General features: G+C 65.6%; 118 protein-coding genes and 2 tRNA genes (1 of these 120 cut by a window edge). 60 read left to right on the top strand and 60 right to left on the bottom strand.

Annotated elements, in window-relative coordinates:
• Positions 1-211, top strand: the end of a protein-coding gene (gene wecB / locus ACQUQO_RS03550) for a non-hydrolyzing UDP-N-acetylglucosamine 2-epimerase (protein WP_435076571.1). The gene continues 851 nt to the left of window position 1, outside the view; only the last 211 of its 1062 coding nucleotides appear in the window; the start codon falls outside the window, past its left edge; the stop codon is at positions 209-211.
• On the top strand, positions 204-1094 hold the full coding sequence (locus ACQUQO_RS03545; RefSeq protein ID WP_435076570.1) for a polysaccharide deacetylase family protein: 891 nt from the start codon (positions 204-206) through the stop codon (positions 1092-1094). Before wecB ends, ACQUQO_RS03545 begins: the two co-directional genes overlap by 8 nt.
• A 19-nt stretch (positions 1095-1113) precedes the next feature.
• Here ACQUQO_RS03545 and ACQUQO_RS03540 read toward each other — a convergent pair whose 3' ends face one another.
• The 3 genes from ACQUQO_RS03540 to ACQUQO_RS03530 are packed head-to-tail and all read right to left on the bottom strand — an operon-like array spanning position 1114 to position 5127.
• On the bottom strand, positions 1114-2646 hold the full coding sequence (locus ACQUQO_RS03540) for an aldehyde dehydrogenase family protein (RefSeq protein WP_435076568.1): 1533 nt from the start codon (positions 2644-2646) through the stop codon (positions 1114-1116).
• A gap of 57 nt (positions 2647-2703) precedes the next feature.
• Positions 2704-4272 (bottom strand): succinic semialdehyde dehydrogenase, encoded by a 1569-nt coding sequence (locus tag ACQUQO_RS03535; protein WP_435076567.1) that lies wholly within the window; start codon positions 4270-4272, stop codon positions 2704-2706.
• A gap of 57 nt (positions 4273-4329) precedes the next feature.
• A complete protein-coding gene (locus ACQUQO_RS03530) occupies positions 4330-5127 on the bottom strand; it encodes an RIO1 family regulatory kinase/ATPase domain-containing protein (protein WP_435076566.1) in 798 nt (265 codons plus the stop codon).
• 83 nt (positions 5128-5210) lie between these two features.
• Here ACQUQO_RS03530 and ACQUQO_RS03525 point away from each other — a divergent pair, with 83 nt between their 5' ends.
• Positions 5211-6350 (top strand): acyl-CoA dehydrogenase family protein, encoded by a 1140-nt coding sequence (locus ACQUQO_RS03525; protein ID WP_435076565.1) that lies wholly within the window; start codon positions 5211-5213, stop codon positions 6348-6350.
• Positions 6351-6379: 29 nt separating this feature from the next.
• Here the strand turns inward: ACQUQO_RS03525 and ACQUQO_RS03520 are convergent, their stop codons facing one another.
• The 4 genes from ACQUQO_RS03520 to ACQUQO_RS03505 form a co-directional block, all read right to left on the bottom strand.
• Entirely contained in the window at positions 6380-7858 is a 1479-nt protein-coding gene (locus ACQUQO_RS03520) for a S8 family peptidase (protein WP_435076564.1), read from the bottom strand.
• A gap of 122 nt (positions 7859-7980) precedes the next feature.
• Complete coding sequence (locus tag ACQUQO_RS03515; protein ID WP_435076563.1) at positions 7981-8514, bottom strand: GNAT family N-acetyltransferase; 534 nt, start codon at positions 8512-8514, stop codon at positions 7981-7983.
• A 407-nt stretch (positions 8515-8921) separates the two neighbouring features.
• Positions 8922-9785 (bottom strand): 2-oxoacid:ferredoxin oxidoreductase subunit beta, encoded by an 864-nt coding sequence (locus ACQUQO_RS03510; RefSeq protein ID WP_435076562.1) that lies wholly within the window; start codon positions 9783-9785, stop codon positions 8922-8924.
• Positions 9782-11548 carry a 2-oxoacid:acceptor oxidoreductase subunit alpha gene (locus ACQUQO_RS03505; protein ID WP_435076561.1) on the bottom strand — a complete coding sequence of 589 codons (1767 nt, stop codon included), beginning with the start codon at positions 11546-11548 and terminating at the stop codon, positions 9782-9784. Before ACQUQO_RS03505 ends, ACQUQO_RS03510 begins: the two co-directional genes overlap by 4 nt.
• 88 nt (positions 11549-11636) lie before the next feature.
• On the opposite strand from ACQUQO_RS03505, the gene ACQUQO_RS03500 reads away from it, so the two are divergent.
• Positions 11637-12278: a ferredoxin--NADP reductase gene (locus ACQUQO_RS03500; RefSeq protein ID WP_435076560.1), complete on the top strand. Its 642-nt coding sequence runs from the start codon at positions 11637-11639 to the stop codon at positions 12276-12278.
• 123 nt (positions 12279-12401) lie between these two features.
• Here ACQUQO_RS03500 and ACQUQO_RS03495 read toward each other — a convergent pair whose 3' ends face one another.
• The 3 genes from ACQUQO_RS03495 to ACQUQO_RS03485 are packed head-to-tail and all read right to left on the bottom strand — an operon-like array spanning position 12402 to position 14182.
• Positions 12402-12587 (bottom strand): hypothetical protein, encoded by a 186-nt coding sequence (locus tag ACQUQO_RS03495; RefSeq protein ID WP_435076559.1) that lies wholly within the window; start codon positions 12585-12587, stop codon positions 12402-12404.
• Positions 12588-12638: 51 nt separating this feature from the next.
• Entirely contained in the window at positions 12639-13574 is a 936-nt protein-coding gene (locus ACQUQO_RS03490) for an alpha/beta hydrolase (protein ID WP_435076558.1), read from the bottom strand.
• Positions 13571-14182, bottom strand: coding sequence for a DUF6517 family protein (locus ACQUQO_RS03485; protein WP_435076556.1), 612 nt, complete (start codon positions 14180-14182; stop codon positions 13571-13573). The genes ACQUQO_RS03490 and ACQUQO_RS03485 overlap by 4 nt, the downstream gene beginning before the upstream one ends.
• A gap of 231 nt (positions 14183-14413) precedes the next feature.
• On the opposite strand from ACQUQO_RS03485, the gene ACQUQO_RS03480 reads away from it, so the two are divergent.
• Entirely contained in the window at positions 14414-15742 is a 1329-nt protein-coding gene (locus tag ACQUQO_RS03480) for a cytochrome P450 (RefSeq protein ID WP_435076555.1), read from the top strand.
• Between the two features lie 18 nt (positions 15743-15760).
• Here the strand turns inward: ACQUQO_RS03480 and ACQUQO_RS03475 are convergent, their stop codons facing one another.
• From ACQUQO_RS03475 to ACQUQO_RS03430, 10 genes are all read right to left on the bottom strand, one after another.
• Positions 15761-16807, bottom strand: a complete 1047-nt coding sequence (locus tag ACQUQO_RS03475; RefSeq protein WP_435076554.1) for a methionine synthase — start codon at positions 16805-16807, stop codon at positions 15761-15763.
• A complete protein-coding gene (locus ACQUQO_RS03470; protein WP_435076553.1) occupies positions 16804-17811 on the bottom strand; it encodes a 5-methyltetrahydropteroyltriglutamate--homocysteine methyltransferase in 1008 nt (335 codons plus the stop codon). The genes ACQUQO_RS03475 and ACQUQO_RS03470 overlap by 4 nt, the downstream gene beginning before the upstream one ends.
• A gap of 60 nt (positions 17812-17871) precedes the next feature.
• Complete coding sequence (locus tag ACQUQO_RS03465; RefSeq protein WP_435076552.1) at positions 17872-18441, bottom strand: HemK2/MTQ2 family protein methyltransferase; 570 nt, start codon at positions 18439-18441, stop codon at positions 17872-17874.
• Between the two features lies 1 nt (position 18442).
• Positions 18443-19645 (bottom strand): mechanosensitive ion channel family protein, encoded by a 1203-nt coding sequence (locus tag ACQUQO_RS03460; protein WP_435076551.1) that lies wholly within the window; start codon positions 19643-19645, stop codon positions 18443-18445.
• On the bottom strand, positions 19617-20483 hold the full coding sequence (locus tag ACQUQO_RS03455) for a 16S ribosomal RNA methyltransferase A (protein WP_435076550.1): 867 nt from the start codon (positions 20481-20483) through the stop codon (positions 19617-19619). The genes ACQUQO_RS03460 and ACQUQO_RS03455 overlap by 29 nt, the downstream gene beginning before the upstream one ends.
• A gap of 53 nt (positions 20484-20536) precedes the next feature.
• Positions 20537-21112, bottom strand: a complete 576-nt coding sequence (locus ACQUQO_RS03450; RefSeq protein ID WP_435076549.1) for a DUF655 domain-containing protein — start codon at positions 21110-21112, stop codon at positions 20537-20539.
• Positions 21113-21153: 41 nt separating this feature from the next.
• Positions 21154-21510, bottom strand: a complete 357-nt coding sequence (locus tag ACQUQO_RS03445; protein WP_435076548.1) for an RNA polymerase Rpb4 family protein — start codon at positions 21508-21510, stop codon at positions 21154-21156.
• Positions 21507-21797 carry a 50S ribosomal protein L21e gene (locus ACQUQO_RS03440; RefSeq protein WP_435076547.1) on the bottom strand — a complete coding sequence of 97 codons (291 nt, stop codon included), beginning with the start codon at positions 21795-21797 and terminating at the stop codon, positions 21507-21509. Before ACQUQO_RS03440 ends, ACQUQO_RS03445 begins: the two co-directional genes overlap by 4 nt.
• Positions 21798-21970: 173 nt before the next feature.
• Complete coding sequence (locus tag ACQUQO_RS03435) at positions 21971-22237, bottom strand: elongation factor 1-beta (RefSeq protein WP_435076546.1); 267 nt, start codon at positions 22235-22237, stop codon at positions 21971-21973.
• Positions 22238-22239: 2 nt separating this feature from the next.
• On the bottom strand, positions 22240-22425 hold the full coding sequence (locus tag ACQUQO_RS03430; RefSeq protein ID WP_435076545.1) for an HVO_2753 family zinc finger protein: 186 nt from the start codon (positions 22423-22425) through the stop codon (positions 22240-22242).
• A gap of 282 nt (positions 22426-22707) precedes the next feature.
• Between ACQUQO_RS03430 and ACQUQO_RS03425 the strand changes: the two genes are divergently transcribed.
• The 4 genes from ACQUQO_RS03425 (at position 22708) to artA (ending at position 27138) form a co-directional block, all read left to right on the top strand.
• Positions 22708-23544, top strand: a complete 837-nt coding sequence (locus tag ACQUQO_RS03425) for an NOP5/NOP56 family protein (protein ID WP_435076544.1) — start codon at positions 22708-22710, stop codon at positions 23542-23544.
• On the top strand, positions 23531-24160 hold the full coding sequence (locus ACQUQO_RS03420) for a fibrillarin-like rRNA/tRNA 2'-O-methyltransferase (RefSeq protein WP_435076543.1): 630 nt from the start codon (positions 23531-23533) through the stop codon (positions 24158-24160). The genes ACQUQO_RS03425 and ACQUQO_RS03420 overlap by 14 nt, the downstream gene beginning before the upstream one ends.
• A 200-nt stretch (positions 24161-24360) precedes the next feature.
• Complete coding sequence (locus ACQUQO_RS03415) at positions 24361-26127, top strand: DUF7282 domain-containing protein (protein ID WP_435076542.1); 1767 nt, start codon at positions 24361-24363, stop codon at positions 26125-26127.
• 42 nt (positions 26128-26169) lie between these two features.
• Positions 26170-27138 carry an archaeosortase A gene (artA, locus tag ACQUQO_RS03410; protein ID WP_435076541.1) on the top strand — a complete coding sequence of 323 codons (969 nt, stop codon included), beginning with the start codon at positions 26170-26172 and terminating at the stop codon, positions 27136-27138.
• Here artA and dph5 read toward each other — a convergent pair.
• Entirely contained in the window at positions 27130-27885 is a 756-nt protein-coding gene (gene dph5, locus ACQUQO_RS03405) for a diphthine synthase (protein WP_435076540.1), read from the bottom strand. The genes artA and dph5 overlap by 9 nt on opposite strands.
• A gap of 97 nt (positions 27886-27982) precedes the next feature.
• Between dph5 and ACQUQO_RS03400 the strand changes: the two genes are divergently transcribed.
• Complete coding sequence (locus ACQUQO_RS03400) at positions 27983-28960, top strand: class I SAM-dependent methyltransferase (protein ID WP_435076539.1); 978 nt, start codon at positions 27983-27985, stop codon at positions 28958-28960.
• A gap of 60 nt (positions 28961-29020) precedes the next feature.
• Positions 29021-29094 (top strand) — tRNA-Thr (locus tag ACQUQO_RS03395).
• 34 nt (positions 29095-29128) lie between these two features.
• Here the strand turns inward: ACQUQO_RS03395 and ACQUQO_RS03390 are convergent.
• The 6 genes from ACQUQO_RS03390 to ACQUQO_RS03365 form a co-directional block, all read right to left on the bottom strand.
• Positions 29129-30547: an HPP family protein gene (locus ACQUQO_RS03390; protein ID WP_435076538.1), complete on the bottom strand. Its 1419-nt coding sequence runs from the start codon at positions 30545-30547 to the stop codon at positions 29129-29131.
• A gap of 65 nt (positions 30548-30612) precedes the next feature.
• Positions 30613-32619 (bottom strand): DUF2079 domain-containing protein, encoded by a 2007-nt coding sequence (locus tag ACQUQO_RS03385; protein ID WP_435076537.1) that lies wholly within the window; start codon positions 32617-32619, stop codon positions 30613-30615.
• On the bottom strand, positions 32616-34649 hold the full coding sequence (locus ACQUQO_RS03380; RefSeq protein ID WP_435076536.1) for a DUF2079 domain-containing protein: 2034 nt from the start codon (positions 34647-34649) through the stop codon (positions 32616-32618). The genes ACQUQO_RS03385 and ACQUQO_RS03380 overlap by 4 nt, the downstream gene beginning before the upstream one ends.
• A complete protein-coding gene (locus ACQUQO_RS03375; RefSeq protein ID WP_435076535.1) occupies positions 34642-35133 on the bottom strand; it encodes a GtrA family protein in 492 nt (163 codons plus the stop codon). Before ACQUQO_RS03375 ends, ACQUQO_RS03380 begins: the two co-directional genes overlap by 8 nt.
• On the bottom strand, positions 35130-36176 hold the full coding sequence (locus tag ACQUQO_RS03370; RefSeq protein WP_435076534.1) for a glycosyltransferase family 4 protein: 1047 nt from the start codon (positions 36174-36176) through the stop codon (positions 35130-35132). The genes ACQUQO_RS03375 and ACQUQO_RS03370 overlap by 4 nt, the downstream gene beginning before the upstream one ends.
• A gap of 159 nt (positions 36177-36335) precedes the next feature.
• Positions 36336-36533 carry a multidrug transporter gene (locus ACQUQO_RS03365; RefSeq protein ID WP_435076533.1) on the bottom strand — a complete coding sequence of 66 codons (198 nt, stop codon included), beginning with the start codon at positions 36531-36533 and terminating at the stop codon, positions 36336-36338.
• A gap of 130 nt (positions 36534-36663) precedes the next feature.
• Between ACQUQO_RS03365 and ACQUQO_RS03360 the strand changes: the two genes are divergently transcribed.
• A complete protein-coding gene (locus tag ACQUQO_RS03360) occupies positions 36664-38010 on the top strand; it encodes a sulfatase (protein ID WP_435076532.1) in 1347 nt (448 codons plus the stop codon).
• Positions 38011-38460: 450 nt separating this feature from the next.
• On the opposite strand, the gene ACQUQO_RS03355 is transcribed toward ACQUQO_RS03360, so the two are convergent.
• Together ACQUQO_RS03355 and ACQUQO_RS03350 are read right to left on the bottom strand one after the other, a co-directional pair.
• Positions 38461-38643 carry a hypothetical protein gene (locus tag ACQUQO_RS03355; RefSeq protein ID WP_435076531.1) on the bottom strand — a complete coding sequence of 61 codons (183 nt, stop codon included), beginning with the start codon at positions 38641-38643 and terminating at the stop codon, positions 38461-38463.
• Between the two features lie 97 nt (positions 38644-38740).
• Positions 38741-39535, bottom strand: coding sequence for a polyprenol monophosphomannose synthase (locus tag ACQUQO_RS03350; RefSeq protein WP_435076530.1), 795 nt, complete (start codon positions 39533-39535; stop codon positions 38741-38743).
• A 134-nt stretch (positions 39536-39669) separates the two neighbouring features.
• Between ACQUQO_RS03350 and ACQUQO_RS03345 the strand changes: the two genes are divergently transcribed.
• Both ACQUQO_RS03345 and ACQUQO_RS03340 read left to right on the top strand, forming a co-directional pair.
• A complete protein-coding gene (locus ACQUQO_RS03345; RefSeq protein WP_435076529.1) occupies positions 39670-40209 on the top strand; it encodes a PH domain-containing protein in 540 nt (179 codons plus the stop codon).
• A gap of 1 nt (position 40210) precedes the next feature.
• Positions 40211-40477: a hypothetical protein gene (locus ACQUQO_RS03340; protein WP_435076528.1), complete on the top strand. Its 267-nt coding sequence runs from the start codon at positions 40211-40213 to the stop codon at positions 40475-40477.
• A gap of 8 nt (positions 40478-40485) precedes the next feature.
• Here ACQUQO_RS03340 and ACQUQO_RS03335 read toward each other — a convergent pair whose 3' ends face one another.
• On the bottom strand, positions 40486-41295 hold the full coding sequence (locus ACQUQO_RS03335) for a heme ABC transporter ATP-binding protein (RefSeq protein ID WP_435076527.1): 810 nt from the start codon (positions 41293-41295) through the stop codon (positions 40486-40488).
• On the bottom strand, positions 41292-42353 hold the full coding sequence (gene btuC, locus ACQUQO_RS03330) for a vitamin B12 ABC transporter permease BtuC (RefSeq protein ID WP_435076526.1): 1062 nt from the start codon (positions 42351-42353) through the stop codon (positions 41292-41294). Before btuC ends, ACQUQO_RS03335 begins: the two co-directional genes overlap by 4 nt.
• 61 nt (positions 42354-42414) lie before the next feature.
• Between btuC and ACQUQO_RS03325 the strand changes: the two genes are divergently transcribed.
• Genes ACQUQO_RS03325 through ACQUQO_RS03315 form a run of 3 tightly spaced genes read left to right on the top strand, consistent with a single transcriptional unit; the run spans position 42415 to position 44174 of the window.
• Positions 42415-43632 (top strand): PGF-CTERM-anchored ABC transporter substrate-binding protein, encoded by a 1218-nt coding sequence (locus tag ACQUQO_RS03325; RefSeq protein WP_435076525.1) that lies wholly within the window; start codon positions 42415-42417, stop codon positions 43630-43632.
• Positions 43633-43677: 45 nt separating this feature from the next.
• Complete coding sequence (gene srp19 / locus ACQUQO_RS03320) at positions 43678-43956, top strand: signal recognition particle subunit SRP19 (protein ID WP_435076524.1); 279 nt, start codon at positions 43678-43680, stop codon at positions 43954-43956.
• Positions 43953-44174 (top strand): H/ACA ribonucleoprotein complex subunit GAR1, encoded by a 222-nt coding sequence (locus ACQUQO_RS03315; RefSeq protein ID WP_435076523.1) that lies wholly within the window; start codon positions 43953-43955, stop codon positions 44172-44174. Before srp19 ends, ACQUQO_RS03315 begins: the two co-directional genes overlap by 4 nt.
• 40 nt (positions 44175-44214) lie before the next feature.
• On the opposite strand, the gene ACQUQO_RS03310 is transcribed toward ACQUQO_RS03315, so the two are convergent.
• Positions 44215-44826, bottom strand: a complete 612-nt coding sequence (locus ACQUQO_RS03310) for a DUF1616 domain-containing protein (protein WP_435076522.1) — start codon at positions 44824-44826, stop codon at positions 44215-44217.
• A gap of 333 nt (positions 44827-45159) precedes the next feature.
• On the bottom strand, positions 45160-46350 hold the full coding sequence (locus ACQUQO_RS03305) for an endonuclease/exonuclease/phosphatase family protein (RefSeq protein WP_435076521.1): 1191 nt from the start codon (positions 46348-46350) through the stop codon (positions 45160-45162).
• A gap of 158 nt (positions 46351-46508) precedes the next feature.
• Between ACQUQO_RS03305 and ACQUQO_RS03300 the strand changes: the two genes are divergently transcribed.
• Complete coding sequence (locus tag ACQUQO_RS03300; protein ID WP_435076520.1) at positions 46509-48317, top strand: alkaline phosphatase PhoX; 1809 nt, start codon at positions 46509-46511, stop codon at positions 48315-48317.
• 359 nt (positions 48318-48676) lie between these two features.
• Here ACQUQO_RS03300 and ACQUQO_RS03295 read toward each other — a convergent pair whose 3' ends face one another.
• Positions 48677-49543, bottom strand: coding sequence for a YihY/virulence factor BrkB family protein (locus tag ACQUQO_RS03295; RefSeq protein ID WP_435076519.1), 867 nt, complete (start codon positions 49541-49543; stop codon positions 48677-48679).
• A gap of 94 nt (positions 49544-49637) precedes the next feature.
• Between ACQUQO_RS03295 and ACQUQO_RS03290 the strand changes: the two genes are divergently transcribed.
• Positions 49638-50648 carry a presenilin family intramembrane aspartyl protease PSH gene (locus tag ACQUQO_RS03290; RefSeq protein ID WP_435076518.1) on the top strand — a complete coding sequence of 337 codons (1011 nt, stop codon included), beginning with the start codon at positions 49638-49640 and terminating at the stop codon, positions 50646-50648.
• Here ACQUQO_RS03290 and ACQUQO_RS03285 read toward each other — a convergent pair whose 3' ends face one another.
• The 5 genes from ACQUQO_RS03285 to ACQUQO_RS03265 form a co-directional block, all read right to left on the bottom strand.
• Entirely contained in the window at positions 50649-52097 is a 1449-nt protein-coding gene (locus ACQUQO_RS03285; protein ID WP_435076517.1) for an amidase, read from the bottom strand.
• Between the two features lie 54 nt (positions 52098-52151).
• Complete coding sequence (locus tag ACQUQO_RS03280; protein WP_435076516.1) at positions 52152-53162, bottom strand: ornithine cyclodeaminase family protein; 1011 nt, start codon at positions 53160-53162, stop codon at positions 52152-52154.
• Between the two features lie 72 nt (positions 53163-53234).
• Positions 53235-53450, bottom strand: coding sequence for a hypothetical protein (locus ACQUQO_RS03275; RefSeq protein ID WP_435076515.1), 216 nt, complete (start codon positions 53448-53450; stop codon positions 53235-53237).
• 215 nt (positions 53451-53665) lie between these two features.
• Positions 53666-54082 carry a DUF3054 domain-containing protein gene (locus tag ACQUQO_RS03270; protein ID WP_435076514.1) on the bottom strand — a complete coding sequence of 139 codons (417 nt, stop codon included), beginning with the start codon at positions 54080-54082 and terminating at the stop codon, positions 53666-53668.
• Positions 54083-54121: 39 nt separating this feature from the next.
• On the bottom strand, positions 54122-54694 hold the full coding sequence (locus tag ACQUQO_RS03265; protein WP_435076513.1) for a class I SAM-dependent methyltransferase: 573 nt from the start codon (positions 54692-54694) through the stop codon (positions 54122-54124).
• Positions 54695-54767: 73 nt separating this feature from the next.
• Here ACQUQO_RS03265 and ACQUQO_RS03260 point away from each other — a divergent pair, with 73 nt between their 5' ends.
• The 5 genes from ACQUQO_RS03260 to ACQUQO_RS03240 all read left to right on the top strand — a co-directional run bounded on the left by ACQUQO_RS03260 (position 54768) and on the right by ACQUQO_RS03240 (position 58655).
• Entirely contained in the window at positions 54768-55322 is a 555-nt protein-coding gene (locus ACQUQO_RS03260) for a GNAT family N-acetyltransferase (RefSeq protein WP_435076512.1), read from the top strand.
• 302 nt (positions 55323-55624) lie between these two features.
• A complete protein-coding gene (locus ACQUQO_RS03255; RefSeq protein ID WP_435076511.1) occupies positions 55625-55846 on the top strand; it encodes a hypothetical protein in 222 nt (73 codons plus the stop codon).
• A gap of 85 nt (positions 55847-55931) precedes the next feature.
• A complete protein-coding gene (fen, locus tag ACQUQO_RS03250; RefSeq protein WP_435076510.1) occupies positions 55932-56909 on the top strand; it encodes a flap endonuclease-1 in 978 nt (325 codons plus the stop codon).
• Positions 56910-56942: 33 nt separating this feature from the next.
• Entirely contained in the window at positions 56943-57191 is a 249-nt protein-coding gene (locus ACQUQO_RS03245; protein WP_435076509.1) for a BolA family protein, read from the top strand.
• Positions 57192-57245: 54 nt separating this feature from the next.
• Positions 57246-58655, top strand: a complete 1410-nt coding sequence (locus tag ACQUQO_RS03240) for a class II fumarate hydratase (protein WP_435076508.1) — start codon at positions 57246-57248, stop codon at positions 58653-58655.
• A gap of 1 nt (position 58656) precedes the next feature.
• Here the strand turns inward: ACQUQO_RS03240 and ACQUQO_RS03235 are convergent, their stop codons facing one another.
• Both ACQUQO_RS03235 and ACQUQO_RS03230 read right to left on the bottom strand, forming a co-directional pair.
• Positions 58657-59289 (bottom strand): nitroreductase family protein, encoded by a 633-nt coding sequence (locus ACQUQO_RS03235; RefSeq protein ID WP_435076507.1) that lies wholly within the window; start codon positions 59287-59289, stop codon positions 58657-58659.
• Positions 59290-59476: 187 nt separating this feature from the next.
• Positions 59477-60772: an MFS transporter gene (locus tag ACQUQO_RS03230; RefSeq protein ID WP_435076506.1), complete on the bottom strand. Its 1296-nt coding sequence runs from the start codon at positions 60770-60772 to the stop codon at positions 59477-59479.
• A 110-nt stretch (positions 60773-60882) separates the two neighbouring features.
• On the opposite strand from ACQUQO_RS03230, the gene ACQUQO_RS03225 reads away from it, so the two are divergent.
• From ACQUQO_RS03225 to gatE, 3 genes are read left to right on the top strand one after another with little or no spacing between them, the layout of a single operon-like run.
• Positions 60883-61353: a PH domain-containing protein gene (locus tag ACQUQO_RS03225; RefSeq protein WP_435076505.1), complete on the top strand. Its 471-nt coding sequence runs from the start codon at positions 60883-60885 to the stop codon at positions 61351-61353.
• Positions 61350-62852 (top strand): PH domain-containing protein, encoded by a 1503-nt coding sequence (locus ACQUQO_RS03220; RefSeq protein WP_435076504.1) that lies wholly within the window; start codon positions 61350-61352, stop codon positions 62850-62852. Before ACQUQO_RS03225 ends, ACQUQO_RS03220 begins: the two co-directional genes overlap by 4 nt.
• A 52-nt stretch (positions 62853-62904) precedes the next feature.
• Entirely contained in the window at positions 62905-64788 is a 1884-nt protein-coding gene (gene gatE, locus ACQUQO_RS03215) for a Glu-tRNA(Gln) amidotransferase subunit GatE (RefSeq protein WP_435076503.1), read from the top strand.
• 6 nt (positions 64789-64794) lie between these two features.
• Here gatE and ACQUQO_RS03210 read toward each other — a convergent pair whose 3' ends face one another.
• Positions 64795-65628 (bottom strand): phosphatase PAP2 family protein, encoded by an 834-nt coding sequence (locus ACQUQO_RS03210; protein WP_435076502.1) that lies wholly within the window; start codon positions 65626-65628, stop codon positions 64795-64797.
• 90 nt (positions 65629-65718) lie between these two features.
• On the opposite strand from ACQUQO_RS03210, the gene ACQUQO_RS03205 reads away from it, so the two are divergent.
• The 3 genes from ACQUQO_RS03205 (at position 65719) to ACQUQO_RS03195 (ending at position 67433) form a co-directional block, all read left to right on the top strand.
• Entirely contained in the window at positions 65719-66312 is a 594-nt protein-coding gene (locus tag ACQUQO_RS03205) for a J domain-containing protein (protein WP_435076501.1), read from the top strand.
• 190 nt (positions 66313-66502) lie between these two features.
• Positions 66503-66778 (top strand): hypothetical protein, encoded by a 276-nt coding sequence (locus tag ACQUQO_RS03200; protein ID WP_435076500.1) that lies wholly within the window; start codon positions 66503-66505, stop codon positions 66776-66778.
• Between the two features lie 118 nt (positions 66779-66896).
• A complete protein-coding gene (locus tag ACQUQO_RS03195) occupies positions 66897-67433 on the top strand; it encodes a helix-turn-helix domain-containing protein (RefSeq protein WP_435076499.1) in 537 nt (178 codons plus the stop codon).
• A gap of 9 nt (positions 67434-67442) precedes the next feature.
• Here the strand turns inward: ACQUQO_RS03195 and ACQUQO_RS03190 are convergent, their stop codons facing one another.
• Both ACQUQO_RS03190 and ACQUQO_RS03185 read right to left on the bottom strand, forming a co-directional pair.
• Complete coding sequence (locus tag ACQUQO_RS03190) at positions 67443-68705, bottom strand: NAD(P)/FAD-dependent oxidoreductase (RefSeq protein WP_435076498.1); 1263 nt, start codon at positions 68703-68705, stop codon at positions 67443-67445.
• Positions 68706-68755: 50 nt separating this feature from the next.
• On the bottom strand, positions 68756-69034 hold the full coding sequence (locus ACQUQO_RS03185; RefSeq protein ID WP_435076497.1) for a DUF7545 family protein: 279 nt from the start codon (positions 69032-69034) through the stop codon (positions 68756-68758).
• An 85-nt stretch (positions 69035-69119) separates the two neighbouring features.
• On the opposite strand from ACQUQO_RS03185, the gene ACQUQO_RS03180 reads away from it, so the two are divergent.
• Positions 69120-70310 (top strand): threonine synthase, encoded by a 1191-nt coding sequence (locus ACQUQO_RS03180; protein ID WP_435076496.1) that lies wholly within the window; start codon positions 69120-69122, stop codon positions 70308-70310.
• Positions 70311-70418: 108 nt separating this feature from the next.
• Here ACQUQO_RS03180 and ACQUQO_RS03175 read toward each other — a convergent pair whose 3' ends face one another.
• Positions 70419-73067, bottom strand: a complete 2649-nt coding sequence (locus ACQUQO_RS03175) for a valine--tRNA ligase (protein ID WP_435076495.1) — start codon at positions 73065-73067, stop codon at positions 70419-70421.
• 200 nt (positions 73068-73267) lie between these two features.
• On the opposite strand from ACQUQO_RS03175, the gene ACQUQO_RS03170 reads away from it, so the two are divergent.
• Both ACQUQO_RS03170 and gnd read left to right on the top strand, forming a co-directional pair.
• Positions 73268-73552 carry a hypothetical protein gene (locus tag ACQUQO_RS03170; RefSeq protein WP_435076494.1) on the top strand — a complete coding sequence of 95 codons (285 nt, stop codon included), beginning with the start codon at positions 73268-73270 and terminating at the stop codon, positions 73550-73552.
• Between the two features lie 42 nt (positions 73553-73594).
• Positions 73595-74491, top strand: a complete 897-nt coding sequence (gene gnd / locus ACQUQO_RS03165) for a phosphogluconate dehydrogenase (NAD(+)-dependent, decarboxylating) (RefSeq protein ID WP_435076493.1) — start codon at positions 73595-73597, stop codon at positions 74489-74491.
• 84 nt (positions 74492-74575) lie between these two features.
• On the opposite strand, the gene ACQUQO_RS03160 is transcribed toward gnd, so the two are convergent.
• Complete coding sequence (locus ACQUQO_RS03160; RefSeq protein ID WP_435076492.1) at positions 74576-75937, bottom strand: NAD(P)/FAD-dependent oxidoreductase; 1362 nt, start codon at positions 75935-75937, stop codon at positions 74576-74578.
• 86 nt (positions 75938-76023) lie between these two features.
• Here ACQUQO_RS03160 and ACQUQO_RS03155 point away from each other — a divergent pair, with 86 nt between their 5' ends.
• Genes ACQUQO_RS03155 through ACQUQO_RS03140 form a run of 4 tightly spaced genes read left to right on the top strand, consistent with a single transcriptional unit; the run spans position 76024 to position 78492 of the window.
• On the top strand, positions 76024-76338 hold the full coding sequence (locus tag ACQUQO_RS03155) for an MTH1187 family thiamine-binding protein (protein ID WP_435076491.1): 315 nt from the start codon (positions 76024-76026) through the stop codon (positions 76336-76338).
• Between the two features lie 40 nt (positions 76339-76378).
• Positions 76379-77311: a methenyltetrahydromethanopterin cyclohydrolase gene (mch, locus tag ACQUQO_RS03150; protein WP_435076698.1), complete on the top strand. Its 933-nt coding sequence runs from the start codon at positions 76379-76381 to the stop codon at positions 77309-77311.
• A complete protein-coding gene (locus ACQUQO_RS03145; protein ID WP_435076490.1) occupies positions 77308-77787 on the top strand; it encodes a hypothetical protein in 480 nt (159 codons plus the stop codon). Before mch ends, ACQUQO_RS03145 begins: the two co-directional genes overlap by 4 nt.
• A gap of 30 nt (positions 77788-77817) precedes the next feature.
• Complete coding sequence (locus tag ACQUQO_RS03140) at positions 77818-78492, top strand: HAD family hydrolase (protein ID WP_435076489.1); 675 nt, start codon at positions 77818-77820, stop codon at positions 78490-78492.
• Here the strand turns inward: ACQUQO_RS03140 and ACQUQO_RS03135 are convergent, their stop codons facing one another.
• Both ACQUQO_RS03135 and ACQUQO_RS03130 read right to left on the bottom strand, forming a co-directional pair.
• Positions 78493-80088: a GTPBP1 family GTP-binding protein gene (locus ACQUQO_RS03135; protein WP_435076488.1), complete on the bottom strand. Its 1596-nt coding sequence runs from the start codon at positions 80086-80088 to the stop codon at positions 78493-78495.
• Positions 80089-80196: 108 nt separating this feature from the next.
• A complete protein-coding gene (locus ACQUQO_RS03130) occupies positions 80197-80688 on the bottom strand; it encodes a J domain-containing protein (RefSeq protein WP_435076487.1) in 492 nt (163 codons plus the stop codon).
• A 72-nt stretch (positions 80689-80760) separates the two neighbouring features.
• Here ACQUQO_RS03130 and ACQUQO_RS03125 point away from each other — a divergent pair, with 72 nt between their 5' ends.
• Complete coding sequence (locus tag ACQUQO_RS03125; RefSeq protein ID WP_435076486.1) at positions 80761-80961, top strand: hypothetical protein; 201 nt, start codon at positions 80761-80763, stop codon at positions 80959-80961.
• 1 nt (position 80962) lies between these two features.
• Here the strand turns inward: ACQUQO_RS03125 and pyrF are convergent, their stop codons facing one another.
• Positions 80963-81769, bottom strand: a complete 807-nt coding sequence (gene pyrF, locus ACQUQO_RS03120) for an orotidine-5'-phosphate decarboxylase (RefSeq protein ID WP_435076485.1) — start codon at positions 81767-81769, stop codon at positions 80963-80965.
• Positions 81770-81849: 80 nt separating this feature from the next.
• On the opposite strand from pyrF, the gene ACQUQO_RS03115 reads away from it, so the two are divergent.
• Complete coding sequence (locus tag ACQUQO_RS03115) at positions 81850-82494, top strand: HAD family hydrolase (protein WP_435076484.1); 645 nt, start codon at positions 81850-81852, stop codon at positions 82492-82494.
• On the opposite strand, the gene ACQUQO_RS03110 is transcribed toward ACQUQO_RS03115, so the two are convergent.
• The gene (locus ACQUQO_RS03110) at positions 82491-82937 is read right to left on the bottom strand and encodes a DUF2240 family protein (protein ID WP_435076483.1); all 447 of its coding nucleotides are present in this window, start codon (positions 82935-82937) and stop codon (positions 82491-82493) included. The two genes, ACQUQO_RS03115 and ACQUQO_RS03110, sit on opposite strands and share 4 nt — an antisense overlap.
• An 82-nt stretch (positions 82938-83019) precedes the next feature.
• Here ACQUQO_RS03110 and ACQUQO_RS03105 point away from each other — a divergent pair, with 82 nt between their 5' ends.
• Together ACQUQO_RS03105 and ACQUQO_RS03100 are read left to right on the top strand one after the other, a co-directional pair.
• Complete coding sequence (locus ACQUQO_RS03105; protein ID WP_435076482.1) at positions 83020-83391, top strand: 30S ribosomal protein S8e; 372 nt, start codon at positions 83020-83022, stop codon at positions 83389-83391.
• Between the two features lie 342 nt (positions 83392-83733).
• Positions 83734-84579, top strand: a complete 846-nt coding sequence (locus ACQUQO_RS03100) for a translation initiation factor eIF-2B (RefSeq protein ID WP_435076481.1) — start codon at positions 83734-83736, stop codon at positions 84577-84579.
• A gap of 42 nt (positions 84580-84621) precedes the next feature.
• Here ACQUQO_RS03100 and ACQUQO_RS03095 read toward each other — a convergent pair whose 3' ends face one another.
• Together ACQUQO_RS03095 and ACQUQO_RS03090 are read right to left on the bottom strand one after the other, a co-directional pair.
• On the bottom strand, positions 84622-84825 hold the full coding sequence (locus tag ACQUQO_RS03095) for a hypothetical protein (protein WP_435076480.1): 204 nt from the start codon (positions 84823-84825) through the stop codon (positions 84622-84624).
• 100 nt (positions 84826-84925) lie between these two features.
• Positions 84926-85255 (bottom strand): hypothetical protein, encoded by a 330-nt coding sequence (locus ACQUQO_RS03090; RefSeq protein WP_435076479.1) that lies wholly within the window; start codon positions 85253-85255, stop codon positions 84926-84928.
• Positions 85256-85348: 93 nt separating this feature from the next.
• Between ACQUQO_RS03090 and ACQUQO_RS03085 the strand changes: the two genes are divergently transcribed.
• Entirely contained in the window at positions 85349-86269 is a 921-nt protein-coding gene (locus ACQUQO_RS03085) for an A/G-specific adenine glycosylase (RefSeq protein ID WP_435076478.1), read from the top strand.
• A 44-nt stretch (positions 86270-86313) separates the two neighbouring features.
• Positions 86314-86895, top strand: a complete 582-nt coding sequence (locus ACQUQO_RS03080; protein ID WP_435076477.1) for an NADPH-dependent FMN reductase — start codon at positions 86314-86316, stop codon at positions 86893-86895.
• An 11-nt stretch (positions 86896-86906) separates the two neighbouring features.
• Here the strand turns inward: ACQUQO_RS03080 and ACQUQO_RS03075 are convergent, their stop codons facing one another.
• Positions 86907-87101 (bottom strand): DUF1328 domain-containing protein, encoded by a 195-nt coding sequence (locus tag ACQUQO_RS03075; RefSeq protein WP_435076476.1) that lies wholly within the window; start codon positions 87099-87101, stop codon positions 86907-86909.
• 354 nt (positions 87102-87455) lie between these two features.
• Between ACQUQO_RS03075 and ACQUQO_RS03070 the strand changes: the two genes are divergently transcribed.
• Positions 87456-88046 carry a 50S ribosomal protein L15e gene (locus ACQUQO_RS03070; protein ID WP_435076475.1) on the top strand — a complete coding sequence of 197 codons (591 nt, stop codon included), beginning with the start codon at positions 87456-87458 and terminating at the stop codon, positions 88044-88046.
• Between the two features lie 38 nt (positions 88047-88084).
• Positions 88085-88732, top strand: coding sequence for a DsbA family oxidoreductase (locus ACQUQO_RS03065; RefSeq protein ID WP_435076474.1), 648 nt, complete (start codon positions 88085-88087; stop codon positions 88730-88732).
• Positions 88733-88800: 68 nt separating this feature from the next.
• Here ACQUQO_RS03065 and ACQUQO_RS03060 read toward each other — a convergent pair whose 3' ends face one another.
• The gene (locus tag ACQUQO_RS03060; RefSeq protein WP_435076473.1) at positions 88801-89457 is read right to left on the bottom strand and encodes a DedA family protein; all 657 of its coding nucleotides are present in this window, start codon (positions 89455-89457) and stop codon (positions 88801-88803) included.
• Between the two features lie 83 nt (positions 89458-89540).
• Here ACQUQO_RS03060 and mutS point away from each other — a divergent pair, with 83 nt between their 5' ends.
• The 6 genes from mutS (at position 89541) to ACQUQO_RS03030 (ending at position 98166) form a co-directional block, all read left to right on the top strand.
• Positions 89541-92168, top strand: coding sequence for a DNA mismatch repair protein MutS (gene mutS, locus ACQUQO_RS03055; RefSeq protein ID WP_435076472.1), 2628 nt, complete (start codon positions 89541-89543; stop codon positions 92166-92168).
• Positions 92158-94197, top strand: a complete 2040-nt coding sequence (gene mutL / locus ACQUQO_RS03050; RefSeq protein WP_435076471.1) for a DNA mismatch repair endonuclease MutL — start codon at positions 92158-92160, stop codon at positions 94195-94197. Before mutS ends, mutL begins: the two co-directional genes overlap by 11 nt.
• 45 nt (positions 94198-94242) lie before the next feature.
• On the top strand, positions 94243-95181 hold the full coding sequence (locus tag ACQUQO_RS03045) for a PfkB family carbohydrate kinase (RefSeq protein WP_435076470.1): 939 nt from the start codon (positions 94243-94245) through the stop codon (positions 95179-95181).
• A 54-nt stretch (positions 95182-95235) separates the two neighbouring features.
• On the top strand, positions 95236-95433 hold the full coding sequence (locus ACQUQO_RS03040) for a hypothetical protein (RefSeq protein ID WP_435076469.1): 198 nt from the start codon (positions 95236-95238) through the stop codon (positions 95431-95433).
• A 534-nt stretch (positions 95434-95967) separates the two neighbouring features.
• Positions 95968-97317, top strand: coding sequence for an MFS transporter (locus ACQUQO_RS03035; protein WP_435076468.1), 1350 nt, complete (start codon positions 95968-95970; stop codon positions 97315-97317).
• A 117-nt stretch (positions 97318-97434) separates the two neighbouring features.
• A complete protein-coding gene (locus ACQUQO_RS03030; protein WP_435076467.1) occupies positions 97435-98166 on the top strand; it encodes an SDR family oxidoreductase in 732 nt (243 codons plus the stop codon).
• Here the strand turns inward: ACQUQO_RS03030 and ACQUQO_RS03025 are convergent.
• Positions 98153-98572 (bottom strand): hypothetical protein, encoded by a 420-nt coding sequence (locus ACQUQO_RS03025; RefSeq protein ID WP_435076466.1) that lies wholly within the window; start codon positions 98570-98572, stop codon positions 98153-98155. The two genes, ACQUQO_RS03030 and ACQUQO_RS03025, sit on opposite strands and share 14 nt — an antisense overlap.
• A 46-nt stretch (positions 98573-98618) precedes the next feature.
• Entirely contained in the window at positions 98619-99098 is a 480-nt protein-coding gene (locus ACQUQO_RS03020; protein ID WP_435076465.1) for an RNA-binding protein, read from the bottom strand.
• Positions 99099-99180: 82 nt separating this feature from the next.
• On the opposite strand from ACQUQO_RS03020, the gene ACQUQO_RS03015 reads away from it, so the two are divergent.
• Positions 99181-99486, top strand: coding sequence for a DUF7562 family protein (locus ACQUQO_RS03015; protein WP_435076464.1), 306 nt, complete (start codon positions 99181-99183; stop codon positions 99484-99486).
• Positions 99487-99513: 27 nt separating this feature from the next.
• Here the strand turns inward: ACQUQO_RS03015 and ACQUQO_RS03010 are convergent, their stop codons facing one another.
• Complete coding sequence (locus ACQUQO_RS03010; RefSeq protein ID WP_435076463.1) at positions 99514-101874, bottom strand: DUF2298 domain-containing protein; 2361 nt, start codon at positions 101872-101874, stop codon at positions 99514-99516.
• A gap of 95 nt (positions 101875-101969) precedes the next feature.
• On the opposite strand from ACQUQO_RS03010, the gene ACQUQO_RS03005 reads away from it, so the two are divergent.
• The 4 genes from ACQUQO_RS03005 (at position 101970) to ACQUQO_RS02990 (ending at position 104405) form a co-directional block, all read left to right on the top strand.
• Positions 101970-102737: a glycosyltransferase gene (locus tag ACQUQO_RS03005; RefSeq protein WP_435076462.1), complete on the top strand. Its 768-nt coding sequence runs from the start codon at positions 101970-101972 to the stop codon at positions 102735-102737.
• Positions 102734-103222, top strand: coding sequence for a GtrA family protein (locus ACQUQO_RS03000; RefSeq protein ID WP_435076461.1), 489 nt, complete (start codon positions 102734-102736; stop codon positions 103220-103222). The genes ACQUQO_RS03005 and ACQUQO_RS03000 overlap by 4 nt, the downstream gene beginning before the upstream one ends.
• Positions 103223-103261: 39 nt before the next feature.
• Positions 103262-103336, top strand: a tRNA-Met gene (locus tag ACQUQO_RS02995).
• Between the two features lie 226 nt (positions 103337-103562).
• Positions 103563-104405, top strand: coding sequence for a DUF5694 domain-containing protein (locus ACQUQO_RS02990; protein ID WP_435076460.1), 843 nt, complete (start codon positions 103563-103565; stop codon positions 104403-104405).
• A gap of 1 nt (position 104406) precedes the next feature.
• Here the strand turns inward: ACQUQO_RS02990 and ACQUQO_RS02985 are convergent, their stop codons facing one another.
• Positions 104407-105099, bottom strand: a complete 693-nt coding sequence (locus tag ACQUQO_RS02985; protein WP_435076459.1) for a type 1 glutamine amidotransferase domain-containing protein — start codon at positions 105097-105099, stop codon at positions 104407-104409.
• Between the two features lie 40 nt (positions 105100-105139).
• On the bottom strand, positions 105140-105706 hold the full coding sequence (gene hpt / locus ACQUQO_RS02980; RefSeq protein ID WP_435076458.1) for a hypoxanthine/guanine phosphoribosyltransferase: 567 nt from the start codon (positions 105704-105706) through the stop codon (positions 105140-105142).
• A 99-nt stretch (positions 105707-105805) separates the two neighbouring features.
• Between hpt and ACQUQO_RS02975 the strand changes: the two genes are divergently transcribed.
• The 4 genes from ACQUQO_RS02975 (at position 105806) to ACQUQO_RS02960 (ending at position 107540) form a co-directional block, all read left to right on the top strand.
• On the top strand, positions 105806-105988 hold the full coding sequence (locus ACQUQO_RS02975; protein WP_435076457.1) for a hypothetical protein: 183 nt from the start codon (positions 105806-105808) through the stop codon (positions 105986-105988).
• 161 nt (positions 105989-106149) lie between these two features.
• Positions 106150-106551 (top strand): Fic family protein, encoded by a 402-nt coding sequence (locus tag ACQUQO_RS02970; protein ID WP_435076456.1) that lies wholly within the window; start codon positions 106150-106152, stop codon positions 106549-106551.
• 360 nt (positions 106552-106911) lie between these two features.
• Positions 106912-107217, top strand: coding sequence for a DUF433 domain-containing protein (locus ACQUQO_RS02965; protein WP_435076455.1), 306 nt, complete (start codon positions 106912-106914; stop codon positions 107215-107217).
• Positions 107214-107540, top strand: a complete 327-nt coding sequence (locus ACQUQO_RS02960; protein WP_435076454.1) for a DUF5615 family PIN-like protein — start codon at positions 107214-107216, stop codon at positions 107538-107540. Before ACQUQO_RS02965 ends, ACQUQO_RS02960 begins: the two co-directional genes overlap by 4 nt.
• Positions 107541-107945: 405 nt before the next feature.
• Here ACQUQO_RS02960 and ACQUQO_RS02955 read toward each other — a convergent pair whose 3' ends face one another.
• A complete protein-coding gene (locus ACQUQO_RS02955; RefSeq protein ID WP_435076697.1) occupies positions 107946-108341 on the bottom strand; it encodes a type IV pilin in 396 nt (131 codons plus the stop codon).
• Positions 108342-108523: the final 182 nt, after the last annotated feature.

The following is a 108523-nucleotide window of genomic DNA, read 5'->3' as shown; positions in this document are numbered from 1 at the left end:
CTTCTTCCTCGATACGCCCTGTGTGACCCTTCGGGACGAAACCGAATGGGTCGAGACCGTCGATGCCGGCTGGAACACGCTGGTGGGAGCCGACGCTGAGACCATCGAACGCGAACTCCGGCGGGAGATTTCGTTACCCGAAAAGCCCGAACTCTACGGCGACGGCGATGCCGCCGAACGGATGGTCGCGCTGCTCGAAGAGCATGGCTGAGTTCGCCCTCTGTCTCACCCACGACGTCGACCGCCCGTACAAGACCTATCAAGCCATCTCGGACGCAGTGGTCGAACGGGACCCCACCAACCTCGCGGCGTTGTCTCCCCGAGTGAACCCCTACTGGCAGTTCGACCCGCTGATGGAACTGGAGGACGGGCTGGACGTGCGCTCGGCGCTGTATTTCCTCACGGAGCGCGGACTGTGGAATCGCCCCCTCCGAGAGTGGCTGCGCCCACGCTACTGGCTCGAACACCTCGGACGCTACGACGTCGATGCGCCGCGGATGGCGAGGGTCATCGAGCGCCTCGATGCGGGCGGCTGGGAGGTGGGACTGCACGGCTCCTACGACTCCTACGACGACCGCGAACGCCTCGCCGAAGAGAAAGAACGAATCGAGCGCGTGCTCGGCCACCCGGTGAGAGGGGGTCGCCAGCACTTCCTCAATCGCGCGCCGGCGACGTGGGACCACCACCGCACCATCGGTCTCTCCTACGACAGTTCGCTCGGGTCGAGTACGGAGTACGGATTCGACTACGGCTACGACCCCCTCCATCCCTTCGACGACGAGTTCACCGTGTTTCCGCTCACGCTGATGGAGGTCGCGCTGTTCGAACAGCACGACAGCGCCGAAGCGGCGTGGGCGGCCTGCGAGGGACTCCTCGCGGAGGCGGCCGCGAACGACGCGGTGATGACGGTGCTCTGGCATCCACGCTATCTGAGCGACGACTTTCCGGGCTATCGGACGCTCTACCGGCGACTCATCGAGCGCGCGCTGGAGCTGGGTGCGTGGGTCGGCCCGCCGGCCGAATGCTACGACCGACTCGTCGGAGAGGGTCGTACGGTGGCGGAACTAAACGGGGCCGCGAACGCCGCCGACTGAGGAAAAAGGAACTGCCTACTCAGTCGTCCTTGGTCGTGATGTCCGCCGACAGCCCTTGGGCCATCTGGATGCCCTCGGCGTTGTTGAGCGTCCAGGCGGTGCGCTCGGTGACGGCCTCGATGATTTCGCGTGCGCTCGGATAGCCGTTGCCCGATTTCTTCACGCCGCCGAAGGGGAGTTGAATCTCCGCGCCGATACACGGGAGATTCCCATATGCGAGGCCGATTTCGGCGTTGTCGCGGAAGTAGTTGATTTCGTGGTAGTTCTCCGAGATGATGGCTCCCGCCAAGCCATATTCGGTGTCGTTGTGGATTGCAACCGCCTCCTCGATGTCGCCCGAATAGGGCATCAGCGCGACGTGTGGGCCGAACACCTCTTCTTGTGTGACTCGCAGGTCCGCGTCGTGGTCGGCCTCGTAGACGAACGGGCCGACCCAGTGGCCGTCCTCGTGACCCTCGGGAATTTCATCACTGTCGAGTTCCGTGCGGTCGACGAGCACCTCGACGTCCTCGTCGTGTGCGAGGTCGTTGTAGCCGGCGACTTTCTCCTTGTGGTCGGGTTCGATGAGCGGTCCCATGAACGTGTTTTCCTCCAGCGGGTCACCGACGGCGACGTCCTCGGCGATGTCGACGAAGCGTTCCTTGAACTCGTCGTAGAGGTCTTCGTGGACGATGAGGCGCTCGGAGGAGACACAGCGCTGGCCCGTGGTCTTGAACGAACTCATCACCGCCGAGTGCACTGCCGTCTCCATGTCGGCCTCGCTCGTCACGACGATGCCGTTCTTGCCGCCCATCTCGCAGGCCGCGAGCTTGCCGGGGTCGCCACCCGTTTCCGCCGCGATCTCCTGACCGACCTCTGCCGACCCGGTGAAAAGTACGGTATCGACGCGGTCGTCGTCGACGATTGCTTCGCCGGCGTCGCCGTAGCCCTGCACCATGTTGAACACGCCGTCGGGAATCCCGGTTTCCTCGAACATCTCGGCGATGACCTGCCCGCACCACGGGGTCTGTTCGGCGGGCTTCCACACCACGGTGTTGCCCTCGACCAGCGAGACGGCCATGTGCCAGAACGGAATCGCTACCGGGAAGTTCCACGGCGAGATGCAGCCGACGACGCCCCGGGGTTTCCGGCGCATGTAGGCGTCCTTGCCGGCGATTTCGGAGGGGACCACGTCGCCGTGGGGGTGGCGCGCGTCGCCGGCGGCCCACTCGACCATGTGGGCGGCCTCGACCACGTCGGCGCGGCCCTCCGAAATCTCCTTGCCACACTCTTTGGTGACTATTCGTCCGAGTTCGTCGGTTCGGTCGCGAAGCTCGTGGTAGATGTCCCAGAGGTACTCCGCGCGGTCGATGTACGACAGCGACGACCATTCCTCGAAGGCGTCCTCGGCGGCCGCGAGCGCGCGGTCCACGTCGGCATCCGTACCGCGCTGGAACTCGCCGAGGCTCTCGCCCGTCGCGGGATTCGTACTCTCGAACGTTTCCGTACTCTGGCCGTCGGTCCACTCGCCGCCGATGTAGTGTTTCGACGGTTGGCTGCGTTGCTGGCTCATCTCGGCAAGAATTGCGTGTGCCGGGTACAAAAACGTCGCGCTGTTCGCGTGAACGAGCTATCGAAATCCTGGCATCCGCTTCAGCGCGCGTAGCGCGGCCGTCATCCCGGTGGTATAGAGGTCATCGGGAACGCCGGACGGAGCGGCAATCGGCGCGAGGCGCTGTTCGGCGACGGTCTGGGAATCGGTGTATTTCATGATGCCCTCGCGGCCGTGTCGCCGGCCGAGTCCCGACTCCTTCATCCCACCCATCGGCGCGTCGACGGAGGCCCACGTCGCCACGTAGCCTTCGTTGATGTTTACCGTGCCACACTCGATACGTTCGGCGACGGCGTGGCCCAGTTCTGAATTTTCGGTCCAGACGCTCGCGTTCAGCCCGCGCTCCGAATCGTTCGCCAGCGCGATACCCTCTCGCGGACCCTCGAACTCGTGGATGGAGACGACGGGACCGAAGGTCTCCTCGCTCGCCACGCTCATCTCGTCGGTCACGTCGGCGAGCACCGTTGGCTCGTAGAAATACGGACCGACGTCGGGCCGCGCCTGTCCACCTGTGAGTACCCTCGCACCCCTCTCGCGGGCGTCCTCGACGTGCGATTGCACTTTTTCCAACTGCTCGGCCGATGCCAACGAACCGACGTCGGGTTCGTAGTCGAGACTCGTGCCCAGTTTGAGGTCTTCGACCGCATCGACGAACCGCCGTTCGAACTCCTCGCGGATGCCCGATTGGACATAGAAGCGTTCGAGCGAGATGCAAAGCTGGCCGGCGTTGGTGAACGCGCCCCGAACCGCACCCTCCACAGTCCTATCGAGGTCGGCATCGTCGAACACGAGCAGTGGGTTCTTCCCGCCGAGTTCCATCGAGCAGTCGATGAGATGGTGTCCGGCCTGCTCGGCGACGGCTTTCCCGGTCTCGGTGCTGCCGGTGAACATCAGATAGTCCGAGTTCTCGATGAGCGGCGTACCGATGGTCGAACCGCGTCCAGTGACGACCTGCAACACCTCTTCGGGGAGACCGGCCTCCCGCAGCAGCGAGACGGCGCGCAGCGCGGTGAACGGGGTCTCCGTCGCGGGTTTGAGAACGACCGTGTTGCCCGCGAGCAGCGCCGGAATCGCGTCCGAGACCGAGAGGGTGAGGGGGTAGTTCCACGGTGAGATAATTCCAACGACACCTTTCGGATGGTGGTGTTCGACGGTCTTCGTCAGAAACGGAATCGCACCCGCGCGCCGGCGTGACTCGATGTGTTCGTCGCCGTGATAGGCGTAGTACCGGCTCGTGATGGCGATGTCGAGGACCTCTTCATACGCTGCGCGCCGGCTCTTGCCGCTCTCGCGCTGGACGAGGTCCAACAACTCCGCCTGGTCGTCGAGTACGAGGTCGTGATACCGCTTGATGACCGCCGCGCGCTCGTCGAACGAGCGGTCGGCCCACGACTCCTGTGCGTCGGCGGCGCGGTCGGTCGCCGCGCGCACGTCCGCCGCGGTGTGGGCGGGCACCGTGCCGAGTTCGTCGCCGGTGTACGGCATTTCGACGGTAATCGCCTCACGGTCCGCCGTATCCGCCGGGAGCTGACCGAGCAGACCGGCGAACTCGGTCGCCGGCTGCCGGCGTGTGGTCGTCTCTGCCATATCGCGTTCACGGCGTGCGTTCGGGTATAGCTGTTCCCGGGCATGACCGGCGTGGGACTACGCAGCCCGTTTTTCGATTTCGCCGCGGAGGAGGGCGGCGTCGAAGTCGTGGTCGGGTCGCATGTCGACGAAGCCGATGAACTCGCGGGCGGCGAGCAGTTCTTCGATGGTGTATCGTCCGACGGCGGCGTCGACCGCTGCCCGCGCGCCGATGGCGGGTTCGAGCGCCGCGAGCGCACAGGCCAGATCGTACGAGCGCGCGTCGGCGATGGCGTCGGCGCGCACGCTCGTCGCGTCGATGAAATAGAGTTCCCCGTCGGCGACGAGGACGTTTTCGGCTCTGAGGTCACCGTGGCCGAAGCCCGCCCCGTGCAGTCGTCCGAGCGATGCGAACAGGGTCGGTGCGAACGTCGCCGTCTCCGTCTGCGTGAGGTCTGCGAGCGTGCGGAAGTCGGGGAGGTATTCGAGCACGAGCACGCCGAGTTCCTCGTGGGCGAACGCCTCGATGGGTTCGGGTGCGTTGACGCCGACCGCACGGATTCGTCGGGTGGCGTCGAGTTCGTGTTCGGCCATCTCGACAGGGCTATCGAAGCGCTCGAAGAAACCTTCGGTACCGCTCGAAAACACGCCGAGATTTCGCCCGGCAGTGAAGAGCGCGTGGACGAGCGCGTTCTGTGGCGTGATGACCTTGACGAACCAGCGTTCGTCGACGACACACGGCGTCGAGAGCCAGTTGTCGCCGTCGAGGAACTCCACGCGGACGACCGACTCGTCGTAGCGGGCCGCGAACTCCCGACAGACGGCTTCGAGGCGCGGCCACTCGATACGGCCGCGGACGAATCGGCGAACTGCCACGCTCGAACTCGGGCGTGGACGAACAAAACGTCCGCGCCCGGTGAGTGCCGAGGGTTTTATCCTCCCGCACCCATAGGAGCGATATGAATTTCGACCTGCCCGACGAGCACCGGATGATGCGCGATACGGTGCGGGAGTTCTGTGAGGAGGAAATCGCGCCACTCGCCCAGGACATCGAGGACGAACACCGCTTTCCCGAAGAGGTGTTCGCGGAGTTGGGTACCCTCGACGTGATGGGCGTCCCCATCAGCGAGGAGTACGGCGGCTTGGGTGGCGACCAGCTCATGTACGCGCTCGTCACCGAGGAACTCGGACGCGTCTCGGGGTCGATTGGGCTTTCGTATGCCGCTCACGTCTCGCTGGCCTCCAAGCCACTCGAACTGTTCGGCACGCACGAACAGAAAGAGGAGTGGCTCCGCCCGCTGGCCGAGGGCGAGCACATGGGTGGCTGGGCGCTCACCGAACCCAGTAGTGGCAGTGACGCCAGCGACATGGACACCCGCGCAAGAAAGGATGGCGACGAGTACGTGCTGAACGGCACAAAGCAGTTCATCACGAACGCCAGCGAGGCCGGCTCGGTGCTCGTCAAAGCGGTCACGGGCCCCGGGGCGGGCTACGACGGGATTTCTACCTTTATCGTCGACCCCGACGACGACGGCTTCGAGGTTACCACGGTCTGGGACAAGATGGGTCTCAATGCCTCGCCGACGTGTGAAATCCAACTCGACGACGTGCGACTGCCCGAAGAGCGCCTGCTCGGCGAGGAGGGCGACGGCTGGGACCAAACCAAAAAGACTCTCGACGGTGGACGCATCTCGATTGCGGCGCTGTCGGTGGGATTGGCACAGGGGGCTTACGAGGCCGCCAAATCCTACGCGAGCGAGCGCGAGCAGTTCGGCCAGCCGATTGCGAAGTTCGACGCCGTGCGAAACAAGATCGTCGACATGGACCGAAAGGTCGAGCGCGCGCGGCTCCTGACACGGAAGGCTGCGACGACCTACGACGCCGGTGAGGACGTCACCCGCCTGAGTGCGCTGGCGAAACTCGACGCGAGCGAAATCAGCCGCGAGGTCGCCGAGGACGCCGTCCAGGTCCTCGGCGGCTACGGCTACACCACCGACTTCGCACCCCAGCGCTTTTATCGGGACGCAAAACTCATGGAAATCGGCGAGGGAACCAGCGAAATCCAGCATCTCGTCATCGGGCGCGAGCTGGGGCTGTAAAACACTACAAGCCAAAAAAGCCGGTACGTTCAGGCGCGCTTGACGAGACGCTTCAGGTCGAGGTGGCCAGCGCCGTGATAGGTCTCGCCGCCGGGTGCGCTGCTCGCGGTCTCTTGGATGAGCGATTCGACCTCCTCGACGCTGGCGTCGGGCCGGAGCGAGCGGACGAGCGCGACCGCACCCGTGACCTGTGGGGCGGCCATCGAGGTGCCCGCTTTCCAGCCGTAGCTCGCCTCCCTGTCGACGATCTCGCCCGGCCTGTTGACTGGCTCGTCCTCGTCGTCGTCCGGTCCGTCCTCGTAGGTGTAAGTGACGGTCGTCGAGTAGACGAGGTCCCGCTGGGCTTCGGGAATCCTATCGAGCGCGTCGAGGTCTGCGTCGCCGCCCGCGGCGCTGACATCGACCGCGCTGCCGTAGTTGGTGTAAAAGGCCGGGGAATCCGTCGGGTCCTCCAACCGGTTGCCCGTGAGCCACTTTGCCTCGTTGTCGCTGTGCTTGCCGCCCCAGCCACAGCCGATTGGGCCGGTGGCCGCGACGCCGAAGACGCCCTCGACCTCCGTCGGGAGGCTCAGGGTGTTCTCGGCGTCCATGTCGAGCGAGCCGTTGCCCGCGGAGTTCACGAAGACCATGCCCTTCGAGCGGACGTAGTCCATCAGTCGCGCGTATATCGCCTTGATTTCGAGCAGCCCCGGATACTTCTCGGGATTGGAATTGATGTAGCCGACGCTGAAGTTCGCGGCGTCACAGCCCTTGTCCGCCGCGGCGGCAATCGCCGCGACCGTGTCCCCGGTCGATGCTCCTTCGCCCTCGACGCCCGAGAACACCCGGTGGGCGACGATTTCGGTTTCGGGCGCAGTACCCAAAACGCCGCCGTCGGGACCCCTGTTGCTGTTCATCGCGGCGATGGTGCCGGCGACGTGGGTTCCATGGTCGCCCGCGCCGTTCGGCCGCCAGTCGTAGCTATCCGTGGTGAAGTTCTCCGACAGCTCGTCGTTGACGACGCCGGCGAGGTCAGGATGGGCGTCGTAGACGCCGGTATCGACGACCGCCACGCGGGTTCCCGCTCCCTTCGTCGTGTCGTGGATGAACTTGCCGCCGCCCGGTTTGTCGGTCAGGTCGCCGACGTTCTGGACGCGTTTGTCCCACTGGTATTCGCTGTTGTCGATTCCTTTGTCGTGATTGTGGCTCCGGCTCTTCCCGTTGGTCGACGGGCCACTTCGCTCGACCGCCGGCCCGGTGTCGTGCTGGTAGACCCTGATGTCCGGCGTGGTCGCCGCCGCATCCCCGACCGAACTCGCGTCCCCGCGGGCGGCCAGCAGGTCGATCTGGGAGATGTCGTGGATAATTTCGACATCGCTCGGAATCGCCGAACGCGATACCTCGCGCAGGTCGATGAGAAATCGTGAGTTCTCCCCGGTCGCGCCCGCTGCGGTCCCCGCGCCCAGCGTCGCCGCGCCGAGTGCTGTTCCCGTCAATCGAAGAAACGTCCGCCTGTCGTGTCGTACCATGACGAGCATTACGATGAGTAAGGGGGTGATAAGACTTACCTTTTCTATAATGTATTTCAAGTCCTTATCTCGTCGGCTGGAAGACGGGCCCGTACACATATCCGGTCAGCATTCGAGAACAGTTATTCGTCCCCTTCGCGCCACTCGTTGACGAGCAGCCCGTAGCGGTGGACATCGACGAATTCGCCGTTGACGAACGCCTCAGCGCGGTGGACGCCCTCCTCGGTGAAGCCGACCTTTTCGAGCACGCGCCGCGAACCGGCGTTGAAGGCGAAGGCGTGGGCGACGACTTTGTTGAGTCGGCGCTGGTCGAAGCCATACTCGACGAGTAGTTCTGTCGCTGCGGTCGCGTAGCCCTCGCCCCACGCCGCCGGGGTCAGCCAGTAGCCGACCTCCGCGCGACCCCATAGCTCGTTGATGCCCGAGAGACCGATGGTTCCCACGGGGTCCCCGCCAATGCAGATGAGTAGCGACACGCCCTCGTCGTTGGCTCCATCGATCCACTCTTCTTCGTCGCTCGCGCTCATCGGTGCGACCGTGCCGATTGGGCGGCGAACCCGCGGGTCGTTGATGTTGCGCTGGAGGAACCCGACGTCTTCCTCTTCGGGCGTTCTGAGTGAGATGTGCTCGCCGTCCAGAAACACCGGGCCGGGCATACTTCGACCATTTTGCCCGGTGTTATCAGTGTTCCGTGCCGCCCCTGCTGGCGGCGGTCGCGGTGCGGTCCTCGGCGGATGAAGGGCGAGCGACGGGCGGCGTTCACTCTGTTCACGCCGCCAAGCGAACGGGGAGCGCAGCGACCCGTGAGCGAACGAGCACCGCGAGTGAGCGAGGGCTTCTGCGGTGCTGTGCGGTAGCGGCAGGTGGCGTCCGCGCGAGCGGAGCGAGCGCGGTTCACGAGAGACGCTTCGCGTCTCTCTGGCTCTCGCTCACTCCCTGCGGTCGTTCACGAGAACACCGCTCGCGCGGTTTGCGAGCAGGTGTTTTTAGTCCAGGTTTTTGCGAGGGGTTGAGCGCGCGAGTGTAACGAGCGCGCGACACCCCGAAGTAAAAAAGTGGGTGTTCAGTAGAACTCGCGGACGAGGTCGGTCGCGTCCTCGGGTGCCCCATCCGGAATGTCGGCCATGTTCGTGTCGAGACCGTGGCGCTCGTTGTAGGGGACCGACTCGTCGTCCTGATAGATGACACCCTGGTATTCGGTCTCTGTGTCGGTGATTTTGTCCCGTGCGGCGTCGCGGTCGGTCGGGTCGTGGTCCTCCTCAGCGACGTCGACGATGGTGTCGCGGAAGTAGTCGTAGGTATCGACGTCGTTGAACGTCACGCAGGGGCTATAGACGTTGACGAAGCCGAAGCCGTCGTGCTCGACCGCCTGCTGGACGATCTCCTCGTGGCGCTGGGCGTCCGAGGAGAACGATTGGGCGATGAAGCTGCCGTCGGCCGCGAGCGCGAGCGCGAGCGGGTTGACCGGTGACTGTTTCGGACCGTCCGGCGAGGTGGATGTCTCGAAGTCCTCCCGACTGGTGGGCGAGAACTGGCCCTTGGTGAGACCGTAAATCCGGTTGTCCATCACGACGTAGGTCATGTCCATGTTGCGCCGCACGGCGTGGACGAAGTGGCCCGCGCCGATGGAGTAGCCGTCGCCGTCGCCGCCCGAGACCATCACTTCGAGGTCGGGGTTGGCGCTCTTGACGCCGATGCCCACCGGTAGGGCGCGGCCGTGGACGCCGTGGAGCGCGTAGCTGTGCATGTACGTGCCGATTTTGCCCGAACAGCCGATGCCGGCCACGACGAAGGTGTTGTCGGGGTCATTGCCCGTGTTGGCGAGGGCTTTCATCATGCCGTTCATCGTCCCGAAGTCGCCGCAACCGGGACACCACGTGGGCTGCTTGTCCGATTTGAAGTCGGTGAATCTGACGTCTGAACTCATGTGGGGACCTCCTGTGGCGTGTCGAGTTCCTCGGTGATTCGCTCGGCCAGTTCGTCGGCCTTGAACCGCACGCCGTTGTATTTGTTGACGCGCTTGAGTCGTGTAAGGCTGTCGTGTTCGAGGACATCGGCGAACTGTCCCGTCGCGTTGCACTCGACGACGATGACTTCCTCGGCGGCCTCGATCTCCTCCGAGAGGTCGGGTCGCGGGAACAGGTACGGGACCGAGATGAACCGAACCGAGATGTCGTCCTCTTCGAGAAAGTCCATCGCCTCGCGCATCGCGCCCTCGTTCGACCCCCACGAGAGCACGAGCGTCTCCGCATCGTCATCCCCGAACTCGCGGTAGTCCCAGTCTTCGTCCTCCTTCGCGGTCTCTATCTTCTGGTTTCGCTTGTCGACCTGCTCGATGCGCACCTCCTGTTCCTCGGTGCGTCGCCCGAGTTCGTCGTGTTCGAGACCGGTGGTCATGTGCGCGCCGCCAGCGGTGCCGGGCAGCGTGCGGGGGCTGATGCCGTCGGCGGCAGGGAAGTGTGGCTGGAACTGGTCGCTGTCGTTCAGCCACGTGTCGATGTCGCTCTCGCCGACGAGTTTTCCCCGGTCGATTTCCACGCTATCCATGTCGAACTCCTCGGGTGCGAAGGTCTGTTCGGTGACCGCGAGCGCGAGGTCGGCGACCAGATAGACGGGTGTCTGATACTTCTCGGCGTAGTTGAACGCCTCGATGGTTTTGTGGAAACACTCCGATACCGTGGTCGGCGCGACGACGAAGCGTGGAATCTCGCCGTGACCGCCGAACAGCGTCATGTTGAGGTCGCCCTGTTCCTGTTTGGTCGGCATCCCCGTCGAGGGACCCGAGCGCATCACGTCACAGATCACGAGGGGAGTTTCGCTCGTGGCGACGAGTCCGAAGGTCTCGGCCATCAGGTCGATGCCCGGCCCACTGGTGGCGGTCATCGCGCGCGCGCCGGCCCGTGCCGCGCCAAGCGCCATGTTGATGGCCGCGAGTTCGTCCTCGGCCTGCATCACGTGACCGCCGTAGCGCTCCAATCTACCCTTCAGGTACTCCATCACGTCCGTGGCTGGCGTGATGGGATACCCGGAGTAAAAACGACAGCCCGCGGCAATCGCGCCCATCCCGATGGCCTCGTCGCCATTGAGCAGGACGTAGTCGTCGTCGGTGGTCTCGATGTCGTAGCCGAAGTCCTCGCGCTCGTATTCGTCCTGGACGTACTCCTCGCCGAGGCGGGCGGCCTCCTGGTTGTTGTCGATAATCGATTGTCCCTTGTCGCCGAAGCGCTTTTCGAGGGCTTCGTCGAGGTTCTCGATGGGGAAGTTCGCCACTTCACACGCAGCTCCGAGCGCGACGATGTTCTGCATGATGGCCCCGCCAGCGTTCTCGGCGAGCGATTTCAGCGGCACGGGCATGTCGATCATCCCCTCGGGAGCCTCGAAGTCCTCCATCATCGTCCGCTCGCCGTCGTAGATGATGACCGACCCCTCGTGGAGCTCGTCCATGTTCTCTTCGACCGTGCGCTGGGTCAGCGCGATGAGGACGTCGAGCCTGTCGACGACCGATGCGACGCGCTCGGTCGAGCTGCGGACCTTGTAGGCGGTGTATCCACCACGGATGCGCGAGGCGAAGTCCTTCGAGGTGAAGACCTGTCGGCCCGCCCGCGAGAGGGCTTGGGCGAAGATCTTCCCCGTCGAATTGATGCCGTCGCCGGCTTCGCCGCCGATAGCCCAGTTCAAATCGTCTGGCATGTGCTAGGGCGTGCTACTCGGTGTGCGGACGAAAAGGCTTCGGAACCGTGACCGAAGTCCATTTGTCCGAACCACGGCGACCGACTACATGGACCCGACTCGGACACCAATCGAAGCCGTTCGGAGCGTCGGCCCGGACGCCATCGCGCTCGATATCGAAACCCCTGTCGACTTCGACGCCCGCCCCGGACAGTTCGTCAAGCTCTCGCTCGATGTCGACGGCGAACGCCTGTCGCGGTTCTACACGCTCTCCTCGCCCGGCGTCGCCGAGAGCTTCGAGATAACCGTCGCCGTCGACCCCGAGGGCGATGTCGGTCCCCGACTCGCCGCGCTCGAACCGGGCGACAGCGTGACGGTGGCCGGCCCGTTGGGCAACGCGTACTACGAGGACGAACCCCGTACGACCGTCCTCGCCGGCGGGCCGGGCGTCGGTCCCGCAGTCGGCATCGCCGAACGCACACTCGACGACGGTGGTGAGAGCGCCATCGTCTATCGTGACGACGACCCCATCCACGACGAGCGTCTCACCGCCCTCGATGACGCCGGCGCGGCCGTCTCCCTCCTCGACGAGGACGAACCGATGACCGCCGCCGTCGAGAACGCACTCGCCGGCACGCCCGACGAACAGGTGTTCGTCTACGGCTTCGCCGACTTCCTCGATGTCGCGACCGACGCGCTGCAAGCCGCCGGCGGCGACCCCGACCGCGCGAAGGTCGAGAACTTCGGCTAAACCTTTTTACTTCAGGACCTCGCTCGCTACGCCCGCTCGACCCCTCGCAAAAAGGTCCACCGGAGCGGCGGAGTCGCTCCGACCTTGCTTCACTCCGTTCAGCAAGACATCAAAAGCTCCCGCTCACTCGCTTCGCTCGCTCGCGGTGCTCGTTCGCTCACGTGTCGCTGCGCTCCCCGTTCGCTTGGCGGCGTCGCCGGCGCTCCACGCCGGTTGCCCGAGGGACGCGAAGCGTCCCTCGCTGTTCACTCCGTTCACGCCGCCCGTCGCTCGCCCTTCATCCGCCGAGGACCGCACCGCGACCGCCACTACAACTGCACCGCCACGACGACCGCGCCGCTACCGTGCGGCGGCCGGACGTCACTCACGGAGTTCGTCGCGGAGATACGCCGCGACCTCGTCGATGCCGTCGTGCGCGCGGTCGACGATACCCTCCATGTTGAGGAAGCCGTGTATCATCGACTCGTAGTTCGCGTGTTCGACGGCGACGCCGGCCTCGCGGAGCCGCTCGGCATAGGCGACCCCCTCATCGCGCAGCGGGTCGAACCCACAGGTCATGACGAACGCCGGCGGCAAGTCCGAGAGGTCCCGGGCCGACAGCGGGAAGGCCAGCGGGTTGTGCGCGTCGAGTTCGTTCTCGATGTACTGGTCGAGAAACCACAGCAGGTCCTCGGCGGTGAGGAAGTAGCCCGAAGCGTTCTCCGCCCGCGAGTCCATCGGCTCCAGATACGCCGTCGCCGGGTACAGCAACACCTGTGCGTCGATATCGGGCATCCCACGCTCGCGGGCCAGCAGCGAAAGCGTCGCCGAGAGGTTCCCGCCGGCGCTGTCGCCGGCGACCGCCAGCCGGCTTCCGTCGCCCGAGAACCGCTCGGCGTTGCTCGAAAGCCAGTTCGTCGCCGCATAGGCGTCTTCGAGCGCCGCCGGCCACGGATGCTCCGGCGCGAGCCGATAGTCCACCGAAGCCACGAGACAGCCACCCCGCCGAGCCAGTAGCCGACAGAGGTTGTCGTACCCGTCCAGACTCCCGAGGACGAACCCGCCGCCGTGGAAGAAGGCAACAGTCGGAAACGGCCCCTCTCCCTCGGGGACGTACGCTCGCGCCGGCAGGTCGCGTCCCTCGGCCGGAATGGAGAACTCAGCAACCGTTCCCACTTCCACGGGGTCGTCACCGGCGAGGTCCATCATGGTGTCGAGCTGCTGGCGCGATTGGGCGACATCGCCCGACAGCGAGATGTCGTAGTCATTCAAGAGGTCGAGCAGGTTCTCGACCTGCGGGTCGAGGTCGCCTCTCATGCCGACTCACCGTGTTCGACGTTCTCGACGAGCCGCTTCGTGGCGTTGTCAGCAGCGACCGACTGCGGGTGGACGCTGACGGCGACCACGGCATCACCGGCGTCCTCTGCAACGGCGACGTGGACGAACACCGGTGTGGTCTCCCCGCCCGACTGGTTGGTCGTCGCGTAAGTCACTAACCCTGTCTGCTGGCCGGCCAGCGTGACGTTCTGCCTGTCCTCGACGGTGAGCGCGCTCGTGTTGTTCAGTTCGCCGAGCATTCGGCCGACGTCACGGCGCTCCGAGGGCTTTGCGAACGGGTTCACCGGCGCACCGTCGGTGTCGGGACTCGGCGTGCTGAAGACGACGAACCGTCCCGCGTGCTCTGGGTGTGTGTACGTTTTGATGTGGTTTTTCACACCCACTTCGTGGTTTTCGCCCTTGATGCCGACGGTCTCGTTGAACGCGATGGTGGCACTTTCGTCGACGGTGTAGCCGGTCGCGTCGAGCGTCTCGTTCTCGACGGAGACGGGACTGGCCTCAGCGGTCAGCGACCCACCGGGAATCGTACAGCCACTCGCCACGACGAGGGCGACCAGCGCGAACGCAACGTAAAAGCGGCGGCTCATGAATGGGACACACAGCCCGGTGGCAAAACGGTTGCCCACCGTATTTCCGGTATATTATACCGTTGCCGAATCGCGGGCGGGTTCGACTGGCATTGTCTTCGCAGCGTCGTCGCTGACCGACGCTCGACGTCCGGCTCGGAGCACGACTTGTCGCGGATTCGAGCCGGAAACGGAAACGTTCGCTATATACCATTTCCGACCGTTCAAGTGTCGTTGACCCCTGTTATCGGTATGAGCACCACCCCTCCCGGGCCGAAGGGCCTGCCGGTGGTCGGCAACTCCTATCACTACGCCCAGGACCCACTGCGGTTCATGACGGCGGTTCGGGACGCCTACGGCGACATCGCGCAGTTCACGCTCGGTCCCGAGCAGGCGTACATGGTGACGAACCCCGACGACATCGAGCGCGTCCTCGTGAGCGACGAGGGCGAATACGCCAAGCCACAGTTTCAGGCGGACGCAATCGGTAACCTGCTCGGGGACGGGCTGTTGCTCAGCGAGGGCGGGACGTGGAAACGACAGCGCCAGCGGATGCAGCCGGCGTTTCTCAGAAGTCGGCTCGACGAGTGTGCAGGCCTGATGGCCGAGTACGCCGCGGAGCTAGCCACAGAATGGGATGAGGGCGAGACCATCGAGGTCGATATCGCGATGGCGAAAGTGACCCTCAAAATCATCACCAGCGCGATGATGGGCGTCGAACTCGACGACGAGACCGTCGAGCGCGTCCAGGAGAGCCTCCAGCCGGTCGGCAACCAGTTCAGTCCGACGATACGCGGCTTCCTGATGCCCGAGTGGGTACCGACGCGCGAGCAGCGTAACTATCAGGAGTCGATAGCCGTCCTCGAAGACGTGCTTCGAGATGTTCTCCGCGACCGGCAGGGACCGCAGGCAGGCGGGCCGGACATGCTCTCGCTGCTGTTCGATGCTCAATCGGAGACCCCGGAAGTCGACCGCGCACAGATACGCGACGAGATGATGACGATGCTGCTCGCGGGCCACGACACGACGGCGCTCACCCTCACCTACACGTGGCATCTCCTCGCGCGCCATCCCGACGTCGAGGCACGACTTCACGACGAACTCGACGCGGTGCTTGGCGGCGAGCCGCCGACGGCCGAAAGTGTCAGAGAACTCGACTACACCGACCGCGTGCTCAACGAGGCGATGCGGCTCTACCCGCCGGTGTACACCCTCTTTCGAACCGCAACGGAGCCGGTCGACCTCGGCGGCTATCGCCTGCCGTGCGGGTCGTTGCTCATGCTGCCCCAGTGGGCCGTCCACCGCGACCCCCGGTGGTACGACGACCCCGAGACGTTCGACCCCGACCGTTGGAAACCAGCCCGCCGGAGCGAGCGGCCGAGTTACTCCTATTTCCCGTTCGGTGCCGGTCCCCGGTCGTGCATCGGCAAGCAGCTCTCGCTGCTCGAAGCGAAGTTCATCATCGCCACGGTCGCACAGGACTACCATCTCGACCTCGAATCGAGCGCGTCGTTCGACTTCCAGCCGACGCTGACGCTCCATCCTGCCGACCCCGTCGAGATGTCCGTCCGCGAGCGCTGACCGCTGCAAAACGGGTCGTCAGTCGTCGGCGGCCGCACCGACTTCGATGTCGCCGGCGTCGAGTTCGCGCTCGACCTCGCGGGCGGCCGTGACCATGTTTTCCATCTTGCCGTAGGCCACATCCCGGGGAAGGAGTTTCACTCCGCAGTCGGGACTCACGGTCAGCCGTTCTGGAGGAACGATTTCGAGACCCTTCTCGATGTTCGCCTTGATTTCGGCGACCGATTCGACCTCGGCGACGTGGACGTCGGTGACGCCGAGCGCGAGGTCGAGGTCGAATTCGGGCTCTTTGAACACGTCCAACTGCTCGTAGTCGCCGTTTGCGAGTTCGACGTCGAACTCGTCGATGGGAAAGTCGAGGATTTCGGGATAGATTCTCGAATAGTCGCCGTAGCAGACGTGCAGACCCACGCGAACCTCCTCGGGGAGCCCAGTTACAATGCGGTCGAGCGCCTCGCCGACGATGGCGTGGTCGTCGGGCGTCGTGGCGAGGGCGGGTTCGTCGATCTGGATGTAGCGCGCGCCCGCATCGACCAGCTTTCGAATCTCCTCGTTCACGAGGTCCGCGAGCGCGAGCGCGAGTTCGCGGTCGTCGTCGTAGGCCTCGTTGAAACTCCAGCTGGCGAGCGTATAGGGACCGGTGATGGGGACTTTCACCGGGCGCTCGGCAACGTCATTGGTGAACTCGAACTCCGAGACGAGCCACGATTCGTCGTAGGCGACCTCGCTCACCACTGAAGGCTTGTCGAAGTAGTTGTGGCCCCAGACCTTTACTGGGCCGTTGAATTCGTAGCCCTCGATGCGGTCGGCGAAGAACTCGACCATCTCGTTCCGGCGCATCTCGCCGTCGACCACGGCGTCCAGCCCCGCGCGCTCGTGTTCGTGGGTGATGAGGCGGGCGGCGTCGTCGCTTGCTTCCTCCCACTCGCTCTCGTCGAAGTCGCCGGCGTCGTGTGATTCGCGCATGCGGTCGAGCCACTTCGGCTTCGGGTAGCTACCCACCACGGTGGTGAGGATGAAGTGCTCGTTCGAGTGGTCAGTCGGCCGGAACTGCTCGCGGCTCATGCGTCCACCTCCTCGTTGGCGCGGGCGGCCCCCGCGGCCAGCGCTTCGAGCTTCTCGACGCAGCGACTCACCGGCAGGTAGAACAGTTCGGTGTTCGTCGTCATGTACATCGTTTCGAAGTCCGCACTCGGCGTTTGCTCGTCGACCCACGCGGCGCGCTCGGCGATTGTCTCGGGCTCTTCGACCAGCGTGTTCTGGCCGTCGGCCAGCCCGAGCGCGATATCCTCGGTCGTGCCGTACTCGTTGATATTGTACAGATTGTCCTCGTGGTTCGTGACGAAATCGTAGCCCACGGCGTCGACGTTGGCATCGAGCAGGTGAGCGTGCACTTTCTCCTCCAGTGCCCCCCAGTAGGTCTGGACAACCACATCGGCGTCGGTCGCCTCGGCAACCCGGTCGATGGCGTCGCTCGCGCGCTCGTCAGCACCGTCTTCGGGCGGGTTCACGACTAGCGACGGTTCGAGGAGAAAGACGGTCTCCACGTCGGGAAACGCGCGCACCTCGCCCGCAAGGAAGTTGGTGATGGCGTCACGGAACTCCGCGTCATCCTCATAAAATTCGTCGGTGGCGAGGTCCGCAAGCGAGTACGGTCCCGGAACGACTGCCTGCAGTGGTGTATCGGTCTCAAGCGCCGCGAGCGCATCGAGATCGTCGGCGAGGTCGCCATCGAATGCCAGCTCCCCCGTGACGACCGGCTCCCGGTAGAAGTTGTTGTTGTCGTAGTAGCGGACGATGCCGCGCGTCTCGACCCCGTCGTGGACACAGAGCGGGTGGGCGAGCATGTCGTCCCAGCGGAGTTGGCCCTCGACGGTCCTGTCGAGTCCGGCGGTCGCCTGCCAGTCGGCGACGGTCGCGCGGGCCTCCTCGTAGACGTCCGTCACGTCGGTGCCCTCGCTTCCATCGACGAGGTCCTCCTTCTGGTGGCCCTTCAGGCTCCCCAGCCGGTCTTTCGCCCAGTCCGGCAGCGGAAACACGCCGGGCGTCGTGGCGACGAATTCCGTCATGAGTGAACTGGGGAATGACGGCGCTTAATATTTGCTACTCACGGATATACCCATCAGTAATCATTCGCGGTCGAGGCGGAGCACCGAGAGCGTCTCGAAGGGGAACGATTCCTCGTCGACGGTCGTCGAAGCGAAACCCGCCTCGTTCGCGCGTTCGACGACGGTCTCGATGTCGCTCAGGCTGCTCACCAGCAGGAGCACTCGACCCTCTGAGGCAAGCACACGCCCGACGTCGGCGAGAAACGGCTCGATGACGTCGCGGCCGCTCTCGCCACCCGCAAGCGCCATCTCCATCCAGTCGCCGACCGCCTCCTCGGGGGTGGTCGGCAGGTATGGTGGGTTGAACGTCACGAGGTCGAACGCTCCCGCCCGAAACGGATCGGTGAGGTTTCCCCGAACGACTCTGATGTCGTTGTCGCGGGCCTCTCGGCAGGCGTGTGGGTTCGGGTCCGTGCCGAGGACGTACGCACCCGTTTCGGCCATCGCGGCCGCGACGTAGCCCGAACCGGTGCCCACATCGAGCGCGCGGTCGGTCGGCGAGGCTTCCCCGCGGGCGGCCGTCGCCAGCAGATGTGAGTCCTCGGCCGGCTGATAGACTTTCTCTCGCTCGCGGCGCTCGTCGAGACCCATGTTACTTGCCTCCGGCGGGCCTGAGACTTCCACGCTCTGCGTGCGGGCCGACCTCGCCGGACTCCTCGCGCGCGGCGAGCACGCGCTGCGGGTAGGCAATTGAGATTCCCTCGCGGTCGAACGCCGCCTTTATCGACTGGATGACGGCGGTTTTCGCCTCCCAGACCCGCCGCGAACTCGGGTCGTCGACCCAGAAGCGCGCTTCGAGGACGATGCTCGAATCGCCGAAGCGCTTCAGGACGGCCCGTGGCGACGGCACCGAGCGCGGCTCGTCCATCTCCTCCATCGCCTCCTCGGCGACCGCGGTCACCGCTTCGAGGTCGGTCGCGTAGTCGATGCCGACCTCGATGTCGACCCGCAAGCGGTTGTTCTCCGAGAGATTCACGAGTGGCTCGCTCGTTATCTGGTCGTTCGGAATCAGCACGTGCTCGTCGTTGAACGTCCGGATTTTCGTGTTGACGATGGTGACGTCCCTGACGATACCCTCGTAGTCGCCGACTTCGATCCAGTCGCCGACGCGGAACGGCCGCAAAAACAGCAGCACGAACCCGGCCGTTATCGAGCCGATTGTCTCGCGGGCCGCCAGCCCGATGACCGCGCCGAGAACGCCCGCACCGAGAAAGAGCTGGCTGAGCTGAATCCCCCAGACCGCAAGCGAGACGAACGCCGCCGCCACGGCCACGCCGACGTCGGCGACGTGGTAGGCGACCTCGCTCTGGTGGTCGGTTATCGCCCCGTGCTCCTCTGCAAGACGGTCGATTGAGCGATTGATGAGCCGTATCAGCAGGTAGGCGGTGACGACCACCCCGCTGATGAGCAACAGTCGAGCGCCGGTCCAGCGGTTCACCGAGAGTGCATCGAGCACCAGCCCGAGGGCCGGAACGACGCGCCAGACGACCGTGAGCCAGAGCACGGTGAGGGCCACCCAGACGGCCACGACGCCGGCCTGAAGCGCCTCCGTGAGTCGGGAGCTATACCGGCGCTTGAGCGGTCTGCCGGCCCGGTTGACGAGTGTGATGGCCCCGCCGAGGGCGACGAGCGCGGCGAGGCTGCCGAGCAACTGCGCCCCGGTCGAGGCGAAATACGCCGCCTGTATCCGCCTGAGGAACTCCGGAACTAGCATCCCGTATCGCACCCGCCATGAGAACGCCCACCGGTTGCGGGCCGTGCTCGAATCACTCTTCCACCCGCGAGTTGTCGCCATACTCGGTTGCCAGTTCGGTGAGCGCGGCGAACTCCGCGGGAGCGAGCTCGCCCGCCCGCTTGCCGAGTAGCCCCTCGTCGGCGGCTTCGACGACGGATTCGGGCCGTTCGATGCCCGTGATGTGGGTCGTGTTCCGGATCGCGTTCCGCAGCGTCTTGCGCCGCTGGGTGAACACACCCCTGACGAGCGCCAGAAATCTCTCTTCGGGCACGGTATAACTGGGGTCGCGCGGCGTAGCTCGCACGACGGCGCTCTCGACGGCCGGTGGCGGCGCAAACCCCTCCGGAGGGATGGTTTCGACGATTTCACAGTCGGCGTAGTGGCCCGCCGTCACCGACAGCCGACCGTACTCGGCGCTCCCGGGCGCTGCGACCATCCGCTCGGCAAATTCCCTCTGAACGGTGGCGACCAGCGGCCGCTTCCGGGGGAGCAGCCGGAACAGTATCTCGCTCGAAATCCCGTAGGGGAGGTTCGATATCGAGGCCGTGAACTCGGGGAGGTCGACCGAAAGGGCGTCACCCTCGACGACCGTGAGCCGTCCCGATTCGATGGCGTCGGCGAACTCCTCGCGGAGGAAGTCGGCGAGGCGGCTGTCGCGTTCGATTGCCGTCACGCGCTCGGCACAATCGAGCAGGCGGTCGGTCAGCGCGCCGGTGCCGGCCCCGATTTCGAGGACGTGGCTCGTATCGAACCCGTTCGCACGAGTCGGCAACCGGTCGAGCACGCGGTCGTCGACGAGGAAGTGCTGGTCCTGATTCGGGTCGCCGCGCACGCCCGCCCGTCCGAGCAGCGCGTCGGGGTCGCGCCCGTCGCTCATCGCCACCCGCCCGCCGGCCATGCTCTCGGCGTTCGCTCGTTCATGGCGGCGCTAGCGACGCGGCCGACAAAACCCTACTCACTTCCCTCGTCGCGCCCGACGAAGATGCGGTACTTCAGGTCCTCGTCGCGCAACTCCTCGCGGATGCGCTCGATGAGGATTTCCTTGGGTCGGTGGAGACCGGCGACGCGCTCTTCGAGGTCGTCGAAGCTCTCGAAGGGCTGTCGCTTGCGCTCGTCGAGAACCGAGTTCCTGAGCTTCTTCCCGATACCGGGGAGGAGGTTGAGCTGGTGGAGTCGGAGGGTGATGGGCTGGGCGTCGTTGTAGAAATCGACGAACCGCCGTTCGTCGCGGTCGATGGTCGCCTCGATGGCGTAGTCGAGTTCGGAGGTGGCGGCGCTCGATAGCCCATCGAACGCGACGGGCCGCGAGGATTCGATGGTCGACTCGTCGAGGCTGACACGGTCGCTGAAACCGATGTCGGTCCCGTCGGCGAGCGTGAGTTCGGTGAGGCGAAAGTCGGTCTCGCCGAGGGCGTAGGCAAGCGGCGATTTCTGCTGTGGCGGCCGGTCGTCGTCGGGCCGGCCGGTCGGCAACATATCGAGGACGACCGCATGACGCTGGTCGTCGGCGCTCTCGGCATCGCTCATATTCCTCGCTTACGCCGAGGACGCACTTAAGTCCGTGCCGGTCACTCGTAGCGAGCGACCACGTCGAGGATGGCGTCGAGTTCCTCGCCCGAGAGCGAATACCGCTCCTGTGCGTAGATGGCGCGGAGTTCGTCGCGGTCTGCGGGACGGAGATTGGCGATCTTGTACGCCGTCGGCTCGTCGACCTTCTCCAACCCTTCGAGTTCGTCGACGAACTCCCGGGACTCCTCGACCGTGAGGTCGGCGAACCGGTTGACGTGGTCGATGGCGCGGGCGAGTTCGTAGCGCATCTCCCGGTCTTCGTCGGCCGCGCGCTCGGTCTCGATGTCGGCCAGCAGCTCCTTCGTTTCGGCGAGCGTGAGGTACTCCTCGTCGAGTTGCTCCTTGAATATCGTCATTCCTGCCGGCGGAGATGGGCGGCGGTGACGATGATCGTCTTGTCCTTCTCGCCGTCGACGATGCGCACGCGGTAGGCGCTACCCTGTTCGCCGAGCACCTCGCCGGTGTGGCCGTTGAATCGCGGGTGGAAGCGGCCGTCGGGCACGCTCGGGTCGATACGGAGGTGGACGCGCTCGCCAGCCGAAAAGTTCTCGATGGCGCGCTGTGGTGGCGAGGTGCCACGCTCGCGCGGGTCGTTCGAGAGTTTGTTCCGGGTTTTCTTGAGTGGTCCCTTGGAGTTCGGCATATGGTCGGCGTTGCGGAGCGGTCCGTATAAAACGTGTGTTCTGCCGTCGGACACGCGTTACCGTCCACCCGGTGGTTCGGCTGTCCAGTATGTGAACGCAAACGGAGAGATACACTGCGTTCGACGAACCCCGTGTGAGTCGCACACGAGCGCGTCCGACGGCACCGAACCGCTCAGATGCGGCCGACGTTCTGGACCTCGACGCTCTCGACGCGACCGACGCTGCCGAAGGCCTCTTCGACGCTCTCGGTTCCGCCCGCGCTATCGGGGACGATGACGGTCGGCAACAGCGCGACAAGCCCGAAGGCGACGTCGTCGCGTTCGAAGCCGTTGATTCTCGCTCCCTCGGGCAGCGAGTCTTCGAGTTCCTCCTGGAGGTCGTCGAGGTCGACTTCCGGACTCTGGGGCATCACCTTGAGCTTCGCGGCGACCTTCCCCATTTTCAGGGACCCGTAAAGCCGCAGTCGGGGCACTCATAGAGGTTGCTCTGCTTGCGGCATTTCGAACAGCGGTAGATGCGTGTGCCACACTCCGGGCACGCGAAGGCGGCGGCGTTGGTGCCCGAGATGTCGATGCCACAGGAGACACAGGTTCGTGACTGTGTCGATGCGGAGTCGCTTTCGCTCATACCCTGACCTGTGTACCCGTGGGTTAAATCCTGTCGAAAGTCGCCCGCGGTGGAAACCCGTTGCGTTGGCTCCACCCGACGGTACCCAATACCTCGTCGGTGATGGCGCTGTCGTCCTCCTGTAGGTACCGCCCGCTTCGCTCTAGAGGTGTCGGCCATCGGCTCCGGTGGCGTTGATGTCCTTTCGCATTGGATGCACACGCGTAGAACCGGTCCGTGCTAGAGAGTCGTCGGCGCGGTGCGTACCGGGTCGCTTTTCGCCGCCGGTTCGCTACGACGGGCATGAGCGAGGGATGGTTCGCGGGTCTCGCGGCCGACGAGGTGGGGGCGGGGCGTGTCCGCGATGGCAGCGCCGACGCGCCGGACGAGTGGCCCACCAGAGCCATCGAGTCGGGGTTTGCCGTCGACGAGGGGGAATATTACGCCCGCTTGCACGAGACGGCGATTTCGGCGGCTCGGGACGAAATGGAAGCACGCGAACGCGCTGACGACCAGCAGGTGATTCACGCCGTGCGCGCGATGGACGACGCCGGCCGGATGGCGAACGAACTCGCCGAACGCGTCGCCGAGTGGGCCGGCAGTCGCTACCCCGAGTCGGGGACGGGACTCGACTACTGCCGCGAACTCGCCGACACTCCCATCGAGAATCCGGCCGACGAACGACTGGTCGCGCTCGCCGAGCGGGCGGTCGCGCTCGACGCAGAGCGGGCATCGCTCGAACGGTACGTCGAACGCGTCGTGCGAACCGCCGCGCCGAACCTCGCGGCGCTCGCCGGGCCGACGCTCGCCGCGCGACTGCTCGCGCTCGCCGGCGGACTCGAATCGCTGGCGAAGACGTCGAGCAGCACGATGCAGGTCCTCGGCGCTGAGGAGGCACTCTTCGCCCATCTCCGTGGACAGGCCCCCTCGCCGAAACACGGCGTCATCTACGTCCACGAGTACGTTCGCGGGACGCGCCCCGAAAAGCGTGGGTCGGCGGCGCGCGCGCTCGCCGGCAAGCTCACCATCGCCGCGCGCATCGACCACTACGCTGGCGACCGCCGCCCGGACCTCGAAACCGACCTCGACGAGCGCATGCGCCAAATCCGCACCGGTGGGGAGGACGATGGCGCTGCCTGAGGGGGTGCAATACCGTGATATCGACGGCGAGCAGCGCCTTGCAACCCGGGGAGAAGCGGTCTACGGCGAACCGGTCGCCGACGGCTGGCGCGCGTGGGACGCCCACCGCTCGAAAGTCGGTGCGATGTACGAACTCGGGATGGAGCCGGGTCTCGAAAGGGGAGGTGGGGTACTCTACCTCGGCGCCGCCAACGGCACGACCGTGAGCCACGTCGCGGACGTCTGTGGCCCCACCTACGCCGTCGAGTTCGCCGCGCGGCCGATGGGCGACCTGCTGTCGGTCGCCGAGACACGCGAGAACCTCATACCGCTGCTCAAGGACGCTCGCAAGCCCGAAACCTACGCCCACGTCGTCGAGAGCGGTCTCGACGTGCTCGTCCAGGACGTCGCGACGCGCGGACAGGCTCGGGTCGCGCGGGCGAACCGGCAGTTCTTGGCTGACGACGGACACCTCTGTCTGGCCATCAAAGCGAGAAGCGAGGACGCGACACGCGACCCCGGCGACGTCTTCGCCGACGCGCTCGACGAGCTGCGCGAAACCTACACAATCCTCGACAGCCGCCGGCTCGACCCGTTTCACGCCGACCATCTCGCGGTCGTCGCCGAACCACGTTGAGAACGCTGTTTCGGCTGAAGCCCTCCGAACGACACGTACTCCACCACAAAGCATTTATAAGGAGAGTCAATCGTTTCATCCATACGTCGACGAACGATGCCAGGTCAGCACGCCCGTCCCCGGCCACCGCGCCGGAAACCCTCGATAGCCTTCCGTGTATCGCCCGCGAGTCCGGAATCTCGACAGCGCGCGTGGCGACCGTGAGCGACCGGTCAGTCGGAGTTGCCCTCGCCGCACTTGTCGTCCTTGCGGCGCTGGTCGGTGCGATACCGGCGGCGGCACAGGACGCTGGCGGGGCGACTGACCGGCCGACGGCGGCGTTCAACCAATCGACCGTGAGCGAACAGCGCGGCGACATCGCCGCGATAGCGCTCAACCTCTCGGGAACGTCAAACGCGACCGTCACGGTCGGCAGCGAGGCGGTCAACTACGAGGCGAACGTCACCGTCAACGACAGCGACGGTGACGGGCGTGTGACGTTGCTGATGAACACCTATATCGCCGGGCTTGGCACGGAAAGCCGAGTCTATGAAGCATCCGAGGGCGACGCCGTCGTCGGAACGAATCGGACGACCGAACCGCTCGACAGCCCCCTCGAAACGAGTCGGTACAACCTCTCGGTGGCGGTTGCGGGACGGCAAACCGACACTGCCACGCTCGCGCTCACCGAACGGACGACCGGCGAACTCATCACGTGGACCGCGCCGGCGGCGAGCTTCGACAACGCGACGAACGCGAGCGAGGTCGCCGCCGCCATCGAAAACGGCCGCATCACGGCGACCGATTCCGTGGCTGTCGGGGACGTGTTGGTCAACCAGTTCAAGCTCTCGGGGGTCTACGGCGCGCTCGCGGTCTCGAACGTGACGGAACTCATCGAGCAGGGGGCGCTCGATTTCAGCATGGTCCAGACGAACCCGGCCACGAACCGCCCGCCGAAACGCCTCGATTTGAATCGCAGTCTCGCAAACGACTCGATTCGCGTGGTGCCCGACCCGAAAAACGACGTGCTCTACGTCAACGTCGATACGGGGGCGGCGGTGTTCGACAACGGCACGCTGTCGGCCGGCGACAGCTTCGAGAGCACGCTGACCCTCGACGGCGAGAGCGCGCTCGCAGCGACCGACGAGTCCATCAGTGCGAACGTCACGTTCGTCGGGACCGAACTCGGTCTCGCCGCCCCCTCGCTGGCCGCCGCGCCGAACCAGACCGTCACCGGCACGACGAGCATCGCGCCCGGAAGCGAGGTGACGGTCCGCCTCCAGCGAAACGGCACTAGTTCATTCATCAAGACCAACACGACGCGGGTGAAGCCGAACGGGTCGTTCGCCACCTCGTTCAATCTCTCTTCGGTTGCACCCGGAACCACCGTCTCCGTGCGGGCCGACGGTCCCCTGGGAACCGGCGACCGGACGAACGTCACCGTGGAACCGTCCCGAATGAACGAATCCTCCAATGGCACCGCAGCGCTCGCCGTCGCCGACGGGACCACCGCCGGCGAGACGGTGACGGTTCGGAACGCGACGCTGCCCGATGGCGGGTTCGTCGTGGTGCACGCGCCGAACGTCTCGACCGAGCCTGTGGGGAGCGTCATCGGCGCGTCGAGTTACCTCGAAAACGGGACCACCGAGAACGTCACCGTCTCGCTCACTGACCCACTGCGGGAGGACACGCGCGTGGTCGTGATGGCCCACACCGACAGCAACGACAATCAGGTGTACGACTTCAGCAGCTCCAATGGGAGCGAGGACGGACCGTACACCGAAAACGGCAGCGCCGTCACCGCGCGGGCGCGGCTGACGCTCATCGAGGCGACGACCATCGAGACGACGACCGCCGAAACCCCATCGGGCACCACGGCTGCGAGTACCGCAACCGGGACGAACGGGACGACCGGCGGGAGCGGTCCCGGGTTCGGCGTCGTCGCTGCGCTGCTCGCGCTGGCCGGGCTGGCGTGGCGACGCCGCTGACAACGACAAAACCTATACTCCCCATCGCCGTACTGCGGGCGAATGCTCGACGGGTTGCTCGCTGTACTCGTGTGGTTCGGCCGGTTTTCGGACCCGCTGGCGTGGCTGTCGGTGCTCGCTTTCAGCACCGGCGGCGTGCTCTCCTGGCGCGACAGCCGACTCGCCAGACCGGTGACGGTCGCCGCGTGGATGGCCTTTGCCGTCTTCTGGCTGTCGGTGTTCCACCACTTCGCGTTCGTTCAGAAGAGCTTCATCGAGGGCATCGGCGTGCTCGTGGCGATACCGGCGAGCGTCTATGCGGGCGTGTTGCTGGCTCGTGGGCGTGATTCGCTATTTATACTCTCGCGGGCCATCGCGGCGATGGGGTTGATATTCTTCCCGTTCGAGACGATTACGGTCCTGCAGGAGTTCCTCATCGAGACCGTGACCGCCCAGACCGCGTTCCTGATGGACCTCATCGGCGCGAATCCCACGGTCGTCTCGGGCACGGCGGTCCCGGGTGGGACGTATCCCGACTATCGGAGCACCTTTTGGTTCATCGATGGCGGTCACACCATCACCTACACCATCCTGATCGCCTGTACCGGTATCGGCAGTATGGCCATCTTCGGCGGACTGATAGCCGCGGTATCGGCCCCGCTCTCGCGGAAACTCCGCGCGCTCGCCGTCTCTATTCCGGTTATCTACGGGTTGAATCTCGTTCGCAACGTCTTCATCGGGCTGGGATTCGGACTCCAGAAGTTTCACCTCTTTCCCGACATCGTGATGGGGCTGTTCGGTGCCGAGGACCCGTACAAGGTCTCGTATTTCATCGTCGACCGCGTGCTCGCCCAGAGCCTCTCGGTGGTGGCGCTCGTCGGGGTGACGTGGGCCGTCGTCCGCGAACTTCCCGAGGTGATGGTCGTCATCGAGGACGTGCTGTTCATGGCCACCGGCACCGAGTACGACCTCCACAGTGCGCTTGACGTCGGTGTGCGTGCCGATGGTGGCGAACAGGACGCCTCAGAGTAGTTCGGCCGGTGTATCGGCCAGCGTGTCGAGTGCCTCGCGTTCCAGGTGGTGGAGGTCGCCCGGAACCACGAGCAGGTGCAACGGTTCGCCGAACTCGCCTTCGGCGAGTGCGGAGAGTCGGTCGGCGACCACGAGCGGCTCTGAACTGCCGGCACGGGCGACGACCACCCCAAGCGTGTCGAGTTCGGACGCGAGCCGCTCGGCGGCGACGTCGGCGGTCATATATCTCTCCTCTTCGGCTTTGATATCGAGATAGCAGAGCGTGTGCAGGCCGCGCTCGCGGTTGTCCTCGATGGTATGGACGACGCTTTCGGGTATCGGACGGTCTCGGTAGGCGAAGGGAATCGTCGTTGCCTTGCCGAAGCGGTAGTTCTGGAGACCGGTGAGCGACCCCGCGGCGGTCTGTGCGGTCGTGCCGTGAACGATTCGCGTCTCGATGCCTCGCTCGTGTGCGCGAAGTCTGAGGTCGGTGTGTGTGGTCGAAACCATCGGGTCGCCGGCGACGAGAAACACTGCCGAGCGCGCTTCGGCGGCGTCGAGAATCGGCTCGGGGTCCCCCTCGACGCCCGCCCGGCCGCGGACCTCGATGGAGATGTCGTGATGGGATTCGAGGCTCTCGACCGTGGTTCCGACGAGCTTGCTGGTGTAGCACTCGGCGAAGGCGCGGTCGGCGTCTCGAAGTACCTCTCGACCCTCGACCGTAATCGAGCGCTCGTCGTAGAGACCGAGCCCGACGAAGGTGAGCATTGGCCCGCCTCGGGCGGCGGGAGGATTAAACGACTCGCAACGGTGAGCCGCTGTGATGAAACGCCACGCTTAGGCCTGTCGGACATCGAATGCGGGTATGGAAGTGCCGTGTGTTCGCGCCGCGCGCGAGGACGGCGAGACTGTGCGAGAGCTCCTCGCCGAGCGCGCGCTGCTCGACCACGACCACGAAATCACCGTCGCCGACGGCCGAATTTTCATCCCCGTCACCGATGACGAGGAGGTTTCCGACGAATACACGGTCGTGACTCACGACGCACCGGCACGCGAGACACAGGTCATGCCCGCCGACGTTCTCGGTTTCGAGCCGACCTACGAGCGCCTCGGCGACGTCGTGCTCGTCGACGAGGACGACGAGGGGCGCGCCGAGCGAATCGCGGCGGCGGTGATGGACTCGGCGCTCCCGGTCAAAACCGTGCTGAATCGCGCCTCGAAAGTCACCGGTGAGTTCCGCACCCGCGAGTGGGACCACCTCGCCGGCGACGGGGCTCGAACTGTCCACCGCGAATATGGCTGTGAGTTCGCCCTCGATATCGCCGAGGTGTACTTCTCGCCCCGGCTGGCGACCGAGCGCCACCGCGTGACCGAAAAAATCGAGGCGGGCGAGCGGGTGGTCGATATGTTCGCCGGCGTCGGCCCGTTTGCGATTCCGGCAGCCAAGCGCGGTGCGGATGTCGTCGCCGTCGACGTGAATCCGGTGGCCATCGAGTACCTCCGGGAGAACGCACGGCGCAACGGCGTTGAGGACAGGATTGAAGCTATCGAGGGCGACGTGCGTGCAGTCGCCGCCGACTACGAGAATTGGGCCGACAGGCTCGTGATGAACCTGCCCCACAGCGCCGACGAGTTCCTCGACGCGGCGGTGCGCCTCGCGGGCGACGATTGTCTGGTACACTACTACGACATCCAGCACGAATCGGACCCCTACGGTCCGGGCGAGCGTGCCATCCGTGCGGCCGCCGACACGTATGAAGTGACGGTCGAGACCCGCCAGTCGGTGCGTTCGTATGCCCCCCACGAACTGAACGTCCGTCTCGACGTGCGACTTCGCGCGTGACCGACTGCGGTCGCGGTGATTCGCAACGATTATACCGTTCGTGAGTTCAGTGTCGGACGGGCCGGTGTAGCTCAGACTGGTAGAGCGAATCCTTCGTAAGGATTAGGCCGAGGGTTCAACTCCCTCCACCGGCTCTCGTAGTCGAAACCCTCCTCCTCCCTTTGCGACTCACTCCTGTTCGAGCGGCCGGTATCGCCGGTCGACGATGGCCACGTCACACTCGATATCGTGGAGGCGTTGGAAGGTGGCCGGCGAGAGCAGCCGTGAGACGGCGCTCCGCTCGGCGCTCGCACCGAGCATGAGGAGGTCCTGGCGCGTCGAGGCGTCGGCGAGGAACTCCTCGATTGACTCGTGTGCGACGCGGGTTTCGATGCGTTCGGAGGCGGTTTCGACCAGCCCCGCGAGCATGCTTTCGGCGTCCCGGCGCTCGGATGCCGAGTCGATACAACGACAGACGCTCACGTTTCCGGACGTGCCGGTGAGCCGACAGGCGAAATCGAGCATGCTGTGGGCGACGTCGCTCGCGCGGCGGACCGAGACGAGCACACGCGACCAGTCGGTGCGGCCGTCGGCCGAGCGGTGGGCGATGACGTCCATGTCGGTCCGAAAGAGCGAGGCGACGAACGCGGTCGTGCTGCCGTCGGATTTCTCGTACGGCGTCACGATGAGGTCGCAGTTCGACTCGCGGGCGGCCCCGAGCGCCGTCTTCGCTGGCGATTCCGTCCCGCGCTCGATGACGGCCACCTCACAGGGCACATTTATGGAGGTCTCGATACGCTCGGCACACGCTTCGAGATGGCTGGCGTGGGTTTTCGTCGCCGTCGAGACCTCCATGTCCCTTCCGCCGTCGGTGGCGACCTCGTTCGTCGATTCGACGATGTCGAGGAGGACGACCTTTCCAGCGTCGTGGGCGGCGGCGATGCGTGCACCGAGCATGGCCGTCGCGTCGGCGTGCTCGCCACGCATCGGGACGAGGACGTGGTCATCGCCCTTGGTCGACTGGTAGAGATAGCGCGCACGGTGGCGATAGACCTGTCGGTGCCAGAGGACGAACATCCCGGCGACGAGCAGGCTCGATACGGCGATACTGAGCACGTAGCTGAACCCGGGCGCGTCGCTGACGACCGCGAGCAGCGCCGTCGAGAACGCCGCCGGCTCCTCGATACCGAACGCCCACGTCGCCGCGCCCGTGAGAAACATCGCAAACGCTACACTCGGAGCGTGGACCGACTGGGGACCGCCAGCATAGAACAGCCAGCTCGTCAGCTCGATGGCGAGCCAGCCACACAGCGCGCCGGCGGTCAGTCCCGCGACGAACCGCAGCGGCGACGAGTAGCGCTCTTCGGGATGGGCAAAGAGCAGATATGCCCCGGAGGCCAACGGCGGAAAGAGGAGAAAGGGGAGGTTCGTCGCGTTCGCAACGAGCGTCACCAGTCCGACCAGCAGGGGAACGAACAGCACGACCGACAGATGGACGAGGTTCCGTGTGCTCTCCAGCCAGCGACGGAACTCGTGGAACTCCCGCCGCTCGAACCGCCGCGAGCGCGACACGGCGGCCCGGAAATACGCCCGCACTTCCTCGCGCATGCCAACCGCTTGCCGCTGGAGTGAAAAACCGATTCCGCATTCGATATAGTACCGGCCCCGCCCCGTCAGGCCGCGTTCATGGCCGAGCTATTCGTCCCCGAGGCCGACCGGACAGTGACGTTCTCGAACGCGAGCCGCCCCGTGCCGCCGGCTTGGGAGGCACGGAACTCGACGTTCGAGTGCATCCGGTCGAGCGTGAACCCGACGGTGACGTTTTCGAGACCGTTCGTGTTCGTGACGTTCTCGCTCGCGACGGGTTGGGGCGTGGTGCCGGCGGCGACTTCGAGGGTGGCAACCGGTCGCTGTCCGGTGCTCGTCGCGTTCACCCGGAAGGTCGCGGTGTAGTTGCCGGGCGGGAGCATCGCACCCGGGCCGTACCAGTAGTAGGTTCCTTCGCTCCCACCGGAACCGACGAGCTGGCCGTCGATTCGTATCGCGTCGTTCGGTATGAAGTCGTTCAGTTCGTAGGTACGTGGTTCGACGGTGTAGTTCCCACGAATCCCCTCCGGAGAGCCGTTGTAGCCGCGCTTGAACACCCACACTTGGTCGTCGTAGCGTGCGAGACCGTACTCCTTTCCGAACTGCTCGGCGTAGGTGGCTCTGACCGGTTTCGCCCACTCGACGCCCTGTGTTTCGAGCTGCGTGTCGATGAGGATGTACTCGGGTGTGGGTTTCCCGTGGTCGCGCTGATAGCGATAGAACAGCGTCCGGTTGGCGCTAAAGGTGGCGTTCGGCCGCTCGGCGACGTGGGGATAGATGTCGTTTTGCGTGAGCAGCGAGGCGTTCTCGGGGATGGTGTCGATACCCTCCTTGAGTATCTCCGTATGCTCGTTGGTCCTCGGAACGGCGTTTTTCTGCGCGCCGATGGCGACCCCGACCGCGAGGTTCACCACCAGTATGAGTGCGAGCAGCCCCGATAATACTGTTCGCGCCGAGGCGCGCGCGTTCTCGGTACCGACGATTTTCGAGGTATCGACGCGTGAGAGCACGCGCACCGCGCCGATGTAGACGAACGGCAGCAGATAGAGCGGGTAGTGTGCGCCGAAGGTGTAATATACATCTCGGCCCGCAAACACCCACGCGAATCCCATGAAGGGGATGAGCGACCCGAGCGTGAGTTCGTCGGCGACCGCGAGAAAGAGCACGGGCAAGAGCAAAAGCACGAGATAGACCACTTTGTCGAAGACCGCGACCGAGAGCGAATCGATGACGAGTTCGGGATTGGCGAGCACGATGGCAATCAACTGGCCGATACCCACCCGCGACCCCTCGACGAACGGCTGGAGCGGGGCCGCGATGATGTCTGTCGGCAGGCCGGAGGTGTCGCTGTACTGCGAGATGGCCCAGCCGGCAATCGCCCGCGCGACGACGAGAATTCCGACGGCGACGCCGATGTACGGGGCCTCACGCCGGAGGCGGCCGCCGCGGTAGGACACCACGACGAGTCCGACCAGGAAGCCCCCAACGAGAATCGTCGTGAACTCGTTGGTGAACAGCACGAGCGTGAGGAAGGCCAAGAAGGCGATATAGCGGCGTTCGGAGTAGGTGTAGTAGGCTGCGAAGATCAACAGCGGAAGCAGTATCTGCTCTTGGAAGTCGAACAGCCACGCCGACCAGAGGAAGGGATTGAGCGCATAGGAGGCCGTCAGCAGGCCGGCGACGCGGTCGCTCTCGATGTGGCTGCGCGCGAGTACCCAGAGCATTGGCACGCTCGCGGCCAGCAGGAAGGATTTGATGACCAGCAGGGTATAGGGAGAGGGGACGAGCGCGTAGATGGGCAGGAAGGCGAGCAAGGTCGCGGTGAAGTGCCCGCCCCAGTAGGAGCTATCGGGACCGCGAGCGGTGTATTTCCCCTGTTCAAGGAAGCCCTCGCCACTCAGAGTGGTCTCGAACATGTGGATGTAGCTGCCGAAGTCCGCGCCCGTGAGCCAGAAGCTTCGATAGAGCAAGGAGAGATAGATGGAGAAGCCAACGAACAGCGCCAGCGAGAGCGCGAGGACGTACCACGTCGGGCTGGAGCGCTCCGGCAGGTAGTCGCCGACGGTCGTGGCGATCCGTTCCGTGGTGCTCATGGACTTCTCCCGGAGGGGTTCGCAGTAGCGTTTTTCGATTCATAGCTCACGCGCACCCAATCGAGGGCGACCCGACCTTCGCCCTTCCGAATCCCACGGAACTCGATGTCCGAGGTGGTCTCGTTCAGGCTGAACTGCACCGTGACGTTCTGCCAGCCCGGCGCGGGTGCAACCCGCTCGCTGGCGATGCGTCCGTGGTCGTCACCACCCGCGACGTCGACCATCACGACGGGTTCGGACCCGTTTCCGGAGACGTTGACCCGGAAGGTCGCGGTGTAGGTACCGGGCGTGAGCGTGTCGTAGGGACCGAACCAGATGTAGTCCCCTGCCGAACCGTTTTCGCTCACGATGGTCCCGCTCGCGCGCTCGCCGGTACCCGTCGCCATGTTGGCAGCGTCGTAGCGGCGCGCGCCCGGTTCGGGTTGAGTGATGCCCCGGACCGGCCCGTCGTAGCCACGTTTGAATATCTGGATGCCGTCCTGATAGCGATACAGTCCGTATTCGTCGCCGAGACGGTCGGCGTAGGTCTGTTGGACGGCTCGCGCCCACGGCGCGTTCGGGTTGAGCTGGGTATCAACGAGGAGGTATTCGGGCATGACGGGTTGCCACCGCTTCTCGTAGGCGTTGAACGTGCCCGGACTCACGATGAACGAGGCGTTCGGGCGCGTCGCCACGTGGGGGTAGATGTCGTTCTGAGCGATGAGCGAGGCGTTCTCCGGAATCGAGTCGATGGCCGCCTCAAGGGTCTCCCGGTGGTCCTCGTCGACCGGCGGCGGGACCGCGAGATGGCCGCCACCCGAGGCGGCACCGCTGAGGAGACAGAGCACCAACACCGCCGAAAGCAATCCCGAAAACGTCGCCCGCGAGGGCCACTGCAGCCAGTCGAAGCGACCCGACAGCCGGCGAAGGGCGTGTATCACGCCGATGTAAACGAACGGCAGCAAGTAGAGCGGGTAGTGGGCACCGAACTCGAAATACACCGCTTTGGCCTCGCCGGTGAACACCCACGCGAAGCCGAGATACGGCGCGAGCGCCGCCAGCGAGAGTTCGTCGAACAGCGCGAGAAAGGCCACCGGAAGCATGAACGCGGCGAAGAAGAGCAGTTTGTCCGCGACGGCGAAGGTGGCCGAGTCGAGGAGTAACAGAGGATTTGCGAGGACGGTCAGAGCGAGGTCGACCAGCGACACCCGCCCCATCCCCTGAATGAACGGCTGGAGCGGCTCGGCGACCACGTAGGTCGGCAGGCCCCCGAAGACGCTGTAGTAGTCGATGACGGCCGTCGAGACGACGCGCGCGACGACGACGAGCACGCCCGCACCGAGGATGGGTAGGGCGCGCTCTTTGAGTCGACCGGCCACCGCCGCGGCGACGACCAGACCGCCGAGAAAGCCGATTGTGGGGAAGATGACGAACTCGTTGGTGAACAGGACGAGCGCGAGGAAGCCGAGAAAGAGCAGCCGGCGGTCCTTCTGATAGCAATAATAGGCGGCGAACAGGAAAGGCGGAATCAACACTTGCTCTTGAAAGTCGAACGACCACGCCGACCAGAGGAACGGGTTGAACGCATACGAGACGGTCACTACCCCCGCAAGACGGTCGCTGTCGAGGCGGTCGCGCGCGAGCAGCCAGAGTACCACCACTGATGCCGCGAGCACGAACGATTTGGCGACCAGCAGCGTGTACACCGACGGCACAAGTGCGAACAGCGGCAGAAACAGGAGCAACGTCAGCGAGAAATGCGCCCCCCAGTACGAGCCGATGGGCTGGCTCGCGCGATACTTCCCGTGTTGGAGCCAGCCCTCGCCCTGTAGCGTGCTCGAAAACATGTGGGTGTAGGCCCCGAGGTCAGCACCCGTCGTCTGAAAGCGGGCATGCATCAGCGCCGTGTAGATGGAAAACCCCACGAAGAGCGCGAGCGCCAGACCGAGCACGTACCACGTCGGGCTGCCGCGCTCGGGCAGCGCATCCAGAACGCGGTCGGTCAGCGAGTCGGCCGAACCGAGAGTGAGCGATTCCGTGAGCTTACTCACGCTTGTCCTCGCCGACGTAGCGCTTGAGCGAATCGAACGATGTCGAGGAACCGTCCGAACTCCAGACCCATTTCTCGCTCGCGCCGAATCCCCAGAGCACGCCGACACCGATGCGGAGGATGTTCGAAATCGAGGGATCGATACCGAGGAGATCGACGAAGACGATCAACGCGACGGTACCGATACCGACACCGACGACGCGCGTTGCGCCGTATTTGAGTGCGCGCCAGAGCCACTGACCGATGCCGGCCGTGCCGTTCTCGCGCCACGTCCAGCTATCGTTCATGATGTAGTTGGCAAAGATACTCACCGCGCTCCCGAGCAGACCGGCGATGATGTACTGGATGCCGATTGTCTCGTAGGCGAGCAAAAACACGCCCTGATTGATGGCAATGCCAACGACGCCAACGAGGAGATATTTGACGAGCCGCTTGTTCTGCGGGTCGAACAGCGAGCGCTCGCGAACGGTGTCGAGGACGCTCACGCGCGCACCTCCGTCCGGGTCGGTCCGTCCTCCGCCCTGACCGGCGGCGAGACGAGGAGGTCCCTGAGCTTGGGATAGACCTCCTCGAAGCCATGTGCCTCGCCCTCTTCGCGCGCACGCCGACAGCGCTCTTCGTAGCCATCGTCGTGGGACCACTCGCCGTGGAGGCGTGCGATTGCGTGGGCCAGTCCACGAGGCGTTTCGGCCTGGAGAACGGCCGCGTTCTCACGGACGTGGGTCGAAAGCGGCGTCGTCACGACCGGGGTGCCCGACGCGCAGGCCTCGTTGATGACCATGCTGTCGGTGTCGACGCGCGCCGGGTGGAGGACGACGTGAGCGCGTGCGTAGGCGTCGGCGAGTTCCTCCTCGGTGAGGAATCCGAGCCCCTCCACTTCTCCCGCACCCTCGCCGGTCGTCACGACCCGGATTTCGGGCGGCAGGCGTTCGGCGACGTCCTGAATCGTGTCCCAGCCCTTCTCGCGGATGTGTGCGGCGGTCGTGAGGACGGTGAACTCCTCGGCGCGCTCGGCGCGGTCGGGAGTGAACCGCTCGACATCGACGAAGTTCGGGATGTGAACAGTATTGGGATGGGGCGAGTCGTAGGCCGGCGTGACCGAATGCACGATGTCGAACCGTGAGAGGTCGTGCTTGCCGAGCGCGCGGTAGAGCAGTTTCGTCACCGTGGGCACCACTCCATAGTGGGCCTCGTAGAGCTTCTTCGAGACGTAGACCCACGAGTGGATGCCCGCGATGCGGGTTCCCCCGCCGGAAAAGAACAGTTCGGAGAACGGGTTGTAGAAGACGTAGGCCGTATCGAACCCCGAGAGGTCGTGGTGCCACGCCTCGCGGTAGGGAACCCGGGAGTCGAGCACTTCGCGCACGTCGACGCGACGCTCACCGCCCGGCGCGTACGGCAGCGCGCGAACCGACACGTCGATGCCGTCGGCCGCCAGCCGGTTGGCGAGCGCACAGACCCACTTCTCGCCGCCGCGGTAGTGCTCGACGGAGAGGTGTGGACAGAGCGCGATGCGTGTCCCCGCCATCTCAGCAGTGCCGTGTGGTCGCGGGGTCGGTTCGAAGCGAGCGACCGAAAGGGTGTTCGCGCGAGGAGCAGTTCATTACGGGAACGAACCGACCGCGACCAATTAAGTATTACCTATCCGGTTCGCGGCGTGTGTCGCGTTCACAGTCGTCGGTCGGCATCATCGACCACGAAGTTCGCGTAGCGAGAACCACCCCACGATGACGACGGCGACGACGCCGACGACGAACGCAATCGGCTGGCCGGACGCGCCCCACTCCCAGCCAAGCACCGTGGAACCGAACAGGGCGACCCCAACCGCGAGAATCCCGATGACTGTGCCAATCGTTGATGTATCTCGCTCGAACAGGGATACCATACCGAACCCTACCGGCAGCAACGCCATAAATGTTCGTGGATTTAGACGATTTCGCTCACAGGGTTCGTTGGGTGCGAGCCGCAACGACGAATGACAAAACAAATGGCCGGGCGCGCAGTGGTGGCGACCAATGAAGACGCTGCTGCTGACCATCGACGCGTGGCGTGCCACCCACGCCTCGTTCATGCCCGATGCGGTGGGCGAGCACACGCCGAACCTCGCGGCGCTCGCCGAGGAGGGGGCCGTCTTTTCGCAAGCCGTGAGCCACGGCCCGGCGACGCCGTACGCCTTTCCATCCATCTTCACCTCGACGCTGCCGCTCGACTATGGAGGGTACGAGCAGCTGAGCGACGAGCGGACGCTGGTGAGCGAGGCCCTCCACGAGGCCGGCTGGAGTGCTGCGGGCGTCCACGCGAACCCGTGGCTCGGCGAGAAATACGGGTACGGGCGGGGTTACGACATCTACCGCGACGTCGGCGAGTTCGGGCTTCCGGGGCTGGAACGAGGCCGGCAGTTCCTGCTCGACAACTTCTCGCTCGATAGCCCCGTGTATCGGGCGGCCCAATCGCTCTATCGCACAGTCCAGGAACCGCTGCGGATGCTGGGCGGCGATGCGGCCGAGATAGAGGTCGCCCGGAAGGCACTCGATGAGTCGAGCGACGAGACGTTCGTCTGGACGCACCTGCTCGAACCGCATGCACCATACACACCACCGAAGCGCCACCGCGAGGCCGTCGGCGTTCCCGAAACCGATGCGACGCCATCTCAGCTCGTCACGCGCGCCCAGCACGGTCCCGAGGAGTTCACCGAGCGCGAGCGTGAGGTCGTCCGCGGACTCTACGCCGCGTCGGTCCGCCACGCCGACGAGAAGGCGGGGAAGCTCCTCGAAGCCGTCGATGACGACACCCTCGTCATCGTGACCGCCGACCACGGCGAGGCGCTGTTCGAACACGGTCAGGTGGGTCACGAGCCGGCGCTGTACGACGAACTCACGCACGTGCCGCTGCTCGTTCGTCCGCCGGGCGGCGCGGCGGAAGGACTGGTCGAGACGCAGGCCCGCCATCTCGACATCGCGCCGACGGTTCTCGACTACGCGGGCGTCGAACCACCGGAATCCTATCGCGGGCGCTCGCTCCGGCCGGCCGTCGAGGGCGAGGGGATGAGCGACGAGGTGGCCATCTCGGAGGTCGCTTCTTCAGCGACCGAACCGGGTCGACTCGCACCGGAGGAGCTACAGGTCGCGGCCCGCACGCCGGCGCGAAAGCTCATTCATGCCGACGGCGAGGTTCGCGGCTTTGACCTTCAGAACGACCCCGAAGAACGTGAGCCGATTGCCGACCCAAAGGGCGACGACTGGGACGACCTCCGAGCGGCGCTCGACGACCGGCTCGCGGCCATCGAGGTCGGCGAGACTGAGGACATCGAGCGCGACGAGGAGGTCCAAGAGCGCCTCCGGAATCTCGGCTATATCGACTGACTGGGGCTGCGGTGCGGCAGCAGTGCCGCGGCTGCGGTCGCGGTGCTGTTGGGGTCCCTGGCGGATGAAGGGCGAACGAGCGGCGGGCGGTGCGAACGAAGTGAGCACCGCCAAGCGAACGGGGAGCGAAGCGACCCGTGAGCGGAGCGAGTGAGGGCTTCTGCGGCCGGTGCGGTGGCTGTGCGGTTGTGGGGGATGTCCGCGCGAGTGGAACGAGCGCGGTTCACGAGAGATACGAAGCGTCTCTCTGGCTCTCGTTCGCTCCCTGCGCTCGCTCACGGTGTTCTCGTGAGCGAGCGCAGGGAGCGCGAGTGAGCGGGTGTTTTTAGTCCACTGGAAGACTCGCTTCGCTTGTCTTCCAAGCTCTGCTTCGCTTCGCTCAGCAGAACAGGTTTTTACTCGTCGGGTTGGCGAACGGAGTGAGCCAACCCCCCGTCTAAAAAGTGGGGTTTAGAGACTCCACTGCGGGTCGGCGGGCTCCCACGAGACGGGGTCGGTATCGACGGGGCTGAGACCCCGGTGGTCCCGACAGGGTGCGCCCGGAACCGACACCTCGTGCAGACACGGGCCGTCGTCGGTGGGGCGGGCACAGACCGGTCTCCCACCCGCGGTCGGATAGACGGTGCTTGCCATACCTATTCGGTGGTGCTACCGGAAAAAGACGCCGGGGCCTGCGAATGCTCGCCGTATATATCCGGGCCGCTGTTCGCTATCGACGGTGCATTCGGCGTCACGTGGTCGAGCGCCGGAGCCGCCAGATGTGTTCGAGGAACTCGAAGTATTCGTCGGAAGTGAGCTTCGACTCGCCGCGCTCGCGCTCGGTGAACACGTACGGGATTTCGACGACGCGCTCGTAGTCGCATTTCATCAGCACTTCGAGCAGGATTTTATACCCCGTGGGCGCGAGCGCGACGTCGTCAATGAGTTCGCGCCGGATGGCGAAGAAGCCGCTCATCGGGTCGGCGATGCCCCGCGTCGGCGGCAGGGCGAGTTTGGTGATTGCCATCGCGCCGCGGCTGACGATTCGCCGGAAGCGCGACCAGTTCTCGACGCCGCCGCCGGCGACGTGGCGGCTACCGATGGCGATGTCGGCCCCGTCCTCGAACGCCGCGATGAGTTCGGGCAGCTTCTCGGGTGGATGCTGGAGGTCGGCGTCGATGACCGCACAGCACTCGTAGCTGGCCTCGTCGAAGCCCCGTGAGACGGCGGTCGCAAGCCCCGACTCTTCGGTGCGGCGCACGATGCGGACCGTCTCGGCGTCTTCGTACGAGTTCGCGACGAGTTGCCACGTCTTGTCCGGCGAGTCGTCGTCGACGACCACGATCTCGAAGCGGTAGTCTGCGAGGGCATCCCGGCAGCGCTCGACGACGCGCTCGATGTTCTCGCGCTCGTTGTACGTCGGGATGATGATGGAGACCGAGCGCCCACGACTCGCCGTCGACCGTTCGTCGCGGCGGCTGTACTCCGTTCCCGACTGGCTGTCGGTTGCGATTCCGCGGCCGCGTGTGCTGGGGCGCTCGGTCACGACGACTGCCCATCCACGCCGGGGGCTAAAAACCGTTAGCACTTCCGGCGAGGCCCGTCACGATTTGGCCACCGCGGCCGGGCGATGGTGTGAGGACACAACCTGTAAGTTCGTGCTCGCCCGTAGTTCAGGGGATGAGTTCGGCCGCCGCAGCGAGCGAGTGGGTCCATCTCACCGGTGACGAGCGCGTGCTCTGGGCCGGCACGCCGAGTCTCTATCCGGTGCTTCCGACGATTACGTTCGCGCTCGCATTGGGCGTGTTCGGCGTCTGGCTCTACCGAGATATCTCGCTCCCGCTGGTTCCGGAGTGGTCTGCGCTCGCGCTCGTGCCGATAGGGACGGTCGTCGCCGCGTGGGCGTATCTCTCGCGCTGGAGCACGCGCTACGTGTTCACGACGAGAGCCGTCTACGAGAAGCGGGGATTGCTCTCCCGAACCGTCACGCAGGTCCGCTTCGACCGCGTGCAGAACACCGCCTTCGAGCAGTCGCTCGTCGAGCGCAGCCTTTCCTATGGTGACATCGAAATCTACACTGCCGGCACTGGCGGGGTGAACCTCTCGTTGGGCGACGTGCCCGACCCGAAACGGGTGAACGCGCTCGTGACGACCCGCCTCGGCGAGACCGCTCGGCAGGAACGACCGCACCGCTCGACCGACGAGCACCCGACGGTGTAGCATGCCGGACGAACGGTGGTTCGGACCGCATCCACGGACCGCGACGCGACTGGTCGTCATCGGCACGGTGTTTCTCGGCCTTTTCGTCCAGTTCCGCGAGCCGCTGGCGACGCTTTCGGAACTGCTCCTCGATGGGGTCTCCGGACGGGAACTGACGCTCGCGCTCCTCGCACTGCTCTCGGCGCTCGTACCGCTGCTGGTCGCCACCGCACTCGCCGACGCGCTCTACGACCGCTATCTTGCCGACGACGCTGATAGCGAAGGATAACGGTCCGATCAGTCGTCCACCGTCGGTGGATTCGTTCTTCGGGGTTCGTCGCCGGTGAGCGCCGTAACGTCGGGCGTTCCGGTGACCGGATGACTCGTCACCGCCGCGTCGGTCCCGAAGGCACGCTCGACGTTCGACTCCGTGAGGACGTCCCCGGGAGCACCAGTGGCGAGCAGTTCCCCATCGGCGACGAGTGCGAGCCGGTCACAGAAGCGCGCGGCAAGCGAGAGGTCGTGAATCGCACAGAGCGCCGCCCGCCCCTCGGCGACGAACTCGCGGACCAGCGAGAGAATCCGTACTTGGTGGTCGATGTCGAGACTGGCGGTCGGCTCGTCGAGCAGGAGTACATCGGGGTCCTGACAGAGTGCGCGCGCGACCACGACCCGCTGGCGCTCGCCCCCGCTTACCTCGTCGATGGTCCGGTCGGCGAAGCGCGCGACGTCGGTGCGCGCCATCGCCCGTTCGGTGTGCTCACGGTCCGATTGTGAAACGCGCTCGAACCGCGAGCGGTAGGGGGTCCGACCCATCGCCACCACCTCGCGGACGGGAAACGAAAACGAGAGGCTCGTCTCTTGGGGGACGGTCGCCACCCGGCGGGCGAGCGCACGCGCCGAGAGGTCCGACACCTCGTCGCCGGCGACCTCGACCGTGCCGGCCGTCGGTTCGAGGGTTCCGTTGATGGTACCCACGAGCGTGCTCTTGCCCGCGCCGTTCGGCCCGACCAGCCCGACGAGTTCGCCGCGCTCGACGCCGAGGTGCACGTCGTCGAGCGCCTGCACGTCATCGAAGGCCACCGAGAGGTCCTCGATGGCGATCACAACGCATGCACCTCCCGACGACGGAGCAGATAGAGGAAGAAGGGTGCGCCGACCGCCGCCGTCACGATTCCTACAGGTAATTCGGCGGGACCGGAGCGTGCGAGCGTGTCCGCAGCGACGAGGAAGACGCTGCCGGCGAGCGCGCTCGTCGGCAACAGAATCCGGTGGTCGGGACCGACGAGCAGGCGCATCACGTGGGGGACGATGAGTCCGACGAAGCCGATGACGCCAGAGACCGCGACCGCGCCGGCAGTCAAGACACTTGAAAGGGCGAGCAGGACGCGCTTGCTGCGTTCGACCTCGATGCCGAGCGAATGGGCTTCGTTCTCGCCCAGCAGGAGGACGTTGAGGTCGCGCGCGTAGGCCGCGAGCACGGCGACAACGACGAGTGCGACCGGCAGCGTCGTGATGACGTCGCTCCAGCCGGCGTTGTGGAGATGGCCCATCAGCCAGTAAGTCACCCGTTCGAGGCTCTCGCCGGACTGGAGCATCAGATAGGAGATAACAGCCCCCAGGAAGGTCTGGACCGCGACGCCGGCGAGCAGGAGGGTGGCGACGGGCGTTTTTCCATGTTCGGTGGCGATGAGGTACACCCCGAAGGCGGCGACGAGCGCGCCGGCGAAGGCCGACCCCTGCAAGCCGAGGGCGAACGGCAGTCCGATTGGAAGGACGATCCACGCGACCGCGCCCGTCGCCGCCCCAGTAGAAACGCCGATAATCGAGGGGTCGGCCATCGGGTTTCGGAAGAATCCCTGCATCACCGTCCCGGACGCGCCGAGGGCGAAGCCGACGACCGCCGCGAGCGCGATGCGCGGCAGTCGAATGTCCATAACGATTGTCGCGGCGGTCTCGGGAACCGCGAACGAAAACGAGGGAAGCGCGTCGAGAATCACCCGCGCCACGACCTCGTATCCGATGCCGACCGGCCCGAGCGTCGCGCTTGCGAGGACCGCGACGACCAGCGCGACCGAGAGACCGACCGACCACGCGAGTGCGCGCGAGCCGACCGTGCTGTGGGCGTCGGCCGGCGCGACAGCCGTGGACGCCTCGCCATCCATGACACCAACTGCGGTTGGGTTAGGTAAATACTTATTGCACACCGCCACAGGCTTCGTGTATATGCTCTCGAAGGTAGCGAGCGCGGCGATGGTACTGTTGGTCGTGGCCGCCGGTATCGGGCCGGCCGCGGCGGCACCGGCCGAACTGGGGTCCCATCCCGCACAGACCGCGAACTGTTCGTTCCCGGTAACGGCGACCGACGCCACGGGAACCGAGGTGACCGTCGAGAACGAACCTCAAAGAGTGGTTGCGCTCGGGGCGAGCACCGCCCAGACGCTGTGGGAGGTCGGCGCGAAGGAGAAGGTCGTCGGGATGCCGGTAAATCCCACGACGGCGTATCTGAACGGGTCGGCCAACCGGACGAACATCTATCGGGCCGATGGGTTCACCGTGGCCACCGAACAGGTGGTCGGACTCGAACCCGACCTCGTGCTCGCGCCGAACATCGTCCCGAACGAGACGGTCGAAACGCTTCGCGGGGCGGGACTCACGGTCTATAAGTTCGGCTTCGGACGCTCGCTCGCGGACATCTACGCGAAGACCAATCGGACGGGCGAGCTCGTCGGTGCGTGCGAGGAAGCGGCGGAGACGGCCGCGGACACCAGAGAGCGCGTGAACACCATCCGGCAGGCCGTCGAGGGGGCGGACAGCCCACGGGTGCTGTACCCGATGAGTGGCGGCTTCGCGGCAGGCAACGGGACGTTCATCCACGCGGTCATGGAGACCGCCGGCGGCGACAACATCGCCGCGAACGCCGGCATCGAGGGCTACAAACCGATCAGCAACGAGACCATCGCCCAGCGGAATCCGGAGTGGATAATCACATCGAACGCCACGGCGATTCCCACGGGCGAACCGTACGCGAGCACGACGGCAATCCAGCGGAACCAGACCGTCGTCGTCAGCTCCAACCTCATCAGCCAGCCCGGTCCCCGGGTGGTGGTTCCGATGACGAAAATCGCCCGAAACCTCCATCCAGAGGCGATGCAGGAGGCGAACCTGAGCAACACGACCACCGCACAGCCGACCGCGGCCGATGGTGGCAACGCGACCGCGACGACCACGAGCGAAGCCGGAACGACGGTCGCAACCGACGGTGGCGCATCGACTGATGACACCACCGCAGAAACCGCCGTCGATGCGTCCGGCGGGGCGACCGACGGAGCGACCGGCACCGACGCGGGCACCACGACGAGTTCGGGGAGCGGTCCCGGCTTCGGCGTGCTGGCGGCAGCCATCGCGCTCCTCGGCGCGGCGCTGCTCGGCCGACGGACCTAAGAGCGTGTCACAAGCGGTTTATCCGCCGGGCGGCGAACCCGCCGTATGGTCGAGAACGTCATCTGGCCGGCCTATCTCGATGCCGAGTTGAGTCGCAGCGAGGGCCGGCGCGTGCCCCGAAGCGTCGCCGTCCCGGAGCCGACCGTCGACGAAATCGCGCGCGCGGCCGGACAGGTCGGCTACGATGTGGCCATCGAGCGCGAGAAGACGTATCCACGCGAGTACGCCCCACGAGGCCGCGTCCTCATCAAGGACGCCGACGACGACGGCAAATCCGATCTTCTCCAAGCCATCGCGGCCTACGTCACCGCACTCCGGGAATGAAACGCGCCGGCGAGGTCGTCGGCGTCGCACAGGGGCTGGCCATCGTGCGCACGCCCGACGAGAGCCATCCAGACATCGGGACGCGACTGCTCGAACAGGACCTCTCGACGGCGGGTCAGGTGGTCGACGTGTTCGGTCCCGTCGAGCGGCCGTTTCTGGCGGTGGATACCACGAACAGCCCGGCGGCGCTGCTCGGCGTGCGGCTGTATAGCGAGTGACGTCAACGGGGTACCGTGTATCTCCGAAATCGCCGCCCGGCTACGACGGTCGGTTCGTCCGCTGGGAACTGTTGACGGTGATCGGGATTCCGAAGTACTGATAGGCGTTGCCGGTCGTCGGCGTCGCCGGCGGGTCGGATTTGTAGAGCAAGAACGTGAGCAGGAGTCGTTGTCCGGTCATGTTCGGAACGACGGTGCGCGTCGTCGTTCGGCTCTCGCTGGCCGCAAGGCCGGTCGTGAACCGGTCGAGCATCCGTCGTTCGGTCACCGATGCATCCGAGCCAGTACCGTTGAGGCGTACGATCTGTACCACGGTCGTGTAATTCGTTCGTTGTCCCTCCTTGTTGTCGATGGTCACGGATACTGTCACCGGCTGTCCGGCGACGAACGTTCTGGGTCCGAGGCTGGCGTTGCTCCGGGGACTGCCGCCGGTGAAGAGCGTGTACGACCGATTGGCCGTCACTGTCGAACCACCGGCGGGAGTCGCTGCCGAAGTGCCCGTCGAACCTGTCGATGCCGCCGAGGACGTCCCCACCGAACCGTTCGCGGGTCCGGCCGCCGTGGTCGTCGTTCCCGGGCCACCGAAGACGCCGGTACAACCGCTGGCGACGACTATCGTGAGGACCAAGAGGGGACCCAGTATGCGAGCCATACAGGTCCAGTTCGTGGTAGTGACTTAACTGTGGGTACTCCCCGAAACGGCAACCGGAGTCGGTTGCGGTCGCTTTCGTTGTTCATGGCCGGACCGGCCGGTGGAGGCGTACTGTCGTGAGTCGTGGAACCGTTCGTACTTTCCAGTGTACGGGATTCTTGACCGACTGAGACCAGCGCAACCGATTCAGAGGACGTGTCCATCCAACCCACCACCACGAGTCGGCCGAACAACGATGAAGCCCCGAGGGGCGGAAGGGAGGGACCATCAGCAACTGCGTGACTCGATTCTCCACATACTGGTCCCCACAGACCCCCGGAGCACTTCGACGGCTCAACCACCGAGCGTGATATCAGCTCGAACGAGACGGTGGTCTGAGGCAGCGCGGACATCGTCTCCAAGACCGCGTTTGTTTGCGCTTTTGCTCGGCCAGACGACTGCCGAACGGTGGAGACCGAGATCCGGCGAGGGAAGGACGTAATCGACTTGCGATTCGAACGTGGCAGTCCAGTAGCGCGAGCGTGCGCCGTCTTGCTGTGCGCCGCCGGGGCTGGTCGGAAACCGTCGAGTGAGGAAGTCGTCGTTTTCGACGAAGAACTCGGTGGCAGCGCTGAGGCTCTCCGCATCGCCGGGCGCGGCGTTCATATCGCCCATCAGGACGTACGAAGCGTCGCCATCGAGACCACCTCGCGTGCCCGAATCGTCGTAGAGATAGTCGGCTCCGGCGACGTAGTCGGCGAACAGTCGAATCTCGTCGTGACAGCGTTTCCCATTGAAGTTTCCTGCTCCGTCGAAGACGGGCGGCGTGGGATGGGCCGCGAGCGCGTGGACGGTATCACCGTCGACCGCGATGGGGACGTCAACATGGGTCTTCGAGGAGAGACGAAATCGTTCGGCCTCCGTGTCGGTGAGATACATCTCGGTACTCGGATCACGAGGAAGCAGACCGTTAGGCATGTCCGACCAGCGGAACGTCCGGAACGAGCGAATCGCGTCTTCTCGAATCGGATACCGGCTGAGAATCGCCAGTGCGTACTGACCGGGATAGACGCCGAAACCGTACGCATCGTTGCCGTAGGTGCGGTCGCCGGGCGTGTCGTCGATAGTGCCGTTATTATCCAAGTCTAGCCCGCTGTGGACACCGGTGTTGCTCTTCGGGACGTGGATATACGGATACTCCAATCCGTTGAGACCACGGTGCTGGGGAACGTTCAGGTAGTTCTCGGCGAACGCGCGGGCGTTCGCCCGGTCGGTCGGAACGTCCCTGACGGCGCTCTCTTGGTAGTTGTTCGTGAGTTCGTTGAGCACGAGTACGTCCGGACGGACCTCCTGAATGACGCGTGCGGCGGCCGCGGCCTGCTCGTCGCCCGGTGACTGAACCTGTTCGGTTCGGAGGTCGGTGACGTTGTACGTGGCGAACGTCTCCTCGTTCGGCTTCGCACTTGCGCTTCCGGCGATGCCGGTGCCGATAGTCGACGCGCCCGTGAGCACGAGAAACCCACGGCGGGTGATAGCTCGTTGCACGTTCCGCTGTTTCGCCGCTCGAACAAAAGCGTTGTTACGGTGATTTTGCCGTGACTACTGACCCACAGATACCCGTCTATTGCTCTCTTGTGCTCTCTGTATTCATTGTTATTATAGAGGCAATAGTTTGATGTGGCAACGGTAGGATGAACGAGCGTATGTCCGACTACTCGCGGCGCGACGTGATAGCGATCCTGACGGCTGCAGGGCTTGGTGGCGTAGCGAGCGACCCGGTGGCTGCCCGCGGTCGTGGACGTGGGAGGGGTAACGAGCACGACCATGACGACGGGCCAACGCTCAACCGTCTCGCCACGACAGTGCGTGGCGCGGAAATCACCGGTATGTTCCTCACTCAGAACGGCCGGTTCTTCTTCAACGTCCAGCATCCGGACGCGACAAACGACGATCCGTACGACGAAGGGACCGTCGGCGCGCTCACCGGCGCGACCCTCGATGACCTTCCTGAGGACTTTGCCAGCGTGCAGGTCCCGGAGAACGGGGAGGAAAGCGAGACGGTCCATACCGCCGTCGGCCGTCACCAACCGCTCGCAAACGGTGGCGACCCGACCGACGATGGAAGGCAGTTCGGGGTTCCGTACTCGGCGGCGGGCGACCCGATGACCGATGGAAACGTCCCCGACTACAACGGATTCGTTCCCGCCGAGCATCCGAACGAGGCCTACCTATTCACCAACTGGGAGACCGCCCCGGGGATGGTGAGTCGGCTCCACCTCCGCATGCGTGGCCGCCGCGGGAAGAGCACGAATCACGAGTGGGAGGTTCTGGGCAAGGAGAACGTCGACTTTCGTCCCGTCGAGGGAACGTGGAACAACTGCTTTGGAACCGTCTCGCCGTGGGGAACACCCCTGACCTCCGAAGAGTACGAACCCGACGCGAAAGCGTGGTTCGAACCGGACGAGCAGACCTACGGGAACCGCGAGCAGACGATGAAAGAGTACCTCGGATACTTCGGCAACGCCTACCGCTACGGCTACATCGTCGAACTCGAAGCACCGACGGGCGACCCCGCTCCCAGAAAGCACTACGCGATGGGACGGTTCGCCCACGAGAACGCCGTCGTCATGCCCGACCGGCGAACGGCCTACATGAGCGACGACGGCACCGGAACGGTGTTCTTCAAGTTCGTCGCCGACGAGGCGGGTGACCTCTCTTCGGGAACGCTCTACGCCGCGAAGGCCGATCAGGAATCGAGCGACGACCCTGCAACGGCTGGGTTCTCCCTCGAATGGATCGAGCTCGCTCACGGCGAGGAGGACGAAATCGAGGGCTGGATCGCCGACTACGACGGCCAAGACCCCGAGAACGACCCCGAGTACATCACCGAGCGCGAGGTCGAACGGTGGGCGAACGGGAACGCCGACGACGACCGGGTCGCCTTCCTCGAATCACGACGTGCTGCTGGTGCAATCGGCGCGACCGACGAATTTCGGAAGATGGAGGGTGTCAATATCAAGCGGGACGCCCAACCCGGCGAGTATCTCTACATGGCGATGTCGGAGATCAACGAGACGATGAGCGACGACGAGGACGACGTTCAGCTGTCGGGCAACGACTACGGCGCAGTCTACCGGATGCAACTGGACGAAAACTACGATGTCGGCCGAATGGAACCGGTCATCACGGGTGGTCCAGAGGCGAACATCTGTGGTGGCTGTCCCTACGATGCAAGCCCCAACTCGGCCAGCTCTGTGTGTGCGGACTGTTCGTTCAATCCGAATCAGGAGGAGGCCTCGGGAGTGCTCGGGACCCATGCACTCGGATCGAACTCGACGGTCGACCCGGAGAACACTATCGCCAACCCGGACAACATCGTGGTCATGGATGACGGGCGAGTGATCATCGGCGAAGACAGCGGGATGGAGAGCCACGACCCGCCGAACATGATCTGGGTCTACGACCCGGATGATTCGGGGCGTCCGGACGACGACCGCGCTCGTGGTCGCTGATAGGACACGGATGCTGCCGCAACCAGCCGCGCTATATCGGAGGTTTCGGCAGTTCTATAAAAGTCGGTATCGGTCCTCTTGCTCCGTGGGAGCGCTAGTCAGTGGCGTGGCGACGACATCATCTACCGACACGGGGTGATGCTCCCGTTACCTCTCCCTTGGCGATGGTGAATCGATGGATACGCGCACTGTATTCCTCGGGCCATATCCCCCAACTGCTGGAACGGATTGCACAAAGCTATGGATTTTCCGGTACTCTCTATCAATCGGAGCTGTTCGGTACGAGTTTCGAACGGCGGTTTATGCTTCCTCGGTGCAGTGCGTGACTGTATATGGTGACTTCATATTCCCGTCCTATCTCACCAGCGCCAGCGTCCGGCCTCACCTGACGAATCGAACGCGAGCGGTGCGTCGAGCGATTCGTCTTCGGCGTCGAGATAGCCGGAGCGCCCGGCGAGGACGACGTTCACGACCGCGCCAAAGAGGAGGACCGAGCAGCTGTAATACAGCCAGATGAGCACCAACAGCACGCCACCGACGACGCCGTAGGCGGCGTACTGGCCGGCGTAGGCGACGTAAAACTGGAAGGCGAACTCCGTCACTGCCCAGCCGAGCGCGGCGAGCACGGTCCCGGGCAGGACTTCGCGCACCGAGAGGTCGACGTCGGGGACGAAATAATAGAGGGGGAGAAAGGTCACGGAGAGACCGACGACCAGCAGGAGCGCACCGAACTGTTCGACGGCGGGAAAGAGTGGGACGAGCGCGAGCACGCCGCCGACGAGGACGACCGTGCCCACCGCGAGACCGACGGCGGCGAGAACGATGACCGCGTCCCGGAGCTGTTTGAGCAGCGATTTGGCCTCGCGCACGCCGTAGACCGCATCGAAGGCGATGTCGAGACCGCGAAAGAGCTTGAGCGCACTCCAGAGCAGGGTGAGTAAGCCGAGCGCCGAGGCTCCCGTCTGGCCCGACGGGTCGGTGAGCACATCGGCGAGCACCTCGCGCGCGCTATCGGTAAGTATCGATTCGAGCAGGCCCGTGACCTGTTGGGCGAACGCCTCGCCGCCGACGACCGAGGCGGCGACGAAGGCGAGGATGAACAGTGGAATCAACGAGAGAAAGGCGTAGAAGGCGAGGCTGCCCGCCATGAAGGTGAGGTGGTTTTCGGTCGTTTCGGCGGCCATCGCCCGCAGGATGGCGGCCGACCGCGACGAGCGGAGACGCATGCGAGGGGTTTCCCGAGAGAAGGGACGGAAACGCCTAACTCTTCGCCTTCGCCGACAACGAAACCCCGAAGGCCGCGCCCGGAGTTGATGACTCATGCACCAGCGCACGCGGGCGGTCGCGGCCGGGTCGGCCACGGTCGCCGTCTTTGTTCTGGTCCAACTCGGTGCGGTCGCGCTCGCCGGTCCCTTCCAGAGCGCCGGCTATCGTGCCGTCGAGAACCCGTCGAATCCGATCAACAGCATCGCCTACGTCGGCGCGATTCTCGTGGCGACCGCAGGGATGCTCGCGGTCATCAAATTCGGCGTCGAGTGGCTCCTCCGAGGATTCGTCATCCTTTCGAGTGGACTCATCTCGCTGTACGTCTTCTCCGTGCTCGCACCTCCCGTTTCCGTCTCTATCGGTGGCGTCGCCGTCAACCCGCTCGCGGTCGGCCCGGCGGCCCTGCTCGCGCTCGCCCTGCTGCTCTACCCCGAGTGGTACGTCATCGATGCCGCCGGCGTCGTCATGGGTGCGGGTGCCGCTGGCCTGTTCGGCATCAGTTTCGGTCTCCTGCCGGCCATCGTTCTCCTTACTGTCCTCGCGGTCTACGACGCCATTTCAGTGTATGGCACCGAGCACATGCTCACGCTCGCCGACGGCGTGATGGACCTCAAACTCCCGGTCGTGTTGGTGATTCCGCTCACCCTCTCCTATTCGTTTCTCGGCGATGCACCGTCGACCGACGGCGGAAGCGAGGCGGTCGAGGTCGACGGCGGCGATGAAACCACGGACGCAGCGAGCGCCGACCGGCCGGACGCCACCGAGCGGGACGTCTTCTTCGTCGGGTTGGGCGATGCGGTAATGCCGGCCGTGCTGGTCGCGAGCGCCGCCGTCTTCGCGCCTGCCGAGCCCCTGTTTCAGCGCTTCGCGCTCTCGCTGCCGGCGCTCACGGCGATGGTCGGCACCGTCTGTGGTCTCGTCGTCCTGCTCTGGCTCGTCATGAAGGGCCGCGCCCACGCCGGTCTTCCACTCCTGAATGGCGGCGCAATCGGCGGCTATCTCCTCGGTGCGCTCGCGGCGGGGATTCCGCTCGTGCGCGCGCTCGGTCTCGGGCCGTATCTCTGATTACTCGCCGGGTGGATAGGCGTCCTGCCACGGACGGACGCCTTCGAGCGCCGCGCTCGCCGCGAGCACCGTGTCCTCGGCGTGTCGTCGACCGACGATTTGGAGACCTATGGGGAGACCATCGACGAACCCTGCGGGTATCGATGCGACCGGATGGCCGGTGAGATTGAACGGCCACGTGAGACACCAGTCGACGACGGGGTTGGCGACCGACTCGCCATCGATTTCGCTCGGCCCGTCGCGTCCGTGCTCGAAGGGAGGCACCGCCGCGGTCGCGCTCACGAGCAGGTCGTAGTCGGCGAAGACGGACTCGATAGCGTCGTAGAACGCGGTCCGGGGGCGTTCGGATCGCTTATAGCCGAGCGCGTCCGAATCCTCACCGATACTGACGAGTGTCGCCGTCGATGGCATGAGCTGCTCGCGGTCGCCCGCCTCGATTTTCCCATCGGCTTCGAGACTATCGACCAGCGAGGCGAACAGGACAGTCGTCTGCTGGGTGAACGCATAGCGGAGGTCCGACAGCGTTCCTTCGTAGGGCGGGTCCGCGCGTTCGACCCGTTCGACGACGCCCGCGAGGTCGTCCGTCGCGTCGCCAAGCACCTCGCGGACGCGTTCAGCCACATCGAACAACCCGAGGTCGGGGCTGTACGCCACCGCGAGGCCATCCGTCGCCCGTTCTGTGCCCTCACGATAGCTGGTGTCCGATGCGGGCAGGCTGTGTGGGTCGCTCGGGTGTGGACCGGCGAAGACGTCGAGTGCGAGCGCGGCGTCCTCGACCGTGCGCGCGAGCGGGCCGGTACTCGAAAACGGCGTCGCCATGCCGAACGCATCCGGTCTGAGGGCGTTCGGCACTCGTCCGAACGAGGGTTTGATGCCGTAGACGCCACAGCAGGCGGCCGGAATCCGAATCGACCCGCCGGTATCGGACCCCTGTGCGAACGCCGCCAGCCCGTCGGCGACTGCGGCCGCGCTCCCGCCCGAGGACCCCCCTGAAATCCGCTCGGGGTCGAACGGCGTCCCCGTCCGGCCGTGCAGCGCGTTCTCGGTGACGAGTTTGTGGCCGAACTCCGGGGCGTTCGTGGTGCCGAGAACGACCGCGCCCGCGTCTTCGAGACGCTCGGTGGCGACCGCGCTTTCATCGGGGATGAACTCGCCGACCGCCGCCGACCCCATCGTCGCCGGCACGCCCGCTTTGAACCCGAAGAGGTCCTTGAGCGCGACCGGCACGCCTGCAAGCGGGCCGGGGTCCTCGCCGCGCTCTATCGCCGCCTCGATGTCGCGGGCGCGCTCGCGGGCGTCATCCTCGATGACCGTAACGTAGGCGTTGGTCACGTCGTTGCGTGCCGCGATGCGGTCGAGATAGGCGTTCACTACTGTCACCGGCGAGCGTTCGCCGGCTCGAATCTCGCGGACGAGTTCCGCCGCCGATGCGAATGGAATGTCGGACATACGGATTCGTCTCATGCGGGTGATTAGATTCTTTCCCCGCGAATCGACGGGTACTCACTCCCCGGTGAGCGCCTCGCTCGCCGGTGCAAACTCGATTTCGGTCCCCAGACCCTGCTCGCGCGCCTTCTCGTAGAGCATGTGGGCGGCCGCGACGGTCTCGATGCCCGTGCCACCCGAATCGAACACCGTGATTTCCTCGGCCGACTCGCGGCCCGGCACCTCGCCGGCGACGACCTCGCCGAGTTCACCGTGGATGTCCTCTTCGCTCACGACGCCCTCGTCGACGGCGTTGATGAACGAGCCGGCGTCGTTCATGACGCGCTCGCGCAGGTCGGGGACGTACGTCGCGCGCTCGATGGTCGTCGCGTCGAGTTCGTGTTTTTCGGGGTGGTACTGGCCCATCGCAGTCACATGGGCACCGTCTTCGAGCACCGCGCCGTCGAAGACCGGTTCGGGACTATTGGTCGCGGTGATGACCACGTCCGCCCCCTCGACGGCAGCGGCACTGGAGGCGACGGCAGCCACGCTCGCCGCCAACTGTTTGTTCATCGCGGCGGCGAAGCTCTCGCGGTTGTCCTTGGTGGGCGAGTAGATACTGACGGTCTCGAACTCCCGAACCGTCGAAACGGCACGGAGCTGGCCGCGCGCCTGCGCGCCGCTGCCGATGACCGCGAGCGTCGTCGCGTCCTCGCAGGCGAGCGCATCGACGCCGACCGCACCCGCCGCTCCGGTCTTGAACGGGTTGAGGCTCGCGCCGTCGAGCAGCGCGAGCGGTCTTCCGGAATCGGCATCGAACAGCGGGAGCATGAAGCGGGCGTCCTCGTCGCCGAAGCCCGCCGCGTACATATACCCGCCCATCGCGCCCGTCTCGGGCAGGATTGCGCTGTAACCGGTGAGCATTCCCGGCGGAGACTCGCTTGTGAGTTTCGTCCGTGGCGCGGCGGGCGCACCCTGCCCGCGCTGGCGATACCCCTCACGGACCGCTTCGACGTACTCTCCGGGGGCTGCGAGTTCGGCGCACTCCGCGCTCGTCAGAAACAGCGCTCCGTCGGTTGCGTCGGCCATACTCGAAGAAGACGGGGCGAGCGCTTATGACTGGTGGCTTGCTGAAAGAATGAGAGAATCGAAGCGGCGAATTCAGTCGGCGGAGTTGAATTTCTGGGCGTCGGGTCGCGGCGCGGGCGACGCACCGGGCGACCTGACGAACATGCCGTGGCCGATGAGCGCGACCGCGACCGCGGCCGCGAGCGGGACGGCGAGGGTGAACGAGACGCCGACTGCGGCGAGAACGGTGGTGATACCGCCCAGTGCGAGTGGGATGAGACCGAGCACGAGATCGTAGTAGTGAGCCATTATACATCATTGTATGGGATTGTTACTGATAAGTGTTTCCCATAGGTGGGGTGTGGGAGGTGCAGATAAACGCAAGCATCTACCGAAAACCCATTCATACGTTATGAGCGCGACCACGCCTGCACGCCTCTCCGAGTCGATGATGTAAGGGGACGGTCCCGACGCGGACGGCGTCGACGCATGCAACCCAGAATGTGCGCTCCGCTCGACCGCTTTCAGGGACGCCAGAGGTAGCCGATGGCCGCGCGCCACGGAACGAGCAGGACGAGACCGACGCCGAGCGAAACGAGCATGAACGTCACCGCGAAGTCGCCGTGGAATATCGATGTGGCGCGCAGCGCCTGTCCGACGAGCACCGCACCGACCCACGCGAGCGCGGTCCGGACGACCGAGCGCCGGAGCGACCGATAGATCTGGAGTGTGTACACGCCGGCAAGCACGGACGCGACCCCCCAGCCGATGAGGAAGGGCAGTGCGGTGCCGACGACCCGCCCCGGCTGGGCGAGGAGGTCGTAGCCGTGCTGGAGTTCGCCGAGGGCGATGAACAGCAGTATCAGTGCGGCGTCACCGATGGCAACGACGAGCGTCCGCGGCGAGGTATCGACGTGCGGAGGCGAGGCGACGGCGCTCATGGACTCCCCTCAGTATGCGAGCGGTATGTAGCACTCGTTTCAGCGCTTGACGCCAGCAACGGTGAATCCGAACCCGCGGGCCGGAATCGCCGCATCCAATCCTGTGCGCTCGACCGCCCCGGCGAGTTCCTCCGGCGTGAAGAACTCCGAGTCGAACCCGACGAGATGCTCGCCAGCGGCCAGCGCCTGCCCGCGAACGGTCGCGCGGTCGAACTCCCGACAGACGAACACGCCGCCCGGCCGGAGAACCCGTTCGGCCTCGGCGAGCGCTCCCGCTTGGTCGGCGACGTGGTGGAGCGCATCGACGATGACGACCGCGTCCACGCTGTCGTCGGCAATCGGCAGCGCCGCCCCGTCGCCACGAACGCAGTCGAGTCCGACCCGCCGCGCCTCGGCGAGCATCCCCGCCGCGGCGTCGACGACCACTCGCTCCGGGGCATCGAGAACGCGCGCCGCTCGTCCCGTGCCGCCGCCGACGTCGAGGACGCGCTCGATATCGCGGTCGGCGAGCGCGAGTCCCGCCCGGAGTGCGCGCTCGTTGGTCGCGGGCGAAAACCGCTCGTAGTAGCGCGCGAACCGCTCGAAGAGTGCGACGTCCCCCGGCGCGTGCATGAGCTACCTCGTGTCGGACGGCGTTTAAATCGTCCGGCGCAGGGTCTATCCCGACCCGCCGCCCAAATCGGGTATGGAGTACGCGCTCGATGGCTGGCCGGTCGACGAGCCGACCCTCCGGCTCGACTATCACGACTTCGCCTACGCCGGCAAGTTCGTGATGTCACAGACCGGCAAGGCGGTCGTCCGCGACCCACGGAAGGCAACCGCCGGCAAGTGGGACGACGAGGTCCTCGCGGCGGTCGCGTTCAACGAGGACCGCACCGATGCCGACACCCTCTGGCTCCGATACATCACCGTTCGCGGCGACCGCCGCGGCGAGGGTCTCGGCCCGCGCCTCGCGGCCTTCCTCGCCGAGCGCGCGCTCGCCCGCGGCTACGAGCGACTCCGAATCGCGGTCAACAATCCATTCGCCTACGAGGCGCTTTATAAGGCGCGCTTCGGCTACACCGGCCGGGAGACGGGTCTCGCCGAACTCGTCCTCGAACGCCCGGGCGAGCGGTCGCGGTCGGCCTATCAGGCGGGTCTCGACGTCTATCGGGAGCGCGACCTCACCGGGAGTGAGGAGGAATTTTTAGCGTCACGGGCTGATGCTGGCCCGCCCTCGATGCTCGATGCGCCAGCATAAATCACCACCCGACCGGGACCGCAGGCCACACCCTCCTCAACCGATTCCTTCGCTCGTTTACTCGCTCAGTCATCCACCGTCAGAGCGAAGTCGTCCGGAAGAGCGAAGCTCTTCCGTGATGACGGAAGACGCTACGCGTCTTCCGAACCACTCTGACGGGCCTGCACTCGCTGGCGCTCGCGCAGACCTCGCGCGAGTCTACTCGCTTCGCGCGTTCCCGCGCCACCGCTGCTAAATCAATCAAACATCCGGCCAGCAAACAGTAGAAACGGTTATCTATGCAGAATCGAAACTGCAATGATATGTCCTCGGATCCGTCCGCCGTCGACACGCTGTTCGGTTCGGTCCACCGAGCGGTACTCGGTGGACTGGTCGGCATCATCGCGCTCGCTTTCGTCGGGCTGGCAGCGCGTGCGTTGTCGTCCGGAAACTACCTCGTTGGAGGGAGTTCCGGCGTTCTCGCCGCCGGTGCCATCGCGTGGGTCGGCTACCTGTTCGTTGACGGCTACCGGGACGGTGCGTAGGCACTCAGAGCCACTCCCGTGGCCGGTAGACAGCGCATAGCGAGTAGTCGGGGGATTCAAGCGCGGGTCCGGCCTACGAGAGCCAATGGGAAACGCAGACCTCCGCCAGCTCGCGGCCATCGAACCAATCGCGTTTTCGGAGCTTACGGGTGCGACGGTGGCCATCGACGCGCACAACTGGCTCTATCGGTATCTCACCACGACTGTCAAGTGGACCAGCGGTGCGGTCTATACCACCACCGCGGGCGAGGAGGTCGCAAACCTCGTCGGCGTGGTACAGGGCCTGCCGAAGTTCTTCGAACACGACATCACCCCGGTGATGGTCTTCGACGGCGGCGTCACCGACCTGAAGACCGACGAAATCGAGCAGCGCCGCGAACAGAAGGAGAAGGCAAGAGAGCGGGCCGCCGAGGCGCGGGAGGCGGGCGACGCCATCGAGGCCGCCCGGCTCGAATCGCGCACCCAGCGCCTGACGGAGACGATTCACGAGACGACGCGCGAACTGCTCGGTCTCCTCGACGTCCCGGTAGTGGAAGCACCGGCCGAGGGCGAGGCGCAGGCCGCCCACATGGCTCGCTCTGGAACCGTGGACTACGCCGGCAGCGAGGACTACGACACGCTACTGTTCGGCGCGCCATGCACGCTCCGCGACCTCACGAGCAAGGGCGACCCCGAGTGCATGGACCTCGACGCCACTCTCGACGAACACGACCTCACGTGGGAGCAACTCGTGGACGTGGGCATCCTCTGCGGGACGGACTTCAACGACGGCGTGTCGGGCATCGGGCCGAAAACAGCCGTCAAACTCGTCGGCGAGCACGGCGACCTCTGGGCAGTGCTCGAAGCCGAGGAAGCGTACATCGAGAACGCCGACCTCGTCCGCGAGCTGTTCTTGAATCCCGACGTCACCGACGCCGATTTCGATACGGACATCGAACCGGACCTCGACGCCGCCCGCGCGTACGTCACCGACGAGTGGGAGATTCCCGAATCGGAGGTCGAGCGCGGCTTCGAGCGCATCGAGGACGCAACTGTGCAATCGGGTCTCGACCGCTGGACGTGAGGGTTTTTCACCGTTGGCGTACTCCCCTCAGGTATGGACACCGCCGCAGTCGAGCGACTCATCGAGTCGGGTATCGAGGGCGCGGAAGCGACTGTCACCCAACCGCGCGGTGAGGACGACGACCATCTCGCGGCCGTGGTCGTCGCGCCGGCCTTCGAGGACGAAACCATCGTGGACCAGCATCAGTCGGTGTACGACGCACTCGGCGAGCACATGACGACGGATATCCACGCGCTCGAACTGAAGACCTACACGCCGGAGGAGTACGCCGCCGAGGAGTGAGAGCACGGCCGGTTCCCGTGGGGTTTTATCCACCCCGGCGCGAAGCGGGCGTGCATGAGCGACGATTACCGCACTGAATCGGATAGCCTCGGCGAGATGGAAGTCCCGGCCGAGGCCTACTGGGGTGCACAGACCCAGCGCGCCGTCGAGAACTTCCCGATTTCGGGCATCACCTTCGACCGGCGGTTCATCCGTGCGCTCGGCACCGTCAAGAAGGCCGCCACACAGGCAAACCGCGACCTCGGACTCGTCGACGAGGAGACGGCCGACGCCATCACCGACGCCGCCGAGGAAGTAATCAACGGCGAGCACGACGACCAGTTCCCGGTCGATGTCTTTCAAACTGGGTCGGGCACCTCGACGAACATGAACGCAAACGAGGTCATCGCCAACCGCGCCAGCGAACTTCACGGGGCAGACGTCGGTTCTCAAGCTGTCCATCCGAACGACGACGTGAACTTCGGCCAGTCATCGAACGACGTGATGCCGACCGCGATGCACGTCGCCACGCTGGAGGCCATCGAGCGCGACCTCGTGCCCGCCCTCGAAACCCTGCGGGCGGCGCTGGGCGAGAAGGAAGCCGAGTTCGATACGGTGGTGAAGACCGGACGCACACACCTTCAGGACGCGACACCAGTCAGGCTAGGGCAGGAGTTCGGCGGCTATCGCACCCAGATCGACAAGGGCATCTCGCGGGTGAGCAGAACCACCCGCAATCTCTCGGAGCTCGCCCTCGGCGGCACCGCCGTCGGCACCGGACTCAACACTCATCCCGACTTTCCCGAACTCGCCGCCGAGCACATCGCCGGCGAAACGGGGCTGCCCTTCGAGGAAGCGACCGACCACTTCGAGGCCCAAGCCGCCCACGACGCGATGGCCGAAGCCCACAGCGCGCTACGCACCGTGTCGGGGTCGATGCACAAGATCGCCAACGACCTTCGACTACTGGCGTCGGGTCCCAGAAACGGCATCGGCGAACTCGACCAGCCCGAGAACCAACCCGGTTCATCCATCATGCCCGGCAAGGTCAATCCCGTGGTCGCCGAGGCGGTCAATCAGGTCCACGTGCAGGTCGTCGGCAACGACGCCGCCGTCTCCACCGGGGCCGAAAACGGCCAGATAGACCTGAACCTCTACAAACCGGTGCTCGCGTACAACACCCTCCAATCCATCGAACTGCTGTCGAACGCGAGCGAGACCTTCGCCGAGAAGTTCGTCGACAACCTCGAAGCGGACCGCGAGCGCTGCGAGGAGCAAGTCGAACGGAGCATGGCGCTCGCCACCGCACTCAACGCCCACATCGGCTACGAGGAGGCGAGCACGGTGGCCAAGGATGCACTGAAGGAAGGAAAAACGGTTCGGGAAGTCGTCATCGAGGAGGGGTATCTCGACGAGGGCGAAGCCGAGGAGGTCCTCGATGCGCGCGCGATGACCGAACGCGGGATTCCGGGCCGCGAGGAGTAGCTCAGTTCGGCGCGAAATCGCCGGCGAAGACGATGTCGTCCAACGCCTTTCGCTGATTCGGCTGTTCGTCTTCGGGCGCGTCGTCCTCGTCGTGGACGCCGATGGCCGCCATCGCCTCGACTTCGTACTCGTCGGTGAGGTCGAACAGGTCTCGCGCACCGTCGTAATCGAAGCCCTGCATCCCGTGGACGACGAGACCGCGGCGCGCACCCTCCAGTGCAAGGTTCTCGAAGGCCGCGCCGGTGTCGAACGAGTGGGTGGGCGCAGGCTCGCCGTTGTGGTCGAAGGTCGTCTTCGAGAGCACGACCACGAGCGCCGCGGCGTCGCCCGCCCACTCGCGGTTGCCCTCGGCGAGGAGACCCTCGAAATCGTCCCACTCGTCGTGGTCGGGTGTCGCGTAGACGAACCGCCAGTGCTGGTTGTTATATGAAGACGGTGCCCAGCGCGCAGCCTCGAACAGCGCGAGCAGTTCCTCCTCGTCCAATCCCTCACCGGTCATCGTTCGCGGTGACCAGCGGTTGACGAACAGCGGGTCGACATCGTGGTCGGGGTCGCGGTGTTCGTCGACTGCCGTGCGGAGACCATCGCTCGTCGAGCCGTCGAAGGCGGCTTCGCCGTCGCTTATTGGTTGCATTCGCTGAGAAGTAGGGGCTTGATACTGACAAACCCACCGGCTTTCGACGGACGTGCCGAATCCCATACCGAGTCCGAGACGAACCCGGCTCGGACTGTCGGACGGGGAGTTCGTGAGGACATGACTGGCTCCAGCGTGCAGTCGAGCGATTCGTCGGCTGTTCGGTACTCAATACCGTTTGACAGTATTAGTCGGCGGGTGTGCCGGTTCCGGTGGCGGCGCGCATCGGCGGTGCAACGACATGGAGAACGACGGTGCCGACGACGAACAGTGCGCCGAGGGCGGCCACAGCGACCAGCGGGGTCGCGTAGTCGGCGAGCACGCCGCTGCCGACTCTGAACGGCACGCCAGCGACCGCACGGAGCATCGCCACCACGCTCAACACCGTGGCCCGACCCACCGAATCGATGCGGTCGTTCATGTACCGTTTCGAAATCGGAAAGACGAGCGCAAGCCCGCCCTTCATCACGAAGAACATCGGAAAGGCCAGCAGCGGCAGTAGCGGCGGCAGGAGATAGAGCGTGGCGATTACGAGCGGGACCAACAGGAGCGTGTTCCGGGTGCCCACCCGGTCTTCGACGTCGCCGGCGTATTCAGAGACGATTGCCGAGACCACGGTAAAGGAGGCGTACAGCACGCCGAGCATCGCGGCCTCGGGGACGTTCCACGCGGCGAGCGTGGCACCGATGCTGGTCCGCAGCGCCTCGCGGGCAATCGGCTGGATGTAGATGTCCGCCGTCACGAGCGCGCCGCCGAACAGCGCCATGTAGACCACGAACGAGCGCATCGCGGGCTTGGAGACCTGCTCGCGGACCACCGGAACGGCGTCCAGTATCGTAAGTCGGTCGTCGGTTCCGTCCGCCGTCGCAGCCTCGTCTGTGGATGTGCCGGCAGCCCCCTTGGGGTCACGACCGGCGTATTGGGCGTTTTTCGGCAACGAGAGCACGCTCGCGAGGTTCACGAAACTGAGAGCGACGGCGGCGTAAAACGGGTAGTAGGGGTTCACGACGTAGAGCACGCCACCCGCAAGCATGGCGACCGTCTGTGCCCAGTTGCTCACGGCACCGGCGCGCCCGCTAACGTGCGTGAACTCGTCCTCGATATGGTGTTCGTCGAGCGTGTCGTAGAGCCACGCGCTCGCGCTGCCGGAGACGAACGTCCCGCCGAACGAAAGCGCGACGAACACGAACGTGAAGCCGACGAAGTCGGTCGCTACAAGGTAGGCCAGATTCGAGACCAGAAAGAGCACTGAGGCGATGACGAGGCTGTTGCGCCGGCCGATGCGGTCGCCGACGTAGCCCGTCGGCACCTCGCCGGCGATGACGACCACCGACTGAATGCTGGCGATTGCACCGATTGCGGTGAACGTGAGACCGTTGCGCAGGAGGAAGAGGACGTAAATCGGCCAGTGAAAGCCGGGATGGCTGCTCGCCCGGTAGAGGTAGTATCGCAGGACGGCCGGCGGGCGGTCGGAGTCGAACATCGCACTTTTGCTTCCAGCGTGCGTCATCGTATCAATCCCACACATTTCGCGTCACACCGACGCCGCAGCGATGACGGCGCTTTATGTGGGGCCGGTGCGGTGTTCGACGCATGGAACGGCTCGATTCTCGCGTTCGCGTCGTCTGGCTCGCGGTCGCGCTGGGTGTGGCGCTCGTCGGCGGCGCGCTCGCGGGCGCAGCCGACCGCTTCACGCTCGAATTCGGTCTCTGGGTCGGTCCTGTGGTATTCGTCGCCCTCGCCGTCCTCGGGATGGGCTACGAACTCGCTCGGTATCGGGTCTGGTGCTTCGCCATCGAGGACGACGCCGTCGTGCTCGAACGGGGCGTCCTCACCCGCGTGACCGCCGTGGTCCCGTTCGTCCGCGTCCAGCACGTCGACACCCAGCGCGGCCCAATCGAACGCCTCGCCGGGCTGTCGAGCGTTGTCATCTATACTGCCGGCTCTCGCGGCGCTGACGTGACGATCCCCGGACTGACGCCCGAGCGTGCCGACGCCATCCGGGAGGACTTGCGCCGACTCGCCATCGAGAGCGAACCGGGTGACCCGGAGGACGCGGTGTGAAGCTCCACCCGCTCTCGCTCGTCTTCCGGGCGCTGCCCCGTGGCGTGCAACTCGGCTCGTTCGGCTTCGTCGTCGTCACCATCGTCACCTCGATGGCATTGGTTCCCGGTGGGTTCGTCTTCACCATCGCGGCGGCGGTCGGCGGCTTTCTCGTGGGCGTGGGTTACGAAGCACTCTACTACCGCCGCTTCGAGTACGAACTCACGACTGACACGCTCGACATCGGGTCCGGAGTGTTCTCGCGGCGCGAACGCGAAATACCGCTTCGCAGGATTCAAAACGTCGATATCGAGCGCGGGATACTCCAGCGCGCGCTCTCCATCGCGGCCGTCGGTATCGAGACCGCCGGGGGCGGCGAGACCGAAGCCGACCTCCGATACGTGAGCTACGAGGAGGCGAAACGCCTCCAGCGCGACATCCGCCGACGCAAGCGCGGCGAGAGCGGCGAACCCAGGACTGAAGACGAGCGCGAGGAGCGGGCCGAACTGCTGTTCGAACTCGACAGTCGAAATCTCGTCGTGTTGGGACTGGTCGCGCCGGACCTCCGGGCGCTCCTGCCGGTGCTCTTCTTTGCCGTGCCCACGCTCGGTATCTCGATTCCCGACCTGCTCGCCGAGAGCGGCGCGTTCGGCGTCGGACCACGGGGTGCGGCGCTCGCGGTCGTCTCGTGGGCCGGCAGCGCCGCCGTGACTGCCGCGCGCTACTACGACTTCCGGCTCACTCGCTTCGACGACGAACTCCGCTACGAGCGGGGCCTGCTCTCGCGGTACGACGGCTCGATTCCGCTCGATAAGATTCAACAGGTCGACATCCGGGAGAACGTCCTGATGCGCCGGCTCGGCTACGGCTCGCTTGCCGTCGAGACCGCCGGCTACACGCCCGGCGAAGGGCCGTCCGGAGGGTCCGAAGCCGCGATTCCGCTGGCCGAACGGGGGCGCGTCCTCGCGTTCGCGCGCTCCATCGACGGGTTCGATTTCGGCGACCCCGACTTTTCCCGCCCGCCGCGGCGCGCCCGCCGGCGGTATGCCGTCCGCTACGCGCTCGTGCTCGCGGTCATCACGGGTATCCTGTACGCCGCGAACGCCGCCGTCGATGTATCGTTGCTCCAATTTTGGTACGTCCCGCTGGTCGCACTCCTCGCGGTGCCGTTCGCCGCCCACTACAAGTGGCGCAATCGCGGCTACGCCGCGGGGACCGAGCACGTCCTGACGCGAAACGGATTTTGGAGGAGAACCACCGCCGTCGTCCCCGTCTACCGCGTTCAAACCGTGATTCAGACCGCGACGCCGTTCCAGCGCTGGCGAGACCTCGCCACGGTGGCCATCGACACCGCCGGGTCGCTGTCGGTCACCGACCGCGGCGCACGCGCGGTCGATTTCGACACGGGCGAGGCGATTGACCTCCGCGAGACGGTCCGCCGGCGACTCGGCGAGAGCCTCGCCCTACGCCGCGGCGCGGGCGAACCGTCCGACGCACCGACGGAAACCGGTGGCGAGTAGTCCCGATGCCGACTGGACGGGTTTTTGTCGCTCCACGCCGCACGGCCACACAATGAGCGCGGAGCACGACACGGACCACGACTACGAGGAACTGGGTCTCGTCGCTGGGCTAGAGATTCACCAGCAGCTCGACACCGACTCGAAACTGTTCTGTGGCTGTCCGACCGACCGGCGCGACTCCGAGGAATCCACCCATCGATTTCGACGGTATCTCCACCCCACGAAAAGCGAACTCGGCGAAATCGACGTCGCGGCGCTCGAAGAGGCGAGCGTCGAGCGCGAGTTCGAGTATCTGGCCTTCGATTCCACCTGTCTCGTGGAGGCCGACGAGGAACCACCCCACAGAATCGACGACGAGGCCATTCATACTGTGCTCGAAATCGCCGCCCTGCTCGATATGAATCCCGTCGACGAAGCGCACGTGATGCGCAAAATCGTCGTCGACGGCTCGAACACGTCGGGGTTTCAGCGTTCGGCACGCGTCGCCGGCGACGGCGCAATCAGCACGTCGGAGGGCGCGGTCGGCATCGAGGACATGGAACTCGAAGAGGAGAGCGCCGGGCGGGTCGCCGAAACCGATTCCGGGGTGCGCTACGCGCTCGATAGGTTGGGCATCCCGCTGGTCGAAATCGGCACGAAGCCGGATATTCGTTCGCCGGCACAGGCCAAGGAGGCCGCCGAGCGCATCGGCATGCTGTTGCGCTCGACGGGAAAAGTGAAGCGCGGACTCGGCACCATCCGACAGGACGTGAACGTCTCCATCGCCGAGGGCGCGCGCGTCGAACTCAAGGGCGTCCAGAGCCTCGACGACATCGACGACATCGTTCGGAACGAGGTCAACAGGCAGGTCGAACTGCTCGACGTCCGCGACGCACTCAGCGAGCGGGAGGCGGGTGTGGCCGAACCGATGGACGTCTCGGAAGTGTTCGCGGACACCGACAGCGGTCTCATCGGCGGCGCGCTCTCCGGGGACGGGCGGGCGATGGCCGTCCGACTCGACGGCTTCGACGGACTGGTCGGCCGCGAACTCCAGCCCGACCGCCGGCTCGGCACCGAGTTCGCCGACCACGCCAAACGCCACGGCGTCGGTGGTGTCTTCCACACCGACGAACTCCCGGCCTACGGCGTCATCGGGGATGAAGTCGCGGCGCTGCGCGAGGCGGTCGATGCCGACGAGGAGGACGCGGTCGCGATGGTCGCCGCCGACCCCGAGAGCGCGACCGCAGCCATCGAGGCGGTCGCCGACCGCGCGCGGGCGGCCATCGACGGTGTGCCCGAGGAGACCCGTGGAGCGAACGATGACGGCACCACGCGGTATCTCAGGCCGCTCCCGGGTGCGGCGCGGATGTATCCCGAAACCGACGTCCCTCCCGTGGAACTCGACTTCGAGGGAGTCGAGACGCCCGAACTCCTCACCGAAAAGGTCGAGCGTTATCGATCCGAACTCGGTCTCGACGCCGGACTGGCCGAACAGGTCGCCTACGGCCGGCGGATGAGCCTGTTCGAGGCGGCCGTCGAGCGCGGCGTCGACTCGACGCTCGCGGCGGGCACAGTCGAGAGCACCGCGACCGAACTCCGCCGCGACGGCGTGCCGGTCGATGAGGTGGGCGACGAGCGGTTTCTCTCCCTGTTCGAACTCTACCAAGAGGGCGAGGTAACGAGCGAGAGTCTGCCCGATTTGCTCGCGGCGATTGCCGAAAATCCCGCCCTCTCGCCCGCCGAGGCCGCAGAGCGCGAGGGACTCGGGAGCGCCGGCGACGACGAGGTGCGCGAGACCGTTATCGAGGTGGTCGAGCGAAACGAAGAACAGGTGCGAGAGCAGGGTATGGGCGCGTTCTCGGGGCTGATGGGCGAGTGTATGGGCGCACTCGGTGGTCGCGCGGAGGGCGACGAAGTGAGCGAACTGCTGCGCGAGGAAATACAGAAACGGGCCTGAACCAACTCACTCGCTTTCTTCGTCGGGACTGAGGAAGGCCGGGCGCAGGCCACCGAGTGCGGGTACCGGAAGCACGCGTTCGGGGGCAATGTTTCGGGAGGCCCAGTAGGCAACGGCCACCAAGACGACCGCGAAGGCGGCGTCGGTGAGCCAGTGAATCCCCAGATAAAACGTCGAGAACACGATGAGACCGGCGAGCACGCCCGCGGTGGCGGCGTATCGCGGTCCGGCCTTCCGGGCGTAGAGCGCAGCGAGCACCGACAAACCTGTGTGGAGGCTCGGAAACGCCTTGACCATCGTGTCCGTGGCGAGCATCCCCGCTCGGATAATGGGACTCACGTCGAAGATGAGCGGCTGGACCGCCACCGCCGGATAGAGCGCCGGAATCCCGACCGGGACGAAGACGAAAAACGGCACCGCGAGTAGGACGAGAACGACGTACGCGAGCGCGTAGCGCCGTGCCTCGCGCTCGTCGTGGGCCTTGAGTTTGAAGTAGGTGAACAGCACGATGGTCGGAAAGCCGACGAGGTACGCCGCAGTAAACATGACGGTGAGCGGCTCGCTCGCCACCGATTGGAAGGCAGCGACGACGGTCCCCTCGAACTCGTAGATGAGCCACGTAAACGTTTGCTCGGCGTGAAAGCGGTGGGCGATGGTGTTGACGCCGTTGGTGACCAGCCACGCGACGCCGAGGTACTTCCAGTCGGTGTGGAGAAACTCCCTCCCGAACGACACGAGGTCGAGCCGCGGCAGGAAGACGACCGCGCCGAGGGCCATCACGAACAGCGTGCCGAGTGCGACCGACAGCGTGTACGCCGTCGTCGGCGAGACCGCGAGCATCGACGGAGGGTGGACGGAGACCGCACAAAGCCGTTGTGATTCGGTGCCCTCTGCGGACGATTTATCAACCACCGCCGGCTATCACGGCGTGTGCCCGAGGTGGTATCGCTGCCGGTGTGGCTGGTCGGAATGGCGCTCGGAGCGGGCTCGCTTTTGCTCGTCACCGGCGTGTTCGTCCTCGCTGCACGGCTGTACCCGACGGTCCCCGCCGGCGGCACTGACGGGAAAACCCGCGAGCAAAGCGACGCGAAGCGCCGCCGGGAAATCCGCGAGTACCTCGACACCATCGGCGAGTCGTTCGTCGAGAACCGCTCAGTGGAGGGACAGTCGGTCGCCTTCTATCTCCCCGAGCGCGACGTCGCCATCACGTTCGACGCGCGGGCGTACTATCGCCTCCGGCGCTCTCCGACCCACGCCGTACTCGTTGAACACGAACTACCGGGCGTGCATCTGGGCTCGCGGCTGCCCTTCGAGACGCCCGACCTCGATGTCGAGGACAGTCATGTGGACCCCGCGAGCGCCGCCTTCGCCGTGCTCGGTCTCCCCTCCGGGGCGAGCACACGCGAGGTCACCGCTGCCTACCGCGAGAAGATCAAACGCGTCCATCCCGACCACGGCGGCGACCACGAGGAATTTCAGCGCGTGCGCGAGGCCTACGCGACAGCACGGGAACACGCCGGCTAACCGCTCGATACCTCGTCGGCGACGCCCCGTCCCACAGCGCGCTCACCGCCGGTTGGTGCTCGGCGGTCTCGTCGAGAATGCGAAAGCGGGTCGCGTCACGCTTGTCGTCGGGAACGCCGGCCAGGGGAAACTCGGGCGGCCGCCACGAAAATCCTATCGTGACTCGACCGCACGCCCGAGGCTGTCCTCGGTGACGGGCAGTGTGTTGTACAGTGCCGAGGAAGCCGACGAGACCGAAGACGAGCGCCGGCGGCAGACGGCCCTGTCCACCCACGGACACGAGGTAGCTCACGAGCAGGCTGCCACCCGTGGCGGTGACGTGGATCATCGAGGCGACGAGGGGTCGCCCGTCCTCCGGGCGGCGCTGTTTGGCGAGAAACCCCTCGAAGGCGACGACCGCCGGTCGAACCGCGCTCGCCGAACACCGACGGAGTTTATGCACGCCGGCGAGGTAGCCCGCCCATGAGCACCATCACCGAGCTGTCGATTCCGACCCCCGAGTTCGCGCTGGCGGCTACGCTCGATGCGCTGTCGCACGTGAAATTCGAAGTCGAACGCGTCGTCGCCCACGAGAGCGACGCATCATGCCGTTCGTCTGGGCGACCGGCGAGACCGACCGCGAGAGCCTCGACGAGGCGCTCTCGGCCGACCCGAGCATCGAGAGCTTCAGCGAACTCGCCGCCTTCGACGACGAGTGGCTCTACCGCATGGAGTGGGTCGAGGACATCCGCATCGTCCTGCACGTCCTGCTCGACCAAAACGGAACGGTGCTGAACGCCGACGGCCGCGACGAGAAGTGGGAGTTACGACTGCTCTTTCCCGACCGGGATTCGCTGTCGGCGACCTACGATTTCTGTCAGAGTGAGGGTCTCTCGATGACCATCGAACGAATCTACGAACTCGGTGGCGAGAGCCGTGACCGCTACGGACTGACCGAACTCCAACACGAGACGCTCGTCGCAGCCGTCGAGGCAGGTTATTTCGACATCCCTCAGGAGTCGACGCTCGATGACCTCGCCGACGAACTCGACATCACCCATCAGGCGCTCTCCGAACGGCTCCACCGCGGCCACAAGACGCTCATCGAGAACGCGCTCATCGTCGGCCGGATGGGGCGCTGACCCCCCGAACTACCACGAATCGAGCACCGCACGGGCGGCCGCGCGACCGCTCTCCATCGCGCCGTGAATCGACGACCAGTTCGTGTACTCGCCGGCGAGATACACGTCCCCATCGGGTGCGTCCGTCGCCGGCAAGTCCTGATAGAAACCCGGCGGCTGGGCGAACTGCGCGAATCCGATGCGGTCGGTGGCGAGGAGTTCGCAGTCGTCGAACCGTCGTTCGGGGTACCACGCCACGAGCGCCTCGCGCACTCGCTCAGCCAGCTCCTCGTCGCTCCGTTCCTCCTCGCCGAGGAAGGTCGCGCTGAGCAGCTCGCGGCCGGCGGGGGCGTACTCGGGGGCCACGGTCGAGAGCGATGCGACGTGGTTGGGGTCGGTGCCGCCGGCGTTCAGGACGAGTTTCTTCCCCGTGTCGAGCTGTTGGTGGGTCGGCAGGGAGAGATACTGGGTCACGCAGCCGCGCGCGTCGGTCGGAATCGCCCCGACGCCGGTGAGGTCGCGGGCGTGCTTCGGGTCGGCGGCGACCACGACCGCATCCGCCGCGCGGGTTTCACTATCCAGTTCGACCGTCGCTCCGTCCCTGTCCGTTTCGACCGCTTCGACCTCGGTATCGAGCGTGATTTCGGCTCCGGCATCCCGCACGGAAGCGGCGAGTTGGTCGGCGATTGCGCCCATGCCCGCGGCGGGCACGGCAATCGAGCCGCCGGCGAGCATCCGGAAGGTGTACTGAAACACCGCCGCCGACGACGAGAGCGTCCTGTCGAGGGTAATGCCTCCATAGAATGGAGCGAAAAACCGTTCGACGAACTGCCGGGAGAACCCTCGATTTTCGAGGAAATCGCCGATTGTCGCGTCCTCGCCGGAGAAGACCTCGTGTTCGTCCCTGTTCGCGAGGTCACGCCAGAGCCTGAGCAGGCGCGCCATGTCGCCAAAACTCACGTTCGCGTTGAACAGCGTCTCGGTCAGCGAAGCAGGGTCACGCCGTGGGTCGGCGAGCACGCTCCGGGAACCGGGACGGGCGAGCGTCGCGCCGGGCGTGAACCGCCGCAGGTCGAGTTCCTGATACCGAAGTTCGCGCCGTGCGGCCGGATAGCCCGTGAAAAGAACCTGAAAGCCGCGGTCGAGCGTATAGCCATCCATCCGTCGGCTGCGCACTCGTCCGCCGAGCGATTCGCGCCGCTCGACGAGTTCGACGTCCGCGCCGCCGTCGGCGAGATGCCGGGTCGCGACCAGTCCCGCGAGACCGCCGCCGACGACGATGACCTGTGTCATGGCTCCCCTGTGCGGGCCGCCCACAAAACGACTGCGTGACGGCGCGCGGCTCACTCCCTCGCTTCGACCAGTTCCTCGAAGGAAACCCCGAAATGGGTCTCGAACAGCGCAAGCGCGTCCCGCTCGATGGCGCGGTCAGCCGTGGCGTCAGCGTCCATCTCGTAGGCGCGGCGCGTGACATCGAACTGGGCGATGTCGGCGACCACATCGGCCGGGCTATCGGTCTCGTCGGCGAGCGCCTCGACGAGCGCCCGCGGCAGTTCGAGTTCCGAGCGTTTGCCCGCTCCCTCGATATCGAAGCTGATGGTCTCGCCCGTGGGCTCGGTCATAGTGCTCGATGCGCCGGCGTCGGCAAACCGCTGGCGGTCCCGCCACGAAGGGAACCGATTAGTCGCTCGCGTCAGGAGTCGGCATATGGAGACGACGGCGGCGTTCGACGGACTCGTCTGTACGGACTGCGGCGAACGGTTCGATGCCGATAGCGTGACCCACGAGTGCCCCGATTGCGGCGGAATCCTCGACCCGAGCTACGAGTACGACCGCATCGACCTCGGGCGCGAAGACCTCGAAAATCGCCCGTTCGACGGGCTGTGGCGCTACGAGGAACTGCTGCCCATCCCGCGCGCATCGGCGGTGACGATGGAGGAGGGAACCACCTCGCTCGTCGAATGCCCCAGCCTCGCCGACGAACTCGGCGTTTCTCGACTGTTCATCAAGGACGAAGGCCGCAATCCTACGGGGAGTTTCAAGGACCGCGGCCACGCGCTCGCGGTGTCGGCCGCCCGCGAACACGGCGCGAGCGACGTCGCGCTCGCCTCGGCCGGCAACGCCGGTCAGTCGGCCGCGGCCTACGCCGCCCGCGCCGGGCTGAACTCGCATGTATTCGTCCCCTCGCGCGCGAACTTCGTCAACAAGGCGATGATAAACGTTCACGGCGGCGATATGAACGTCGTCGAGGGACGATTTTCCGACGCCGCCGCGGCCTGTGTCGACGCGATGGAGGAGGAAGGGTGGTACTCGACGAACTCCTTTAGCACCCCCTACCGCCACGAGGGGAAGAAGACGATGCTCTACGAGATAATCGAACAGCTCGACTGGAGAGTACCGGATGGCATCGTCTATCCGACCGGTGGCGGCGTCGGTCTCGTCGGGATGTACAAGGGCGCGCAGGAGTTCGAGGAACTCGGACTCGCCGACGACGTTCCAGCGCTGTATGCCGCCCAATCGAGCGGCTGTGCGCCAATCGTCGAGGCGTGGGATGCGGGTGCGGACGTCCACGAACCGTGGGCGGTGCCCGACACCATCTGCGGCGGCATCGAGATTTCCGACCCCGGCGCAAGCCCGCTGGTTCTGGATGCCCTCGACGAATCCGGCGGCGGTGCCGTCGCCACACCGGACGAGTCGATTCTCGACAGTGCCGTCACGGTCGCCCAGCACACGGGTATCGAGATGGGCGCGACCTGCGCGGCAGCAGCCAGCGGTGCGTGGGAACTTGCCGAACAGGGCGCATTCGGGGCCGACGACACGGTAGTGCTGGTGAACACCGCGAGCGCGAACAAGGAAGCCGACATCCTCCGCAGCCACCTGATGGGCAAAGGAATCTGAGGCCCTCCCTTTACTTCGAGCCATCGCGCTCGCTTCGCTCGGCGGATGCCGACACGCTCCGCACCGCGACCGCAAAGCACCGCAGCCGTGTCGACGGCAACCGAGACTTCAGGGGAAGACGAGCACCGTCGCGCCGTCGGCATCGAGTACCTCGACGGTCTCGCCAGCCGCGCGCTGCTCGTGGTGGATGTCGACCGCGTCGCCGTCGAGCACGGCGACTTCGCCGCCGGCATCGAGTTCGATTTCGCCCTGTTCGCGCTTCTGTGCGGCGATGTCGACGGGGTCGGCCGCTTCGAGCGCGCCGACGACTGCACCGGCCCGTTCTCGAAATTCCGGACCAATCTGGCTGTGGTCCGGGTCGACCTCGACGGGGACCATCTCGATGTCCGGGTCGCCGGTTTCGACGACGACGGGGGCGTTCACCGTCGCGCGCAGGTCGCCGGTGTCGAAGTCCATGTCCTCATCGGCGTAGATTTCGATGCGGTCGAGGTCGGCGTTGAGTGCCATCCCGGCCTCCGATTTCCACGCTCTGACTGCGCTCGCCACCGCCGCGATGCGCTCGCCGCGGGCCTCCACGGCTTCCGCTTCGGGGTCGAGTTCGGGCCATGCGGCCGCGTGGACGCTGCCCGTCGTGTTCGGGAGGTGGTGGTACGTCTCCTCGGCGAGAAACGGCGAGAACGGCGCAAGCATGCGAATCGATGCCGAGAGAACGGTCGAGAGCGTCCTCCGGGCGGCCGCCCGCTCTTCGGGACCGCCCTCGTAGAGCCGCCCCTTGATGAGTTCGAGGTAATCGTCGGCGAGGTCGTGCCAGACGAACTCCCGAACCGTCCTGAGTGCGCGGTCGAAGCGATAGTCGTCCATGTCGGCGGCCACGTCGTCGGCGACGCGTGCGCATTTCGAGCGAATCCAGCGGTCGGTGTCGGTGTATGCTGGCTCCGCTCCCTCGGAGTCGTCGAGGTGCTCGCTCGCAAACCGGGTGATGTTCCAGAGTTTCGTCAGAAACCGCGAGGCGCTCGTGACCTCCTTGGGCTGGAACTGGATGTCCGAACCGGGCTGGCCGCCGAGTGCAATCGCCTGCCGGAAGGCATCCGCCGAGTGTTCTTCGACGACATCGATTGGCGCGACGGAGTTGTCCTTCGATTTCGACATCTTGTTGCCGTCGGTTCCCAGCACCATCCCGTTGATGAGCGCTTCGTCCCATGGTTTCTCGTCTTCGAGCGCCGCCGTTCGGAGAATAGTGTAAAAGGCCCACGTTCGGATGATGTCGTGGCCCTGCTCGCGGAGCTGCACCGGCTCGAAGGATTCCTCGGGCCAGCCGGCGGCATGCAGCGCCGAGATAGAGGAGTCCATCCACGTGTCCATCACGTCGGTCTCGCCGGTCCAGTCGTTTGCGCCACAGTCGGGGCACTCGATTCCGGGGTCGTCCTCGGTCGGCTCTGCGGGGAGGTCGTCCAACGTGGCGATGTGCCAGTGGCCACAGTCGTTGCAGGACCACGCCGGAATCGGGGTGGCGAAGACGCGCTGGCGGGAAATCACCCAGTCCCAGTCCATCCCCTCGGTCCACTCCTCCAGACGGCCGTACATGTGTTCGGGAATCCACTCGATCTCCCTGGCTTTCGAGAGGATTTCCTCTTGGTCGACGCGGACGAACCACTGCTCCTTCGAGAGGATTTCGATTGGCGTATCACACCGCCAGCACGCCCCGACGGACTGCTCGATTGGCTCCTCGGCGTCGAGATAACCCTCTTCCCGAAGCGCGGTGGTGATTTCGTCCTTTGCCGCATCGAGGTCGAGACCGCCGAACGCCGCGACGCCCTCGTCGAGGCGGCCGTCCTCGGTCACCACAGGTCTGAGGTCGAGGTCGTACTCTGCCCACCACTCGACGTCCTGCTTGTCGCCGAAGGTGCATATCATCACCGCTCCGGTGCCGAAGTCCCCGTCGACGGCCTCGTCGGCGATGAGTTCGACTTCCTGACCGAAAATCGGGACCTCGAACGTGTCCCCAATGCGGTCGGCGTAGCGCTCGTCGTCGGGGTCGACCGCCATCCCGACGCAGGCTGCGAGGAGTTCCGGGCGCGTGGTAGCAATGGGTATGTCGTCGTTGCCGACACCGGGGAAGCGAACGGTCGCGAGCGTGCCCTCGCTGTCGACGTTCTCGACCTCGGCATCGGCGATGGCCGTCTCACATCGCGGACACCAGTTGACGGGGTGCTCGTCGCGGTGGACATACCCTTCCTCCGCCATCTCGACGAACGAGCGCTGGGTCTTCGCCCAGTAGTCAGGGTCCATCGTCCGGAACTCCTGATTCCAGTCCTGCGAGAAGCCTAACCTGTGCATCGTCTCCTTCATCGCGTCGATCTGCCCTTCGGTGTGTTCGATGCACAGCTCACGGAACTCCTCGCGGGAGACGTCCGTCCGCCGGATGCCCTGGTTCTCCTCGACTTTGACTTCCGTTGGCAGCCCGTGGCAGTCCCACCCCTGCGGGAAGGAGACGTCCTTTCCTTGGAGGCGGTGATAGCGGGCAGCGAAGTCCATGTAACACCACCCGAGCGCGTTCCCGATGTGGAAATCGCCCGTCGGGTACGGCGGTGGCGTGTCGATGACGTACCGCGTGTCACTATCGTCGGACTGCGTCCGATTGCTCGCCGAGCTTCGCTCGGCGGTGTCGTCGTAGCGATACAGCTCGGAATCGGCCCACTCCTCGCGCCATTTGGCTTCGAGGGCCGTGGGGTCGTAGCTCTCGGATAGCTCTGTCATGGTGAGAATGCCTGCGTCCGGTCAAGTAACGGTATCGAAAACGCGAGCCGGTCAGCGACGTACTACCGACGCCATCACGCTCATGCCATATCCACGCGGGCCGGCCGGATAAACGTTCGCGTTCGCCGGGTCACACGCCGAGACCGGGGCTATCTCGCCGGAGCCGTCATCGATCTATATGCGAATCGCTACCATGAACCATGAATCTGGTCTTTCGCGTGCTGGTCGGTGCCTTCGTCTGCGTCGCGCCCTCACTGCTGTTCCTCGGACTCTGGCACGGCCTCCAGCGGATGCAGGACGGCGAGTTCGTCGAACGGGTCGCGGGACATCACGGCGCAACCGTCGAGGACCTCTTGCCGACCACTCGAAGCACCCACGAACGCGATTCGACAGAACGGCGTCGGCTGCGACGAATGACTGTTGGGGGTGGTTCCGCAGCCCAGTTCGACGACCGGCATGGAGCGAACGAAGAGCCGCCCGGATAGCGGAATCACAACCCCTACCTGCGCGCCCGCGGAGGGTGGGGTATGCAACTGGGCGTCGTCGGACTCGGGCGGATGGGGCGCATCGTCGCCGGGCGCGCACTCGATGGCGGTCACGACGTGGTCGCCTTCGACATGGACGAGCAAGCGGTCGCGGCCGCCGCCGAAGTGGGTGTCGAACCGGCCGATTCCGTTTCGGACCTCGCCGAGAAACTCGGCAGCGAGAAACGGGTCTGGCTGATGGTGCCCGCCGGCGACGCCGTCGACGCCGCGCTCGCCGACCTCGAACCCCATCTCGATAGTGGTGACATCGTGGTCGACGGTGGCAACTCTCACTTCGAGGCGTCGGTCCGTCGGGCCGAAGGGACGGGAGCCGCGTATCTCGACTGTGGCACCTCCGGTGGGCCGGCGGGTGCGGAGGTCGGCTTTTCGCTGATGGTCGGTGGTCCCGAGTGGGCCTACGAGGAACTCACACCGGTCTTCGACGCCGTGGCGACGGGACCGGCGGGCCACGACAGGATGGGTCCCGTGGGTGCGGGCCACTACGTGAAGATGATTCACAACGGCGTGGAGTACGCGCTGATGGAGACCTACGGCGAAGGGTTCGAACTCCTTCACAATGGTCGGTACGACCTCGACCTCGAATCGGTCGCGCGCACGTGGAACAACGGCGCGGTGATTCGCTCGTGGCTGCTCGAACTCTGCGAGGAGGCCTTCGCCGAGGAGGGTGGCGATTTGGAGAGCGTCGCCGACCACGTTGCGGGCGGTTCGACGGGCACGTGGACCGTCGAGGAAGCACTCGAACAGGAGGTTCCCGTCCCCCTCATCTACACGGCGCTCGCCGAGCGCTTCGGCTCACGAGCCGACGGTCGCTTCGCCCGTCGGCTCGCCAACCGCCTCCGCTACGGCTTCGGCCGACACGAGGTCGCTCGGAGCGAGTGAACGAGCGAGAGCGACGATAGCCGAACGGGGAACCCGCGACCCGTGAGGCACGAGGTCGCCCACGAGGGGTGGCCATCGAACAACTCAACGACCGCCGTCGCCGACCGCCGGGACCGCCCGCCGCTGCTCGCTTTCACCCTTTTCGACGATGCGGTCCGCACAGGCGAAGCCGGCACGAATCCCGCCGTTGAGGCTTCGTTCCGGGTACTGTGCGCGACTCGCCATTCCAGCATAATAGACGCCGTCGGCAACGTCTTCGGCGAGGTCGTAAGGAATCACCATGTCGAGATACCCTCGCTCGTAGACCGGCGCAGTCCGGGGATTTCTGGCCGTTTTCATCCAGTTGACGCTGCTGCGGTCGAAGTCGGAAAAGAGGTCCTCGATGCCCGAGAGCCACGTCGCCTCAACCGCCTCGTCGCTCATCCGCCAGATGTCCTCTGCGGAGTCTTGCACGTAGCTCACCGCGTAGAGCAGGTGTTCGCCGCCGTAGTGTGTTTCGGGAACGAAATTGGTGTGTTCGATGAGCGCGCCGAATGGGGCCTCGTCGGCGATGTTGAGCCAGTAGGTGTCCATCACCGATTCGGATAGCGACATCACCGAACAGACCGTACCCTGAAAATCGACCTCGCAGGTGTAGCCCGTGAGGTCCTCCAACACGTTGGGCATCGCCGCGATGACGGTCCCATCGACCGCGTGGGTTTCGGTACCGCTATCGGCTGCGACGGTGAGCGATTCGACCTCGCTCCCCGTGGTTTCGAGGTCTGTCACGCGCGTGCCAGTCTCGATGTTCTCCCTACCCACTGCCGCGACGAGCGCATCGATGAGCCGATGGAACCCACCGTCGAAGTAGCCCAGTATCTCGCCCCGGAGGAGGTCGCGCTCGCCGCGGAACTTGACGCGCCCGAGTAGCCACGCCGCGCTCACGTCGTCCTTGCGCGAGCCGAACTTCGCTTCCAAGAGGGGTTCGAAGAAGTTCTCGTAGACGTTTCGGGTGGTGTGTTCGAGGACGAACTGCTTGATAGGAACGTCCTCGAAATTCCGGAGGTCCTCGTAGCTGTCGAACTTCGGGACCCCGCCGCGCACGTCGACATCGAGGGTGAGCATGCCGAGGCGAAACGTATCGTAGAGGCTCAGATGGGGATAGGCGAGGATTTCCCACGGCGTATTCATTGCGTGAGCGACGCCATCGACGTAGTAGGCGTTCTTGCCGACGCGCCATTCGAGTCCCTTCCCGAGTCCAAGTTCCTCGGCGAGTTCGACGATTGTCTCTTCGGATTTCGAGAGGTGATGATAGAATTTTTCTATCCTATCGCCCGCCGTCTCGTAGGTCGCGGCGAGTCCACCCACGTCCTCACTGGTCTCGAAGATGCGGACCTCGTGGCCGTGTTGCTGGAGGCGATAGGCCGCCGCAAGCCCCGCGATACCGCCGCCGACGATGCCGATCATACTCCCGGATTCCGGACCGGCGGGAATGTAGCTTGCGTTCGCCGGTCGGCCCACAGCGTTAGGTAGGTAGCCCGCGTCGTTTCCCCATGACCGTCGTTGCACTGCTCAGCGTCGCCCCAGTCACCGAGGACAGCATGGCCGGCGAGGTCGCGGAGGCCGTCGCCGCGCTCGAGGAGTTCGACGTGAGCTACGAAACCAACCCGATGGGCACGGTAATCGAGACCGAATCGGCCGACGAGCTTTTCGCGGCCGCACAGGCCGCCCACGAGGCCGTCGACGGCGACCGCGTGAGCACCGTGTTGAAAATCGACGACAAGCGCACCAGCGACGAGGCGGCAAGCGAGAAGGTCGCCGCCGTCGAGGACGAACTCGGGCGGGAGGCACACGGCGACCGTGAGTGACGAACCGACGAACGGTTCATCGTCCATCCCAACCACCGGTATGGACAGCCTCAATCGGATGGCGCTCGAACTCATCGAGGAGGCCATCGACTTCACCGATGAACTCGGCATCGAGGTCTTCGAACTCGACAACGGGGCAACGGTGCTCGACTTCGGCCATCGCGTTCCGGGCGGCATCGAGGCGGGTCTGCTGCTGGCCGAACTCCAGACGGCAGGGCTTGCGACCGTCCAGACGCGGATGGACACGGTCGCGGACGCACCCCTTCCCCATGTTGAACTCACGACCGACCGCCCGGCGCTTGCGCTGCTCTGCGCACAGAAGGCCGACTGGCAACTCGATAGAGAGGGTTTCGAGGGTCTCGGCGGCGGTCCCGCGAGGGCACTGGTCGCCGAGGCGGAGGTCTTCTCGCGGGTGGGCTACGCCGACGAGTTCGACTTCGGCGTGCTCGCCGTCGAATCCGACGCCGCGCCAACCGAGGCGGTCGCGGCCGAGGTCGCCGAACGCGCGGGCATCGAGCCGAGTTCCCTGTTTCTGCCGACGACGCCGACCGCGAGCCTCGCCGGCAGCCTCACCGTCGCCGCGCGGGCGGGCGAACTCGCGGCCGTGCGGCTGGCCGATCTGGGCTACGACCCGCTCGATATCCAGTCTGTGAGCGCGAGCGCGCCGCTGGCCCCTGTGGCCGAGAGCGAGGCGAGTGCATTGGGACGGACGAACGACGCCCTCGCCTACGGCGGACGGGTCCACATGACTGTCGCCGAGTCCTTCGACCGCTTCGACGAACTGCCGTCCACTGCCGGCGAGGAGTACGGAACCCCCTTCGAGGACATCTTCGCAAGCGCCGGCTGGTCGCTCGCCGACCTCCCCAGCGACCTCTTCGCGCCGGCCACACTCACCGTCGACGTGCTCGGCGGGTCGACGCACGTCCTCGGCGAAACGAACGACGAACTGCTCGCCGACTCGTTCGAGCTGTGAAGTTCAAGGTCGCACCCGAACCCCGAGACGAGGGGTTTCTCGACGACGCACAGCGCGCGCTCCCACTGGTCCCCAGCAGCGAGAACGACTGCTGTGCGCGCCTGCTCGACCGGACGGACCTCGCCGCCCGCGACGACGCCCGCGAGTGGATCACCTTCCTCCGGGCACTCGGTCTCGCCGAGGCAACCGACTCGGGCTACCGGCGGCTGCGCCGCGACCCCGATACCCGAACTCTCGCGACGTCGTTTCGCGAGCACGTCTTCGGGGCCGAAGCGGTGCTCGATGGACTTCGAAGCGAGAGCACACTCGATAGCGAGGCGGTCTTCGAGCGATTCCGTCCCCACGTGCCGAACTGGGAGCGCCATCGACGGCCCGACTGGGAGGACCACTGGCGCGAGCGCGTCGAACGGCTGCTCGGCTGGGCGGTGATATTCGACCTCGCCGAGCGAGTCGATGGCGCGTACCGTGCCGTCTGATTTTTGTGCTCGGAGCGCCTCCTTCGGTCAATGACGACCTCTGTCGATACGGTGTTGTTCGACATCGACGACACGCTCTGTGAGTACCGCCGCTCGGGTGACGAACTGCTCACGCTCGCCTTTGACGCCCACGATGTGGAGCCGTTTTTCACCATCGAAGACTACTACGCCCGCTACGGCGAGTTCGCCGAAACCACCGATTCTATCGACGAACTCCGCACGGAGTGCTTCGCCGGCATCGCCGACGACAACGACCGCGACCCCAGTCTCGGCCGTGCGCTGGCCGACGTCTACACCGAAGAACGCGACCACCGGAACGTCCGCGCGCTGCCCGGCGCGCGCGAGGCGGTCGCGGCACTCGCCGACGACCACCGAGTGGGAGTGGTGACGAACGGCCCGCCCGCCATGCAGTCGAAAAAACTCGCCGCGCTCGGTCTCGACGACGCCTTCGAGACCGTGGTCCACGCGGGCTACGACGCGCCCGCCAAACCCGACCCCGCACCGTTCCATCGGGCGCTATCCGCGCTGGATGGCGACCCCGAATCGAGCGTCCACATCGGCAACTCGCTGTCATCGGACGTCGCCGGCGCGCAGGCGGCCGGTCTCCAAAGCGTGTGGCTCGACGACGGCTCGGAACCCGACCCGGTTCCCGACCACACGCTCGCCTCGATGGAGGAACTCGCAAATCCGCCGTGGAACGCCTGATCAGTCGGTCGAAACACCGGTGACGGTGCCGACGCCCTTGCTCCGGCCCTCGCGGAAGACGAAGCGCTGGCCCTCCTCGACGAGATAGGGCCGAAACTTGAATCGCACAGTCGTGTGGCCGGTGTCGCCGGGCAGCAGTTGGCCGCCCTCGGGATGGAAGGATGCGGCCTCGCTCACCGTTTCGAGGTGGACGACCGGCTCGTAGCCGTCGTCGATTCTGGTGGGATGGTTCAACACCATCACCTCGGCGTCGAACTCCCTGACCGGTGTGGGGTCTGCCTCTCGTGGCAGGAGCACCATCCCGCGTTCGAGGTCCGCCTCCCGAACGCCCTTCAGCGCGATACCGACGATGCGGCCGGCCTTCGCGCGGTCGACGCGGTGGTAGTGCATCTCGATGGAGCGCGCCTCCACGTCGCGGAAGGAACCGTCACGGAACGGACCCAACAGGAGTTCGTCGCCGGCCTCGATGGTTCCGGAGCGCACAGTCCCGGAGGCGACCGCGCCGACGCCGGTGACCTTGTAGCTGCGGTCGATGTACATCGAGAACTCCCCCCTTTCGGTGCCGGTCTTCGGGAGGCGCTCGAACAGTTCGTCGAGCGCATCGAGTCCATCCATCGTGACCGCGCTCGTGCGCAAAATTGGTACCACGGTGTCGCCGATTTCGTCGATGGCCGCCTCGACCCCGTGGCGGTCGATACGCAGCGGGGTCTTGCCGACGTCCCTGAGCAGGCGCTCGACCTCGCGCTCGACCTCGATGGCGCGTTCGTCGTCGACCATATCGGTCTTGGTGATGGCGACCACTGTCGGAAGGTCGGTCGCCAGCAACACGCCGAGGTGTTCGCGGGTGGTCTTCGTCGGTCCGTCGTCGGCGGCCACGGTGAGCAGCCCGTAATCGAGTTTCTGGCCGACCAGTCCGCGGATGGTGGTTCGCAGCCACGGCTCGTGACCGACGGTATCGACGAAGGAGACCAGTCTGTCGGCTTCCTCGACGACCTCCGCGCGGTCGGCCTTTCGGTTCGGGTTGTGCGTGCGTATCGGCTCGCCGTCCCGAAAGCCATAGACCGCATACGAGAGGTCCGCCGAGAGACCGCGCTCGATCTCGTGGGGCTGGACGTCGAGGAAACTCCGCGTGCCGCCGTTGCCGTCGTCTGGCTGGCCCGTGACCAGCGACCCGACCAAGGTGCTCTTGCCGTGGTCGACGTGGCCGGCGGTGCCGACGACGATGTGGCCGTCGTCTTCTAGTATTGTGCCCTCGGCGACCGTGGCGACGCCGACGAGACCGTCCTCGATACCCCACGTATCGACCGCCTCGATGTGGGCGTCGGCCTCCTCGCACAGTAGGGAAAGGACGTCCATCGACTCGGAGAAGTCGTCGTGGGAAATGCCGGCGAGACCGCCGTCGTCGGTGACGCCCACCACATAGGTTGCTTCGCCGTCGCCCGAGAGCACGCGATGGCGGAGCTGGGCGGCGAGGCTTTCGAACTTGCCGTCGGCGAGGTGGAGGTCTTCGGTGAGCCGTTCTTTGAACTCGACGCTGCCGCCCTCGCGCTCGCCCGCCGCGAGCGCCCGTTCGAGGACGGCCCGGTCAGCGACCATGCCGAGTGGTGGCGTGCCGTGCGCAAAAACCTTCCCGCCGCGGCATACGGCCCGAATTTCGTGACTATCGCCACCGCGGTCGAAAGCCGTCGCTCGTCGTCCGACCGGTCACTCCGAGAGGCGTTCGTAGGCCTCGTTCACGCGCTTGAATCGCTGCTCGGAGCCGTTCTCGGTGTCCGGGTGGACCTCCTTCACTTTCTCGCGATAGGCCCGTCTGATTGCTGATTCGTCCGCGCCAGGGTCGACTCCCAGCGTTTGGTAGGCGTCCCGCGCGGACGGGCCGCTCGTCCGACGCGTGGCGCGGCGCTGGCGCGCATCCCGAAAGCTGCCCCCGCCCCGTGGGCCGGTCCAGTCCTCGCGCGGTCCCGCGCCGAACCCGCCGCGCTCGGTCGTCGTTCGCGCCCGTCCGGCACGGGTCTCGCGCCTGATGCGCTCTTTGAGCCGACCGCTCGCGTGATACCAGAGCACGTAGGTCGTCACACCGAACGGGAGCGCGACCACGAGCGCAACCGGACTGTAGGCGAACCCGAGCACCGCGAGCACGACTGTCAGCCCGGCGAACACCGACGCGAGGACGAGCACGAGCTGCGACCGGAGCACACCGGTCGTTAGGGACCGGGCGGCCTAAACCCCTCGCCACACCTTGAAGTTCGTGGCCGGCGAACGACCGCCATGAGCGTTTCCGAACTGTGTCAAATCTGTGAGAGTCGCCCGGCAGACCGTACCTGCGAACGCTGCGGGCGAACGGTCTGCTCCAAACACTACGACGACTCGTTCAGCCTCTGTCTGGACTGTGCGGAGGGTGCGGGGTCGGGTCCCGACGAACCGACGGGTCCCGGCCGTGAGGATGCCGGCGAAAACGTACGGTTTTAGTTCAGCGATACTCGTTCAACCGTCGTTTCAATCGTTTCGCCGCCTCGCCGGCCGCCTCGGCGAACGCCTCGCCCTCTCTGGCAAAGATGATGCTCCGCGAGGCGTTCACGAGACCGACACCGTCGGCGAGTCCGTGCTCGACGGCTGCCTCGACGTCGCCGTCCTGTGCACCCACACCGGGCACCAGAAAGGGGAGGCTGGGAGCGCGCTCGCGCACCCGCTCCAGTTCCTCCGGTGCTGTGGCTCCGACGACCAGCCCGACGTTGCCGCGCTCGTTCCACTCGCCGGCGAGGTCGGCGACGCGCTCGTAGACCGTCCCGCCCGAGGCGAGTTCGGCGTCCTGCAAATCCGCGCCGCCGGCGTTCGAGGTGCGACAGAGCACGAACACACCCCTGTCCTCCCGCGAGAGAAACGGTTCGAGCGAATCCTGCCCGAGATATGGGTTGACGGTGATGGCATCGGCTGCGTGCCCGCTGGCACGACTATCGAGTAAACTGGCGTACTGGCGGGCGGAGTTGGCGATGTCGGCACGTTTGGCATCCAACAGGACAGGAACGTCTTTGCCGTGGGCGTAAGCGATGGTCTCTTCGAGCGCCCGCCAGCCATCGCTGTCCTCGTAGAAGGCGGCGTTCGGCTTGTAGCAGGCGGCGTGGTCGTGGGTCGCGTCGATGATGCGACGGTTGAACGCCCAGCGCGGCAGGTCGTGCTCGCGGAGGTGGTCGGGCAGTCGGTCGGGGTCGGGGTCCAAGCCGACCGAGAGCACGCTGTCCGTGGCGTCGATGCGCTCCGCGAGGCGTTCGAAGAACATGCCTCACCCTCTCGGCGACCGACCAAGGGCGTTCGGGTTCGTCTCGCCACACTCATATCGCAGGAGTACCTATAGTCCCTATGTCCGTCTCGGCGGTCGCGTTCGACCTCGATTACACGCTTGCGGTTCCCGAACGCGACCGCCAGACGCTGCTCGACGAGGCGACCGCGGCGGTCGGCGCGCCCCGCCTCTCCCGCGAAACGTACCTCGATGCCCACCGGCGCAACCTCACGAACGAGACGCGCGAGGCAATCTTCGCGGACCTCCTCGACGAGGACGAGCCATCGCCCGCGGCGCTCGCCGACGCCTACCGCGAGACCATCGGCGACGCGCTCGTGCCGGTCGAGAGGGTCGAGGCACTCGTCGCGCGCCTCCGCGAGTCCTATCGGGTCGGACTGCTCACCGATGGGCCGGTGCACGCCCAGCGGGCGAAACTCGACGCGCTCGGCTGGACAGGTCTGTTCGATGCGGTCGTCGTTACCGGCACGCTTGCGGCTGGCAAACCCGACGAACGGGCCTTTCAGGCGGTCATCGACGAACTCTCGTCGACCGCCACCGAAACCGTCTACGTCGGCGACCATCCCGACATCGACATCGCGGGCGCACACGCCGCGGGACTGCGGACGGTTCAGGTCACCGATGGCGAACCAGCCGAGGAGGCCGATGCGTCGGTCTCACGGAGTGCGCTCGCGGCCGAACTTCCGAGCCTTATCGAGAGCCTCTAATCGCCGAGTTCGGCGAGCGCGCGCTCTGCGGCCTCGCTCACCTCGACGCCCCGCCGCCGGGCGTAGAGCACGGCGGCGGTCTCGATGGTGACGGCGAGCGATTGTTGAAGTTCGTTGATGTCGGCGACCGCTTCGCGCTTATCGATGCCCTCGGCGACGAGCGCGTCGAGGACCTGCTCGAACGCCGAGCGCTGGCGCAGGAGGTCCTCGCTGGGCACGAACTCCTCGGGAATCGTCACGCTGCCGGGGTCGAAGGAGGGAACGAGTCCGCTCTCGGTACGTTCGAGGAACCCCTCGCCGACGGCGACGTCGGCCAGCCGGGTCGCCTGCTCGGGCGAGAACCAATCCCTGTCGAGCGAGAGCGCGACGACGAACTCGCTCTCTGCCAGTTCACCCTCGCCGCGGCCCTGGAACGGTGCGGCGACGGCGCTGCGAAGGCTCACGGTGGAGGCGCGAGCGGCGTCGTGCTAAATCCATCGATGGGGTATCGAGCGATTCAAGTAGCGCGCTCGCCCGCATTCGGGTATGAAAGACCAGGGACGAGCGCTCAAAAAGCGCACCGGCGGGCGACGGCGACGAACACGGAAGAAGCGCAAACATCAGCTCGGCCGCGAGCCGACCGAGACCCGCGTCGGCGACCCGGTGTTGAAGACCGTCGATACGCGCGGCAACACGCGGACGGTCCGGGCGATTGCCACCGACCACGCAAGCGTCGCGGTCGACGGCGAGACGAGACACGCCGATATCGAGGATGTGACCGAGAACCCCGCGAACCCGAACTACGTGCGCCGGAACATCATCACCAAGGGCGCGCTCATCGAGACCAGCGAGGGCACCGCCCGCGTCACATCGCGGCCCGGTCAGGACGGACAAGTCAACGCCGTTCTCGAAGAGTAACTGTTTTTCTGCGGTCGCGGCTGCGGTGCGGCGGCGGTTCCTCGGTGGATGAAGGGCGAGGCGTGCGAGCGAACGGAGTGAGCACGCCGAGGGCTTCGGCGGGGTGGGTGCGGAGAGCGCCAGTAGTTCTACCGCGAGTGAGTGAAACGAGCGAGCGGGAGTTTTTGGTCCAGCTTTTTGCAAGCCGAGCGGGACCGAAGGTCCCGCTGGCCGTGCGAACGGGCGGCGAAGCCGCCCGTGAGCAGACGGGGGTCAAGCGAGCGAACGCAGTGAGCGAGCGCGACCCCCCGCAGTAAAAAGGTGGGTCGGAACGATTTTGCCGTGGCCGCGAGAGGCTTTCGTATGATAGACGAGACGGTCGAGGAGATACGCGAGATGCAGACCCACAGCTCCTCGGTGGTCGCCGTCAAAGCCGCCCACGCGCTCGCATCGCTCACCGAGCGCGAGTTCCGGAGCCTCGACGATTATCTCAGGGACGTCGAGCACAACTCGACGGCGCTGCGGCAGGCCAACCCCTCGCACGCTTCACTCCAGAACACCCAACGCGAAATCGTTGCCGCCCTCGATGCCGAGGACTTCGATGACATCGAAGCGGCCAAAGCCCGCACGCAGGAGGCGGTTCGGGCGGTCATCGAGCGCGTCGAGATGGCCAAACGGCGGGCGGCCGAGTATGGCGCGATGGCGCTTGAGGACGGAATGACGGTATTGACACACGACTACTCCTCGACAGTCCTAGAGGCCATCGAACTCGCCGGACGCGAGGGGGCCGAACTCACGGTCTATGTGACCGAGGCACGTCCCCGGTATCTCGGCCGGAAGAGCGCACGTACGCTCGCAGCTATCGACCGCGTCGAGACACACCTCGTCGTCGACAGCGCCTGCGGCCACTTCCTCCCCGAGTGTGAGAGGGTACTCATGGGGATGGACTGCATCGTCGGCGAAACCCTTTACAATCGCATCGGCAGCCTGCCCATCGCCGCGACCGCCGCCGAGACCGACACGCCCGTCACCGTGATCGGCTCCGGCGCGAAGATAATCGACGACGGGTTCGTCTTCGAAAACGAGTTCCGGTCGAGCAGCGAGGTGATGCGCGAACCCGCCGAGGGCTTCTGGATAGAGAATCCGGCCTACGACGCGACGCCGCTCCGTCTCGTCGATTCGGTCATCACCGACGAGGGAATGCGCTGACGACGATAGTCGTACTACCGACGACGGAACCGGTCGGCAGAGTCACGGACGGACGAGTTTGCGGGGGCGGTTCGCGATGGCGGAGTCACAGACGGGACAGCGGTAGTCGACCCGATTCGGGTCGTCCCCGTCGCGTGCGACCCGCCAGTCGCCGTCGACTGGACTGTCGTGGCCGCACGTGGGACAGTAGAGCACGGCCTTACGCGGCGCGCCGCTGTCCGGTGGGTGGCTGTCGGAGGGCATCATCGATTCGGGATACGGCCGCGACGGCAATAGGCTTGGCGGCTAACGGTTCTCGATGGTTTTCAATTCCAATAGATGGTTACATTCGCCGAGACGGAGCGATTCAATACTGGTAGCGACGCACGTCGTCTTGGTTTTGGCTCTGCACGTCCATCCCGCCGGTCATCTCGTCGTAGGTCATCCCCGAGAGGTACTCGTCGTAGGTCACATCATAACTGCTCCGGAGGTGGAAATCGAGCCGGCCGGTCTCTGCGCTGGTCTGGAAGAGCATGTGGACCGCCCGCCGGAGCAGTTCGTCGGTTTCCTCCGGGTCGAGCGCACAGGTGAGCAGCGCGAGTTCGTTACGCGTCTCGCGGTCGAGACTCACGTTCATACTCTCGCCGAGGTCGGCGTAGCGCGATTCGACGTCGTCGGAAAGTTCGTCGAGACTCATGGCCGGTCTGGGTCTGCCGTCCGCAAACCGCTTTCGGGTCGGCTCGCGCACGGAATCGCCATCCGTATGACGAACCCAGCACTACGCTAACCGATGAGCGAGTCCGCGTTTTCGCTTCCAGAGGAGACCGATACTGTCCGCTCGGCACTTATCGAGTGGTACGAGGAGGGTCATCGGGAGTTCCCGTGGCGCGAGACGACCGACCCCTACGAAATCCTCGTCTCGGAGGTGATGAGCCAGCAGACCCAACTCGATAGGGTCGTCGCGGCGTTCGCGGACTTCGTCGAGCGCTGGCCCGATGTCGAGCGCCTCGCGGCCGCCGACCGCTCGGCAGTCGTGGGATTTTGGAGCGACCACAGTCTCGGCTACAACAATCGAGCGCGCTACCTCCACGAGGCCGCCGGCCAAGTACTCGCGGAGTTCGATGGCGAGTTTCCCGACGACCCCGACGAGTTACAGCAGTTGCAGGGCGTGGGTCCCTACACCGCGAACGCGGTGGCGAGTTTCGCCTTCGACAACGGGAACGCCGTCGTCGACACCAATGTGAAGCGCGTGCTCTACCGGGCCTTCGGCGTGCCCGATGAGGATACGGCCTTCGAGGAAGCGGCCGAAGAACTGATGCCTGCCGGCGAATCCCGAACGTGGAACAACGCCATCATGGAATTGGGCGGTGTGGCGTGTACGAAGACGCCCGCCTGCGACGAGGTCGACTGTCCGTGGCGTGCGTGGTGTGAAGCCTACGCGACGGGGGATTTCAGCGCGCCCGACGTGCCCACCCAGTCGCCATTCGAGGGGAGCCGCCGGCAGTTCCGCGGGCGCATCGTCCGCGTGCTCGGCGAGTACGACGAACTGGCGCTGTCGGAGCTCGGTCCCAGAGTCCGCGTCGATTACACTCCGGAGGGCGAGCACGGCCAAGAATGGCTCCGCGGGCTGCTCGCCGACCTCGAAGACGACGGACTGGTTGCGCTCGATACCGACGACGCGGAGACGAGTGTCTGGCTCCGGGACGGGTAGTTCGCTCCGACGGGGCTTTGGGTCCGAGGTACGTCCATCCAGCCATGCCAGACCGCCCACACGTCGTCGCGCTTTCCGGCAGCCTCCGAGACGCCAGCTACACCCGCCTCGCGCTCGATGTCGCGCTCGCCGAGGCCGAGGAGATGGGTGCGAGCACCGACCTCGTCGACCTCCGCGACCTCGACCTCTCGGTGTTCGATGCCGATGCGCGCGACGCCGGCGACGCGCTCGCGCTCAAAGAGCGGGTTCGGGCGGCCGATAGCGTCCTCCTCGGCACGCCCTCCTATCACGGGTCGTACTCCTCGGTGCTGAAGACTGCGCTCGATTACTGCGGGTTCGACGAGTTCGAGCACACTACTGTCGGACTGCTGAGCGTCTCCGGCGGGAAGTTCCCCATCACGCCGCTCGACCACCTTCGGTCCGTGGCGCGGGCGCTCAACGCGTGGGTCATCCCGCATCAGGCCGCCGTTCCACGGGTCAGCGACAAGTTCGAGAACGGCGAACTCGTGGACGAAAGTTCCGTCGAGCGCGTGGCGACGCTCGGTCGACGGGCGGTCGAGTACGCGACCATCGAACCCGACCCGCCATGTCTCGAAAGCACGCAAAACGTCGGTGCTGACGACTAAAAATTCGGTGTTCAGAGAACGAGCGAGACGATGGCGAGGACGACGAACACGATGATGAGGATGCGGGCGATTCCAGCGGAGAGACCCGCGATGCCCCGTGCGCCGGCGAGATAGGCGACGATGGCGAGGACGATGAAGACGACCGCGAGATAGAGGAAGTCGCCCGAGAACTGCAGCGCCGTCCCGGTGAGGGCGAGGGGGTTCATCGGCGACGCTCCCGAACGGCTGTGGCCGGTCGTGGGTGATGACGATTGGAGGATGATTCGAACATCACGTACAGACTCATCCGACCCGAACCTCACGATATAGCTTGCACTCGACGGGTAGTTAAAAGCAACCAGCCGGACCGGCCACGGCGCTTGCCGCCGGGCGACGGGTTTCGAAGCCCTTAACAGCGATTGCCCGGAAGGAGTGGTAACTCGCTGGGAACCGGGCACCGGCGGGCACCTGCTCGTGTGAATCCGCACAGCAGGCCGGTATGTGGCCACCGTGGCCCGTTGGGCCACGACGAGGCGGCGAAGCCGCCGGAGGGCTGAACCATCAACGCCCGCAGACCAACCATGGCACGAAGCTTCTACGCACACGTCGGCGACGCGTGGCACGACGCGGACAACGACAAACACGCCGAACTCCAGTGGCGACGGCTCCAGGAGTGGCGCGAACAGGGAGCCATCGAGCGCATCGACCGCCCCACCCGCTTGGACCGGGCGCGTTCGCTCGGCTACAAGGCCAAACAGGGCGTCGTCCTCGCCCGCATCGCGGTTCGGAAGGGCACCGCCCGCAAGGAGCGCCACACGGCCGGTCGACGGACGAAGCGACAGGGTGTCAACCGCGTCACCCGAACGAAATCCAACCAGCGCATCGCCGAGGAGCGCTCCAGCCGGAAGTTCACAAACCTCCGCGTGCTCAACTCCTATCCCGTCGGCGAAGACGGCTCTCAGCAGTGGTTCGAGACCATCCTCATCGACCCCGAGCACCCGGCCATCGAGAACGACGACGACCTGAACTGGATCTGTGACGACTCCCACCGCGGCCGGGCGTTCCGCGGCCTCACGAGCGCCGGCACGAGCGGGCGCGGACTCGATACGAAGGGCAAGGGTGCCGAACACACCCGTCCGAGCGTCCACGGCGACCAGGGTCGCGGGAAGTAAGCCGACCCTTCTTTTGTCGCGAGTGCCTACTTCCTCCGATGAGCCACGACACCGCTTCGGGTGCGACGGCGGGCGAGGAAACGATAACGATGTACGCCGATTACGTCTGTCCCTTCTGCTATCTCGGCGAAGCATCCCTCGAACAGTATCGGGAGCGCCGCGAGCAACCACTCGACGTCGAGTGGCATCCGTTCGACCTCCGTGGCGGCCAGCGCGGTCCAAACGGGGAAATCGACACCACCATCGAGAACGGCAAGGACGAGGACTATTACGCACAGGCGAGAGAAAACGTCGAGCGACTCCAAGAGGAGTACGACGTCGAGATGTCGCTGTCGATAGCGCGCGAGGTGGACTCGAAGAACGCCCAGCAGGCCGCCGTTTACGTCCGCGAGGCATACCCCGAGAAATTCGAGGACTTTCACGAACGGGTGTTCGACGCGCTCTGGCAGGACGAACGCGACATCGGCGACCCGGATGTGCTGGCCGATATTGCCATGGGATTGGGAATCGACGCCGCGGACCTCCGGGCAGCTATCGACGACGACGAGCGCGAGTCGGCTCTCGAAGAGCGCTTCGCCGAGGCAAAGGGGGCGGGTGTCACGGGCGTGCCGACGTTCGCCTACGAGGGCTACGCCGCCCGCGGGGCCGTCCCACCGGAACAGCTCGAACGGCTCGTCGAGGGATAATCAGGCATCCGAGCGGCGGCCCGACTGAGCCGGTTTCTGCGAATCCGACGGAGAGAGCGACGGAGACACTACCGGAGCCGCTCGCCCCAGGAATTCCGTGCGAACAACACGAAAAACAGCCCCAGTCCAAATCCGGCGACCGCGAGAACGGGGTTTGCAAGCGCCACGGTCACGCCGCGGTCGAACTGTCCACCGAGCCAGCCGAACAGTAGCTGCGAGGGCACCAGCTCGCGGCCGGTGAGAACGAGCGCCGCGACGCCAGCGGCGAACAGCCCGCTGCCGCCGGCGGAGTAGACGGTGAACCGCCCCACACCCATCCCCGCGATGCCGGCGGGAATCGAGATAATCGAGCGCAGCACGGGCAACAGCCGTCCCCAGAACACCGACGACTCGCCCCAGCGGCGAAACCAGCCGCTCGCGCGCTCGATGTCATCCGTCGAGACGCTGACGTACGTCCCATACCGGTCGATGACGGGCTGGTGGGCCGCATCGAAGACGAAATAGACGAACAGACTTCCGACCGTGGCCCCGACCATCACGGCGAGCACGAACGCGAGAAAGCTCGCCGGGCCGGTGACCAGCAGGGCGGCCGCGACGGGCACGACGAGTTCGCTCGGGACGAACGGGAAGAGCAGCGAGGTTTCGAGGAAGGCGAACACGAGCAACGCGAAAAATCCATATTGGGCGAGCAGCGCCGTCGCCGTCCCCTCGATACCGGCGAGCATCGTTCGAACCGTTCCGCCGTGGGGACTTCGGCGTTGCCTTTCGGAACCCACAGGCTTTAGCGCGATGTGCTCCGAGCGGAACCATGACCGAGGAGGGAATTGTCGGGGAGTTCCTCACACTCAAAGACGAGACCGATGCCGACTTGCTGGCGATGCAGTGTGGCGATTTTTACGAGTTCTTCGCCGAGGACGCCGAACTCGTCGGCGAGGAACTCGACCTCAAGGTCTCCCAGAAGTCCTCACACGGGTCGTCCTACCCGATGGCCGGCGTGCCCCTCAGCGAACTCACGGCCTATCTGAAGGTGCTCGTCGAGCGCGGTTATCGCGTCGCCGTCGCCGACCAGTACGAGGTCGATGGTGGTCACGAGCGGGCCATCGAGCGCGTCGTCACGCCGGGTACGCTCCTCGAAACCACCGAGACCGAGGCGCGCTATCTCGCGGCAGTCGTCGAAGCGGGTGGCGGCTACGGCTTCGCCGTCGCGGACGTCACCACTGGCCGGTTTCACGCCACCGAACTCGATGGTGACGAACTACTCACCGAATGCTACCGGTTCGGTCCCGCCGAAATCCTGCCCGGTCCCGACCTCCGGGCGGACGACGGACTGGTAGAGCAACTGCGTGCGACCGACGCGACCCTCTCGCTGCATGCGACCGAGGCGTTCGCCCCCGGGCAGGCACGGCAGGCGGTCGAGGGGCAGTTCGGTGCGGCGGCGGTTTCGAGCGTGGGTCTCGACGATGCCACCGCAGCGATTCGGGCGGCGGGTGCGGTGCTGTCGTACGTCGACGACACGGGGGTGGGCGTGCTGGCGTCGATGACGCGGCTGCAACCCTACGACACGGGCGACAGCGTCGCGCTCGATGTGACCACCCAGCGCAACCTCGAACTCACCGCAACGATGGGCGAGGGAGGGCACTCGCTGTTCGACGTTCTCGACCACACCGTGACCAGTGCTGGCGGACGAACCCTCCGCGAGCGACTCTGCCGGCCGATTCAGGACGAGGGCGAACTCGCGCGGCGGGCCGACTGCGTGGAAGCGCTCGCAGGCGCGGCGCTCGCGCGCGAACGGCTCCGCGAGACGCTCGGCGAGGGTTACGACATCGCGCGGCTGGCGAGCAAGGCGGTCTCGGGCAGCGCCGACGCGCGCGACCTGCTCCGGGTGCACGATACGCTCGTCGTGCTCGACGACGTTGCCGAAGTCGTCGAATCCCCGGAACTCGGCGACTCGCCGCTCGCCGGCGTCGTCGAGCGGCCGGACAGAGCGGAAGCCGAAACGTTGGCCACGGAACTCGCCGACGCGCTCGCCGCAGACCCGCCCGCGGGCGTCCGCGAGGGCGGTCTCATCCGGCAGGGCTATCACGACGAACTGGACGACCTCATCGAGGGCCACGAGGCGGCGCTCGACTGGATGGACGGGCTTGCCGAGCGCGAGCAGTCTCGGCTGGGCATCACCCATCTGAGTACGGGCCGGAACAAGACGGATGGATACTACATTCAGGTGGGAAACTCCGAGACCGACGAGGTTCCCGACGACTACGACGAGATAAAATCGCTGAAGAACGCAAAGCGCTACACCACTGAAGAACTGGCCGAGCGCGAACGCGAGATATTTCGCTTCGAGGAACGCCGTGGCGACCTCGAACACGAACTGTTCACCGGCCTCAGAGAACGCGTTGCCGAACACGCCGAGTTGCTTCAGGACGTCGGTCGTGCGCTCGCCGAATGCGACACCCTATCGAGCCTCGCAGTGCATGCCGTCGAGAACGGCTGGACCCGGCCCGAACTGGTCGTCTCGGGCATCGACATCGAGGCGGGCCGCCACCCAGTGGTCGAGCAGGAAGTCGAGTTCGTCCCGAACGACCTCACCCTCGCCGCCGAGCGCGAGTTTCTCCTCGTGACCGGTCCAAACATGAGCGGGAAGTCCACCTACATGCGCCAGAACGCCCTGATTGCCCTCTTGGCTCAAATCGGGAGTTTCGTCCCCGCTCGGAGCGCACGCATCGCGCCCGTTGACGGCATTTACACTCGTGTGGGCGCGCTCGACGAACTCGCACAGGGACGCTCGACGTTCATGGTCGAGATGAGCGAGTTGGCGAACATCCTGCATTCGGCCACCGAGGATTCGCTGGTGATTCTCGACGAGGTGGGGCGAGGCACGGCGACGTACGACGGTATTTCAATCGCGTGGGCCGCGACCGAGTACCTCCACAACGAGGTGCGCGCGAAGACGCTCTTTGCGACCCACTACCACGAACTCACGGGGCTGACCGAACACTTAGACCGAGTGGCGAACGTCCATATTGCGGCGGACGAGCGAAACGGCGAGGTGACCTTCCTCCGCACGGTCGAGGAGGGACCGGCCGACCGCTCGTATGGGGTCCACGTCGCGGACCTCGCGGGCGTTCCGGGACCGGTGGTCGAGCGCTCGCAGGACGTGCTCGCAAAGCTCCGCGCCGAGAAGGCCATCGAGGCCCGTGGCTCGTCCGGGGAGACAGTCCAGACGGTGTTCGACCTCGACAGTGCGTCGTTCCGCGGGTCGGCCAGCGCCGATGGAGGGCAGGCGGCCGACGGAAACGCCGAGACCGACGGGACCGTCCCGGCGGTCGAATCGGTCGTCGAGGCGCTGCGGACGACCGACGTGGCGGAGACATCGCCGGTCGAACTGATGGGCAAAGTCGAACGGTGGCAGGAGGAACTCGACGATGAGCGGTAGCGAAGACGGCGGTGCTCCGGACGAGATTCGGCGGCTCGACCAGTCCACCATCGAGCGCATCGCCGCCGGCGAGGTGGTCGAGCGGCCCGCCTCCGTCGTCAAAGAACTCGTCGAGAACAGCCTCGATGCGGACGCCTCGCGGGTGCGTATCGCCGTCGAGCGCGGCGGCAAGGACGGAATCCGCGTGACTGATGACGGGGTCGGGATGAGCGAATCCGCAGTCGAGACGGCCGTCGAGAAACACACGACGAGCAAGATCGGCGACATCGCGGACCTCGAAGCCGGTGTGGATAGTTTGGGGTTTCGGGGCGAGGCACTCGCGGCCGTCGGCGCGGTCTCGCGGCTCACGATTCGAACCAAGGCACGCGGTGCGAGTCGCGGAACCGAACTGACGATGGTCGGTGGCGAGGCCGAGAGCGTCGCACCCGCCGGCTGTCCCGAGGGCACGACCGTCGAGGTGACGGACCTCTTTTATAATGTCCCCGCGCGGCGGAAGTACCTGAAACAGGACGGGACGGAGTTTTCCCACGTCAGTCGGGTGGCGACGGGCTATGCGCTCTCGAACCCCGACTGCTCGCTCGCGCTCTCGCACAACGACCGCGAGGTGTTCTCGACGACTGGGCAGGGAAGCCTCGAAAGCACAGTATTGGCAGTCTATGGCCGCGAGGTCGCCGAGGCGATGATTTCCCTCGACGGCGAGAGCGCCGAGGGACCGCTCGCATCGGTCGACGGCGTCGTCAGCCATCCCGAAACGACGCGGGCGAGTCCGGAGCATTGCTCGGTGTTCGTCAACGGCCGGTACGTCCACGCGGGCAGCGTTCGGGATGCCATCGTCGATGCGTATGGCGGCCAGCTCGCGCCCGACCGCTACCCGTTCGCGGTCGTCTTCCTCTCGTTGCCGCCGGAGACGGTCGACGTGAACGTCCACCCCCGGAAACAGGAGGTGCGCTTCGCCGAGGAAGAAACAATACGCGAACAGGTCGAGACGACCGTCGAGAGCGCGCTCTTGGACGCCGGTCTCGTGCGCTCTGGCGCGCCGCGCGGCCAGTCGGCCCCCGAACAGACGGTCATCGAGCCGGAACCCACCGAATCGGGCGACGGGAGCGATACCGTCGGCCGGTCGGCAGCGACGACCGATGGGGCAACGAGCGATACCCAAACCGACGAGACGATGCAGACGACCAGCCCAGACCCAGAAACTGAACCTGCCGAGGGACCTCCGGGTGCGAGCGCAACGCCGAGGGACGACGAAACGAGCGACGAACGGCGGTCCGAACCGTTGGAACCGCCGGAGCCATCGACGGGCGGTGCGGAGAGGGAGACGGTCGAACACGGGCGGAAGTTCACCGAGACGCCCGCACAGTCGACCCTCGACGGCGAGACGACCATCGACGAACCGGCCTTCGAGCGCCTGCCGCGCCTGCGCGTGCTCGGCCAGCTTCACGACACGTATCTCGTCTGTGAATCGCCCGACGGTCTCGTGCTCGTCGACCAGCATGCCGCCCACGAGCGGGTCAACTACGAACGTCTGCGCGAGCGTTTCGCCGGAGACATGGGAGTACAGGAACTCGCCGCACCGGTCGACATCGAACTGACGGCGGCCGAAAGCGCGCTGTTCGATGGGTTCACCGAGGCGCTCTCGGAGCTCGGCTTTCGGGCCAGTCGGAGCGGACAGGGGCGAATCGAGGTTGTGGCGGTGCCGGCGGTGCTCTCGGGCGCGGCCGACCCCGAACTCCTGCGGGACGTGCTGTCGGCGTTCGTCGGCGAACGCGACCCCGGCGACACGGTGGAGAAGGTCGGTGATGCGCTGCTCGCGGACCTCGCGTGCTATCCCTCGATTACGGCGAACACGTCGCTGTCGGCGGGGACAGTGACGGACCTCCTGCGTGCGCTCGACGCCTGCGAGAACCCCTATGCCTGCCCGCACGGCCGGCCGGTCGTCATCGAACTGAGCGAGAGCGCACTGGACGAGCGCTTCGAACGCGACTATCCCGGCCACGCCGGCCGGCGGGCGAACCACGACCCATAGGTCGCCGACCGCACGGGTAATATACCTCGGCTGAATGGTGAAATCATGACGAAGTTTCTCGCGGTCGGCGCGGCCGGTCTGGAACTCGCACCCGAGGGTGACGAGCGCCTCGAAACGGCCACTCGGCTGGATGTTGCGGTCACGGGACCGGAATCGAACGCCGTGGTCGCGGCGAGTCGTCTCGGTATCGATACCACGTGGCTCTCGAAACTGCCCGACAGTGCGCTCGGGCGGCGCGTGACCGGTGCACTCCGACGCCACTGCGTCGAACCGGCGGTGTGCTGGGGCGGGGAGGGGGTGGGACTGACGTTCGCCGAACGAGCGGCGGCCCCGCGGGAGAGTACCCGTATCGACGACCGAGCGGGGGCGGCGGCCGCGTCGCTGACGCCGGACGAATTGCCCACGGAAGACGTTCGTGGGGCCGAACTCCTGTACACGAGCGGCGCGACGCTCGCGCTTTCGGAGACGCTCGCCGAGACGACTGCTGAGTTGTTCGCGGCGTTCGACGGGCCGAGGGCGCTCGCGTTCGAGCGCTCGCGGGCGGTCGAATCGTCCGCGGCACGCGAGCGCATCGGGTCGCTGCTGTCGACGACGGATGTCCTGTTTACGACCGAGGCAGGGGCGGCGGTTCTCGACGAACACGGGACGCCACCGGAGACCGCCCACGCGCTCGCCGCCACCCACGGCCTCGACGTCGTGGTGGTCGTCCGCGAGGACGGCGGCGCGCTCGTCTGGTACGAGCGGACTGTCCACGAGCAGCACTCTCCAGAGACCGACACGATTGACGAGCGTGGCGCGTTCGACGCGCTCTGTGGAGCGTTTCTCGCCCGCCGACTCGACGGCGAGGATGTGGACGAGGCGCTTGTGGCCGGGGTCGCCTGTGGAGCGCTCGCGCGCACCGTCCGTGGCGCAATGCCCGTGATAGCTCCGGCGGAGGTGGACGACTGCATGGCGGCGATGGACGGGGGCAGCGGCCACCCCTGAGATGGGACCGTGCGCGCCCGCAATCGTTATTTTCTGGGCACGAGCAGTTGCGGTATGGTCGATGAGTTCCCGCGTTCGTGGCGCGACCCGCAGTACGTGGGCGCGGTCGTCGGCGTGCTCGCAACCGGTGCGGTGGCGTTCTATGCTGGTCTCACAGCCGGGCCGCCGACACCGGGAACCGCAATGTCGGTGTTGCTCGCCGTGTTCGTTCCATGGACGATTGCGCAGTGGGCCGCCCGCCGCTGGCTGTGAACTCGGTAGAGCGACTTTGTCGATGAATGGTATTCGTACGGTGTTGTCGTAGCGTCCGGTGAGAACTGCCGATGCATCCGGACGGAACTCTGACTCAAGCGAGAACCACAAGCCACACCCTCCCCAGCCGATTCCTTCGCTCGCTCACTTCGTTCGTGGTTCGAGACGCCTTCGGCGTCTCGTCACTGAGCGGGGCCGAAGGTCCCGCGATGTCCAAAAGAGCCGAAGGTTCTTTTGGACATCACGAGAGGCGCTTCGTGCCTCTCGAACGACGCCGCTCAGTCATCCACCGTCAGAGCGTGGCTCTGACGAGCCTGCACTCGCTGACGCTGGCGCAGATCACGCGCGAGTCGCGCCCTGCGGCGCTCCCGCGCCAACCGTCCCAAATGGTGGCTGAACTCCCAACAGACAATGTAGATTACACGACATACTGGAACCGAACAGCGGAGGGAGAGCGATGAATTCCCTGTGCTATATAGCCACGGAAACCGCTATGTGGCAACGATTTATCCCATCGCTCGCCGATCTGCCGACATGGCCGGCGAACCGACGAGCGTTCGCGCGCAGGTCCGGCAGTTCTTCGCGCTCGAACGCGACGTGCTCGTGCTCTCGGTTGCGATGTTCGCATTCAGCCTCGGCTTCCAGATGACGAGTCGCTACCTCTCGGAGTACATGGTCGCGCTGGGTGCGAGCGTGTTCGTCGTCGGTCTCTACGGGACCGTCTCGAACGTCATCAGCGCGGTCTATCCCTACCCCGGCGGCGTCATCTCGGATTGGGTCGGCTCGCGCTACGCGCTCACGCTCTTTGGATTCCTCTCGGCGGTTGGCTTCGGCATCTGGCTCGTCGCACCCGCCGCGGGCGCGCTCGCGGTTCCCTTGCTTTTCGTCGGCGTGGTGTTCGCACAGGCGTGGAAGTCCTTCGGGCTGGGTGCGACCTTCGCCATCGTCAAACAGAGCGTCGCGCCCGCGCGGCTCGCCGAAGGGTTCGCCAGCACTGAAACTGTGCGCCGGAGCGCATTTCTGGTGGGACCGCTGCTCGCGGCCGGCGTGTTCGCCCTTTTCGGGATGGCCGACGCCGGCTCGATGGCGAACTCCCGCATCGTCACCGCGTTCGGAGTCATTCTCGCTATCGCGGTCGTCTTTGCCCTCGGCGGCACGCTTGCCCAGCACGTCCTCTACGATGCGGCAGGCGACGACTTCGGCGAGGGGTTCTCCGGCATCTCACAGGTCGTTGCTGACCTCCGGAACTTGCCAACCGAGCTGCGGCCGCTGCTGGTCGGCGACACCTTGGTTCGGTTCGCCAACGGGATGGTCTACGTCTTCTTCGTCATCGTCGTCACGCGCTTTCTCGGCGTCGGGCTGTCACTGAGTCTGCCGGTCGTCGGCGACATCGACCTCTCGCCACAGGCGTACTTCGGGGTACTGTTGGGCATCGAGATGGCCGTCGCACTCCTGACGATGGTCCCTGTGGCGAAACTCGCCGAGCGCGTGGGACTCAAGCCCGTCGTTACGCTCGGCTTCGCCGTCTATGCAGTCTTTCCCGCTCTGCTCATCACCGCACCCGCCGATGCCGGAGTTCTCGCGGCCCTGTTCGCCTTCTCCGGGCTGCGTTTCGCTGGTCTGCCTGCGCACAAGGCACTCATCGTCGGTCCCGCCGAGCGCGGCGCGGGCGGGCGCGTCACTGGGTCGTACTACCTCGTCCGCAACGTCGTCGTCATCCCGAGTGCGGCACTCGGTGGCGCGCTCTACGGCGGCGTGGCGCTTCCGGGCATCGGCACCGTCGGGAGCCCGCCGCTGGCTTTCGGCGTGGCGACGGCCGTCGGTCTTCTCGGCACGGGGTATTTCCTCGTCTTCGGCGAGGAGTTCGCGGCCGCCGGTCGATGACTATTGAGCCGAGTAGCCCGCCGTCGACGAAGCTAGACAGAGTCGACCCGCGTAGTCGTCGAGTCCGGCCGGACGACAGCCGAAAGACCGAACACCTCACCCTCCCATCTCCCTGTCATGGCATCCTCCCTTGCGGGCAAGAGCGCAATCGTCACCGGCGCGAGTTCGGGTATCGGCAGCGAGACGGTTCACGCGCTCGCACGCGAGGGGGCGAACGTCGCACTCGCCGCGCGACGCGAGGGTCGATTGAACGACATCGCCGAGGAGGTCGAGAGCGACCACGATGTCGAGGCGCTCGTCGTACCGACCGACGTGACCGACGAGACGGCGGTCGAGGACCTCGTCGAGCGGACGGTCGAGGAATTCGGGGGTCTCGATGTGCTCGTCAACAACGCGGGTCTCGCCCGTGGGTCGGCCGTTGACGACCTCTCGACCGAGGAGTATCGGACGATGATGGACGTCAACGTCGACGGGAGCTTCTTCGCCACGCGGGCGGCCCTCCCGCACCTCGAAGACTCGGCGGGCAACCTCATCTACATCGGAAGTTTCGCGGGCCAGTACCCGCGCCCGTTCAACCCCGTCTACGCCGCGACGAAGTGGTGGGTGCGCGGGTTCGCCCACAGCGTGGCGGCCGCGGCTGGGGAGGACGGCGTCGCCGTCACCGTCATCAACCCCTCGGAGGTGCGGACCGAGTTCGGCGACGGTGGGAGTTTCAACGAGCGCTTCGATGAGGGCGAGGTCACCGAACCGGACGAAATCGCCGACGCCGTGGTTTTCGCCGCCAGTCAGGAGAACTCGACGGTGAGCGAACTCGACCTCTACCGCCGGGACAAGTTCAGCAGTTTTTGAGCGCGACGCTGAGTGCATCGGCGGGAGTGGCGGGACCGCGGACGTACCGCACCGGGTCGTGCTCGATGGCGAAGACCTGAATCGTGACGACGAGTCGCGCGCCCGATAGCGTCGCACGCAGCACCGGACCGACGCTCGTGACGACGAGGTACGGTGGTGCGGCGACCGGCTCCGCCGGAAGGCCCTCACCGAGCGCAGCGACAGCATCGACGAGCACCGTGGGAAGCCGGTCGATGACATCTCCCCTCTGGAGTGTGCGTTCGAACGGTTCGACCACGTGCTGACGGTCGGTCGTTGCGTCGCCGTCCCACGATTCGGCGACACAATCGGCACACGCGAGTGTCCTTTCGAGGAGTTCCTCGTGAGTGTCGAGGACGTACTCGCGGATGGCGCGCTCCCGGGTCACGTTCGACGCCTCGCACCGGCGGCGGGGTCGATGCCGGACACGAAAATCAGATCGAGAACTCGTAGAGGTCGTCGCCGACGTGATGGAGCGATTCGATGACCTTCCCGGAATCGCCGGCCATCTCGCTTCCGTCGGCCATCGCGCGCCCGACGGCGAGCACCTTGCCATGAGTTTCCTCGGCGATGGCGACGAGGTCGCCGGATTCGATGTCGGGGTCGGCCTCGGTGATGCCCGGTCGCATCACGTCCGCCCCATCGGAGACGAACGATATCGCGCCCGCATCCACCGTGACGACGTGGCTCTCGGGCGGGAAGTCGTTCGCGCCGCGCACGGTGAGAAACGGCTCGCCGTCGAAATAGCATATCGTGGGGTCGCCGTCGACCAGCACCAGGTCGCGCTCGGCGTCGGCGAACTCCACTCGTTCATAGCTGTCGCCGTCGAGATCGATGCCGAGCGCTCCGGAGAGGCTCTCCTCGATGTCGGCCACCGCGTCACTGCGGAGGTGATGACGGGATTTGACCTGCATGGGCTATCCTCTCGACGGTTGGGGATAAATCGTGCGCTGGACGACGCGAAGAGGTAAGTGCCCCGCCGTGTAAGCTATGTCCATGTGGGGGTCCCGGCGAAACCGGGGGGCGAAACGCGTCACCTGCATCGCCTGCGGCGAGGACGTGCGGCGCTCGGCAGCGCGCGAATACGACAAACACGGCGACCGGTGGGAGCGACGGAACAAGGCGTTCGAACACCTCTGTAAGGCGTGTCACCGTGACCTCTGCCATCAACCCCGCGACGAACTCGAAGCGCTGCTGGTCGAAATCCATGCCGAGATCGGCAGTTGCTCGCAGAAGGCGTTTCTCGCACAGTACGAAAAACTGGTCGAGGAGCGCTACGGCCCGCTCGAAGAGCGCGGTTGATCGCCCCACCGTCGCTCGACCGTTCAATCAGGCAGCCAATCGCCCCTGGTTCACCCGATAAATCGTCACCGCATCCCACCGTTTGGCGACGCTCACGCCACGCAGGTCGTCGAAGTCCGTCGGTCCATAGGCCGCCCGCTCGTTCGGGCCGACGTAGATGTACCGGACATCGTATTCGTCGAGGAGTCGGGCGCGCTCGTCGGGCGTTCCCTGATAGATGGTTTCGACGTCAGCGACGCGCTCCAGATACGGGTTCTCGCCGCGATAGCCGATCTCGTGGTCCCAGCCGACGACAGTCGGGAGTCCCGTGAGGCTCGACGGGGCGTTGACCCAGTTGTAGCTGGTCAGGTCATCGTCCTCGTTGCAGTAACAGCCCGGCGTCGAGACGATGTGTGGCTGGCCTTCGCGCGCGTCGAGCCACGCGATGGCTGCGGCCTCCTCGGGATGGGTGGTCGAGACGAACTCCAGCGCGTCGAGGGTCGGGTTCTCGACGGTCGCCACGCTCGCCTCGCTCGTCAGTTGGTCGGTGAGTGCGAGCGCACCGTATATCGACGTCGAAAGCACGAGAACGACGAGTAACACGCGACCAGCCGTGCGAGCACCGCCCGATAGCGTGGCGGCGCTCGATTCAGGAGCGCCAGCGAGCCACGCGGCCATCGCACCCGCCGCCGTCCCGAACAGCACCCACACCTGCGCGTAGGTCTTGAAGACGGTGTTGAACCGGCCCGGCCCGGCGTTCTCTTGGATATACACGAACTCCACGATGAGCACGAGACCGACGCCGGCGACGAGCAGGACGGTCTCGAAACCTACGTCGGGTAGTGACGGTCGGCCTTCGACGCCGCCATCCGATTCGGCGGGTCGCGCCCGTTGGGTGAGACCTGATTTCGTCTGAGCGAGGTGCTCGCCGTTTCGTCGCACCGCGAGCACCAACCAGCCGACGAGCAGGAGCGGACCGAACAGCGCGAGCGCGGCGGCATCGACGAGCCACGCGAGGGTGAACAGTCCAACCGTCGCCATGAGCGCAGCCTGCCGCGTGCGTTTTGCGAGGGCACGCGAGCGAGCGAGGAGATACGGGACGAACACGGCGACGAACGCGCCGTGGACGAGCACGAGCGGCCCCAGCGCGCTCCGGTCGGGCAGGAATGCGATGGCGCGACCGCTCGCTGCCCCGAGCCAGAACGGCAGCGACCAGAGCAGTCCCATGACGAGAACGCCCGCCGCGACCGCCAGCGCGCCCGTCGTCCGCGATAGTTCTCGGGCGAGCCACGACTCGCCCGAGGGCCACCGCGAGTCGAGTCGTGGAACGAGCGCCGTGGGAGTGCCGTCGTCGAAGGTGAGCGCGAGCCATCCCACCCCCACGGCGGTCGGGAAACTCCACGTGTTGATGACCGCGAGCAGCCCGGCAAGCGGTGGCAGTGCGCCGAAAACAAGCAATCGGCGACGCCCGAGTGCGTCGGCCGAGGTACGGTAATAGGCGAACCACACCCCCGCCGCGAGCAGGAGGAACGGCGTGCTCATCATGTGGGCGTGGAGGTCGCCGTTGAGCCACGCGAACAGCGGGAACTCGTTGACGGTGCCGGGAATCACGCGGCTCGCATCCCAGTAGCTGAAGGCCGCTGGCGAGGCCACAAGCCCCTCGATAGCCACGCCGAGCGCGCCGGCAACCGTCTGCGTGAGTCCGTCTGGAAGTGTCCACAGAACGGCTCTTCCCGGCGTTTCGAGGTTGCTGGCGAAGCCGACGAAGAAGACTCCGACGACGCCGGCCGTCCGCGCCGAACGCCCGCGTGCTGCCGCAATCGCGCCGGCGAGACCGTAGACTGCCGTGGCGAGCATGCCGAAAAAGCCCGCGAGCGCGAGGTTGTAGGCATAGCGCGCCTCGGTGAACGTGAGCTTTGCCAGCAGCGCCGTGAGGAGATGCCCGCCGTAGTAGTATTTGACCGGCTTGCCGGCGAACCAGAAATCCTCCGGCGGGAGACGGGTGGTGCGAAGCAGCGACTTGAGCAGGCCGAAATCGAGGAACTTCTCGCCGCCGCCGGGATGGACGGCCGGGTCGAGCGCACGCACCGCGGTCATGAACAGAAATGCAAGCGCGAAGACGACGGCCGGTCCGGCCATCGCCCGGAAATCGAATCGATTCCTATCGAGGTTGCGAACGGAGAGCACCGAAAGGGCGACGAGTGCGACCAGCCCGATGACGAGACCGGCGGTGAGCGAGAGATGGCCCACCCAGTAGGCGACGATGCCGACGACCGCGAGCGACAGCGGCAGCGCCAGCGCCACCCCGCGGTCGGGAAAGCCCCGAAAGAACCGGGCGGCGAGCGGCGCTCCCAGAAGTCCGAGCGCAAGAAAGGCCGCGAGCCAGAGGGCAACGAGACCGAACTCCATATCGGAGGCGGGGAAGCGGCGCATATCGGTCTTGCGGGATGGCGGCAGCCGGCGGTTCCGAACCGCTTTTATCCGCTCCGTCGGTGACTTCGGCCATGCAGCGCTCCGTCGGGGTCGTCGTGCCGGCCTACCGGCCCGACGTCGAGCGACTCGCCGAGTACGTCACCGCCATCGCCGAGCGACTCGATCCGACGGCCATCCGCGTCGAACTCGACGTTCCCCAGCCGGGTGTGGTCGAAGCGCTCGCCCCGCTCCCGGCGACCGTCGCCACGGCCCCCTATCGCCGCGGGAAAGGGCGAGCAATCACGATGGGGTTCGAGGCGCTCGATACCGACGTTATGATGTTCGCCGACGCCGACGGCAGCACGCCCGTCGATTCGCTCGTATCCGTCGTCCGGCCCGTCGAGGAGGACGACGCGGACCTCGCGGTCGGCTCGCGCCGCCATCCCGAGGCACACATCGCGCGCCACCGGACGTTCGCACGCCGCCGGCTCGGCGACACGTTCGCGTGGCTCGCCCGCCGGCTGCTCGACCCCCAACTGTTCGACTATCAGTGTGGTGCGAAGGCCATCTCCCGCGCGGCGTGGGAGGGCGTGCGCGAACACCTCTACGAGTCGGGATTCGCGTGGGACATCGAACTCGTCGCCATCGCGGGTGCACTCGGCCAGCGCATCGCGGAAATCCCCATCGAGTGGCACGACCAGCCCGACTCGACCGTGTCGCCGCTTGGAACCTCGGTCGCGCTCGCGCGTGGATTGCTCGCCGCCCGCCACCGTGCGGCGCTCATCCACGAGAACCGGCTGCACGGTGTGATTGCTTCCCAGCGCGAGGAATATCCGCTCATCGACGGCAATGAACGATGAGTACGCGGACGCTCCTTGCCGGTCTCTACGCTCGCTTCGCGGCGATAACGTCCGCGGTGCGCTTCGGACAGTTCGTCTCCATCGGCGTGCTCGGCGCGGTCTGTGAGAACGCCGTCCTGCTGGGGCTGGTCGAGACGCTCGCTATCACGCCCGAAATCGCCAAACTCGTCGGGGCGGAAACGTCGATTGTCGTGATGTTCGCCGCCAACGAGCGCTGGACGTTCGTCGACGAGGGGCGGGCTGGACTCCGCTGGCTCGTCCGTCGATTTCTCACCTCGAACCTCGTCCGGGCGGGCGGCGTGCTCGTCGGCACGGCCGTGTTCTCGGCGCTGATTCGATGGGTGAACGTCTCGCTGTCGTTCGCGGGCATCGAGTTCTGGCTGCTCGCCGCGAACGCCATCGGTATCGCGGTCGGATTGGTCGTCAACTACGTCGCCGAGAGCCTCTTCACGTGGCGCGTTCACACGGGAACCGACGGCGAGTGAATCACAACCCTTAACCAGCAAACCGCGGTACGATTGGGTAGCGGGATGGGATAGCCAGGAGATTCCGGCGGGCTCATAACCCGCAGACCGGTAGTTCAAATCTACCTCCCGCTACTCCACCACCTTTTGCTGCACTCAGTCGCTCCCTGCGGTCGCTCCTTCGTTGGCAAAATCTGGACCAAAAGCCTCCTCCTTCCCCTTGGTCAGTCGTCGGCCCGCTCGCTCACTGCGTTCGCTCGCGGCAGAGCAACCTATCTCCGCAACCGCACAGCACCGCTACCGCGTCGCCACCGCGCTGCACCAAGACTTAGGAACACGCCGGTTCAGGTCGTACTCATCGATGGCAGACGCCGAAAAATCCGAAATTCCGCCGGAGGGGTGGCCGCGTTGCGAACCCGAGCAGGTGCAGGTGATGCTGTTGGGGACGTATCACATGGATAATCCGGGATTGGATGAGGTGAACGTCGATGCCGACGACGTACTCACCGACGAGCGCCAAGCGCAACTCGAAGACCTCACCGAGCGCCTCGCGGACTGGAAGCCCGACCGAATCGCCGTCGAACGGCCCTATGACAACGTGGCGGCCGTGAACTCACTCTACGAGCGCTATCGAACGGGCGAATATGCCTACGACCGCGAGGAGACGTTTCCCGCCCCGCACCCGATGCGAGACGACGACGAGAGCGAATGTCGAAGCGAGGTCGTGCAAATCGGTTTCCGGCTGGCCGACAGGCTGAATCACAGCCACGTCGTGCCGATTGACGAGCACCCGGATGAGCCGGACGACGACCCGTTCGCCGACCGCGAAATCGATTCGACACGGAAGACCTCGGTTGCACTACCCGACCCCGAGGAACGACAGCGCGAAATCAGCCGCCGTCTCGTATCGACACCCATCCCCGAATACCTCGCATGGAAAAATCAGGAATCACAGCTTCGATACAACCACGATTTGATGTTCGACCGTGGAATACGAGCGACGAAGGAAACGCTCGGCACTCCCACGTTTCTCGCATACTGGTACGACCGCAACATTCGGATGGCCCACCATCTCTGGCGAACGATGGAGCATGGCGATGAACGCATGCTACTGGTCGTCGGCACCGGGCACATCAGGGTGCTGCGCCATCTGCTTGACGAAACGCCGATGTGCTGTCCGGTGAGTCCGCTGCCGTATCTGTGAGTCAGGCCGACCGTTCGACACCCAATTCGTCGAGCAGTACCTCGCCGCCGGCGGCCGACGAGCCGGGACCGCGGGCGGTGACGAGGTCGCCATCGACGGTCACGCTCTCGTCGGCATCGAGTTCGGCGTCCCAGTTGCCGCCGGCAGCTTTCACCTCCTCTTCGACCCAATAGGGGAGTTTCCGGCCGTCGGGCATCCGGTCGTGTTCGTCGACGATGCCTTCCTCCCACTCGTTCGGGAACCCAGTTATATCGCGGCCCTCGACGAGCAGGGAGCCGTCATCCTCGCGGGCAAAGGCGAAGATACCCACTGCGTGGCAGACGACGTAGCCTTTCCCCTCGTCGCCGGCGACCGCATCGGCGAGCAGCGCGCGGGCGTGGCGGTCCTGATTGATGTCCCACTCGGTCCCGTGGCCGCCGGGGAAGGCCACGAGGTCGTACTCGCTGGCATCGGCGGTCGCAATCGGAATCGGGTCGTTCAGGCGCTCGTCGGAGTCGTGAATCTCTCGAACCTCCTCGGCAGTTTCCTCGCCCACCTCGTCGGGGTCGACCGAGCGCTCGTCGATTTTCGGTGGTGCGCCGCTCGGCGTCGCCACGGTGATATCGACGCCCGCATCCGAAAGCATCGTGAGCGGCGTCGTACATTCCTCGCCCCAGTACCCCTCCTCGCTGACGACGAACAGTGCGCTTGGCATCGGATGGGATAGCAGCGCCGCACCCAAAAGCCCCGTGACCTCAGCCGTCGCCCTCGGAGTCCACGATGACGACCTCGCGGTCCACGACATCGACGTTGATGAGCGTCTTCACGTCGTAGTTCGAGTCGTCGAGTTCGTTGCCGCCGCCGACTTTTTTGATGACTGCGACCACGTCGGCGACCTCCGCGCCGATCTCTTCGAGCGCGCCGGTGATACCGCGGAGCGTTCCGCCCGTCGAGAGCACGTCGTCGAGCAGGAGCACGCGGTCGCCGGCATCGACGTCGTTGATGTACATCTCGTTTTCGGAGTAGCCGGTGACCTGCGAGAGCGCGACCTCGCCCTCCAGCCCGTACTGGCGCTTGCGAACCACCACGAGGGGGATGTCGGTCATCAGCGAGACCGCCGTGGAGATGTGGATGCCCATCGCCGCGGGCGTGACGATCTTGTCGACGTCGAGGTCGGCCTTGCGGATGATCTTGATGACGATCTCGCGCAGGAGTTCGGGTTCGAGCATCGGCACGCCGTCGCTGATGGGGTGGACGAAGTAGTGATAGCCCTCCTTTTCGATGACGGGCGCATCGAGCAGCGACGCCTCCAGCTGATTCATGCTGCGGGTACAGCCAGTCGGGGGTAAAACCTGACGGTCGCCGGGCGGCCATGCGTGTGCCGGGCATGCCCTCATCCGTACGCACTCCCAATCCCACATATGGCCAGCACGACCGCCGTTCCCGGCGAGAACGGCCAACTCGAAATCGTCTGTCACCGAAACGGCGAGGCCGAACCGAGCGCGAGCATGACGAACATGGAGGGCGAGGTCTCGCTGCTCATCAACGACTTGGAACCGAACGAGGCCGTCGAAATCGAAATCATCGAGAGCAACGGCGAGTAGCGAAAACGGTGTTTTCGCCGAGCAGTTACCGCCGCCGAGGTCCGTGTGCCACTGAGTGGATGAACTGGTGGGTGATTCCCGAGCATTTGGCGGGGCAGGGACGATATCCTGAAACGTCACAGGCTCGCAAAGGGATGCAGCGCAGGCTATGGTGGACGAGAATGACTGACGACCTACCCACACCGGGCGAAATCATCACGATACACGACCGAATCGACCAAAAATACGACCTGAAATATACGGGCATCCGTACCGCAGCGCCGAGGAGCAAACTCAGACGGGAGGTCATCAAACCGGCGGCCGAATACGATGACCCATACCATCGAGCGGCGACATTGCTGTTCGGGATTCAAAGCGCCCACGTATTTGAAGACGCGAACAAGCGGACGGCGTGGACCGTCACGATGGAATATCTGGAGCGAACGGGAAGCAGGCCGGACTTTCAGCAAGACAACGACACAATCGAGCGAATCGTTCGCCGCGCCGGCCTGTTCGACGTGACCGAACTCGCCGCGTGGCTCGAAACGGGCGCTATCGACGAATCGAAACTGCCGGAACACTAATCATGAAACGGAACGACAGTCACACTATGGCCGAATCGGGACACGAGCAGGACGAAGACAAAGGATTTCGAGAGCGGGTGGACCGAATCATCGAACGGGAACGCCCGATTCTGGATAGACTGGCCGACGAGTAGGCCGCTCATCGACAACTTGGAGCCGAACGAGACCGTCGAATCGAGATCATCGAGAGCAACGACGCGGAGCAATAATTTTCACTTCGCTTCCGAACCACCGGCTCCCGTCGTCGCGCCGTCGAAAAATACTGAATCGCACCGAACCGTTCAGTTCACTCCGAGAGGAGTGGAGTGTTGCTGTCGCGTGACGCGCAGGTTCAAGTAGCCCGACTAGCTACGAACACACATGAGCACCACCGTCGAAATCGTCAAAACGCCCGACGTGCTCCACGGCAAGCCCCGAATCGAGGGGACACGTATCGGCGTGTTCACGATAGGTGAGAGCGTTCGCGCTGCCGGGCGGTCCGTCGAGGATATGCTCACCGCGTACCCGGACCTCACCCGCGAGCAGGTCGAGGCGGCGCTTGCCTACTACGACGACCATCCCGAGGCGATGGATATCCTTCGTCAACAGAAAGAGGCGACCCGACAGCGGGTGCTGAGTCAGAGCCGTGCCCCCGGCGCGTCGGACGACGCGAAGCACCGGTCGTGAAAATCCTCTGTGACCAACACGTCGATGAAAAATACGTCACCGCGTTCGACCGTGCCGACTGGGCCACGGTCGCTCGCATCAGGGACCTTCTCTCACCGAGTACCGTCGATGAGTCCATCAGCGAATACGCCGCCCGAAATGGATGGGTGGTTTTCACGGCAGACAACGATTTCTTCGACTTCGACCACAACCGGGGACTGCTGCTGTACGTCGAACGGCGAAACCCGTCGCCCGGAGCCGTCGTCAACGCGGTTCGGGTGATAGCCGACGCCTACGACGACCACCGGCACATCGAGGAATACGTCCCCGGCGAGTGGGTCTAAGACCCACCTTTTGCTGCGCTCGCTTGTTCGCTACGCTCACTCGCTCGCTGGCAAAATGTGGATCAAAAGCCTCGCTCGCACCTTTTTACTTCGGGGCGTCGCGCTCGCTTCGCTCGCGCTCAACCCCTCGCAAAAATCTGCACCAAAAACTCCCGCTCACTCGCTTCGTTCGCTCGCGGTACAATCACTATCGCTCCCGCAACTGCACTCCGCACAGCACCGCCGAAGCCCTCGGCTCGTTCGTTCACTCCGTTCACTCACTCGCCTCGCCCTTCATCCGCCAGGACCGCCCGCCGCACCGCCACGCGACCGTCGTGCCGCCGACTCTCGTCGTCGTCGGGTCGTCGAAAAATGGGAATCGCACCGAACCGCTCAGTTCACTCAAAGGGTGGGCGGGTCGCCGGATTAGTTTGAGGTCTCCCAGAGCGTTGATGAACTGCCACCACCCGCAGGGGTCCAAGTCACACGGACCGAACTGGCTCCCGGCGTTATCGTACCTGAGCTGCCAGCAGTGAGTGGATCGGACCAAGTGCCACCACTGGGTGTCACCTCCGAACCATCCGCGTACACGGTCACTTGACTCGTGTTGATGGCATCACCGGCCTCCATTGTCAGAGTCCCAGAATCTGCATCGTAACTGAAACTCGCCTGTGGTGTCGTCTGTTGGTTGCCACCGAGTCCTAGCACGAATGCGCCGATGACGGCGGCGAGAATCACGACGACTGCGACCATCAACACGACGCCAATCACGGGACTGACGCCCCGTTTGTCCGCAACGAACTGTTTGAGTTGTTCCTTCATTTTCCTGTGTTCTGCACACCACCGCCGCCGGGAGCGAAGCGCCGACCGCTCGGCCCGCAGCGCGTTGGTGCGTTGGGCGGTCTGGCTGCGGTATGGTATATAAACCATCCGTGTTCGGTTAAGGCCTCACCTCCGCGTTGAAGGCGTAAGCCACTCGTTTGTTCAGGGTAAGGCGTGATCTC

Source organism: Halococcus sp. AFM35 (assembly GCF_051195015.1).
Taxonomy (GTDB): Archaea; Halobacteriota; Halobacteria; order Halobacteriales; family Halococcaceae; genus Halococcus.
The sequence above is the reverse complement of the archived record's forward strand: the minus strand, read 5'-3'. Positions and strand labels throughout refer to the sequence as shown.

Excerpts from the sequence above, each read along its gene's own strand:
- ACQUQO_RS03545 (WP_435076570.1), top strand. The coding sequence starts at position 204 with ATGGCTGAGTTCGCCCTCTGTCTCACCCACGACGTCGACCGCCCGTAC.
- ACQUQO_RS03540 (WP_435076568.1), bottom strand. The coding sequence starts at position 2,646 with ATGAGCCAGCAACGCAGCCAACCGTCGAAACACTACATCGGCGGCGAG.
- ACQUQO_RS03535 (WP_435076567.1), bottom strand. The coding sequence starts at position 4,272 with ATGGCAGAGACGACCACACGCCGGCAGCCGGCGACCGAGTTCGCCGGT.
- ACQUQO_RS03525 (WP_435076565.1), top strand. The coding sequence starts at position 5,211 with ATGAATTTCGACCTGCCCGACGAGCACCGGATGATGCGCGATACGGTG.
- ACQUQO_RS03520 (WP_435076564.1), bottom strand. The coding sequence starts at position 7,858 with ATGGTACGACACGACAGGCGGACGTTTCTTCGATTGACGGGAACAGCA.
- ACQUQO_RS03515 (WP_435076563.1), bottom strand. The coding sequence starts at position 8,514 with ATGCCCGGCCCGGTGTTTCTGGACGGCGAGCACATCTCACTCAGAACG.
- ACQUQO_RS03510 (WP_435076562.1), bottom strand. The coding sequence starts at position 9,785 with ATGAGTTCAGACGTCAGATTCACCGACTTCAAATCGGACAAGCAGCCC.
- ACQUQO_RS03505 (WP_435076561.1), bottom strand. The coding sequence starts at position 11,548 with ATGCCAGACGATTTGAACTGGGCTATCGGCGGCGAAGCCGGCGACGGC.
- ACQUQO_RS03500 (WP_435076560.1), top strand. The coding sequence starts at position 11,637 with ATGGACCCGACTCGGACACCAATCGAAGCCGTTCGGAGCGTCGGCCCG.
- ACQUQO_RS03490 (WP_435076558.1), bottom strand. The coding sequence starts at position 13,574 with ATGAGAGGCGACCTCGACCCGCAGGTCGAGAACCTGCTCGACCTCTTG.
- ACQUQO_RS03485 (WP_435076556.1), bottom strand. The coding sequence starts at position 14,182 with ATGAGCCGCCGCTTTTACGTTGCGTTCGCGCTGGTCGCCCTCGTCGTG.
- ACQUQO_RS03480 (WP_435076555.1), top strand. The coding sequence starts at position 14,414 with ATGAGCACCACCCCTCCCGGGCCGAAGGGCCTGCCGGTGGTCGGCAAC.
- ACQUQO_RS03475 (WP_435076554.1), bottom strand. The coding sequence starts at position 16,807 with ATGAGCCGCGAGCAGTTCCGGCCGACTGACCACTCGAACGAGCACTTC.
- ACQUQO_RS03470 (WP_435076553.1), bottom strand. The coding sequence starts at position 17,811 with ATGACGGAATTCGTCGCCACGACGCCCGGCGTGTTTCCGCTGCCGGAC.
- ACQUQO_RS03465 (WP_435076552.1), bottom strand. The coding sequence starts at position 18,441 with ATGGGTCTCGACGAGCGCCGCGAGCGAGAGAAAGTCTATCAGCCGGCC.
- ACQUQO_RS03460 (WP_435076551.1), bottom strand. The coding sequence starts at position 19,645 with ATGGCGACAACTCGCGGGTGGAAGAGTGATTCGAGCACGGCCCGCAAC.
- ACQUQO_RS03455 (WP_435076550.1), bottom strand. The coding sequence starts at position 20,483 with ATGGCCGGCGGGCGGGTGGCGATGAGCGACGGGCGCGACCCCGACGCG.
- ACQUQO_RS03450 (WP_435076549.1), bottom strand. The coding sequence starts at position 21,112 with ATGAGCGATGCCGAGAGCGCCGACGACCAGCGTCATGCGGTCGTCCTC.
- ACQUQO_RS03445 (WP_435076548.1), bottom strand. The coding sequence starts at position 21,510 with ATGACGATATTCAAGGAGCAACTCGACGAGGAGTACCTCACGCTCGCC.
- ACQUQO_RS03440 (WP_435076547.1), bottom strand. The coding sequence starts at position 21,797 with ATGCCGAACTCCAAGGGACCACTCAAGAAAACCCGGAACAAACTCTCG.
- ACQUQO_RS03435 (WP_435076546.1), bottom strand. The coding sequence starts at position 22,237 with ATGGGGAAGGTCGCCGCGAAGCTCAAGGTGATGCCCCAGAGTCCGGAA.
- ACQUQO_RS03430 (WP_435076545.1), bottom strand. The coding sequence starts at position 22,425 with ATGAGCGAAAGCGACTCCGCATCGACACAGTCACGAACCTGTGTCTCC.
- ACQUQO_RS03425 (WP_435076544.1), top strand. The coding sequence starts at position 22,708 with ATGAGCGAGGGATGGTTCGCGGGTCTCGCGGCCGACGAGGTGGGGGCG.
- ACQUQO_RS03420 (WP_435076543.1), top strand. The coding sequence starts at position 23,531 with ATGGCGCTGCCTGAGGGGGTGCAATACCGTGATATCGACGGCGAGCAG.
- artA (WP_435076541.1), top strand. The coding sequence starts at position 26,170 with ATGCTCGACGGGTTGCTCGCTGTACTCGTGTGGTTCGGCCGGTTTTCG.
- dph5 (WP_435076540.1), bottom strand. The coding sequence starts at position 27,885 with ATGCTCACCTTCGTCGGGCTCGGTCTCTACGACGAGCGCTCGATTACG.
- ACQUQO_RS03400 (WP_435076539.1), top strand. The coding sequence starts at position 27,983 with ATGGAAGTGCCGTGTGTTCGCGCCGCGCGCGAGGACGGCGAGACTGTG.
- ACQUQO_RS03390 (WP_435076538.1), bottom strand. The coding sequence starts at position 30,547 with ATGCGCGAGGAAGTGCGGGCGTATTTCCGGGCCGCCGTGTCGCGCTCG.
- ACQUQO_RS03385 (WP_435076537.1), bottom strand. The coding sequence starts at position 32,619 with ATGAGCACCACGGAACGGATCGCCACGACCGTCGGCGACTACCTGCCG.
- ACQUQO_RS03370 (WP_435076534.1), bottom strand. The coding sequence starts at position 36,176 with ATGGCGGGGACACGCATCGCGCTCTGTCCACACCTCTCCGTCGAGCAC.
- ACQUQO_RS03365 (WP_435076533.1), bottom strand. The coding sequence starts at position 36,533 with ATGGTATCCCTGTTCGAGCGAGATACATCAACGATTGGCACAGTCATC.
- ACQUQO_RS03360 (WP_435076532.1), top strand. The coding sequence starts at position 36,664 with ATGAAGACGCTGCTGCTGACCATCGACGCGTGGCGTGCCACCCACGCC.
- ACQUQO_RS03355 (WP_435076531.1), bottom strand. The coding sequence starts at position 38,643 with ATGGCAAGCACCGTCTATCCGACCGCGGGTGGGAGACCGGTCTGTGCC.
- ACQUQO_RS03345 (WP_435076529.1), top strand. The coding sequence starts at position 39,670 with ATGAGTTCGGCCGCCGCAGCGAGCGAGTGGGTCCATCTCACCGGTGAC.
- ACQUQO_RS03340 (WP_435076528.1), top strand. The coding sequence starts at position 40,211 with ATGCCGGACGAACGGTGGTTCGGACCGCATCCACGGACCGCGACGCGA.
- btuC (WP_435076526.1), bottom strand. The coding sequence starts at position 42,353 with ATGGATGGCGAGGCGTCCACGGCTGTCGCGCCGGCCGACGCCCACAGC.
- ACQUQO_RS03325 (WP_435076525.1), top strand. The coding sequence starts at position 42,415 with ATGCTCTCGAAGGTAGCGAGCGCGGCGATGGTACTGTTGGTCGTGGCC.
- srp19 (WP_435076524.1), top strand. The coding sequence starts at position 43,678 with ATGGTCGAGAACGTCATCTGGCCGGCCTATCTCGATGCCGAGTTGAGT.
- ACQUQO_RS03315 (WP_435076523.1), top strand. The coding sequence starts at position 43,953 with ATGAAACGCGCCGGCGAGGTCGTCGGCGTCGCACAGGGGCTGGCCATC.
- ACQUQO_RS03310 (WP_435076522.1), bottom strand. The coding sequence starts at position 44,826 with ATGGCTCGCATACTGGGTCCCCTCTTGGTCCTCACGATAGTCGTCGCC.
- ACQUQO_RS03300 (WP_435076520.1), top strand. The coding sequence starts at position 46,509 with ATGTCCGACTACTCGCGGCGCGACGTGATAGCGATCCTGACGGCTGCA.
- ACQUQO_RS03295 (WP_435076519.1), bottom strand. The coding sequence starts at position 49,543 with ATGCGTCTCCGCTCGTCGCGGTCGGCCGCCATCCTGCGGGCGATGGCC.
- ACQUQO_RS03290 (WP_435076518.1), top strand. The coding sequence starts at position 49,638 with ATGCACCAGCGCACGCGGGCGGTCGCGGCCGGGTCGGCCACGGTCGCC.
- ACQUQO_RS03285 (WP_435076517.1), bottom strand. The coding sequence starts at position 52,097 with ATGTCCGACATTCCATTCGCATCGGCGGCGGAACTCGTCCGCGAGATT.
- ACQUQO_RS03280 (WP_435076516.1), bottom strand. The coding sequence starts at position 53,162 with ATGGCCGACGCAACCGACGGAGCGCTGTTTCTGACGAGCGCGGAGTGC.
- ACQUQO_RS03275 (WP_435076515.1), bottom strand. The coding sequence starts at position 53,450 with ATGGCTCACTACTACGATCTCGTGCTCGGTCTCATCCCACTCGCACTG.
- ACQUQO_RS03270 (WP_435076514.1), bottom strand. The coding sequence starts at position 54,082 with ATGAGCGCCGTCGCCTCGCCTCCGCACGTCGATACCTCGCCGCGGACG.
- ACQUQO_RS03265 (WP_435076513.1), bottom strand. The coding sequence starts at position 54,694 with ATGCACGCGCCGGGGGACGTCGCACTCTTCGAGCGGTTCGCGCGCTAC.
- ACQUQO_RS03260 (WP_435076512.1), top strand. The coding sequence starts at position 54,768 with ATGGAGTACGCGCTCGATGGCTGGCCGGTCGACGAGCCGACCCTCCGG.
- ACQUQO_RS03255 (WP_435076511.1), top strand. The coding sequence starts at position 55,625 with ATGTCCTCGGATCCGTCCGCCGTCGACACGCTGTTCGGTTCGGTCCAC.
- fen (WP_435076510.1), top strand. The coding sequence starts at position 55,932 with ATGGGAAACGCAGACCTCCGCCAGCTCGCGGCCATCGAACCAATCGCG.
- ACQUQO_RS03245 (WP_435076509.1), top strand. The coding sequence starts at position 56,943 with ATGGACACCGCCGCAGTCGAGCGACTCATCGAGTCGGGTATCGAGGGC.
- ACQUQO_RS03240 (WP_435076508.1), top strand. The coding sequence starts at position 57,246 with ATGAGCGACGATTACCGCACTGAATCGGATAGCCTCGGCGAGATGGAA.
- ACQUQO_RS03235 (WP_435076507.1), bottom strand. The coding sequence starts at position 59,289 with ATGCAACCAATAAGCGACGGCGAAGCCGCCTTCGACGGCTCGACGAGC.
- ACQUQO_RS03230 (WP_435076506.1), bottom strand. The coding sequence starts at position 60,772 with ATGTTCGACTCCGACCGCCCGCCGGCCGTCCTGCGATACTACCTCTAC.
- ACQUQO_RS03225 (WP_435076505.1), top strand. The coding sequence starts at position 60,883 with ATGGAACGGCTCGATTCTCGCGTTCGCGTCGTCTGGCTCGCGGTCGCG.
- gatE (WP_435076503.1), top strand. The coding sequence starts at position 62,905 with ATGAGCGCGGAGCACGACACGGACCACGACTACGAGGAACTGGGTCTC.
- ACQUQO_RS03210 (WP_435076502.1), bottom strand. The coding sequence starts at position 65,628 with ATGCTCGCGGTCTCGCCGACGACGGCGTACACGCTGTCGGTCGCACTC.
- ACQUQO_RS03195 (WP_435076499.1), top strand. The coding sequence starts at position 66,897 with ATGCCGTTCGTCTGGGCGACCGGCGAGACCGACCGCGAGAGCCTCGAC.
- ACQUQO_RS03190 (WP_435076498.1), bottom strand. The coding sequence starts at position 68,705 with ATGACACAGGTCATCGTCGTCGGCGGCGGTCTCGCGGGACTGGTCGCG.
- ACQUQO_RS03185 (WP_435076497.1), bottom strand. The coding sequence starts at position 69,034 with ATGACCGAGCCCACGGGCGAGACCATCAGCTTCGATATCGAGGGAGCG.
- ACQUQO_RS03180 (WP_435076496.1), top strand. The coding sequence starts at position 69,120 with ATGGAGACGACGGCGGCGTTCGACGGACTCGTCTGTACGGACTGCGGC.
- ACQUQO_RS03175 (WP_435076495.1), bottom strand. The coding sequence starts at position 73,067 with ATGACAGAGCTATCCGAGAGCTACGACCCCACGGCCCTCGAAGCCAAA.
- ACQUQO_RS03170 (WP_435076494.1), top strand. The coding sequence starts at position 73,268 with ATGAATCTGGTCTTTCGCGTGCTGGTCGGTGCCTTCGTCTGCGTCGCG.
- gnd (WP_435076493.1), top strand. The coding sequence starts at position 73,595 with ATGCAACTGGGCGTCGTCGGACTCGGGCGGATGGGGCGCATCGTCGCC.
- ACQUQO_RS03160 (WP_435076492.1), bottom strand. The coding sequence starts at position 75,937 with ATGATCGGCATCGTCGGCGGCGGTATCGCGGGGCTTGCGGCGGCCTAT.
- ACQUQO_RS03155 (WP_435076491.1), top strand. The coding sequence starts at position 76,024 with ATGACCGTCGTTGCACTGCTCAGCGTCGCCCCAGTCACCGAGGACAGC.
- mch (WP_435076698.1), top strand. The coding sequence starts at position 76,379 with ATGGACAGCCTCAATCGGATGGCGCTCGAACTCATCGAGGAGGCCATC.
- ACQUQO_RS03140 (WP_435076489.1), top strand. The coding sequence starts at position 77,818 with ATGACGACCTCTGTCGATACGGTGTTGTTCGACATCGACGACACGCTC.
- ACQUQO_RS03135 (WP_435076488.1), bottom strand. The coding sequence starts at position 80,088 with ATGGTCGCTGACCGGGCCGTCCTCGAACGGGCGCTCGCGGCGGGCGAG.
- ACQUQO_RS03125 (WP_435076486.1), top strand. The coding sequence starts at position 80,761 with ATGAGCGTTTCCGAACTGTGTCAAATCTGTGAGAGTCGCCCGGCAGAC.
- pyrF (WP_435076485.1), bottom strand. The coding sequence starts at position 81,769 with ATGTTCTTCGAACGCCTCGCGGAGCGCATCGACGCCACGGACAGCGTG.
- ACQUQO_RS03115 (WP_435076484.1), top strand. The coding sequence starts at position 81,850 with ATGTCCGTCTCGGCGGTCGCGTTCGACCTCGATTACACGCTTGCGGTT.
- ACQUQO_RS03105 (WP_435076482.1), top strand. The coding sequence starts at position 83,020 with ATGAAAGACCAGGGACGAGCGCTCAAAAAGCGCACCGGCGGGCGACGG.
- ACQUQO_RS03100 (WP_435076481.1), top strand. The coding sequence starts at position 83,734 with ATGATAGACGAGACGGTCGAGGAGATACGCGAGATGCAGACCCACAGC.
- ACQUQO_RS03095 (WP_435076480.1), bottom strand. The coding sequence starts at position 84,825 with ATGATGCCCTCCGACAGCCACCCACCGGACAGCGGCGCGCCGCGTAAG.
- ACQUQO_RS03090 (WP_435076479.1), bottom strand. The coding sequence starts at position 85,255 with ATGAGTCTCGACGAACTTTCCGACGACGTCGAATCGCGCTACGCCGAC.
- ACQUQO_RS03085 (WP_435076478.1), top strand. The coding sequence starts at position 85,349 with ATGAGCGAGTCCGCGTTTTCGCTTCCAGAGGAGACCGATACTGTCCGC.
- ACQUQO_RS03080 (WP_435076477.1), top strand. The coding sequence starts at position 86,314 with ATGCCAGACCGCCCACACGTCGTCGCGCTTTCCGGCAGCCTCCGAGAC.
- ACQUQO_RS03075 (WP_435076476.1), bottom strand. The coding sequence starts at position 87,101 with ATGAACCCCCTCGCCCTCACCGGGACGGCGCTGCAGTTCTCGGGCGAC.
- ACQUQO_RS03070 (WP_435076475.1), top strand. The coding sequence starts at position 87,456 with ATGGCACGAAGCTTCTACGCACACGTCGGCGACGCGTGGCACGACGCG.
- ACQUQO_RS03065 (WP_435076474.1), top strand. The coding sequence starts at position 88,085 with ATGAGCCACGACACCGCTTCGGGTGCGACGGCGGGCGAGGAAACGATA.
- ACQUQO_RS03060 (WP_435076473.1), bottom strand. The coding sequence starts at position 89,457 with ATGCTCGCCGGTATCGAGGGGACGGCGACGGCGCTGCTCGCCCAATAT.
- mutS (WP_435076472.1), top strand. The coding sequence starts at position 89,541 with ATGACCGAGGAGGGAATTGTCGGGGAGTTCCTCACACTCAAAGACGAG.
- mutL (WP_435076471.1), top strand. The coding sequence starts at position 92,158 with ATGAGCGGTAGCGAAGACGGCGGTGCTCCGGACGAGATTCGGCGGCTC.
- ACQUQO_RS03045 (WP_435076470.1), top strand. The coding sequence starts at position 94,243 with ATGACGAAGTTTCTCGCGGTCGGCGCGGCCGGTCTGGAACTCGCACCC.
- ACQUQO_RS03040 (WP_435076469.1), top strand. The coding sequence starts at position 95,236 with ATGGTCGATGAGTTCCCGCGTTCGTGGCGCGACCCGCAGTACGTGGGC.
- ACQUQO_RS03035 (WP_435076468.1), top strand. The coding sequence starts at position 95,968 with ATGGCCGGCGAACCGACGAGCGTTCGCGCGCAGGTCCGGCAGTTCTTC.
- ACQUQO_RS03030 (WP_435076467.1), top strand. The coding sequence starts at position 97,435 with ATGGCATCCTCCCTTGCGGGCAAGAGCGCAATCGTCACCGGCGCGAGT.
- ACQUQO_RS03020 (WP_435076465.1), bottom strand. The coding sequence starts at position 99,098 with ATGCAGGTCAAATCCCGTCATCACCTCCGCAGTGACGCGGTGGCCGAC.
- ACQUQO_RS03015 (WP_435076464.1), top strand. The coding sequence starts at position 99,181 with ATGTGGGGGTCCCGGCGAAACCGGGGGGCGAAACGCGTCACCTGCATC.
- ACQUQO_RS03010 (WP_435076463.1), bottom strand. The coding sequence starts at position 101,874 with ATGGAGTTCGGTCTCGTTGCCCTCTGGCTCGCGGCCTTTCTTGCGCTC.
- ACQUQO_RS03005 (WP_435076462.1), top strand. The coding sequence starts at position 101,970 with ATGCAGCGCTCCGTCGGGGTCGTCGTGCCGGCCTACCGGCCCGACGTC.
- ACQUQO_RS03000 (WP_435076461.1), top strand. The coding sequence starts at position 102,734 with ATGAGTACGCGGACGCTCCTTGCCGGTCTCTACGCTCGCTTCGCGGCG.
- ACQUQO_RS02990 (WP_435076460.1), top strand. The coding sequence starts at position 103,563 with ATGGCAGACGCCGAAAAATCCGAAATTCCGCCGGAGGGGTGGCCGCGT.
- ACQUQO_RS02985 (WP_435076459.1), bottom strand. The coding sequence starts at position 105,099 with ATGCCAAGCGCACTGTTCGTCGTCAGCGAGGAGGGGTACTGGGGCGAG.
- hpt (WP_435076458.1), bottom strand. The coding sequence starts at position 105,706 with ATGAATCAGCTGGAGGCGTCGCTGCTCGATGCGCCCGTCATCGAAAAG.
- ACQUQO_RS02975 (WP_435076457.1), top strand. The coding sequence starts at position 105,806 with ATGGCCAGCACGACCGCCGTTCCCGGCGAGAACGGCCAACTCGAAATC.
- ACQUQO_RS02970 (WP_435076456.1), top strand. The coding sequence starts at position 106,150 with ATGACTGACGACCTACCCACACCGGGCGAAATCATCACGATACACGAC.
- ACQUQO_RS02965 (WP_435076455.1), top strand. The coding sequence starts at position 106,912 with ATGAGCACCACCGTCGAAATCGTCAAAACGCCCGACGTGCTCCACGGC.
- ACQUQO_RS02955 (WP_435076697.1), bottom strand. The coding sequence starts at position 108,341 with ATGAAGGAACAACTCAAACAGTTCGTTGCGGACAAACGGGGCGTCAGT.